Source organism: Pseudomonas asuensis, assembly GCF_014646755.1.
GTDB classification, from domain to species: Bacteria; Pseudomonadota; Gammaproteobacteria; order Pseudomonadales; family Pseudomonadaceae; genus Chryseomonas; species Chryseomonas asuensis.
Map to the genome: position 1 here is coordinate 216,873 of NZ_BMNW01000007.1, position 115,343 is coordinate 332,215.

The window sequence follows — 115,343 nt, forward strand, 5'->3', positions numbered from 1 at the left end:
GTCCAACACATTGAACCAGGTGTCTACCCATTTAAGGGTTGTAATAGCCCCCGTGTGAATCTGAATGCAATGGCGATTTCCCACAAAGACCATGATCGGCAGTTGTTGTGCCGCTGCTGCCTCCATGACTCGAGGCAGAGCGCTGCTGCTCAAGGGCTCTGCCCACTGGGTGCCTGCCAGTCGTAACGCCTGCGTGCGAGCAATACCTAGGCGCTGCAGGAGTGCATGGAAGTGATGGGTATCCCTCAGCTCTGCCCAACCTGAGCGCAGCGCTTCGGTATCCACGGCTTCATCAGCACACGGCAGGGGCTGCTCTTTAAGGGGTACAAGCTCTAGGTGACTGTCTTGATCGTCGCTTTTGAAGCGTGTCTTCAGGGCCGTCCAGGCCTTAATGTTACTGTGCTCCGTCAGGTAGACCTTATGGATGGCCACCCCTTGGGCATCAAAGATCTGCAGACTGCGCAGTAGGCCTCGGGAGGTTACCTCATCCACTGCAAAGGCGAATGCCCAACCTGACAGGAACAGGCGCAGGTCAATGTCAGGCGAGACGACCAGCCCCATGCGGCTATTACCCGAAACGGCAAGTTCGCGATAGGGACCTTTGCGCTCATGCACGCAATACTCATTACGTGTGAGTGCCATGATGCGGCCTAGGTTACCCAGCTCACTCAGCAGCACTTTCCACTCGGGTCGCAGGCGTATGACATCTGTACCTAACCGGCTGGCCACGAGTTCAGCCTCACTGACGTGTAACTGGAGCGCCGCCTCGCGGGCTCGTATATGTGGCGTTTCCAGACGCAGCTGTTGCCATGCGGCGAACACGTTATTGGTGCTGGTTGGCTCAGAAGTCGGAAGGCTCATGGGTGTTTTCCTTAACGATCAGGGCAGGGTGGCAGGGCTGGACAACAGGCCAGCGAATCTAGCGCGAATATTAAAACGATAATCATTAACAATAAAGATGATATTGGTTCTCATCTGTGTCTTTACAGATGGATTTTAATTGTTAATGATTATCAAATGCATTTAATGACCTTGAGCCTTTCATGAATACACGTCCACCCTTTCCACTTCGTCCGTGGGTTGTTCTGCTGTGCCTGACTCCTGGAATGACACTCGCTGCTGAAAGTGCAAGTTCTCTTCCTGCGACCACTATTACCGCAACCTTTACCGAACAGCCTGTCATGGCGGTTCCGAATACTGTTTCGGTTAAGGAGCAGGTGGATATTGATCGGGAAAATATCAATACCATTAAAGACCTGGTACGGCATGAGCCGGGGATCAGTGTAGGTGGAACAGGCCATGCGGCGGGTATCAGCGGGTTTAATATCCGGGGTATTGATGGCAACCGTGTCCTGACGCAGATTGATGGCGTGACAGTTCCCAACGCCTATGCCTTCGGTCCCTATGCCAATACCCGACGAAACTATGTCGACCCAGACCTTATCAAGCGAGTAGAAATCCTGCGCGGTCCTGCATCTGCTCTGTATGGAAGCGATGCGATTGGTGGAGCCGTCAGCTACTTTACGCTTGATCCAGAAGATCTGTTTCGAGACGGCAAGGATTATGGCGCTCGGTTCAAGACAGGTTACAGCTCGGCCGCTCGCAGCTGGCTGACGTCTGGTACGGTGGCCGGGCGGGCAGGAGACTTTGATGCGCTAGTGCATTATGGCAAGCGCAGTGGGCATGAGACAGAATCCTATGGCGACCATCATGGCCTGGGCAGCAGCCGTACCGCCGCCAATCCAGAGGATAACAGTAGCTACAATGTGCTGGCCAAGCTGGGTTACCACTATGGCAATGACAGTCGTCTGCAGGTGACCTATGAGCGTTACCACTCGCGCCTGGATGGTGACATAAAAAGCTCCCCAACCCGAATCTTTGAAGTGCCTACGCGTAGCTATCTAGAGCGTAACGTCGTCGATGTAGAAGAGCGGGAGCGCTTTAGCCTTGAAAATGCCCTGAATCTAGAGACAGGGTTGGCTGACCGCTGGACAACCTTGCTGGGTTATCAAAACGGGGGGACGGACCAGCGCACATACCAGCCCAACAGCAGCTCAAGCTATTACCGCAAGACCACCTACGAAGAACGTACCTGGACGTTTGATAACAAATTCGACAAGCATTTTGCCCAGGGTGAAACCGAGCATCTGGTCACGTACGGCTTGAGTTACGAACACCAGAGTGTCGATGGTTTGCGTACCGGAACCTCTAACCGCGGAGTGGCCAATCTGTATGCCAGCGATTTTCCTTCGCCTACGGTAGATACCTGGGGGTTATTCGTCCAGGATCAGATAGAGATAGGCGCCTGGACCTTCCTGCCGGCGCTGCGCTATGACCATACGACACTAGAACCGGATGCCGATTCGGCTTACCTGGCTGGGCTGGCTAACGGTACGGTTTTCGATGACAGCGAAAAGAGCTGGCACCACGTCTCGCCCAAGCTAGGTATTACCTATCGCTTCAATGACAACTACAGCGCGTTCGGCCAATACGCCGAGGGTTTTCGAACGCCGACGCCTAAAGCGCTCTACGGTAACTTTACCAATGAAAGCGCGGGTTATCGGGTGGTAGGCAATGCCGACCTCGACCCGGAAACCAGCCGTGGCGTCGAAGTAGGGTTCAGGGGGCACTTTGACCGGGGCAACTTCAGTGTCGCGTTGTTTTATAACAAGTATCGTGACTTCATTGAGGAGGATGCCTTGGGTGGGGGCGGCAGTTACACTGTCTTCCAATCCAGCAACATCAGCCGAGCGACCATCAAGGGAGCCGAAGCTAAAGGGCATCTGCAACTGGACACCTTCGGCTTGTCTGCAGGCGTTTATGGTGAGGCTGCCATCGCTTATGCCTGGGGTCGCAGCGAGGACACAGGCCAGCCGCTCAATAGCGTTAACCCGCTGACTGGCGTCTTTAGCTTCGGGTATGACGAAAGTGCTGGTCAGTATGGCGGCCGTCTTGACTGGACGCTTGTACAACGCAAGAAACGCGTGGACGATACGAGCTACCATGCGGCCGATGGTAATACCCGATTCCGCACACCTGGGTTTGGTGTGCTAGACCTAACGGCGAATTACAAGGTCACGCGCGATCTCACCGTCAACGCTGGGCTCTATAACCTTACGGACAAGAAGTACTGGTTATGGGATGACGTGCGGGGTTATGACACAACCGGGGAGGGCGGAATGCTGGCGCCAGCTAACATCGACCGGTTGAGCCAGCCGGGCCGTAATGTATCGATGAATCTCGTCTGGGAAATCTAAACTCATTACAGAGGCGTGTTAGCGATACATAGCGCTAAGCGCCTTTGCTGCTACAGTGAAGAAAGACTCACAAATATATTTGGTATCAGTCTTATTTAAGGGAAAAATCTTCATTCCCTTTGCTTGTGGCCTGTATTGCTTTTATGCCAACTGACAATGCACTTCCCGCTACACTAAAGCTCATGTCAAGTCGGCTGGTAGCCTTGTTCTTCAAGCCAGCGTCAAAACGATCTTCCTCTCTTTTACCCTGCTTAAGACCCCAAACCGGCAAGCATTGACGCTGGCACATCTGCCCAGCAGGCGTAAATTTCTCCTGCATGTATTCTGCTTTACAGAATGAGCTGCTTATCAAGTGTTAGGAGCATGATCGAATCCAATGGCCGGTTGCATGAAAAAGGCCTGGCCACCGCGGCGGCGACCTTACAACAGTAATCGCCCCAAGACGCTTCATGGAAGGTAGGCTTGGCTTTAAAAACCAAGCCTACCTTTATTGCTACTGTTGATGAATGGAGGCTATGTTGCCGATCCCACGCTGGGTAACGGTAACACTATCGCCAGGAACAGGAGTGCTCTGATTCTGGCTAATATTAATGATATTTCCCAGGCCATCCTGTTTAACAGTGGCAGAAGATCCAGCCATATTTGTAGATTCAGAAGCAGTCTGAGAAAGCGTAATTTCGTTGGACGAGCCTATCTGATCTACATCTGCGTAACTATTGTCGGCGCCCTGATCAAGCTTGGCAATATTACCATCGCCCTCCTGCCAGAGATCCATTCTTGTCACATAGCCTCCCTGGCTGATCTCTACGGTATTGTTGTTCCCACTAGAGGTGCCGTTTAAGCCGCCGTTTATCGTACCTTGATAAATCGTTGCCTGATTCCCATCACCTTGTTGGGAGAAGTTTAATGAGGCGAAGCCTCCGCCCTGATTAATCGAAGCGGTATTAGTATTACCATTCTGGGATAAAGAAAGGTTGTTGAACCCATAACGACCTGCACTTTGGGATGTTTCAGCAACGTTTTCATTACCATATTGGTTAATAGAGCTGCGTATTTCCTCTGAGCCACCACTCTGATTAAGTGTTATTTGGTTGTTTTCACCTGTTTGGCTCGTTTGGGCTGATACATAATCGCCCTGGTTGACAGCTAATCTATTATGATTACCTACCATGCTAACATTTAAATCACTGGCACCATAAATAGTACCTTGCTGGATCTCGGAAGCATTATTGGATCCTTCCTGATACACAGTCGAACGAGATGAGTAATAACTACCTTGTTGATTAAGGGTCGTGCTATTGGAGTCCCCCAGTTGAGTTACTGAGGCATAATGCTCGACTTCGCTTGTATCGTAGACCGGCTGTTGATAAACAGACGCAGCATTATTGTCGCCGCTCTGATTGACGTCTACCTGATGACCGAAGCCCTTTTGAACAGTTTCGGCCGTGTTAGTATTACCGTTCTGTACAATAAATGACCGGTTCGCATTACCCGTTTGTGTCTGTGTAGCCGTGTTGCCTTCACCGCTCTGATCGAGCGTAACCTCGTTATTGTTTCCATCTTGAGTTTGCGTTGCGTTGTGATTGGCCGCCAGGGTTGTTCCTGCAACGGAAATCATCACAGCAAATGCTAAAGGCTTAAGTGTGAGCATGCGGTACTTTCCTTGTGAGGTTAGGGTCTGTTTAGCTAAGTCAGAGACAAAGCTAAAAAGCTATAGACTAACTTCCTGACAAGCACCAGTTTAAGTTACCAAGTACTGATTAATGGATAGTATAAATCTGGTGGCACTTTGTTTTTTAAAAAAGCCTCAAATGCTGCGCTTATGTATTAGCAAAACGAACCTTTAATTCAAAGCCTGCAACAAACAAAACAATTACACGTACCGTTTCGTATAGCACTTGCCCGGGCGAGTCAAGTTTTACGAGGTCCATAAAGTTCTTCTACAGTCCCGTATCTCATAAGCCATGAATGTCTTAGGTCACTGTCGCAGCGACAGCCTCAAACGCGTTATGGATAAGCCGCCATCTCGTAGGGCTTTTTAATGATTTTAAGGAAATGCGGATTACCTTATCGGTCGTCCCAACTCACCTATACTGGCCCATTTTGGGCGACTCGACCTCGTACTTATCTGGCGTTAATAAAAGCGGCTGCTCTGAAACTGTACAGGACGGAGTTGGCCGACTTGCCTGCAAGGTAAAGTCATAGCTTCTTGCGCCATCATTAAACCGCAAGCGTGGGTCGACCACAAACACAGCTGAACCCACCTTTTGCCAAGCGCTTGAATCCATCTGAGCTCAATGCCCCCATCACCGCATTGCCACAAAAAGAAGAATAAATAACAGAGGAGCAATTTCGATTATAAACGTACTGGTTAGTTAACCGATTTGACACTATGGTTTGGACAGCTCCAATTGTTATGTAACGCTGGGTTTGCCTGCCTGGAGGTCTGTTTTCTGGTTAAGTTGACAGTAAGAGCATAGCTATCACTTCTGTTCGATTATCGAACAAAAATTAACTGTTTAGTACAAAATGGGTGTGGGTAGAGGCACTATGGAAGGGGTACATACCTAAGTCCAATACTTATTGCAGCTGTAGGCACAAAGCAAACCGGTTCAAGCGAGCAAGACCGCCTGGGCCCCACAATATGCCTGCCAAGAGGAGCTGACCATGCAGCGCTCGATCGCCACGGTTTCCTTAAGTGGAACCCTGCCTGAAAAACTGGAAGCCATTGCCGCCGCAGGCTTTGATGGTGTGGAAATATTCGAAAACGATCTGCTCACCTACGGTGGAACGCCACGGGAGGTGCGTCGGTTGTGTGCCGATCTGGGGCTTGCCATCACCTTGTTCCAGCCCTTTCGTGATTTCGAAGGATGTCCACGTGATCGGCTGACGCGTAACCTGGACCGGGCTGAGCGTAAGTTCGACCTCATGCAGGAATTAGGCACTGATTTGATCCTGGTGTGCAGTAACGTAGCGGTCGACTCGTTAGGCGAGGAATCCATTCTGGTAGATGACTTACATTTACTGGGCGAGCGTGCTGGCGCACGTGATATGCGAATAGGGTATGAAGCCCTGGCCTGGGGGCGACATGTCAAAACCTGGCAGCAGGTCTGGTCGATCGTGCAAAAGGTTGATCATCCGAGCGTTGGCGTGCTGCTAGACAGTTTCCACACGCTGTCACTCAAGGACGACCCTGCCGGTATTGCCACTATACCGGGCGATAAGATCTTTTTTGTGCAAATGGCCGATGCGCCATTACTTCACATGGATGTGCTGGAGTGGAGCCGTCACTTCCGATGTTTCCCTGGGCAGGGCGAATTTGACTTGGCCGGTTTTCTTACGCCTATCCTTCGCTCGGGTTATACCGGTCCGCTGTCGCTGGAAGTATTCAACGACGGCTTCCGTGCCGCACCTCCGAGAGCTAACGCCGCCGACGGTTTTCGCTCCCTGCTTTACCTGGAAGAGCAGACCCGTAAACGGCTGACGAGCGAACAGCCTGCCAGCACGGCCGCATTAGATCTGCTGTTTGATCCAGTGCCGCCGCTTGAGTTTGACGGCATTGAGTTTCTGGAGTTTGCGGTAGACGAGCCGCTTCGTGCAGAGCTGACGCAGTGGTTGACGCGTCTGGGCTTTAGCCAAACGGGAGCGCATCGCTCCAAAAACGTTACCTTGCTGACACAAGGAAGCACTCATCTGGTGCTCAACGCCGAGCCTTATTCATTTGCTCATAACTTTTTTGAGGTTCATGGCCCCTCATTGTGTGCCAAAGCGCTGCGGGTCAGCGATAGCGCCAAGGCCATAGAACGTGCATGCCAATATGGCGCCCAACCGTATCGCGGCCTTGTTGGGCCAAATGAACGTGAGATTCCTGCTGTGCGAGCACCGGATGGAGGCCTTATCTATTTTGTGGATTCAGGCGCAGAGGGACGCTCAATCTACGAAAGTGACTTCAATCTGGGAGCATCGGTATCGGCAGAGAGTCTACTGAAAACGGTTGATCACGTAGCCATGGCGCTACCGGCGGAAAGCCTCGATACCTGGGTGCTGTTCTACAAGAGCCTGCTCAACTTTAAAGCAGACGACGAGGTTGTCCTGCCGGATCCTTACGGTCTGGTTAAAAGCCGTGCGTTGCGTAGCCCCTGTGGTTCGATACGGATGGCGCTCAATATTTCGGAAAACCGTAATACGGCTATCTCCCGAGCCTTATCAAGTTACCGTGGTTCAGGCGTTCATCATATTGCGTTCGACTGCGACGATATCTTTGCAGCCGTGGCCCACGCCAAAGACGCCGGTGTGCCCTTGCTGGAGATTCCGTATAACTACTACGACGATCTCTCAGCGCGTTATGGCTTTGATGATGACTACCTGAGCCGGCTGGCTTACTACAACGTGCTTTATGACCGAGACGCCCAGGGAGGCGAGCTGTTTCATATCTATACGGAGCCCTTCGCCGACCGCTTCTTTTTTGAAATCCTGCAACGTAAAAACAGCTACAGCGGTTATGGTGCAGCCAATACGCCGGTCCGCCTGGCTGCTATGGCGCAGGCGCGCAGCCGCAAAACGGCAGGGCGGCTCTGATAGGGAGGCCACCCGCTGTATGGCGTGGCCTCTACCTTAATTCAATAACAACAATTACCATAAGGTCTTCGAACTTCGCCAATGACAGAAATAATAATGGCTGCCGAATCCTTGAGCTCCGATGCTGTAAAAGCGCAGTCTATTCCCCGGCTGCCACGCAAGAACAACCCTGAAGAAACCAAGCAGGAGATTCTCCTGGCGGCTGTTGCCGAGTTTGCAGAAAACGGCCTGAGCGGGGCGAGAGTCGATGCCATTGCCGAACGTACCCGAACGTCAAAGCGGATGATCTATTACTATTTCGAAAGTAAGGATCAGCTCTATTCCGCAGTGCTCGAGAAACTCTATGGTGAGATTCGTTCAACCGAGTCCCAGATGCACCTGGATGAGCTCGAACCTGTAGATGCTATCAGGCGGCTGGTCGAGTTCACGTTCGATTACCACGATCTGAATGTGGATTTCGTAAGGATCGTCTGCATCGAGAATATCCATCAGGGAAACTACATTCGTCAGTCAGAAGCCATTACCTCGGTCAACTCGTCGATTGTCGAGACAATTTCGCGCATTCTGAAACGAGGTGCCGAGGAGGGTGTTTTCCGTAAAGGGCTGGACCCACTTGAAGTACACATGATGATGAGCTCGTTCTGCTTCTACCGGGTCTCCAACCGTTATACCTTCTCATCGATCCACCAGATCGATCTGACGGATGAAGGCAACCGGGAGCGGCATAAGGAACTTATTTGTGATGTGGTACTGCGGTATGTCTGCACTTAGCCGATAAGCGTGGCAAAACCGCTGCATTATGCTAAGCAGCGGTTTTGGGCCAAGGCCTTTAGCTATTGGGGCTTGCGTGTTTTTTGCACCTCGTCGTCCAACAGCTTTATCAATGTGGGATCGACATCTTTTGCCAGCTTTTCAATAACAGGCTTGGTTTTCTCGCGGAACCGATCCATCTCTTCCGGTGTGATTTCATTGACGGCCATGCTGCCTTTCAAGGTCTGATAAGCCTTCTCCTGTGCTTCTTCGGATACCTTGCGCTGATAGGCCTGAGCTTCGGCAGCCGCTTCGGTAATGAGCTTGCGCTCGTCCTCGTTCAGCTTGTTCCATGACTTTTCGCCAATGATGAATGATTGTGGGTTGTACACATGGCGTGTCACCGAAAGGTACTTCTGTACCTCATAGAACTTACTGCCCAGGATGACCGTATTGGGGTTTTCCTGCCCATCTACGGTTCTTTGTTCAAGGCCGGTATATACCTCGGGGAAGGGCATCGGTACGGGGTTGGCCCCCAGCGTGGAAAACGTTTCCAGATAGCTGGGTGACTGAATGACGCGAATCTTCAGGCCCTGTAAGTCTTCCCAACGGGTAATCGGTTTTTTGCTATTGGTTACGTTGCGAAAGCCCAGATCCCAATAGCCCAGGGTATGCAATCCTTTGCTTTCCAGCCGTGTGGCCAGCGCCTGACCTACCGGACCATCTATTACCTGCTGGGCCTCTTGAGCATTATTGAACAGGAAGGGAAAGTCGAGAATGGCAAAGTCCTTTACCTGTGCTGCCAGGATGCCGGCGTTTAGTACGGTCAGGTCCAGTGTCCCACCCTGAATGGCGGAGACGGTCTGAAGATCGCCTCCTAGCGTACCACCCGGGAAGAGCCGTACCTTGATTTTGCCATCGCTCTTTTTCTTTACGAGGTCCGCAAATTTCTGCGCACCCTGGCCTTGAGGGTGTTCCTTCACATTCTGGAAAGCAAATCGCAGGGTTTGACTACGGACTTCAGCCGCTACCGTGCCAGCGTACAACAGGCCTACTGCACAGGCAGTAGCCAGAACTGTTTTAATCATCTTCATCATGAAAACTCCATCTTGTTTTTGTTGTTTGCAAAACAGGGTGCGAATGTTTAACCAGCCAGCAGCTTCATGGGACCTGTTACCAGAACCGGGAAAGCAACCAGCAAGAGCAAAACCAGCAGCTGCGCCAGGAGGAATGGCCAGACACCGCGGATGATTTCATTCATCTGGATGCCCGAGACCCCACATACGACGTTCAAAACGGTTCCTACAGGCGGCGTGATCAGGCCGATGGCCGTGTTGATCAAAAAGAGCACACCGAAATACACCGGATCAATACCGGCCTGGATGACTGTTGGCATCAGCACTGGCGTCAGGATGAGAATGGTAGGGGTCATATCCATAACGGTACCCACCACAATAATCAGCAGCATGATCATCAGTAGCAGGAGTGTGGGATTGTCCATGAAGGGGTCGAGCAGATCGACCAGCTGGCCGGGCAGGTCAGCTATCGTTACCAGCCAGGACGATACCATTGCGGCTGCGACCAGCAGCATGACGACCGACGTGGTCTTTGCAGCGCTCAGTATGAGTGCATACAGGTCACTTAGCTTGAGCTCCTTGTAGATGACCGTTGCCACAAACAGGGCATAGACCGCCGCAACCACCGCGGCCTCGGTTGGTGTGAAGATGCCAAACTTCAAACCGAAGACGATGATCAAGGGCAGGCCCAGTGCCCAGCTTCCCTCCATCAGCGCGCTGGCGATCTCTCGGCGTGAGCGTTTGGGGGAGGTCTCCACCACTTCTTTGCGGGCTATCCACCACCAGGCGATGGCCAATGCAGCGCCCAGCATGAGCCCAGGTACGATACCGGCCAGGAACAGCTTGGAGATGGATACACCTGAGGCAACGCCAAAGATAATAAAACCGATACTGGGCGGAATGATCGGCGCGATGATACCGCCCGCTGCGATCAAACCAGCTGAGCGCTCACGGCTATGTCCGGCCGACACCATCATGGGCACCAACAGCGCAGCCAGGGCCGCCGCATCAGCTACGGCAGACCCGGAAAGGGAAGCCAGAAGGCACGAGGCAATGATAGCCACATAGCCCAGCCCGCCTCGCTTGTGGCCGACCATGGACATAGCGATGTTCACGATACGGCGAGAAAGCCCGCCTGCATTCATGATCTCCCCGGCAAGCATGAAAAAGGGCACTGCCATGAGCGGAAAGCTGTCTGCACCGTTGAGTAGGTTCTGCGCAATGATCTGCGCATCGAACAAATCCAGGTAATACATCATCGCCGCGCTGGCTACGAGCAGCGCAAAGGCGATCGGCATGCCAATCACCATGCTGCCGATCAGCGAGCCAAGAAACACGGAAAGAATCATCAGTTGATCTCCCTGGACGCTGTCTGCTGCAGAGGCGGGACGGCGCCTTGCTTCTCGATTGCGGGAGACGACAGCCTGGAAGGCAAGGGAAGAAACAGCGCAGCATAAAGCTCGTACAGCATGATGCCGACAGAGGTGATGCCAAAGACGAGTCCTGCTGAGTAGAACACCGCCATCGACAATCCTGAAGCTGGAGCCACTACGTCCTTATTGATGACCGCCTGCTGCCAGCTGCCCTGAATAATCAGCCACAGGATGTACAGAACAATCAGGTGCGAAACAGTGAGGCATAGGCGTTTACCACCCGCTGGCAATGCGGCGAGCAAGCTGCCCATACCAATGTGCGAGCGCTCCTTGAGGCCGATGATGGCACCTAGAAACACCATGAAAACGAACAACCAGCGGGATAACTCTTCCGATACGCTGATACCTGAATTAAATGCGTACCTTAAAACAACATTTCCGAAGACTAGCGCCACCATGCCAAGCATGCACAGCACCAGTAGAAGTTTGATAAAGCGAAAGTACAGGTCTATTACGTTTTTCATGACCATGCCTTTAGGTTTCTCTGAGTTGTTGTGTTTGTTTTGAATCACGAGAAACAGCAACAGCAAGGCTTTGGGCGCATTCCTGCGCCGTGCCTCTTAAAGCTCGATACGTTTCACCTCCCCGAGAATGAAGATGTATGAGAACGCGCCAATTAGTGCAAGAACGCCGATAAAGAGCAGCGCACCTACAAACGAGCCTGTTGTTGCGACGATAAAGCCGACTACCAGCGGTGTGATAATGCCGGCCAGGTTAGCCGCCAGGTTGAAGATGCCGCCTGTAAGTCCCATGAACTTCTTTGGCGCTATATCGGAAATAACGGCCCAGCCTAGACCCACCATGCCCTGTCCAAAGAAGGCAATGGACAGGATGGCGATCACCAGCGTGTCATTGTCGACATAATTTGCGGCGATAATGGTGGAGGCCAGCAACAGACCGGTAATGATAGGCAACTTGCGGCCCACGCTGGCATTACCGGTGCGTTTGATGATCCAGTCAGATAACCAGCCGCCAAACATCACGCCAATGGCTGCTGCAATGAACGGTAGTACGGCAAAAAAGCCCATTTTTACCCAGCCCATGTGGCGCTCGGTGGCCAGGTAAGTGGGAAACCAGGTTAAAAAGAACACCAACGTGGCGTTGCCGGCAAACTGGCCAATACAGGCTCCCCAGATCTGGCGATACTTCAGTAATTGGCTGACATTGCTCCAGCTAAACGGAACATGCTCCTGGGACGGAGCCGTCAGGCCACCACCAGCCTTGATGTAATTCCGTTCCGCCTGATTCATGGACAGGTCTTCGTGAGGCTCGCGATAACGCTTCCACCACAGCAGACCAAAGGCGATGCCAATACCACCAATGATCATGAACAATGCACGCCAGCCGAAGTGCGCAAGGATCATGAAAAGAACCGGGCTGAGAAAGGCCAGCCCAATGTACTCGCCAACGGTGTAGATGCTTGTAGCCCGGGCACGTTCTTGCTGTGGAAACCAGGTGCTGACTACCCGGCTGTTGGTGGGAAAGCATGGTGCCTCAGCAAAACCCAGCATCAGACGCAGCCCCAGCAGGGTATAAAACCCTGAGGCAAATCCATGTAAAAGTGTGGCGAATGACCAAGAGGTGATTGAGGCGAAGTAGGTGAACTTCGAGCCGAACCGGTCAAGGAAAACACCGCCCGGGACTTGGGCTAAGACGTACGTCCAGGAAAAGGCAGAAAAGATCAGGCCCATTACCGCCGCATCTATTCCCAGCTCCTGTGTCATCACGGGTGCCGAGATGCCCAGGATGGTGCGGTCCAGATAGTTGATCATCGTGCCAACGGCGAGCAACGCGAGAATAACGAAACGCGCGCGGGTCGGCTTTTGTGTAGCGGTTGCCGTCTGCGAGCGGCCTTGTACCATTTGGCCTGATTTACTATCAACATGCATTGTTATTGTCCTGTATCGCTTGGCACACAATAGAGAGGCTCGTCAGTTACCCAGGCTGGCGAAATGCGCTTGCATTCTCTGGGCGTCGGCTTCTTGCCCGGTAAAGAGTTCAAAAGCCTTTACTGCCTGGAAGACCGCCATGCGGCTTCCGTCGAGCGCTTGGCAGCCGATCTCGCGGGCATGCTTGAGCAGCTCGGTTTCAAGCGGAAAGTAGATGATCTCTGCTACCCACAGCTCAGGACGGAGCAGCTCGGCAGGCAAGGGCATGCCGGGTAACTTGGCCATGCCCACTGGCGTCGTATTGACCAGCCCTTGAGCCGCCTGCATCGCTGCCTTCAGGTCTATTCCAAGGCGCGCGCGGTTATGGCCAAAAGTAGCCCTGAGGTTGTCTACTAGCGCCTCGGCCTTTTCTGTCTCAACGTCAAAAACAGTCAGCTCGCCTACCTGCTCACGTAACAGGGCATGGGCAACAGCCGCACCAGCTCCCCCGGCCCCCATTTGGACGACACGCTCGCGGGAGACGTCCGGTAAGCCACGGCGAAAACCTTCGGCAAACCCAAGGCAGTCAGTGTTATGGCCTATGCGTTTGCCACCTTTAAGGACAACGGTATTAACGGCCCCAATGCCAAGCGCTTCCTCTGAAAGCTCGTCCAGCAGCGGGATAACCGCTTGCTTGCAGGGAAATGTAATATTCAAACCAGTAAAACCCATGCGCTCGGCTGCGGTTAGCAGATCAGGCAGGGCAGAGGCCTCAAGGCCCAAGGCATCGAGATCAATCAGCCGATACAGGTAACGGATGCCCTGCGCATCGCCCTCCTGCTCATGCATGGAAGGGGTACGGGAAGACTGAATACCGGAACCGATCAAACCGGCCAGAACAGAAGGGGAGGACATATCAGGCATGATGGTTTACTTCTCAGGCTGGAAGAGTTGAGCGAAGTACTCGATGGCCATGCGATAACCCGTCACGCCGAAACCGCATAGGACGCCTACAGCGATAGGGGAAACATAGGAGTGATGCCTGAAGGTTTCGCGCTGATGGACGTTGGAGAGATGAACTTCCACCACTGGAAGCGCCACGGCTGCCAGTGCATCACGCACCGCAACCGAGGTATGGGTCCACGCTGCCGGGTTGATGACAATGCCGGCATGAACGCCCCGGGCGCCATGAATCCAGTCGATCAACTCGCCTTCATGATTGGTCTGGTGAAATCCTATCTTGAGGCCGAGTGCGTCTGCTGTTTGATGGCAGAGCTGAGCAACATCCGCCAGGGTCTCATGACCATAGACGTGTGGCTCACGGGTGCCCAGCAAGTTGAGATTCGGACCGTTGAGGATGAGTAGGGAGCAAGTCATCCCGAGTACTCCGTATTGTTTTTATGATGTGATGGCACGCTGAAGAACAAAGTGTACTAACTGGTTAATACAGTCAATCCACACAAGAGTACTGTTTTACTTTTTGTTCTTGAATAGGAACGAAATCATGCTGAGGTTAAACAGGATTTCTAAGTTAATAATGATAAAAATCAATAACTTAAAATCTAAGGATGGAAGTGAAAAAGAGTTTGCAGAAGATGCAAAGGATAGAGAAAAGCGTGCGGTTATCGTCCATGTATAAAGTGAAACGATCTTATGTCGCGCACCTTTCAGAAAGGCAGCCTTGTTGCCGGACGTGTTCTTCAGTAACGTAGGTAAAGCCGGGCAGATAGCAGAAGGTATCCATTGCGTAGATACCTTCTGCCAGCGGTATCAGGTGTAGTCCCCTACAGACTTCTGTTGAGCAGAGCGCTCCTTCTGGCGGTTGCTCTGGTAAATCAGTACCAGGGCGCCAAACAACAGCGCAACGGCGACCAGTCGAGAGATGTCCAGAGGCCGCTCAGTGTTACCCAGCCAGGCAAAGTGATCGATCAGAAGACTCATCAGGAGTTGGCCGGTGATTACGGCTACCGTCGCAGCAGCTGTGCCTACACGAGGAATGGAAAACACCATGGCCAGCATATACACAACGCCAAACAGAGCGCCGATCAATTGCCATTTAGGCGCCGTAAAAAGCGTCATGGCCTGTGGGGGTTCAAAGAAAAACACCAGCAAAAAAGTGAGCAGAGCGCCGCTGGTAAAGGTAAGCCAGGCGCTTTCAAGCACTCCGACCTGCGCGCCCAGTCGGCCATTGATGGAAGATTGGGCACTGAGCACGGCACCGCTACCCAGTACGGCGAGAAGAACCAGAAACTGCAGCATATTGTATACCTCAGTGAATCAGCCAGAGAGCAAGCAGGATCAAAGCAAAAGCCAGCACGCGATACAGGTCGACAGGTCGGCGTGTACTGCCCAGCAAACCGAAATGATCAATAACCAGACTGGCGCCCACCTGGCCACACAAAATGCCAACCATGGTCATGCCGACGCCAATAAGGGGCGTTGCAACGGTTAGCACAACCACATAGACAGGACCCAGGATGCCTCCAATAAGCAGCCAGCGAGGTTGGCTGAAGAGCTGGCTCATTTTGGGGCGTGCGAAAATCAGGGCAAATGTCAGCAGAGCGGCGCCAACCAGAAAGATCGAAAGGGTGGCTGAGAAATGACCGACCTCCCCTCCAAGGGGTCCTAATAGACCAGCCTCCATCGAAAGGCCCATTCCAGCAATCAGTACTACTAGCAAGATCAGAGCGTGTTGCATGTTCATCCTTAGGAAAAAACAATGCGTTACGCTAATAAGTTGTCATAATTAGAACAATCGGCTTCCAGACAAATAACTATTGTTCTATGAGCAACTCTCCCTCCATGCTTGCCTTGCGATTGTTCGTCAGGGTGGCTTCGGTCAATAGCTTTACACAGGCTGCTGCCGACTTTGATCTGCCTGCTTCGTCCGTCTCGCGTCATATCTCTGCACTTGAAGCGACGTTGGGACAGCGGCTTCTTTATCGACATACCCGAGCGGTTCGGTTGACCGAAGCAGGGGAGCGCTATTATCAGCAGGTTCGGGAGGCACTGCTTCAGCTGGACATGGCGGCAGAGCAGGTCGGCGGTGAGACTGCAGAACCACAAGGCACGCTTCGACTTAATGCTGCCGTAGCCTTGGGCCGTCTGCACCTGGTCCCGTTACTGGTGGAATTCCAACAGCGTTATCCCAAAATAGAAGTAGAGCTGACGTTAACGGATGCGTTTATCGATCCTGTACAAGAAGGTGCTGATATCACGTTTCGAGTAGGTCGCCTGGAGGATTCGAGCTTGGTAGCACGCAGCCTGGGAGAGCAACGGTTCATGGTATGCGCTGCACCGGCTTACCTGAAGAGGCAGGGTCTGCCACAAGCTCCGGACGATCTTGAGCATCATAACTGCCTGGTCTACAAGGGCATACGAGGGATGCGCCAGTGGTATTTTCGCTCTGCCAAGAACTCGCCATTTCGCGTCTGTCAGGCCAAAGGTAGCTTTCGAAGCAACAATGCCGAGTGCCTCCTTGAGGCGGCCATCATGGGGGAGGGCATTGTGCTGTTTCCTACATGGCTCGTGCATCAAGCATTAAGCAGTGGTGCGCTGATACCGATCCTGACCGACTGGGAGGCTTCAGAAGATCTCGACACTCATGCAGTGCATGTGATCTACCCTGAGAACCGTATGCGCTCAGCCAAGGTTAAGGTTTTTTTGGAATTTCTTTTCAACCATATCGGCCAGCCACCCTATTGGGACAGTTGCTTGCCGAATGAACATTGAGCGTCCTTGATGGAAATACTCGCTTATCGCCATGCTTCTACCGGAAGCTTTAGCGCGAACCTACAGAAACTACCTGGGGCATCGGATCTTAAAGGCAGGTGCGAAGCTGTTAACCCGCTATCTACCGCTTCAAGCTTCTTAAAGGATTTGGCAATACAGCGTTGCTGGCCAGCAACCTAACGCAAGACGCTCTGCAATGCCCTTTCGGCGTAAAAATGATTTTTAACCGAACTCGTCCACTCTTCGTCTTACCAACCTCATAAGCGTACTTTGTTAAGGCTTCAAACAAGGTTTCCAAGATGAGCAAAGATGATATCGAGTTCGTGGCGTCCTGGTTGGGACTAATTCTTTTTGCGCGTATCGTGCTGTTCAGTCTGGGGTACGGGTAAGTGCCGATATTCCACGACACGGCGCTATGCTCTGGCATTACGAACCGCTATAAAAACGGCGCCCGTAGGCGCCGTTTTTCCAAACCGAGAGAAGCGAGCTATTAAAGCGCTGCTGTCTTCGCTTCGGCTGGCTTGTCTTCTTCAGCCTTGCTTTCAGAGGTCGCCTGCTGGGTAGCCGTCGCGTCTTTAAGCTGAAGTATATTCGCCGTGTAGCTGCGAACTTCCTTGATCAGCGGGGCATTGTTATCCAGCGACTGACCGTAGGAGGGAATAATTTCCTTAAGCTTGCTCTGCCATTCCGGTGTGGCAACCTTATCCTTGAATACCTTTTCCATCAGATGAAGCATGATGGGAGCGGCTGTCGAGGCGCCAGGGGAGGCACCTAGCAGAGCAGCAACGGAGCCATCCTGCGAAGAAACCACCTCAGTGCCGAACTGCAATATGCCATTGCCGTCTGCGTCTTTCTTGATGATCTGTACGCGCTGGCCCGCAGTCCAGAGTTTCCAGTCTTCTTTGCGTGCATCCGGATAGTACTCTTTCAGTGATGCGAAACGGTCTTCATCAGACTGCATCAACTGGCCCATCAGGTATTTAACCAGATCAAAGTTGTGCATGCCGACCTGCATCATTGGCCAGGTATTGTGGCTGGTCATGGAATGCATCAGATCCATCAGCGAGCCATTCTTCAGGAACTTGGTCGAGAAGGTTGCGAAGGGCCCGAACAGAATGACGCGCTTGCCATCCAGTGTACGGCTATCGATATGCGGTACAGACATGGGCGGCGAGCCCACAGAGGCCAAGCCGTAGGCTTTTACGGAGTGGCGATTCGCAATCTCCTGATTTTCAGTTACCAGGAACTGACCACCGACAGGGAAGCCAGCATAACCATTTGCCTCAGGAATACCGGTTTTCTGCAGCAGTGTCAGAGAAGCACCGCCTGCACCGATGAACACGAACTTGGTGTTTACGGATGTTTCCTTGCCGCCATTGGCCAGGTCTGCAACCGTTACTTTCCAGGTATTGTCGGGGTTGCGCTTGATATCACGAACTTCGCTGTTAACCGATAATTTGAACTGCGGATGTTTCGAGAGAGAGCCTGCAAGCTGGCGGGTGATTTCACCAAAGTTAACGTCAGTGCCTACGGGCATCCAGGTGGCAGCAACCTTTTGGGAAGGGTCACGGCCTTCCATGATCAGCGGCGCCCACTGCTTGATCTGGTTATGATCTTCTGAATACTGCATGCCTGCATACAGGGCATTCGCCTTCATCGCCTCATAACGCTTGTGCAGGTAGTTAACGTTGTCGTCACCCCAGACAAAGCTCATGTGCGGCGTGGTATTGATAAAAGACCTGGGGTTTTTCAACACACCATTTTTGACCTGGAAAGACCAGAACTGGCGAGAAATTTCGAAGCCTTCAGTGATTTTTGGAGGCTTGGTGACATCGATGCTGCCATCCTTGCGTTCCGGTGTGTAGTTCATTTCTGCAAAGGCAGAATGGCCTGTCCCGGCATTATTCCAACCGTTGGAGCTTTCTTCAGCTACCTTGTCCAGACGCTCATACATATTGATCGTCCAGGTGGGCTCAAGCTCTTCCAGGTAGGTGGCCAGAGTAGCACTCATGATACCGCCACCGATCAGTACAACATCGACAGGGGCATTATCATCGGCCCAGCTTTGTCCGGACATCGCGAACATGCTGGAGCACAGGGCAGCGAGAACACGCTTTTTCATGCAGATTTTCTCTAATTAGGTGTACAAGCAAATGAAATTAGGTAGCGCTATCTTATCGGCAACCTACAGGTTTGCTTGAGTGGACAAGGCACACTTTCTCTTTAGGCCCGTAACGCATCAGCCGAATGACAGGTCGGGTCAAATCGACATGAAATACTCGTACAGGCAAAAAGAGTCAGGTTCGGATCAAGAGGTGACAAGACATCGTCTGGAGAAACGCCACTACAGTGCTTCAGGTGTAGCGGGTGCATCACATGACGTTCATCCGGGACGCCTAATGAAACGTGTCCAGTAGAATATCGGTAAAATGCCGCGACGGAAAGTCACACCTTAAAGTTCCGGTCAATAAGACTAAAGTTTAATGTCGCCTCGGCGTTGGGCTGGCCAATATCGTTTGCCCTTCGATCTGCTTTTGTTAGTGTTGCGTCAGTCGTTGGAATGCGTCATCCCCCTAAGACCTGTCCAACTCGATCTGCTTTATCCTCACAGTTACCTGGCTAGCGCTTACTTCTTTGCGTAGTAAGACAACTTCGCTGTGCTTTAAGAAATTTCTCGACTGGTCAGTCATCTCTTTTCGAGCCTCAGTAACAAATTTTATTTGAGCCCCTCGCTGTCTATTTCAGGCTAATTTTTTGGCTATAAGCACCATGTTAGAGCGCTTTGTCTGCTCTTTTGGCGCTGTTTTTCCCTAGTTCATTAAGGGTTGTAACCTTCTTGACAAAAAAACTGGCAGGAAAAATACTGTATCACGTGGTATGACGACATACCGGAAATTGCTCAAAAAAGAACAATACTCAGGGACAGTCTTCCTCTTATGAATATCTCCCGTGTCAGTGTCGACGTGTTTTCCTTTCCTACTCGCCGCGCCGTCGATAGCGCAGGGCATTCCCATCCGGGAGATGAAGTCCAGGCTCGCATGGCGTTGTTAAAGATCACTACAGAAGATGGTTGCGAAGGATACGCCTTCGGCGCTCCAGAATTGCTCCGCCCCTATATTATCGACAACTTTGTACGCAAGGTTCTGATTGGGCAGAATGCTCTGGACCGTGAGCGCCTGTGGCAGGATCTGGCACATTGGCAGCGGGGGAGCGCGGGTCAGCTTACTGATCGCAGCCTTGCCCTGGTCGAGCAAGCCCTTTGGGACTGGGCTGGTCGCAAGTTCCAAGTTCCGGTCTACAAGCTGCTGGGTGGCTACCGGGATAAGGTTTTAGCCTATGGTTCAACCATGTGTGGCGATGACCTGCCTGACGGTCTGTCCACGCCTGACGAATACGCACGTTTTGCTGAAAAGCTGGTAGCCCGCGGTTATAAAGGCATCAAGCTACATACCTGGATGCCACCGATCTCCTTTGCTCCCGATGCAAAGATGGATGTAAAGGCTTGCGCCGCTGTGCGCGAAGCAGTAGGGCCGGATATCGCGCTGATGCTTGACGGCTATCACTGGTACAACCGTACCGATGCTCTTTACATCGGGCGTGAAATCGAGAAGCTGGACTTCGCCTGGTTCGAAGAACCCATGATGGAAGAGTCGGCAGAATCCTATGCCTGGCTGGCCGAAAATCTCACCATTCCTGTGCTGGGGCCGGAAAGCCTGGGTGGCAAGTACCACAGTCGTGCAGCTTGGGTGAGCGGTAAGTCCTGCGATATTTTACGCGCTGGAGTAGCCGGCGTGGGCGGTATCGGCCCTTGTGTAAAGGTCGCACACCTGGCCGAGGCGTTTGGGTTGGATTGTGAAGTTCACGGTAATGGCGCACCTAACCTGGCGGTTGTAGGTGGGATCAAGAACTGCTCCTGGTACGAGCGCGGCCTGCTACACCCCTTCCTGGAGTACGACGACGTACCTGCATACCTTAATAGCATCGTTGACCCAATGGATAAGGAGGGTTACGTCCATTTGCCTAACCGTCCCGGTTTGGGTGAGGACATCAACTTCGCCTACATCGAGGCCAACACTGTAAGTCAGCACTGATCCACGGTTTCGCCTGGGCTGGTCATGCCCAGGCAGGTCTTGAACAATTATAAGAATGGACTGAGCTATGAACTTGAAAACTTTTTACACCGCACATGTCCCGTCTACGCTTCTGGCCCGTAATGTTTGTCGAAAACCAGACACAGGCAACCTGGGAGCGCTTACAACCGTTACTTGCCTTCATGCTCAGTCTCCTTGGCACATTGCTTCCATAAGGCGCTGTATTGGTGGCCAGGCTGTTCAGCCGCCGGCCTCCCACGCGTATTCTTCTTTTGTTTTGCCATTACCTCTGGCGATGACCGGTCGATGTAATGGTCGGCGCGGCAGGACCAAAAGTTCTGCCTGAACGCCGCGGCGGTAGGCTTTGCTTGCCGTTACGCGTGTTATCCGTCTGAACCACCCGTTCCGCTGAATAGCTCAAATAGAGCTGACCGCCCGTGAAAGCCGGGCTGTTACCGCCTGAGCCTGTTCAATCTCTCTGTTGGTTATTAACAAGAATAAGATCATGAAGATAACAATAAAGACGCTAGCTGTTGCGACCTCTCTGGGAATGACCGTTTTGGCAGGCAATGTCCAGGCCGCTGATTCGGGGTATATCAACTACCGGCACCAGTATCTGGAAGACTCAAAACTTCACTCTGACCGCGTGCTGCTCGGTATACGTCTGGAAAATGGCCTCGGTTTCGAAGGGGAACTGAAGTACAAGACTGGCGGCAGCCGCAAGGACGTCGCGTTTGATAACACCGTAGGCGATGGCCATGAATTTACAGCAGATTATCGGTACTCCCTTAATCCTCAATGGACGATTGCACCCTTTATAAGTTTGGTTGCGGTAGAAAACGCAACGACTTATCGAACCGGCGCGCGTCTGGGTTACAAGGTAAACAATCAATGGACGATCAGCGGCCGCTATCGTTACGAGGCTCGCAAGCTGGATCGCAATCAGGTCGACGCATCCGTGCCTGATAGAGCCAAGCGTGACCAGCATGTACATCGCTTTGATGGCTGGCTGGGCTATGCTCCGGGCGGGAAATTATCGTACGAATACAACCTGGTTTATTTCAAAGCGGACTATACCCGTTACGACGGCAAGAAAAGCGATTACGAACAAAACCTCGCCTTTAAATACAAGTGGGACAAGCGCTGGCAGCCCTTTGTTGAGCTGGGTGATGTGAAAGTCAACTCCACCGACAGTGATCGCCAGCTACGTATGCGCGTGGGTGTGCATTACAGCTTTTAACAGGCAGTAAGTATCCGGTCGAAGTACAGATGAAGTGATAGGAAAGTATATATAAATTTATAGACTTTCAAGCTGCTCACTTCATTTGTCTTCATTCTTGTATCTGAAACAACAAGAACATTATTTCAGAACAACGAAGTTATGTTCTCTTTTATTCGGTGAATAATATGAGAATTGATAAAGTTAGGAAGCTAGAGAGAGTGTTTTACTCTGCTTCTGATATATCTGGATTGATATTAAAGGCACCGCTATGTGCTTATCTTACAATAGGCAATAGTTATAAAGAGCGGGACAAAACATCTGTTTTAGCACGCCGGAAGGCGGGCTCTTTTCAATGGATGCGAGCCAGGCCGTTTCAACATTTTCTGTATCCCCTCTGATGTGTTTCCGGCCAGTAGCGCCAATATTGTGAGAAAACGCTATGAACATAGATATGTTGGTGGTGGCAGGCTATTTCTTGCTGATGATTATCATCAGCCTTGCCTTCAAGAAAATGGCTAATAAGTCGGCAAGCGACTATTTTCGGGGCGGCGGTCGAATGCTGTGGTGGATGGTAGGTGCCACGGCATTCATGACGCAGTTTTCAGCCTGGACATTTACAGGGGCAGCAGGTAAAGCCTTCAATGATGGTTTGGCAGTGACCTTTGTTTTCCTTGGGAACATCTTTGCCTATGCCATTTCCTATTGGTGGTTCAGCCATCGCTTCCGCCAGATGCGTGTCGATACGCCTACCGAGGGTATCAAGATGCGTTTCGGCAAGACGAATGAGCAGTTTTTTACCTGGGCCATTATCCCGCTAAGTGTGCTTAACGGCGGTGTCTGGCTAAATGGTCTGGCGATCTTTGTCGGAGCCGTATTTGGCTATGATATGGCGACCACCATATGGATCACTGGTATTTCTGTACTGCTTATCTCGCTATTGAGCGGGGCGTGGGGCGTGGTTGCCAGTGACTTTGTTCAGACCTTGGTCGTTGCCGTCATCTCTGTGGCCAGCGCCATTGTTGCCTTGGTTGCCGTAGGTGGCCCTTCTGAAATGATTGCCCGATTCCCAACCAATTTCGTAATGGGACCGGACATGAATTATGGCCTGCTGCTGATAGGCTCGTTCCTGTTCTTTCTGGTCAAGCAGCTACAAAGCATCAACAACATGCAGGACTCCTACCGCTTCCTCAATGCGAAGGATTCTGATAACGCACGCAAGGCGTCCCTGCTTGCCCTGGCACTGATGGTGGGTGGAACGCTGATTTGGTTCATCCCGCCCTGGGCAACCGCTGTTCTGTATCCGGATGCTCCGCTGGCGCATGCTGAGCTGGGCAATAAAGCCAGTGATGCCGTTTATCTGGTGTTCGCAGAGCGCTTGATGCCGGTAGGCACAATAGGACTTCTGGTTGCGGGTTTGTTTGCTGCTACCATGTCTTCGATGGACTCCGCCCTGTGCCGTAACGCCGGTATTTTCGTACGGAGCTTTTGGGCACCTGTGGTGTGCCGTAACAAGCCTCTCAGCGAGAAAAAGCTGTTGCACGTCAGCCAGATTGCCACGATTGTGAACGGTATTCTGGTTATCCTCATTGCTCAGCTCTTTGCTCAGCTCAAGGGCCTAAGCCTGTTCGAGCTGATGATGCGTGTTGCTACGTTGCTTCAGTCTCCCATCCTGGTGCCGCTGTTTTTCGGCATGTTCATTCGCAAAACGCCAAGGTGGGCCGCCTGGGGTACTGTTGCTTTCGGCATGCTCGTTTCCTGGCTGGTGATGAATGTGTTCACTGCACAATGGTGTGCCAGTTTGTTTGGTGTAACGCTGACTGCACGTGAACTTTCTGAGCTGACAACTACTATTACGGTTGCGGCCCATCTGTTTCTAACAGGCGGCTTCTTCTGTGCTACTACCTTGTTCTACAAGGAAGAGGCATTTACCTCAGAAGAAAAACAGCAAACGGCTCAGTTCTTCAAGGATATTGAAACACCTGTCATCGCCGAAAGCGACCAGGATGTGTATGACCGGTTACAGCGCAGCAAGCTGGGTCAAATTACCTTGATGATGGGGGCGGGTTTGATGCTGATGGTATTGGTACCCAACCCTCTTTGGGGGCGGCTCCTGTTTGCAGGCTGTGCCATTTCCATTCTGGTGTGTGGCTACTTGCTCAAGCGCAGCGCTAATGTGGAAGGGAGTCTAGAGACGCTCCAGACGCGATTGACCGAGCGGCCATCCTGAGGCCAATCTGCTCTAGTACCGGTGCCCGAATAGGGCACCGGTTTATGCGTTCGACAGTTCCTTCCACGTTATCTCTCACAGTATGCCTCAGCCTGCCTGCTTCATCGTTACGTTGGCATCAAGGCTCAAAGAATGACCTCACTTGACCTGATAGTGGTTGCGGTATACCTGGTGTTTATTATTGTGGCGGCCGCATGTTTTCGCCGCTACGCACAAAGCAGTAGCCAATTCATCAATGGCGGTGGCTCTATGCCCTGGTGGATGGCTGGATCCACTGCCTTCATGACGCAGTTCAGCGCCTGGACCTTTACCGGGGCGGCGGGGAAGGCATTTACAGATGGGTTTCCGGTTCTGGTGCTGTTTTGGGGCAACGCCCTGGGATTTTTTATCGCCTGTGTTTTCTTTGCGGCCCGCTACCGCAAGCTCAGGGTAGAGACCTCGATGCAGGTCATTGCTCTACGCTTTGGCAAGCCGACCGAGCAATTATTCACTTGGCTGCAGTTCCCACTTTCAACCCTTACCGCCGCTATATGGCTCAATGGGCTGGCGTATATTCTTTCCTCGATGACAGGTTTTGGCATGGTGCCAACCCTATTGGTCACCGGTACGGTCATCACGTTTATTTCGGCCAGTGGGGGGGCGTGGACGGTCAATGCGACCAATGTCATTCAACTTGTCCTGATCCTGGCCATTACCCTGGTCACCGGTTGCTTTGCGCTATACGTCGGTGGTGGACCAGGCAATATTATCGAGCGGTTTCCAGTAGATTTCTGGCAGGGGCATGACATAAGCCTTTGGGAGATCCTGCTGTTCTGGATCGCCATGATCCTGATGCAACAGGTAGTTTCGACCAACAACGCGATTACCTGTTATCGCTTTCTGGTTACCCGAAACGAGCATGAGGCGCGCCGGGCTGCGTTTTTGGCAGGCATTCTATTTGTAGTCGGCCCTGTCCTGTGGTTCATCCCTCCCTGGGTTGCAGCCTTGCAGGGTGCGGATCTTGCTGCGGAGTATCCTCAGCTGGGCGAGCAGGCCGGTAATGCGGCTTATCTGTACTTCGTTCAACATGCGATGCCGGCCGGTACAGTCGGGCTCACGCTGGCGGCCATGGTGGCCGCGACGATTGCTCCAATGAGTACCGCGCTCAATCGCAATGCCGGCATTTTTATCCGCAACGTCTATCAACGCCCCAGGCACAGTGAGTCCCACCTGCTGGCTATGGGCCGCTGGATAACACTGCTTAATGGCGTTCTGGCCACCCTGACGGCCTGGTGGATGGCCGAGCAGGAAGGGGTTGGGTTCTTTGAGTTGGCAATGATGGTCAGCTCCATGTTTCTGCTGCCCCTTTCCATTCCTGCGATGCTGGCCGTCATCGTACGGCGTACGCCAGATTGGGCTGGCTGGAGCACCGTTCTGGTCGGCGCAATGGTGTCGCTGACGTTTTATCTGGGATTCAATCCCGTGGCGCTTCCCGCATGGCTAGGTGGGCAACCCCTCACCGGGCGTGAGGCAAGTGATTTGAAGTTTGGGGCAACAGTGCTGGCACATCTGATCCTGACGGGCGGATTTTTTATAGGCACACGCATCTGGTACAGCCCTACTCAAAACACCTTGAGGCAGCAACAGCTCAAGGTGTTCTTTCGCAATATGTGTCGCCCCTTACAGCCTGACGAGATGGCCCGTGTTGACCCCGCTCAAGCCCGGAGGCTCGGCGCCTTGATAACAGGAATGGGGCTGCTCTTGTTACCGCTGCTGTTATTGGCTGAGGCACCCCAGGGGCTTTGGCTGCACGCCGCCATTGTAGGAACCGTGTTGATGTCGGGACTGGCTCTGCGGCATTGGGCAGGTAATAACAGGACATAACTGAATACAGACCTCTCAACCAGAGAGAAACATATATCAGTCATTGATTGTTTAACGTTAACAAAGATTTTAGGTGTGGATCGTTAATAACGCCTATAAGTGCTCTGATAGAGCATTATCAAAATAACAGAGGTGTGTTATGGCAAAGGGTTCTCATATTAAACTGGATTACCACACGTATATTGATGAAGGGACCGGCGCTGAAGTCATGCGCCTCACACCTGTCGATACACTGTGCCATCGCAACTATTTCTATCAGAAGTGTTTTGCCAATGATGGCCGCAAACTTTTGTTTGCAGCCGAATTCGACAGGAACCGTAATTACTATCTACTCGATATTCAGGCCAAACAGGCCATACAATTAACGGAAGGGACGGGCGATAATACTTTTGGCGGTTTTCTATCCCAGGATGATCGTTACCTGTATTACGTTAAGAATGAACGCCAATTGCGCCGTGTAGAGTTGGCGACGCTGGAAGAAACAACGGTCTACCAGGTAGCTGATGACTGGGTCGGTTACGGTACATGGGTAGCGAACAGTGCCTGCACCAGTTTGGTTGGAATCGAGATTGCCCGTTCGGACTGGACACCACTGACAGACTGGGACGTGTTTCGGACCTTTTTTACCAGTAACCCGCACTGTCGTCTGATCCGTGTTGATCTAGGAACAGGTGAAGCACGTGTGGTTCACGAGGACAAGATCTGGTTGGGGCATCCCATCTACCGTCCTTATCATGACCAAACTGTCGCCTTCTGCCACGAAGGACCCCATGACCTGGTTGATGCCCGGATGTGGTTGGTCGATGAGGACGGCTCCAATGTACGCAAGGTCCGTGAACAGAAGCCGGGGGAGAGTTGCACCCATGAATTCTGGGTGCCGGATGGCTCCGCCATGATCTATGTGATCTATCCCAAGGGGCAGCAGGCACGGCAAATCTGGCGATTTGACCCGGATACCGAAACCAACGAGATGCTGATGGAAATGCCCGCCTGTTCTCACCTCATGAGCAACGAAAACGGCACCATGCTGGTAGGCGATGGCTCCGGTACGCCGGTCGATGTGGAAGACACAAAGGGCTACACCATCGAGAACGATCCCTGGCTTTACGTCTTTGATGTAAAGCGCCAGCGACACGCACGTCTGGCTGCCCACAACAGCTCCTGGCGAGTGCTTGATGGGGATCGGCAGGTTACCCATCCTCACCCATCGTTCACGCCGGATAATCGCAAGGTATTATTCAGCTCCGATTTTGAAGGCAAGCCCGCCGTGTATCTGGCGACAGTACCCGACACGCTGTTTACCTGATCGGCGTATCCTGCCCAGCGCCTGGCTGGGCAGGAGCCAACACCCGTCACTCGTAAAGCGTATGGCGCGCCTCGTGCGCCCGGTAAAGGCGTTCACGGCTGTTGCTCAAGTGCAGGTACATGGCTGCCCGCGCAGAATCAGGGCTTTGTAGCGCAATCGCGCTGTAGATCTTTTCATGCTCCCGGTAGACCAGATCCAGATATGCCACGCGATCCCTTTGGGCCGCATAGGCCGAATTCATCTTGGTGCGTGGAATGAGCTTTGTACCCAAGTGCTTCATGATATCGAACATATACGCATTGCCTGACGCCTTGGCGATGCGTAAATGAAATTGTGAGTCGGCATGGATCGCAATACCTGTCTTCGGGCCACTGTCCTTCATGGATAGCAACGCCAGCTCAATGTCCTTGAGCTCCTGCTGGCTGCGGTTCTGCGCCGCCAGACCTGCCGCTTCGACTTCCATGCTCATGCGCAGCTCCAAGAGGCTGAGCACATCCTGCAGGGTGGAAATGGTTTCCGGCCCCAACTGCAGGGTTGGCGGAGGTGGCATGTCAACGATAAAGGTGCCGACACTACGGCGTGTTTCGACCAGGCCTGCCGCCTGAAGGCGCAAAAGCGCTTCACGCACGACACTACGGCTGAAACCTTCACTGCTGGAGATTTCCAGTTCGGAAGGCAGTTTTTCTCCCCGCTTGAAAATCCCATCGCGAATGTACTGCGATAAACGGGCAACCAGTTCTTCGGCTAGACGTTTCGGCTTTTGGGAAGGCCTGTCGATCATAAAGGGCTCATTTATTTTCTGGGCTCGATGACTTCCGCAGCAAGCATACACATTTCGGCAGACCGGCTCAGAAGAAAAGCATGCCAGGCCCTGCACCTTGGGCGTTTGCCTTGCGCAGAAGATTTTATTCGATGCGACTGAGCTTTGATGCTTGAAAGATCCATGAAGGCACGTTGGTATCAATACAATAGGCAGTGCTCCGGTATTAGCGACTTCATCGGCTGACTGACCGGTCTATTCATCCGTGTCATATGCAGTACAGGGTATAAACCTTCTGTGTTGTTTTGCTATGGTCATACTCAAGACATTAGCTATAAGCGAGACAATAACAGTGAAGCGATCTGCCCTTGCCGCTATGGCGGTGCTTGCCAGCCTGGCCGTGGATGCCCAGGCTCAGGAGCATTCGGATATTCCAGTACGCCAGGAGTTCTACGCCTATGCCTCCCAGACGCTGAGCGATACGCAGTTCCTGACCGGACAATCAGGCAGGCCCGTGACCTTGACTGCTGGCCTGAGCCTTCCTGCCGGGGACGGGCCTTTCCCGGCAGTGATCCTGCAACATGGCTCAGGTGGAATTGGTGACAATATTGCCTATTGGCAGCGCACCCTTAACCAGCAGGGGATCGCCACGTTCGTGCTTGATGGATTCACTGGCCGTGGGTTGGTCAGTACCAGCAAGGATCAAGCCCAGCTGGGACGGCTCAACTTTATTCTGGACGAATATCGAGCGCTGGCGCTTCTGGCCGAACATCCCCGTATTGATGCCTCCCGTATCGTATTGATGGGGTTCTCCCGTGGGGGGCAGGCCTCGCTGTATGCCAGTCTTGAGCGATTCCAGAAACAATGGAAAGGAGGAGAAACAAGCTTTGCGGCTTATATTGCCTTTTACCCCGACTGTTCCATTTCCTTCAAGGATGAGGACAAGGTAGCAGGCAAACCCATCCGCGTCTTTCATGGCGAGGCCGATGATTATGATCCACTGTCCCGGTGCACGCCCTACCTGGATCGCCTGGCTAAGGCTGGGGCTGACGTAAAAATATTTCCCTATCCCGACGCGCATCATGGCTTCGATAGTCCTTCTCCGCAGTCTGTACGCGTTGCTCAGGGCAGCCAGACCGTGAGGGCGTGCCAGATAGCCGAGGGCGAGCAGGGCGTGCTGGTCAATCAGGCGACAGGTGAGCCTTTCCGTTATACCGATGCCTGTGTCGCGCTTGATCCCCATGTAGGACCAAACGCGGCAGCTACCCAGCAAGCAACTGAAGATGTGCTGACGTTTTTGAAAACGGTATTGGATAAGCCTTGAAGAGGGAGCACCCAGCCCCTCGCAGGGCTGGGTGACGAATCAGGCGTGGCGGCGTCGACGGATCAGCCAGACGGTAACAATAGCCAATAAGGCGGCTGCGATAGCTACCAGCCAGAGACCGGCATGGGATTGCGTTGAAAAGAGACGCTGCACGAACTCTCCTACACCATAGCCAATGCTGACCATGATGGAAGCCCATAGGAAAGCACCGATAATGTTCAATGGAACGAAACGTCTTGCAGGGATTCCACTGGTACCAATAATGATGGGGCCAATGGTCCTGAAGCCATAGGCGAAACGTGTTCCGATCACCCATAGCGACGGATAACGCTGAATCATCTGGCGGGCGCGCTCAATGCGGTGTTGGTGCCGGTGAAATTTCTTCAGCACGGGATCGCCGTAACGCCTGCCCAGGAAAAACAGAAACTGATCGCTGATCATTGCACCAATGGCAGTCATGAGAATGGTCAGGAAAATATTCAGATAACCATGGCGGGCCGCCACGCCTGCCAGAATGGCCAGACCATCGCCTTCGATAAGCGGCCCCACCATGACGGCCAGATAGCCGTATTGGGTTATCCATTCGTTCTGTTCGAGCATGTTTCGGTCCTGATGATCCAGGTACTGTTCAAAGACAATACCGCCCAGGCGTTGGTCAGCGCGTACCAGGCCTTGTTGAGATAACGATCCGGAATTTTGACATAACCTTCTTGCGAAAAGGCAAACGATCCCTCTGCGTATCGCTATAAGAAAGAATTTCGCAAACGGGTCGCCATTTTGCCGAATGGAAGACCGGCGCCGCCAATAATGATTCCTGACCGAGCGGGCCGACCAGCAATTGCTTACGCGTGCTCCACGTGAACATGGATTGCAGGCAGAGCTGAATTAGCACACTTAAACCGATTGCCAATAAGTGACAGACCGGGTTCAAAGAGGATGCACCGGACAGCGTTGATGCCTTGGTTTAGCATTAACCCTTCAACCTGAACAAATATTACGCGTCAGGTGATTCCAGAACGGTAACGCTAAAGTTCATTCCGTACGTAAGTACCTTGGACTGCCTACCCGGCTAGCTATTACGGCTAGAGCGGCTCATCAAATAAGCTGCCCTAGCGTAAGCGGTAGGTCAAAGCGCTCGCAGTACTACGAAGTTGCGTACGCTGAAATAGCCATCGTCACGGCTCCATGGGAGCGCTTGCAATTTCGAAGCACCTTCTTCCCAGTGAACATTGTCACTTAGCGCTTCAAACCGGTGCTCCTGGTTGTAGTTGCAGAAAAACGTACGAAACCAGTGAGTACTGCCTTTCAATGGCATCTTCTGAATGGTGGTATGAAGTGACGGCACCAAATCCTCCGGCAACTCGCTGGTGCTGCCTTTGGCAGCCCGGATGCCCAGGTTGCCCACATAAGCGCGGTAGTGACGCTCATTAATCAGCCAGTTTTCAGTGGAAACGTATTCGGATGCCTCTACGTTCCAGAATGCGGCTAAAAGGACATGCAATGAATTGGCTATGAAATTCTCAAAGGCATTAGCCAGACCCTCATCGCCGTTACCAATGCCTGCAAAGATCTCTTCGACCAGTACGCCTTCCTCAACCATGACATGGATGTCCAGGCGTCCGCTCCCGTCGCCTGGATACCAGCGGGCGCGTATGGCTGGGAGCTGGTTGTTGGGGGCTATCCAGCCGTCATACACCGCACCGGTCAGGCCATGTTTTTCCAGGATGAGTTTAAGTGCATCGGTCGGGTTCAAGGTATCCATAGAAATATGCCGTCAGTAAATAAGGGTGAGCATGCCAAGTTTCCCAGGGCGTAGAACTGACGAGAGTCAATAAGCCAGGCCGCAGAACGAAACCAGATGGCGATAACGCATGGCTCGCAGAGGCGCGGATCATAGGGAGCGCAACAGCAATGAGCAATCCAAATGCCTACGCGTTATCGGATCTGGGTTCTCGCTCATCTTTTGAAACATTCACGCTCACTGTGTACGTGGTGTGATGAACTTTTTAGTGCAGCTGCTCTAGCGCAACGGAGGGGTGAGCGCCAGCCCGGCGACCGCATCATCACTACCCTTGATAATAGCGCCCAGCATTAAAGCATTTGGCCTGTTCAATTGAGGCACTTGATTGATTTCTGTTGATTAATCTCGCGGCGTTTACGTCTGCACTCCCTGCTTTGCTCCCTTATCCCTAGGAAAACGAGCCACACTTTTTGAGTTGAGAATTAATCATATGGCAATTGGCTATCAATTTGTCCAGAAATGAGAGATAAGTCCAAAAGTAAACCGTACAGTACGGTTAATTTGCTGATGCTTGTCTCTATTTCAGATGAGCCAATTGCTGTCCTCGGCTTCTCTTTTAAAACGGAAATTTAATCCAATGTTCAATGTATTACGCGGATGCCTCTCAAGGGGTTTAAGCACTACAAATAAGGCGCCCGGCAGGCGCCTTATTTATTTTGTCTGCTAGTTTCTAGTCAAGCCAGGATTTCGCCGGCGCATCTAGGCGGTAGGTAATATGCAGCCGACCTCTTAAGGTCACATCTTAAATAGGATGACCTGCTCTATCGCATCACTCTTCGATTAGGCTTTGGTTGCCTGAATGGCATCCAGTAACGCTTGGTCAGAGGTTTGCTCAAGCCATGTTTCAGGCAAGCTCAAGCGCACTGATTGTTCGCCGCCGCCAGGAGTACAGACTACGGTAACGTTACCTTCGGCATCTTTTGTAAGGGTCTTTGCAGCTTCTGCTGTTTTTCGACTACCGCCTGAGAAAGCTTCTACACAGGTCCATGTAATATTGCCTTCATCCTGAACAGTGCGTTGTTTCATGTGGTTGCTCGTTGATCGCTTATATGGCGTTACGTTATAGACGCAATGCCAGCACCAGGAGTTCTCTGCTTCAGATCCTATGAGACTTCTGGAATCCTGGGCAATATTCCAGCGGCTATTCCTCAAGCAACTCGATCAGCTCGTCCGATGGGGCTGTGGAACTGTCAGGCTGCGCTTGAGGCGCTGGCGCGTCAGCAGGCGTCTCAGAGATGACTGGCTGTGTTGCTGGAGAGGGCGGAGCAATGGCTGCAGGGGCCGTAAATTGCTCGAACGCTGAGGTGTCGATAGGTGTAATAGGTGGCGCCTCGGGTGGCAACGGTACCGGTACAGAGGAGAATCCGGGATCATTACCTGGGTTCATCTCGTGTACCGGAGCCATTGATGCTGGAACTGGCGTCAATGTAGAAACGGACGGCTTGAGGTGTGCTGTGGCTGGTGTACTGGTATGCGGGTCTGAAGCAGGCGCTGTTTTTACTTGATTAGAGCCTTTATCGGCTTTTTTGGCCTGGGCTGGCAGGAAGTTTTCAACCAGAGAGAAATAACGGCCGTAGAATTTCCCTGATGTAACCGTTTCGCTGGCAACCTTGACCATGGAGTCACTGGTTGAGCCAATAGGCATCGAAACAGAGCCGAGCACGCCGACACCCAGACTCGCCGAATTGTTGAGTTTTTTCAGCGCATACCGGTCTTGAAGAGCGTTGGCAAAGATAGTTGAGCCATGATCGTTGGGAGCATTAGCGGTGCACACAACGTTAAAGCTGATTTCCAGGTGGTTTTCGCCTGTTTGCTGAAAACTCTTGCGGCCACTGACGAGCTTTGGATCGTTACTGGTAATGATATAGCCCTGACTGAGCAGCGCGCGTCGAGCGGCCTCACAGGCAGCAGTCTCGCTTACTGGATAGCTACGAGAAAACGTACCTGAGTCATCGAAATTCTCGTGTTCGTACACAGCAGGCTTATTATTCGAGCAGCCAGCTAGGCCGGTCAGCATAATGGCCATTGCCAATGCGCCGAAATCAATCGATTTTGACATTGCAGATCCTGAAAACAGCCAACCCCCTGCAGATAATGCAGGGAGTACAACGGGCATGGAGAGAACGCTTTACACAGAGTGCAATGCTACTACGGAAGGATAACGCTAAAAAGAGATCAATGTGGTGTGAGGTGACTGAATGTGTCTTCTCATCAAGCCGGACTGACCGGCTGGCGTGAGCGCTTGCGGTTGCTGGTTGCGGTTTTGCGAGGCGCGGCCTTGCGCTTTTTCTTGAAGAGCGCAGATTTACGCGCCGCTGAAGCAGCGGGTCCGGTAATCGTCAGGCTTAACCCCATACAGCGCTCGACCTGCTTGCTCATCCAGGCGGACTGCTTTGTTACGAACTCTTCAAGGCTCATCTCGCCGGTTTGAACCATATCTAAAGCCTGCTCCCAGATAGCCGTTGTGCCTGGGTCTGCAATCGCTCGGGGAACAGCGTCGATGAGGCTGAAGGCAGCAGGCGTGGCGAGAAGTGCTTTGCCCTGCTTGGTCAGATAGCCGCGGTCAAGCAGACCCTGGATGATTCCAGCGCGTGTTGCCTCGGTTCCAATACCGGTAGTGTCTTTCAGCTTTTGTTTAAGCTTGGGATCGTCTACCAGCTTGGCCACGTTCTTCATTGCTTTGATCAAGTCACCTTCTGTGAAGGGTTTGGGAGGTTGAGTCCAGAGGTCTTTGAGCTGTACCTCCATGACTGTGCATAACTGACCCTTGGTCAGAGCCGGTAACGGTTGCGGCGCTGGCGCTTCCTTGCCCTTCGCAGGAGTCAACGCTTCCGGCAAGGCTCGTTTCCATCCGGGTTCGACGATACGCTTGCCTACAGCCCTGAGCAGTTGCCCTGCACACTCAAAATCGGCCTGGGTACGGTCGTTCTCATGGTTCGGTAGAAATTGTGCGAGATAGCGCGCACGGATCAGGGTATACACGGCCTTATGCTTGCCTGTCAGTCGGTCCAGGCTGCTGATTGCTGCGGTTGGAATAATGCCGTGGTGAGCACTGACCTTTCCATCATTCCAGGCACGTGATCGCCGCTTGGCGTCCAGATGCTCCTTCAGCGGTGTAAGGGTAGGGTCAGAACGCTCAAGGGCCGCGATAATAGCGGAGGCCTCGTTGTGTTGGCTCAGGGGAAGATAACCACAATCACTACGTGGGTACGTGATGACCTTATGGGTTTCGTATAGTGCCTGCGCAATGTCCAGGGTTTCCTGTGCGCCCAGGCCGAGCTTTTTCGAGCACACTTCCTGCAGCGTGCCTAAATCAAACGGCAGTGGAGGAAGCTCGCGCATGCGCTCGGTCTGTACTTTTGTTACCTGTGCAGCGTCTACCTTGCCCATCGCGTCGGCCGCGGCCTGGGCAATGTCCTGACGAAGGCAGCGTCCCTGATCATCACAGACGTCATCAGGCGCCTTCCACTGGGCCGTGAATTGATGGCTGCCGGCAGACAACAGCACATCAATGGCCCAAAACGGGACGGGTACAAAATTGGCAATGCTGCGATCACGGTCAACGACCAGCCGTAGGGTAGGGGTTTGCACACGGCCTACGGGCAGGACACCCTGATATCCGGACCGCTGGCCCAGCAACGTAAATAACCGGCTCATGTTCATGCCGATCAACCAGTCGGCCCGTGAGCGACCCAATGCTGAATGATAGAGACTAAAGGTATCGGCACCGGGCTTGAGCGTAGCCAATGCCTTGCGAATAGACGCATCATCCAGCGCCGATAACCATAGTCGTTGGATAGGCCCCTTGTAACGACAATGCTCAAGCAGCTCGCGAGCGATCATCTCGCCTTCGCGGTCTGCATCCGTTGCAATGACCAGCTCTCGGGCTTCACCAAGAAGACGTTTGACCGCCTTGAATTGGCTGGCTGTCTTGGGTTTGACGAGCATCTTCCATTTTTCAGGAATGATCGGCAGATCATTCAGATTCCACCGTTTATAACGATCGTCATAGGCGTCTGGTGGCGCCGTCTCAAGCAGATGGCCGATACACCAGGTTACGGTGGTTTGCGAACCTATCCAGCACCCTTCGCCACGGCGTGTAGCGCCCAGCACTTTAGCAATGTCTTTGGCTTGAGAAGGTTTTTCGCACAGGAAGAGCCGCATAGCTATCGTCATTCAGATCAACAATGACGTAAGCATGCTGAAACAACGGCGTTGAGGCAATCAAAATCTGTATATGCATACAGATAAATGCACAGCGTTAACGGTATTTAGAAGAAGCTGAGCGGGTGCATAGCGCAGCAGGCCGTTGACCTTTATGGTCGTTCGGCCTGACCAGTCTTGTGTTTAAAACTTCAAGAGATCCACCATGTGAAGAATGGCAGTGGAGAACATCAGGGTAAAAAGGCACAACAGCGAGAGCTTAAGCTTTTTCAAGCCTGACTCCTGACGCTGGTGCTTGGCCTTTTTCAGTGCCTTGATGGCTGCGGAAGGGCGAATGCCATTATTCAGCATCCAACCCAGAATTTCATTTTCAGGCCTTCCTCTCATTACCGCTGAGGTAGCCAGTCGCGTTAGCCCTTCTGAGCACGCTTCGTCACGCATGAGTTAATCCAGTGATTTCGACCAGCTGAGCGTAATGCGATATACATGACGATTCAATGGTGGCCGTATTACAAAACCGCAAATTTATTGCTCACTTCGTCGGGAGTTAAACCACTTGATCCGGCTAGTTAGCAGTTCTTTTAACCTACCTTGAAGGTAATCGACTCATGTGACCAGAACTTGACGATTATGTTGCAACCGTCGGCTTTATATTCCCTGCCAGGTTTTAGCAAAATGAGGGTGGCCTCAATGATAAGAACCCTCATGGCCGAGCATGGGGCATTGCAGTGTCGTCTCCACGAAAAGGCGAGGCTAGGGTGCTGTCCAGTAGGGGCCGTCAGTCATCCCAACATCTATGGGTACCTTGTTTATCCAAGGTACCCCTTGTTAATACCAAAATCAGGTCCCGGGCAGTCGTTTTGCTCCTGCGCCGCTGTGCTTAGGGTAACGCTTTTATGACTGCTGCAGGGATTGCTTTACAAGAAGCTCTGCCAGGAAAAGTCCTGGCATTGGCTTGGCAAGGAAATACCCTTGGGCCTGATCACACTCAAGTTGCTGTAAGGTCTCCAGTTGTTCGGCTGTCTCAACGCCCTCAGCGGTAACTGACATCGACAGTGAACGGCCCAAGGCAACGATAGCGTTTACAATTGCCTGGTTATTCGTACGGCTATCCGCCAGATTCATTACAAAACTGCGATCAATTTTTATACCGTCAAAGGGATAGTGACTCAGATAACTCAGCGATGAATACCCCGTTCCAAAGTCATCCATGGAAAGCTTGACCCCTAAGGCCTTAAGCTCATACATCAGCGCTCTGGCTCCTTCGGCGTTATCCATCATCACACTTTCTGTCACCTCTATTTCAAGCCGCTCTGGCGCCAGCCCTGATTGTTCCAATGCTGTAGTAATGCGCCGGGCAAGATCGTCTCGTTTAAACTCAATGGATGACAGATTAACGGACACAAAAATAGGTTCAGCCCAGAGGCATGCCTCGCGGCAGGCCCGCATCAGCATCCAATCACTTAGCGCAATAATCTGGCCGCTTTCTTCAGCAATCGGCACAAACACGGCAGGGCTGAGCCAGCCTTTGGTTGGATGATGCCAGCGGACCAATGCCTCGGCTCCTATGATCCGTTTACCGCTGATATCAAAGCGAGGCTGATAGACCGCGCTGAGTTCATCACGTTGCAGGGCAAGCTTGAGATCAAGCTCGAGATCTCGCCGTTCCTGGATACGCTTTTTCATGTCTGCGTCGTAAAGCCGCCAGGACTGACGACCCTGACACTTGGCATCATGCAGGGCAATGTCTGCCAGGCGAAGCAATTCCTGTGGATCGTCGCTGTCAATGAAGGCCTGCGCTACGCCAATGCTAAGGCCCAGGTGCAGATCATATTCTCCAGACACAAGCGGCTGTTCAATGACTGCAAGTAAACGCTCACACAGGCGCGGCAGTCCACTTTGCGGAAGTCCAGAGGTAATCACTAAAAACTCATCGCCGCCTAGCCGGGCGAGAAAATTATCAGGGCCCAAAAGCTCGCCTAGTTGGACAGCAACTTTGGCGAGCACACGATCAGCAGCATGATGGCCTAGCAGATCGTTGACTTTCTTGAAGTCATTAATATCCAGATACAGGATGGCAAAGCCTTCATCCTCGTCGACGTTGGAGGAGAGCCTGCCCTGCAGAACTTCGTAAGCATAACCACGATTAGGCAGACCGGTTAGCAGATCATGCCTTGAAAGGTGAAGAATATGTTCCTGGGCTTCAACCGTAAGGGTCGTATCACAGACAGTGCCGCGGTAGCCTACCAGTACATCGCCGTCAAAAACCTGATTAATACTAAGGTTTCCGCTGTGCTCTCTGCCTTGTGCATCCAGATGCTGGCATGGGATAGAAGAGAGAGATGTGCATTCTCCGTTGGCCAGGCGCTCGATTTCGGCGTAATCAAACGTCAGGAGTTCATTAAGGGGCTTTCCGATCCACGCGCCAGCGGTAAATCCCGTCGTCAGTGCAAAACGTTCTGATAAATAGTGCAGGCACAGGGAGCTATCTGTCTCCCAAATCCAGTCAGACGCTGCCTCGGCAATATCCTTAAACCGCTCTTCGCTTTTTTGTACAATTCGTCTGCTTTGATCAATCTGAACCGCCGCCTGGATTGAGCGGTGAAGCAAATACCAGGCAATCAGACCAAAAATTACAGCTGCAAGGATCAGAAGCGGCAACAAGATCTGTAGCAAGGCATCCCCAGGCCTTGAGGTCTCCCATGTCAGGTAAACATCATGCTCTGGAGACAGCAAGATATTGGGCTCACTGCTGGAGTGTGCTGGACGAAGCCCCTGGATACCGAAACGGTCTGACAGATCCTTGAGTGAATGCTCCCCTATGACATCGACAAGAACCATGACAGAGGTTTGTTCAACGGGTATATCCGATCGAAAGGAGAGAGGTCTGATCGGGGCGGCTGATACAAGCGCTGGCTTCCCATTGAAAAAAAGCAGAGTTTGGAAGGCCTGTCCTTCACTTACTGTTCGGGCATTTTGGGTTAGTCTTTCAAGGTCTCCCGGGGCCCAAGCCAGGCCCGTATCACCCGTAGACCTGCGACGTTCATACCGATACACAATGCTCATGTCGGGTGACACGATGAACACTGCATTAAGTGCATAGCGCTCGGTCAGAGACCAGCCCAGAAGTGTCTGCTGGCCAAGCCAATCAGGGTTAACGACCTTACTTGTATTAGCAAAGGCCTCATCCCAGAAGGCATAGTCAAGTAATGTTTTATTAAGCTCATCTTTTCGGCTTTCAAGCACGTTTTGCGCTAGCAGATGATCACGCTCACTTTCGTGGCGGTTGATCTGATCAGCGATTTGAACCAGAAGGGTCCCGGCGCCTAAGAACAAGAACACCATCAGCGCGGCTAAAAGATAACAGACACGTCGTGCAAGGCGGGTGTATGAGCCGCTGTGCAGGCTAGTGCTGTCTTGTGTTTTCTGAATAGGCATAGCGAGCCGGGCCCTGGGGATTATGAATTACTAACAACAATATCGGCGGCGCTTGGTGTAGCTGAAGGCAGCCTGAGCGCCTGGCAGTCAGCCAAGCGCTCATGGTGTCTTTGCGCAAATAACCGCCCAAGTGTCCATGCTGTACGAGTGATCGGATTCGGGTAAGTAAATCCAGCTGGCTGTAAACAGACTCATTGGTTGACATAACCTGCCTAAAGAACTCATACATTGACATTAGTGCACTGAGCAGCAATTGAATATCCTAGTACGGAGAGTTCTTGATTTGCCTATGGCCGTAGGAGTTTAGCTAATGCAGTCAATAGCAAAGGCCAATGCATCAAACGCACCGAAGGTCTTCACTGTCTACGTAGGAAGCGCTTGTCTGGAAGACCAGCCGTGGGGTATGGACTGAAGGGGCTGCTTTGATAGCCGGCTGGTTGCCAAGAGCACGACAGACATAAGCCAGACGTTAGAAGAACTAGGTTTGCTACAACCGAAATGTCGCTGGCATGCTCTATTTAGACGGCTTGCCTCACCCACTGTCAGGAATGGGAAGGTTAAAAGTATCTAGGAATTAAGGCGCGGAGCTGTGAAACATATCAGTAACAGGCGAGATGCTGTAAGGCAAAAATCAGCCTTCTCACCTTTAGTCGTCACTCGTTGACTACGCAGCCTTTTCAGCTGCAAGCATCAACAATTCTTTCTTCATTGCTGCGATGATTGCCGTCCATTCCAGTGCCTCAACATCGATAGGAAATCTGGATAGAGACTCTGGCGACATCCACTGCAATGGGCGCCGTACATGTGCGTCATCAAACCTGAAGCGGCTTGCCATGGCGAATCCATAGGCGCCTATAATGATTTTGTTAAGCTTTGCCTGTTTTTCATTGAGCTGAGACAGGGCCTCACCAAACTCCTGTGCGCTCTTGTAATAGCTTATATGGCCAGCCATCTCAGCCACTTCGCCTAAGGTAGGAATATTGCGGGTGGCAGAAGAGCAATGGATAACCTGGAACAGGTCATTCGAGGGCTCGACGGCATTTGCCAATAACATGTTGACGCAGATATCGACGGGGATCATGTCATTGATGGCCGTCTGCATGGATGCAGGGAAATATTTTACGCCTCCCAGCGCGATGGCTCGGATAAATGCCGGAAGAGAAATAGCAAAGTCGCAATAGCCGATACGTGGGTATGTCCAGGCACCTGTTACTGATGTAATCCGTGCAACCATAATGGGTAGGTTGGGATAGCGTTGGTGCAGTAACCGTTCCATTAGGTTTTTGGAGTAAGCATAGGCGTTAGGCCACTCAGAAAGCCTCGCGTTACCCTGCTGCGTTAGGATCTCATCAAGCTCGGACTCTGCTGTGAGGTCTTGGTAAATTCGCTCCTCAATGTGTTCTGCTGCCGAACGATTACATTGTGCCCAATAACTGGACGTCACCAGGTACAACTCAAGTTTTTTAAACGTAGCAGCCAGCTCTGCACCATAGAGTGCAGACAGCGTATTAGCGTGTACTTGGTCCTGTATGCCGGTGTCCCAGCGAGTATAGGCGGCCAGATGGAAGATGATCTCCACATGGTCTCTGATCTCTTGTAACTCGCTGGAGGGGATTCCCCAGTTCTTTTGTGTGATATCACCTTTTATCCATACGATGCGTTTGTCATGGACGTGGGTTTGGGAGGGGGCTGTTGAATGGTAAAGGCAGTAGATCTGTCTAACACCCTTGAGTTTTTCAGATAGAGTTTTGAGTAGTACAGAGCCGATAAACCCGGTCGCGCCTGTAACCAAAACGACTTTCCCTTCATACGCCTTATCCACTAATGTTCTCCAGTTTCCAGTTAGGTCATAGCAAAACAAGTGACCGGAGAGAGCACAGACTTTTCACCACAGATGAAAACATGTGCCTCGCCTTATGTGGCCGCTTATCCATTTATAACAAGACTAGACACACCTTGTGAAACATTTATGAATCATTCCTGGCGTGGTGGAGTGTCTTGAGCCTAACTTCCGAGCCGTGGAGCAAGAATCGTGCGATCGCAGTCCAAATGGCTGCGTAAGAAAGACATATAAGGGCCACTACTATGGAGTTCGGCTGCAGGTGATGGACTTTCTTACCACATAGCGAATCGTTACCACCGTAGCCTAGGAAGGAATGAATCTCTTTTTACAAAACAGATTCCTATGCCGTCCGTACAAGCGCCGGTGACGACTTTGAGCCTGAACCTGTATGTTTTAGACGGAAGGCTATTTCAGCTAATGCAGCCTAGACTATGCACGAACCGTATCTGCGCACTGGGCCCGGTGATGCGTCGTTAAAAATCGATTCGGAATGCTCACTTACAACACGCAAAGTCCGCTTCCTTACCGATTTTTGCCTCGTCTGACCTTCGCCCAAAGACAAAGCCTAGTGAATACTGACTGAAATCCGTGTTGCTAGCGTTCCTGTTGGACAGCTACGCAGGCAATTCTGCTAGCTCTTTTCCTCCGTGTTGACTACAGCAACCTGGTTACGACCTGCCTGCTTTGCACGGTAGAGCGCATCGTCAGCTGCCTTGGAAAAACTGACACGGGTTTCCTCTGAACGCACGAGACGGCAGATCACTCCTATACTAACTGTAAAGCCTAAAGAATGACCTTTTACGGTCACTTGCAAGCTGCTAGCCATCAGTCGAACATTTTCTGCCATTGCTGTCGCCGTACAAGGCGTAAGCGTTGTGTAAAGAAGAATGAATTCTTCTCCTCCGAAACGCGCTGCATACTCGCCCTGGCGGCGCGTTAAGCCTTTTAAGCCTTCGCCCAGCGCAGCGATGCATTCATCTCCTACAGTATGACCATACGTATCATTGATACGCTTGAAGTGGTCAATGTCGATCATCATGACGGTGAGGTAGATGCCTTGCGCAGCGGCGGTGATAGCTTCCTGCACAAAGATCTCATCAAAATAGCGACGATTGTATAGTTGCGTCAGGGAATCGGTATTACTTAGGTGGACAAGTTTACGGTTAGCCATTTCCAGCTCCTGAGTGCGCTGGAAGACTCGTAGCTCCAGATCTTCATTGGCCCTACGCTGCATATCGAGAAGCTCTTCCTGAACATGCACAATTTCAAGTCGCTTTTGCGCTACCTCTTCACTGGCCTCCAGTGCCACCTTCTGGGAGATCAATCGCTGCGCTCGCTCGCGATTGATACGTTCGGCCAGTGCAATGGAAAGCAGCAGAAATTCGAAGGCGAACCCAGAAAATTGAACGTAGTAGCTGAACGTGGAGAGCGGAAAGACCCCCTCAAGGCACAAGGTCATATAGATAGTGGTCAGAATCAACCACAGCCAGGCAATGGTAAAATACTTGGCTGAAGGGTTATTTTTGCGCCATATGCTGACCGTGACCGAAAGGGCAAGAAGGCAGGAAACAAAACCCAGTATGTCCGGGAAGAGATAGCGGATATGGTCTGGAAAGAACAGAGCAACCACCGTAGCCATTACCCAATACGTTATCACTAGATTGGTAATAATGATCAATCGTGGATACAGATGGACCTTCAAGAAATTGCGAATAAAAAGAGCAGATGTGAGAAAAGTCGTGCAGGCTGATAGCTGGTAAAACCGTCCAGAGATCAGGGGCCACTCACCCCAGAGGTATAAAAAACCATGCCCTGACAGGCCTAGGACGTACCAGAGCGAAGAGGCAAGATACGTAACGTACCAGAGATAGGACTTGTCTCTAGTAAAGATGAAAAGAGAGGCATTATAGAGCAGCATGACCAGCAGCGACCCATATAGGGACCCAAGCAGCAAGGTGTCCCGCGTTTGATCCTGCTGAAGCGCCTTTTCCGTCATGAGCTGTAAAGGGAGAATCATGTGCTCACTGGCGCGGACATGTGCATAAACCGTTACATCCGTTGTGTTTTCCAGCGCTAATGGAAATACCAGTTCACGGGACCGGACAGGCCATGAACTCAACGGGACGGTATCACCGGCCGTTAATACCTCTGACCATGTGTTTGTGTCTTCGTACTGGATTTTCAAATCAACCCGGTCAAGCATGGGCCAGTTAAAGATCAGCAGCCAGGTTTCATCGACGCGACTTTCTTTTCTTAGCTTGAACCGGATCCACGCGCCATGAGGCACTGACCCAAGGTTCAAGGTGGTCTTGGTGTTCACTTGCCATTCGTGCTGCCTTTCTGCCGACGCCGCCTCTTCAAAATCAATGTCTGCATCAGTCAGCAAGTACTCTATCGAGGGTGCAAGATCAAACGAGCCCTCGTGATCGGTCAACACTACTGACTTAGCCTGTGCAAATGCTTGCGATACCATCACTACTGCAGACAACAGGATCCCTAGCGCCAGCAATCTGCGCCAGGCTCTACGAGCAGGGGGAGCCGTGATGGATGAATTGAAGCGTTTCATGGCCACTTCTAGGAGCTAAATCCGGATTCTTTGCATAGCTTGTCCATCACAAAGGTTATGGCCATACCTGCTACGCCTGTGTGGTTATATCGGTAACGGTGCGCTGGACTTGATGACACTTAGGTCAATATGGATTGAAGGCAGGATTCTTGAGTCCAGTGGCGTCAAAAGGGCATCTTCATTCATGTCGCGGCTTATCTGAGCCGTGCATAAGGTCACCATCAGACACAGCGACAGCTTTAGGTGACTTTTACGATTCCTAGTCATAAGCGTTGCGTTCCACGCACTACAAAGGATCAGCGCTTCAGGGCGCTCACACTGCCAGCAGGGACAGGCATTCCGCTGGAGTGAGGCTATATTTCCACGAAGGACGTAGGAAGGAAGGTACTGATAGCTGTAGAGCGCTCTGGAAAGAGAACGGAGCGAATCCTTCAGGATAAGAAGCTCCTTCAGGCTTTCCATTAGCGACCTGCGCCAAAAATCATCAAAGCGAATAACCATTCTTTTGACTAGGCCAGATTACAAGTCATTCCGGTACTACAAACTAAAACTAAATGGTGCGACACCGTTAGACGTTTGCGCCGTCTCGTAGGTAATCCGCTATAACTAAAATTACTGATGCTGCGGTAGATAACTTCTCTACCAACTGAATGCCCATTACTGCTCTGTCCAATGTCAATTGGGCGATGTTATCTATCCCTCATGCTGGAGCAAGGCCGTCGTGAACATTAAGCAAAAACTAACGTGTGCTTTCGCAGCCATTGCATGTACGCCGGTGCTGCTGGTCGCGATTGTTGTAATAATGAATCTGCGTAGCCAGGCGCAAGATAACTTTATTGACAACAGCAGCCGTGAGATTCGACAGATCGACAATGCCATGCAGCAGTTCTTTGCCGGTATCAGCCAGAACGTCGAGTATCTCGCTAAGCTACCTGCAGTCGTCAATGGCGGGCCCCTTAAACGTTATATCGAACCTAACGCCAACCAACTGCCGATGCCGAGTAGTAACACGTTATTGCTCGATATTTTCACCCGATTTGCCACGACTCATCCCACTACAGCCTATCTGTCGGTAGGTCTGTCTGATGGTGGCTACGCGATTTGGCCGGATGATCCCAAACTCAATAACTACGACCCACGGATACGACCCTGGTATAAAACGGCCATGGAGAATCCTGGGAAAACAGTACGGACATCCGCATACTACTGGGCTTCGGATGACGCGGTTCTGATAGGAACCGTACGCACCGTAGACGATGCTCAGGGGCAGCCGGTCGGCGTGCTTGGCCTGGATGTATCGCTCAAGCAACTGACCGATCTGGTTAAACAGATCAAGCTTGGCCACAGTGGTTACCTGATGCTGGTTGAGAACAATGGTAATGTTCTGGTTGACCCAAGCAATGCGGACCACAACTTCAAGTCTTTGAAAGATCTGGGTGGCGATTATGCACCTTTGGCAAACGCCACGGATGGACTGCAGCGGGTTGAGCTCAACGGTGTCCAGTACATGGCCAATGTGTGGTCTTCGCCAAGCCTGGGCTGGCGCTTTATTGGGCTGATTCAGCGGGACGAAGTGATGGCCGAGGCGTTGAGCCTTACTTGGCAGATCGCGTTGACCGCTATGGTACTGGCCATTGTTTTTGCTTTGGTAGGCGCAAGCTTTGCTGGTTTGATTTCAAGGCCTATCCGTAGTGTGGCCGATGGATTGGAAGGTATTGCACAAGGTGAGGGAGACCTGACTCGAAGCCTGGCTGTTCGGGGTAAGGACGAAACGGCCTTGCTGGCGCGTTGGTTCAATCAGTTTCTGGAGGCGATCCGTCAGCTTGTGCAGCGCGTCAGCCATGCCTCGACCGGGTTACAGCAAGCATCGGACGATAGCACACGTGTCGCACATCAGATCAATGATGCCGCTGGCCGGCAGCGTGAAGCCGTGGAGCTTGTTTCCACGGCGTTCAATGAGATGGTTGCGACGGCTAATGAAGTGGCGCGCTCTTGCAGTCAGGCTGCAACATCAGCAGAAGCTGGCTTCCGCCAGGTACATAACGGTCAGCTGCAAATCGACGAAGCGACGGGAAGTGTCTCGCAGCTAAGCGAAAACCTGTCGCAGGCTACCCAGGCAATGTTTGTACTCGAGCAGGATAGTCGAAATATCAATGCCATCCTGGATACCATTCGCTCGATTGCCGATCAGACAAACCTGTTGGCCTTGAACGCTGCTATTGAAGCCGCCCGGGCAGGTGAACAGGGAAGAGGATTTGCTGTGGTTGCTGATGAGGTGCGTGCATTGGCCAAGCGTACTTCCGATTCAACCGGCGAGATTGGTAGCTTGTTGGGCAGTTTGGCACGGCGTACCCAGGAGGTGACTCGGCAAATGCAAAGCAGCCTTTCAATGTCGCACAGTAGCGTCGAGCGTATTCAACTGGCGAAGGTAAGCTTTGAGCAGATACATTCTTCGGTCGATAACATCCGTGACCAAAACCTACAGATATCGGCAGCCGCTGAAGAGCAGCATCAAGTTGCGGAAGACATCAATCGCCATATCTTGCAAATCCATAATGATGCGCAAATAGTCGAGCAACTGGCTCAAGAGGCCCGTACAGACGCCACGCGCCTGGAGCACTTGTCTAAAGAGCTGCATGGTTTGATTGGAGGCTTTCGTACCTGATCCGCCTCAGAAGAGCATTGCTTTTAGCAGTGCTCTCCCGACTGGCATAGATGTAACCACATGGCTACCCCTATGCAGCGATAGCTCAGGTTACGGCGCTCGCCAGGAGGATGCTCGCAAGGAGCGCCGGAGTACTTACTGCTGAGGTGGTTGCGGTATTACATGCGTAAAGCTCAGGTTTGCGCTATTGGAGATGGACCAGGGATTCTTTGTGGTCCCCTCAAAGGTAACGTTCTTGAAGCTTGAGTTACGCAGACCATCGATGGTGGCAGGTGCTGTTCCCTTAAAGCTTACACGGGAAAAGTCGAAGCGCTCATGAAAGGCGTCGTGTGCGCTATCACCTTTGACTGCCAAGGCTGCCTGGGCAGGATTTTCTACAGTAACATCGCTGACCTTGATATCCTGGAACTTGCCTGCGATATCCGAGCGTACATAGTCAAGGATGGCGTTGGGGTCGTTGTAGTCCAGTGTGAAAATGAAGCCTTGTTTGACACTGTTGCGGATGGCTGAATCACGAAACACCACGTTTCGTACACCACCGCCCATGAAGTTGGTGCTCTTCATCCGTAGCCCCACGTCAGTGCCGTCTGAGACGTTATCTTCAGCCAGAATATTCTGAATCCATGCGCCGGTATGACTGCCTGCGACAATCATACCGTGACCGTGGCGAAAGTAATTGTTGAAGACCCATACATTTTCTTGCGGCTTCTGTTTGACTGCTTCCGCTCCGGTGCCCGCTGCAAAGTTGACGCAGTCGTCGCCTGTCTCGAAGAAGTTATTGAAGACCATGGCGCCGCGGCTGTTAGCGAATTCAATACCATCACCGTTATTGGCATCGTATGTCTTGTGTGTGGTATTGGCCATCACCACATTTTCGGTTTCCAGGTTCATGATGCCGTGGTAGGCAGGATTGAGTACGGTAAAGTCACCATAAAACACGTTACGAACGTTGCGTAGAGTGATCAGGGATGAACGCATCTGGCCGTAGGCATCCTTGACGTTCATACCCGATGCTACTGCTCTCTGGACTTGATCCTTGGCAAGGATGCCGTCTTGCATATAGCGCGTATTGTTACTTGCAACATAAACCGGCAGTGCACGCCCAAGCTCATCGGTATCGTCTTCCAGACGCTTCCAGCCATTACCGTTGATAATACCCTTACCCACAATACGGATATTTTCAAAATGCTCTTCGGCGTGTGGGTCCCGAGGCAAGGCATTGATAAGGGATGCAGGGCGGATTGTTGTGGAGTAGGGGTACTGGATATATCCCTTTGCTGGATAATCTTCACCACGTTCCGAGCCAAGAAGCGTTGCACCACGCCCAATTTCAAGAGTCATGTTGCTCTTTAGATAAAGCGCACCAGTCTTGAATGTCCCGGCCGGGATGAGCACCTTGCATCCAGGTGTGCAAGCATCGATAGCCGCTTGAATGGCACGGGTATTAACGGTCTTGCCGTCTCCCTTTGCACCATATCGGATGACATTGAAAACCTGTGGAAGGCGATTGGTGCGCTGGACTACTGCCTTGCTGTCGGCTGATTCATTTCCGTAAGCGTCTACCGCGCGTACGGTAAAACGGTATTCGGTATCTGCTTTCAATCCGGTCGCCGTAAAACTATGAATGGCAATGCGGTGATGGAAGCCTTCCGTGTCTTCGTCATAGAAACGGTTGATATAAGGCTTGGCAGGTGAGACGCGATTATTGTTGGCGTTAGCGCTACCCAGGAATTTTCCGTTCAGGTAGACGTTATAGTCGCGAATATCCCGATGATTAGCAGGCTTCTCCCAAACCAGAATAATCTGGTGCTCATCATAGGCCAAGGTTGGAACCTGTACGTTAACCGGCACATCCAGGGCAAAGCAGGGCAATGCGGCAATGGTCAATCCAAAGGTCAACGCTGTCATGGCCAGAGCCCGTCTTTTGGCGGGCCGGGGTGAGTAATCAAGGGCTTCGATGCTCATAGGTTTTATCCTTATTGTTATGAACGAAAGGGCGTATAGCGCCACCTTGAACTCATCATAATTTATTTATGTGGTATGACAACCTCTAAACTACTATTCCTTTTATTTAGGGTAAAAAGCTGTACTGGCAGAACGGTATAAGGCATCGGCTCGTTCTGGTTAAGCCTTCAGATGCCCCTGAGCGATAGCAGTAAAAGGCCATTAATAGAGGCAGGCCTGATAAGCCCTATTGGATGGCAGGTAGGAAATGGACTTGACAAATAACCCCATCGAAAAAATACTGCTTTTTGTTGTATGACAACATACAGAAGCAAAGGATGATTGACGCTGGTATCTATCAGAGCGCCTATATGGTTAATCCGGTTAATCGTTCATATCGCCAAGTACGCTTGTAGTATTGATATCTTCCTGCTGGGTGCGTCAGCCAGCAGGTAACCTAAGTCTTAACAAGAACAAAAAAGGACTACTATGCTTTTTCATGCTCAACATCCGTTCTCGCTAACACGCCACTATTCAGTCATTCAGCATCTGGTCATTCCTCCTCCAGATAGAACAGGCTGACCCCTTGAATTAACAAGCTCGCCTTCGCCGGACACTCGGCGGAGTATTAACAGTACCGACTTTATAACGGTTCACTTGTACGGCATCGAATGCTGTCGAGTTTACTGAGGAGTGTTCGCATGCGTACGAAAAGCTCTGTTCTGATGGGTTGCCTATTATTTGCGGGTACAGGACTTGCTCAGGGAGCAACATTCCTGAATGGTATGGTCATGGCTGACGCGCCATTGACCAATGCCAAGGTCACGGTCGTAGATAAATGGGGTAAACACAAAACAGCCCTAACTGACCGTAAAGGGCGCTGGCGTGTAGAGGCATCAGGCCTGACACCGCCACTATTGGTTTCCGCCACGGATCTCACCCCACGAGACGGACGGGTCACGCAGAACTGCCGCTACAACGACACGCTTCGAACACGCTGCATGGCCTCAGTGGTTGTAACGGTGCCGCGCAGCGGGAATACCACTGTCAATATCACACCCTTTACAGACCTGCTCGTCTCTAAAGTCACCCAAAAACTTGGGTACATTGGCCCGCAACAATGGGTGGAGAGTGGTAACGCAGGGCAAATGCGCGAAGAACTGTTGGCAGCTCCGCTTAAAGCCCTGCGAGCAGGCTTGAAGCATGCTCTGACCCAGGCAGGAGTATCTGATGTCGAGCGATATAACCCCATTACGACGCCTATGCGTGAGGATGGCAAGGGCGTAGCAGCCGTGTTGCAGGTGATTAACCATAACCGGGGTTATCACAACGATAGCGGCGAGGCTAGCGGGACCATTTTAACTGATATCCGCTTCCGGCCTATTCAGGGCTTCAGTGATGTCAGCACGACGAATGACACCAGCGGTTACGAGCCTTTTGACTATTTACGTGCCAAGCGTGAGCTGGAGGCGATCAAGAACGCCAAGGTTCGTATCCTGATCGTCAGTGATTCCACAGCGGCCTCTTATGAGGAGAGTCGACTGCCCAGAATGGGATGGGGGCAAGTGTTTCAGGAGCGCTTCCGTGACGATAGCAGCGTTGCCGTGCTCAACGGGGCGCGGGCCGGACGCTCAAGTCGTGACTTTTACAATGGAGGCTGGTATCAGCAAATGGCGCGGTTCATGAAGGCAGGTGACTATGTGTTCATCGCCCATGGACACAACGACCAGAACTGTAACAGTACTAAAGCGGTACGCGGTGCAGCAGATGTAAAAAATCTTTGTACCTATCCCAATGACAGTAATGGTAAAAAGCAGTACCCAGAAGGTCAGCCGCAATTGTCTTTCCAGAACTCCCTGGAGCGTTACATTGCGCTGGCGCGGCGGTATGGCGCCAAACCCGTCATCATGACGCCCACGACGCGGGTAATGACTGCAGACCGTAAAGCTGCTTTTGAAAACGGTGATACAACACCGGTAGGCAGTACTCACTGGACCAAGCAGAACAGTGAGAATGGTTATGCCTATGTAGGGGACTATGCGGCCACCATTCGCAAGACCGCTGCGGACAATCGGATTCCGTTCATTGATCTTGAGCGGATGACTATCGACTTCGTTAATCAGCACCGAGACGACTGGAAGTCCTACTGGCTTGCGGTTGACCCCAATGACCCCCGCTATCCCTATTATAAAACCCAGACCTCCGGCACGTTAGCGAATCCTGATCGCACCCATTTCCAGCAAAAAGGCGCCGAGGCGGTTGCTGACATAGTCGCTGAAGGTATCAGTCAACAGCCGGCGTTGGTTGAATTAGCTGCAAAACTTAAACAGTAAGGAATAACAATAATGTCCATGCCTTCCCTATTACGTAGCTCTGTGCTCCTGGGGGCAGTCAGCCTCGTCTGCATTAGTCAGACAGCGCTTGCAGCTCAGTATCAAGCAGTAGTGTCACCAACACCGCAGCCAAACACATTCACCTCTATTAACGCTGCAATCAAGGCCGCGCCTGCAGACCAGTCGCCCTACGTAATTTTCCTGAAAAAGGGCGTTTACCAGGAGCGTCTGACGGTTACGCGTCCTAACATCACCCTAGTTGGCGAGCAGCGCTACAAGACCATCATCAGCGCAGGTGTGTACGCAGGTATGCTTGATGCGAATGGTCAGAAATACGGCACGGCCGGTAGCAGTACCGTCAATGTGAATGCGCCTGATTTTACAGCGCGCGACCTGACTATTCGTAACAGCTTTGACTTTCCTGCCAACGCTGCCAAGCCTGCGACCGATCCAACCAAGATAAAGGATACGCAGGCAGTTGCGTTGCTGCTGGACAGTAAGGGGGATCGAGCGCGCTTTCATAACGTCAGGCTGGAAGGGTATCAGGATACTTTCTATAGCAAGACAGGTAGCCGCAGCTATTTCACTCAAAGCGAGATCAAGGGGCACGTTGATTTCATTTTTGGCTCAGGAATCAGTGTGTTCGATCATTGCGACATCGTTGCGCGACGCCGTACCGATACATCGCCTCCCTATGGCTACCTGACGGCGCCCAGCACTGACATCAAGTCGCCTTATGGGCTGATCTTCCTGCAAAGCCGCATCCTGAAGGAAATAGGTGTGCCGGCTCGTAGTTTCGCGCTGGGACGCCCCTGGCATCCTACTACTACATTTGCAGATGGTCGTTACGCTGATCCAAACGCCATCGGCCAGGCAGTCTTTATCAAGTCCTATATGGATGACCATATCTATGGCTGGGACAAGATGTCGGGTAAGGACAAGGATGGCAATACGATCTGGTTTTATCCGCAGGACTCTCGCTTCTTTGAAGGGCGCAATTATGGACCGGGCGCGGCGCTGTGGGACCCACAGCGGCGGCAGCTTACCACTGAGCAGTTGAGGACATTTACGTTGGACCTCATCTTTCCAGACTGGAAGCCAAAGAAATTCAAAGAGTAAAACGGCTCGCCTACCGGACTACGCTTATGTGGTCCGGTAGTGCAAAAGGCTAACATAGCGCTTGATTAGCCAAGGCCATTTGCACTGCGTTCCCGTAAGGTAATGGAGGAGTACCTTTGGCCATTTGGGCGACGTCATCCACTTGAGGGATGCCTATTTCGCTCAGCCAGTCGCCCAGCCCGCTGCGCTGCGTAACATCCAGGCGAATAAACTGCCCAGCTGCTTGAGACAACAGGGTCGCGATCCTGACTATCTTCCCTGATTCCTTTACCAGGCAGAGCATTTACAGCCTGATGGGTTACCTCTACACCTGGGAGCCTATCGGCTATTGATCTTCAGGTGTACCTATAAGCTTTCTTATGGCATCCAATAACGTGTCCATGTCAAAGGGTTTACCCAGAATCTGGGCGAATAAATAATTATTCTGCTGAGCGACGTGCGCTTGGGCACCTGTCATCAAGATAATTGGGATGTGAGCGGTATCGTCCCTGAGCTTTATAGCCTGCGCTAGCTCAAGCCCGGTCATTGAAGGCATCATGAAATCGGTAATTACCAGCGTTGGGATTTCACGGGTGAATAGTTCGATGGCTTTCTTACCATTGCTGGCTTTCAGCACTCGATAGCCTACATCCTCCAAGGCAAGGCCCAGGATATCGGTTATCAGAAACTCATCATCCACTACCATAATCGTCGTCATGCTTTGGCTGTCCTCTGCAGACGCGATTAATGATTAGAGGTTGAAGAGGCTGCGATGTCCTCCTTTCTCTTCTGTTTTTTCATTGGATGAATCAGCGTTAGACCTCCCTTACCAATGACTACCTGCTTCTGGGTGCGATCAAAGGCGCTGTTTCGAACCTTTATTATTGAAAAAAGGCTTGTAAGCTCTTTTTTCTTTTCTTCAAATCGCAGCAAGAAGACGTTATCAACGAGGCTACATAGGTGAGGGGCTGGAGCAGTGATATCGGACTCTAGAAGTTCCTGTATCTCCCAAGTGCTCCATACCGTTACGTCCATAGCTCTTAATTCGTTGAACAGGGCACTAAAAAACTCAACAAGACGGTTTTGTTCGCTGGCAGATCGAGCCATTGCTGCGACACTATCGATCAAAACCCGCTTGATTCCGTGCTCACGAACAGCATTGATCAAGGCGTAGCCAACGCTATCAAGCCTTAGTTCTGTTGTCGGCTGCCAGTGTATGCGGACAGCATCCTGTTCTACGAGCGACTGAAGATCAAGATCTAGGGCTGCAGCTTTCAAATCGAGCTGTTCTGGCGTCTCGTAAAAGCCAAAGATGAGGCCTGGTTCTGCAGGTGTGGACTCCAGGATAAAGTTCAAGCCAGTGACGGTTTTGCCAGAGCCTGACGGGCCAAGAATGAGCGAGGCTGATGACTTACACAGTCCGCCAAACAGGGCTTTATCAAGCATAGGTATACCGGATGGTATTTTCTTCTTACTTGTTTTCAAGGAAGCTGTAGGCGTGTTGAATAAGGCCTCGAATCTTGGATATACGACAATACCCTGATCGTTGATCTGATACTCATGCTGCCCTGCAATGGCGCCAGAGCCTCTTGATTTGCGTACGGTCATCCTGCGTATGGAGCGCACGCCTACCCCTTGCTCTTCAAGCGAGATCATCCCGTCAACCATGGTCAACTCAGGGCTACCTTCGTCCATGGTTGCGCTGGTCAGAAAGAGCAGAGTGCAGCCTGCAAATGCAGCATGCGCCTGCAGTTCTGCAATGAACTTTTTTGTGTCCAGAGGCGTGTCGGCCTGGCTTCTGGCATTAAGCAGGCCATCTACAACCAGCAATGTCGCCTTATTACGAATTATCTCTTTACGTAACAGCTTGATAACGGCATCAAGCCCTTCGCTTTCCAGCGTATCGAAGGCACTAAGGTATTTGATGTTGTCCCCGACCTGAGATTCATCAAAGAAGGCCAGGGTAGAGAGGAAACTAAACAGCCGATCATGCGATTCAGAGAGGAGCGTCGCAAATACAGCTTGACCACCCGTGCGGATGTAATTGAAGGCAATCTGGCTTGCCAAAATGGTCTTGCCTGACCCAGGTCTGCCCTGAATCAGATAGGAGGAGCCTGAAACAAAGCCCCCCTTAAGCAGAGCATCGAGCCCTTCAATACCACTCTTTAGACGCACCAGTTGGCTCACGTGTTGACCTCAAATTATTAACGAAGACGCATTAACGGCAGATGCATTATGCGTGGTTATCTAAGGGGTAAAGAAGAGAGAAATTTATGACCTTAATTTCTTCAGACAACATTTATGGAGAAGCTGATGAGCAGATCTCTAAATATATTCAAACATTTAATCGAACATAGAGGAACGATAGAAATAAATGAATATAGGAGGTGTTGCCTGGAAACGTGATGCAGCCTGCTTCGGCTACAGATGTCTCTCTTGGAAGAGACCCGTGATATGAGGCGCAAACCGAAGCCGGAACTGCCTGGATGGTCTGACTAGGTCAGGGATAAACAGAGTAATGCTATCGAGCGGATGTTTTGCGGCGAACGAAAAGGCGTGGGTTGGGAGCCTTGTACGCCATATTTGCATGTAGCTTCAAAGCCATGGTGGCAGAGGCCACTTTGTTTTTACAAAACCTAAGATTGCTGGGTGAAATCATTAAGCTTTAGGGATGCCGGGTTATGGCAAAGCCAACATTAGGCCTTATCCACTGATAGCTACAGATAATGGAGATTAAGAGGGACTCAAGAGCAAGCGCAGTTAAGGCCACTCTGGGTCAAAAGATATATTGATCTGTACTGATCAGGCTGGACGAATGATAAAGCTGTAATTTGGGTAATAGGTAAAGGAGACTGCTATAGCGGAGCACTAAGGTTTATGCCTTAACCTTCCATTGCCGTGCCAACAGCTTATCGATATACCCAACGAGCTCTTCAGATGTAATAGAGTAAACATGCACCCAATGACCCTCTCTGGTACGACCTGCACGGATAGGCCATTTGCTGAGGCCTAGTTGCCTGGCGCGCTCAATAACTTCCGTGGGTGTCGCTCCGGTTACTGGGATAGGCATGAATGTCTCCTTTATCAATCTCTTCTTGCTATCGGCCTGATGGCAAAAGAGCTTGAGCGCAAGGTGACTAACGGTCAGAGTTAAGGGGAGTGCAGGGCGGGACGTCCTTGTCCGTGGCTTATTTCAGAGAGTTGACGTTAAGGTATAGCTGACCAGTGCTGACAGCCATTTTTCATCCAGCGTCCCTGGCCTACGTCAACGCCGTCGCTGACCTTGCAGCCTGGTATATCCAGGACCTTGCCACTGGAGCGGTTGACCAGGCGGAACCAGTTTGATGCGCTAGGCAGCATCTGCCATTGCTGGGTGTGAAGGTTTTGCCATGTCTCCTGTGAGATCGGCGAATCCTTGAATGCCTCCTGCGCAGTCAACACTTTGCCGCTGTTGACACTCAGTACCTCATAGAAGCCATTTTTCAGATTGATCATGTGCCAGCGTTGAGCGTTCGTCTGATCACACGAGGCCTGTTCGACCCGTACGCCTGCATCGAGGCTGGCATCTTTCACATTGAGGCATTTGCTGCTGTTCTGATTGACCAGCGTTACTGGCTTCTCTGCGCCTGTCGGAACACCGAAAACCGGATTGCCATTGGAGTCCCAGCTGAGCGGATGAACATAAATAGCCCTGTTGGGATCGTACAGCGGATCGCCAACGATGCCCTTATAGTTGCGAGCATTGTAGATATGGAGAATGGTTCCATCCCGGTCGGTCGTAAAGGTGTTGCTGCCTGTACCATAGATCCCGTTGCGCTCGCTGCTCTTGAAGACAGGCACGGGTGACTTGGTCCATACGCTAGGATCGAGCAGATCCGCCGTGGCGGGTGCAGAAAGCAGGCCCATGTTGTAGTTCGCATCGGTAGCACTGCCCGAATAGGCAATGAACACCTTGCCATTATGCTCCATGACGGCAGGCGCTTCGTTGACCCAGAAACCTACTTTCTCCCAGTCGTATTCAGGTTGCGATAGCATTACCTGTTTGCCTTTAATGGCCAATGGGCCATCCAGCTCGGCAATGTAGAGATTGCTGTTACCTTCGATGTTCGGATCTTTCTGAGCCCAGACGATGTAACGTTTGCCTGCATGCACGAAGGTAGTCGTATCGATACTGAATGATTCCCAGTTTGTCTTGATCTGACCACGCTCGATCCAGCCTGAGCCTGTTACCGGATTGGCTGCATTGTTGGACAGTGCGTAAATGCGGTGATTGAACGGGGTGCCTTCCTGAGCGGCAGCGAAATAGACGTACCAGGAACCATTGTTGTAATCGATCCATGGTGCCCAGACATGAGTGCTCATTTCACCACTGTCGTGCTTGGTCCAGATGACCTGTTCCTGGGCTTTTGCAAGACCGGCAATGGTCCTGGCGCGCCTGAGTGCGATCCGGTTGTACTCCGGTACGCTGTAAGTCATGTAGTAATACCCGTCGGTATGTTTATAAACGGACGGATCGGCTCGCTGCGTGATAATGGGATTATCGTATTTCGTTGCCGCCAGGGCAGGGGCAGGATTGATCAAGGCGGTTACAGCAACCGCGAGCGAAAACCAAGCAGCATTGACAAGGTTACGCTTGAGGCGCCGCGCCTGAGCACGAAGTTCTAGAACCATGGTGTTTCTCCGTTGTTGTTGTTAGCAAGAACACAGGTTGTTATCCAGCAGGGTGAGCTACAGGTCATAGGATGAAAGACGCAACCCATGGCGGCAGCTTCTCAAGCCGAACTCGCCAAGCCGGCGACCGTATAAGGCAGGTTGACCGGGCTCGACATCAGAGACGACTCAAGCGCAAATCCCGATAATGGTATGACTATTAGGAGGTTTGCTCGATTATTTATAGCTCCTAAAGTCCAAACGTCTAGTGGTGGCGAGCTAATGTTATGATGAATAGTGAGGTGGGAGTGTCCTGCGTGATGAGACAAGACTCTCCCAGTAGAGCAGAGGCAAAGCTTTACAGCAGAGTTTATTTCGTGACTGGAACCCTTGTCGTAACGGTATGCTGTGGCGTATCAGGGCGTACCCTGGCTGAAGGGTAGGGAGAGGTAATATTCTCCTAGCTCAGTCAGTGAGCCATCGCTGGCCAATAGGCTGGAGTAGTGCACGTCATTATTCACGCGCCCACTAAACCACGCATAGCGAAACACATCCGAACGGGCTTCAAGGAGCGTTACCATTTCAGCCATCTGCTTATTTTGCTTATCGACTGAATCGATCTGGGCACCGTCTTGGTTGGCGTGCCAGTTGGCAAATTCTGTTACCCAGAATGGCTTACCGTATTTGGTCAGACGATCTAATTGATCAGACAGACCATAGTCATACCAGTGGAAGGCCAAGTAATCGATCTGTGGGTCTCGATTGTCATGAGCAGATCGGTAAGCTGCGTAAAAAGCATCCAGCCAGACCACAGGGTCTGAAAATCCTGACATTGTTCCCCAGTTCATGGCCGGGCCAACCAGTTTAACGCCTGTACTGCGGGCAAGGGCCTCGAAGCGTGGCCATAGTGCAGCAGCAGCTTCCGGTGGCATGTTGGCTTGGTCGACCAGATTGGGTTCATTGACCAGCAGAAGATAGTGAATATGGGGATGGCTGGTCAGGTAGGCCTGAATATCGCTGTCGTTGAAGTCTCCATTCCAAAGCATGGGAATAAAATCCATCCCGTAGGCGCTGGCGTAATCATCAGCGTCCAGCGCATTGCTCTGACGGGGGCTCCAGTTGTACCACCAGCTCACGCCAGGGGATAGCGCTGCTATGTCCTGTGTTGATGTCAGGTCATAAGCAATGCCTCGTTTGGGACTTTTGGCGGGCGCATCAGCCGCATTGCCAAGGGTGACAGAGCAGGTCAGAAGCATGCCTGCAAGGCAGGACAATAGAGTGGATCTGTTCATGAGTAAAAGGTGCTGGCTTGAAGGATTAAAAACTATCCTCTAATGGTAGGTGCTATCTGAAAAGGTTGCCTTGAACAGATCCGCACGCAAGCCAGGAAAAGGTGCATCAGTCTGACTGGTGCGACGGGCGTGATCTTGACCGCATTGCAGAAGCTGCTGTTAAGGCCGGTAGTTGAATGCGTTATCTAAGGCATGAACCCGTATGGGATACGAGCAGACTAAAGAGCGATGGCAACTTTTTAGGCTGCGCTTTTTCCGCTAAGTTTTCTTGCCTGTCTTAACGGTTGGCTAACGTAAAAACGGCCAATGTAATTGGCCGTTTTAGACGCTGACGTACGCTTGACGTCATGCAGGTTTCTTGGCGCGACTTCTCTTGGGTTTAGGCATGGGTTGCGCCACGCTGGTTTCAATTCCGCCAGACAAGGGATCGCCGGGGGCGTCGTAGTCGACCTCTCGCTGGGCTTGGAACCAATGCTCGAATCCTTGTCCGTCCGGACGACCCGCAGCTTCCCAGATCTCATAGGCGCGTTGACGTATGCGTTGTTCCAGATCATCCATTCGCTCATCCTCCTATCGGATGGTGGCTCAGCAGTCTGGCACCGAGCCTTCAGACTTAGAGGCCGTATGCCTTGGGTATCTGCCTGCATAATTGCATCAGGGCTATAAGAAGGGATGCCTAGTCTTGCTTATTGTTCCTCAAACTCTGTGCATGCCCGATGAAAAACTCTTTTCATTGAGAGACTTAACCCTTGTCACGCTGCGCCAGCTCCATGATCATTCGTGTCAACACATAGTCCACTTCGGCATATTCCTCTGGCTGCCTAGCCCCAGTGCTACGCCAGCATGGGCTGCCTTGGGATAGTTTTATGCCTATCATTTTAAAGTGCTAGCCGCAGTCACTCTGCAGCTTTTAAGACGGCTTTGGCTATGTAGCGCTCAATGAGCGTGCAGGCCTGCTCGTTCAGCTCCAACAGATCAGGCAGAAACACTCGCAGCTCAGGATGCTGGCGGGATTCTTCCTCTAAAGTGCAATACGCCTCAATGATGGAAGCTTGGGTCCGCAAGGTTTGGCTAACCTTTTTCATAAGGGGATCTGCTTAGTTGATGTAGAAGCTTTGTCGGTCAAATTCGGCAAGACTTTGGACCTTTCATCGTCTGCTACGCAAAGCTTCCCGTAAGCTGCCGATGATGACTTATAGATTTCATAATTCCATGCTATCAACGGTGCCTATCTGCAGGGCTGCTTGGGGAGGCACGTTCATGGCAGTATTCAAACGCTATCCGGTAGTGGGGCTAATCGTTTCGTTGATTGGTATTTCGACTACTTTGATCATGGTCAATGCGCCAAGTCATCTTCAGCATTTTTCAGCGTTGGTCTTGTCCGGGCTAATAGGGATAGTGGTAGGGGTAACGGCGCTGATAATGACGGCCCGCTACATCTATACCCACCTCTAGCCGGGTGACTCTTGGAGCACTGCTTGTGCTGATTGGCGCAACCAGTTGATGTGCGCTTCCAACTCAATGTAACCCTAACCGCTATAGGTAGAGGGGATTCGTATGAGCCGTTATGAGCACATGCCTTTAAGTACGCAGAGTCCTGATCCTGTAGTGCCTGCGATGCAGGCATTGGCAATAATGTATTCGATTCCTTGAGCCCCGATATCCTCCGGACAACCCGCCAGGCGATGATGAAATAGATCATTCGTTGTAACGCAACAGGCTTACCGAGCGACCGGCTAATGCCGGGGTTCTTTGCAGGACTGTTTCCAAGGCTTTTTCCGAGTACCGCAGCACATAAGCGAAACGACAAGGGAACCGCAGCAGGTAGTGTTTGGGTCGAAGCGCAAATGAATGACACCCGCCAGTGTCATACCGCTTTCGAATGCTTCTTGAATCGCCGCATGGTTTACTTGAGGCAGTAATTTCAACCCATCAAAGGAACGTCAGATGAGCATCGACCTTAACGCAGGACGCCTGCCCGATGAGCATACCCTGGTTAACCTACCGCGCCTGGTGTCGCGCTACTACAGCGAGCGCCCCAATCCTGATGATCCAGCGCAGCAGGTTTCATTCGGTACGTCCGGGCACCGTGGCTCATCGCTGAAGGTCAGCTTTAATGAATGGCATATCCTGGCAACCACCCAGGCCATTTGTGACTACCGCAAAGAGCAGGGCGTAAATGGTCCGCTCTTTGTTGGCATGGATACCCATGCGCTGTCCGAGCCTGCCTTTGTTTCAGCGCTGGAAGTGCTGGCCGCCAACGGTGTTGAGACCCGCATCGATGCAGGCTGTGCTGAGACCCAGGGCGAGCCTGGTTATACGCCAACGCCCGCCATCTCCAATGCCATTCTCGAATACAACAAAGGCCGCACTAGCGGACTGGCTGATGGTATTGTCATTACACCTTCGCACAATCCGCCTGCCGACGGCGGATTCAAGTACAACCCCACCAATGGCGGTCCGGCCGATACCAACGTCACCAAGTGGATTCAGGAACGCGCGAATGCGCTGCTTAAGGCAGGGCTGAAAGGCGTAGAGCGCATGGACTATGCCCGCGCCTTGAAGGCACCCACCACCCAGCGCTTCGACTTTATCGAAAGCTATGTGGGTGGCCTTGATCAGGTCATCGATATGGCGGCCATCAAGAATTCAGGCCTCACGTTTGGCGTAGATCCTCTGGGCGGGGCAGGCGTACACTATTGGACGCGCATTGCCGAGCGTTTTGGTTTGCCGCTTGAGGTCCTGTCGACCCGTATCGATCCTACCTTCCGCTTCATGCGCCTGGATTGGGACGGCAAGATCCGTATGGACTGCAGCTCGCCCTATGCAATGGCCGGGTTGATCGAAAACAAGGACCGTTTCGATGTGTCCTTTGCCTGTGATACCGACCATGACCGCCACGGCATTGTGGCGCGCTCAACTGGGCTGCTCAATCCCAACCATTATCTGGCGGTAGCGATCGAATACCTCTTTACTCATCGTCCGGAGTGGAGCGCTCAGGCGGGTATCGGTAAAACACTGGTATCGTCTTCCATGATCGACCGTGTGGCTCAAGGTATTGATCGGAAGGTGATCGAAGTGCCGGTGGGCTTCAAGTGGTTCGTGGATGGCCTCATGGACGGAAGCCTTGGCTTTGGTGGTGAGGAGTCCGCAGGCGCATCGTTCCTGCGCAAGACTGGCGGTGCGTGGTCGACCGATAAGGACGGTATCATCCTGGGGCTGCTGGCGGCAGAAATCACGGCAATTACCGGCAAGGATCCTGGCGAGCGCTACCAAGCACTGACCGAGCGTTTTGGCTCGCCGGTGTATCAGCGTATCGATGCCGCAGCTGATCGCGAGCAGAAAGCCAAACTCGGTAAGCTGTCTGCATCACAGGTAACTGCCAGTGAGCTGGCCGGCCAGCCGATTACACAAATCCTGACCGAGGCGCCCGGTAATGGTGCAGCGATCGGCGGTCTCAAAGTTGTGACTGAAAACGGCTGGTTTGCAGCACGTCCTTCCGGTACTGAAGACGTCTACAAAATCTATGCTGAAAGCTTTGAGGGCGAAGCGCACCTCAAGCGCATTCAGGAAGAGGCCAAAGCACTGGTCGATAGCGTCTTGGCAGGTTGATCAAAGGCTGCCTGGGTAAAAAATCCTAGGCAGCCTTCTTGCCTTATAGACCAGCAGGCGTCTGCAACAGAAGTCAGCCGCCTGCTCTCAAAGCGACCTGGATAGGCTGGATGACCTAACGCTTCAGTTCGTTGAGCATCCCGTCCAGGCTGCGATGAAACGAGCTGCGCGCCCCGGCACTGATGAAACCTTGCTGGCGAGCCAGAGCTGCTGCGCTAGTTTCCACCTCTTTGATTTGTTGCTCATAATGCTGCTGTTTGGCCTTGGTAATCGAACCTTTTTGGGTATCGATAAGGCTACGTACAGCCTGTGCCTTGGCCCCGACGGCATCCTGTTCCTGGGTATTCGCTTCCAGCCCATCAGCCGTAGGGTAACCTTCGAGTCCTGTTCCTTTTATTAGCTGCCAGAGCGCTTCTTCAGGCGTATAGCGGCCATGCAGTGCAGGCACCTTCTGATCTGCGAAAGGGGTAAGGTCCACCGTGACAGGGCAGCCGGTACTATGAGCCAGCTGTTGTAATGCTTCATCCAAACGCTGAGACGGATAATTGAAATCAGTGGCCTCTCGCTGGCAGGCCGCCTGAGCAACTTGGCACGCCAAGCCAAGAATCATTAATCCAGACAGAAGAGTCTTCATGGTTTCCTGCGCAGCAGATAGAAAAGTGGAGTCTTGCCTATTTCCATACCTAAAGGCAAAGCCTGACGTCTTAACGCGAGGAGATTCTCCGATCTTCACGGTGTAGCTGATAGGCCGCAGGCGCTGCTAAAGGGTTCATGGCAAAATGATCATATAACCCGATGATCAGGACTCACGCCCTCCTTGCTTACTCTCTCCAGGCTCGCCTCGTTATTCACGCCCAAGCGATGGCTGGGCGGACTGTTCATCAAGTTTTTTGTCAGTCTGTTCGTGATCTCTGGCTCTTCTACAGTTGCAATCATCGGCTTCGGTACCTGGAAAAGTCAGGTTGAGCTTAAAGAGGCACTAAGTGAAGATAAATTGCACGACCGTGTTGCGGTAGAGGGCAGGGTGGTGGCTGAGCTGCTGCAAGCCGCCGCTACGCCTGAACGCTGTCAGGCACTGCTTGAATTATTGATCCATCGTGTCTTTGGTTCTGGTGTATTAACAGGCAAGGCTGGTAATAGTTTTAGCCAGTCTCTTGGGGAAGGGCGTCTTGCAGCGCTGTACCGCAATGAGCAGGGGCTGCAATGTCATTACCCCGCCAAACTGACGGAGCCGCTTCAAGCCAGAATGCAGACAGTTAGCCGCCAGGGTAACAGTACCAGGGTTGAAAGCGATGAGTCGCGTACGGCCAGTGATATCTGGTTTAGCACGGCGGTTGTTCAGCTACCACAAGAGGCGGATAGGCTTGTTCTGGGTATGGAAGGGTTTGATCCATGGAAAGCCTTCTGGGCGGATACGAGCCGTCAGTTTGGTTGGCTGTGGCCCTATATGCTGATCAGTAACTGTTGCACCGCACTGCTGCTGGCTTTCTTCCTGCTGAATAGGATTCGTCATGCCGAGCAGGTAGCCAATACCTGGGCCCAGGGCCAACTTGATATTCGTATCAATGATGAAGGGCATGATGAGTTTGGCCGACTGGCCCAGCGGTTCGATCATATGGCTGATGCGGTGGCAGGCGTGATTGAGGTCAAGCAGGCTATCGCTGCCCAGGATGAGCGCAATCGGTTGGCCCGTGAGCTGCACGATACCGCCAAGCAACGGTGTTTCGCCCTTGGGCTACAGCTTAGTCTGTTACGCCGTCTGTGCAGTACCTATCCCGAGCAGGCTAAGCTGGCCAACTCATCACTCAAGCTTGTTGAGCATCTTCAACGAGACATGCGCGATGTCATCCATCGCCTCTCGGCGCCTACGGTGGCTGAGCTAGGTCTGGATAGCGCCTTGAAGCAGAATCTGGCAAACCTCCTTGAAGGCAGCACCATTGAATGGTCTGTCGATATTCAAGAAGAGGTGATGTACCGGCTACAGGAAGAAGATGCGGTTGCAACTCAGCTGCTCCTGATTGCCAGCGAAGGGGCGGCCAATACACTTCGACACGCCAACGCCTCCCACCTGTGGATATCCCTTGCTCGTCAGGAGGAGCGGCTCGTTCTTAAAATCGAGGACGATGGTCAAGGCTTTCACCCGGGGCACACCACCTCGGGAATGGGCCTGGGCAATATGCGTCAAAGAGCCCATTGGCTTTTGGAAGGGCGTATTGATATCTGCAGCGAGCCCGGTGAGGGAACGACCGTCGAAATTTCCTTTAAACCCACAGAAGGGTAACGATGAAAACCACCGTGTTGCTGGTTGATGACCATGCCATTGTCAGACAGGGTATCCGCAGCCTGCTCGACATTACTGGCGAGTTCGATGTGGTAGGTGAGGCGGGAGATGGGCAGACTGCGATTGAGCTTGCTCAGGCGTCTACACCTGCGCTTGTCTTGCTGGATTTGATGATGCCAGGGTTAAGTGGTGTGGAGACCATTAAGCGACTGCTGGAGGTGAGCCCGGGTAGCCAGATAGCTGTCTTGAGTTCTACTGAAGAAGATGAGCTGGCCTTTGCTGCCATCGAGGCGGGTGCTCAGTCCTTTCTGGTCAAGACGATGTTGGGCGATGAGCTGATTGATATGATCCGCCGGATCGCACGAGGTGAGGTCATTATTCATCCCTTTATCGCCTCGAAGCTGCTCAAGGTGGTCAGAGGAATTCGCGAGCCCAGGGTTGATCCCTTCAAGGAATTGACCGAGCGTGAACTTGAGGTGCTTCGCGAGCTTGCTTCAGGCGGAAGTAACGTGCGTATCGCGACTTCACTCAATATCAGTGAAAAAACAGTTAAGTCTCATATCAGCAGCGTGCTCTCCAAACTCGACCTGGCTGACCGTACAGAGGCCGTTGCCTTTGCCTGGAAGCAGGGGCTGATGACGCATCATAGGCCCTGAGCGCATAAAGCGGTAAAAGGCCCAGACCAGATCTGGCCGGGCCTTGGTTTATCAGATACCACCTAACACTCTGTACAACTCGATGCGGTTTTCCTCTGCGATTTGACGTGCATTGACCAGCGATTTCTGGGCGCTGTAGAGCGTACGTTGCGCATCGAGCGCATTCAGGAAGGTATCAATACCCCGTCTATAACGTGCATCCGAGAGCTGGTAGCTTTCGCTGGCCGCTTCCAAAAGAGCTGTCTGGGCAGAAAGTCGCTCCTCCAGTGTGCCGCGCCTGGCCAGCGCGTCAGCCACTTCACGAAAAGCGGTCTGGATGCTTTGCTCATAGTCAGCGACGTAATAGTCCCGCTGGGCCTTGCTGTAGTTCAGGTTGGCTGTGTTGGCACCACCGGTAAAGATCGGGATGCCAACAGAGGGCATGAACGACCAGACCTTGTTGGCGCTTGAAAACAGCGATGACAGCCCGTTACTGCTCAAGCCTACAGAGGAAGTAAGGCTCAGCTGCGGAAAGAATGCTGCCCGAGCAGCCCCGATATTGGCATTGGCTGCCAACAGGTTGTGTTCGGCCTGAAGCACATCCGGGCGCCTGAGCAGAACATCAGAAGACAATCCAGGCGAGACCTCTGCAAACAGGGGTTTATCTGCTTCCAAGGGTTGGGGTAGCACCGCATCGTCCAGGGTCTGCCCGACCAGCAGTTCCAGTGCATTGCGGTCCTGAGCGACAAGCGTCTGGTAGTTGGCAATGTCTGCGCGCGCCTGCTCATAGATTGTCTGGGCCTGCCGTAGATCAACACGGGAGGCAATGCCAGCCGAGAGTCTCCCCTGGATCAGGTTGACCGTGCGGCCGGCACTTTCCAGTGTTTCTTCCGAGATCCTGAGTTGGGCCCTGTCAGATGCAAGTGTCAGGTAGGCATTGGCTGTTTCCGCGATCAGACTGATATAGGTGGCGCGGGAAGCCTCCTCTGTAGCCAGCAAACTCTGCTGCGCTGATTCGGACAGGCTCCGCACGCGTCCAAACAAATCCAGCTCATAGGCGCTAAGCCCAACGCTTGCCGAAACGCTTTTGCTATAGACGGTCTGTTTTTGGCCCAGTGTCTCAACCTGAGTGCGTGAACGTGAAGCATTGGCGCTGGCGTTTAAATGGGGCCAGAGTTCGGAGCGCTGCAAGCGATATTGCGCCCGAGCCGACTCGATATTGGCCGCCGCTTTGCGCAAGTCCCGGTTATTGGCTAGCGCAAGTGTTATAACGGATCGTAGATCGGCATCCAGCACAAGCGCTTCCCAAGTGGTTGGCACAAAGGCTTGCACAGAGGGCGTGTGGCCAGTTCCCTGCGGCCACGTTGAAGGAACCGGGGCGGCAGGGCGCTCATAAGTAGGAGCAAGAGTGCAGCCAAACAGAGCCATCGGCATGAGCAGCGCTAAACATCTCAGGCGCATCACGGTGTCTCCTGCGAAGTGGATGGGGTCTTGCTCTTCTGGAAGCGAATGACGAGGCCGCGGACGAGCACGAAAAACAGCGGTACGAAAAAGATCGCAAGCACCGTTGCGGTAAGCGTGCCGCCAATGATGCCGGTGCCGATGGAGATGCGGCTGTTGGCGCCTGCACCGGTAGCAACGGCCAGGGGCAGCACACCAGCCATAAAGGCCAGGGACGTCATGACAATCGGACGAAGTCTTAAGCGAGCACCCTCAAGCGCCGCATTCCAGATGGAGAGCCCACGCTTCTCAGCCGCTTCGGCAAACTCAACAATCAGAATGGCATTCTTGGCAGCCAAGCCAATGGTGGTAATAAGCGCAACCTGGAAAAACACATCGTTTTCCAGCCCTCGCAAGGTAGCTGCGAGGATAGTGCCGACGATACCCAGCGGAATGACCATGAGCACCGAGAAGGGAATCGACCAGCTGTTGTAGAGGGCTGCCAGGCAGAGGAAAACAATCAGGATGGACAGGGCATAAAGGCGAATGGCCTGCCCGCTGGATTCGCGCTCCTGGTAGGACAGGTCACTCCAGGCGAAGGTCGTCCCCTGGGGCAACTGGTTGGCCAAATGCTCCATTGTGTCCATGGCTTCACCCGAGCTGACACCCGGGGCACCCTGACCCTGAATCGCGTATGAGGCAAGGCCGTTGAAGCGTTCAAGGTTGTCCGGGCCGCGCTCCCAATGCGTAGTGGCAAAGGCCGAGAAAGGTGTCATCGCATTGGACTGACCACGCACATACCAATGGTACAGATCATCCGGTTGGGAGCGGAACGGGGCGTCACCCTGCATGTATACCCGCTTGACGCGACCTCGGTCGATAAAATCATTGATATAGGTGCTGCCCCAGGCCGCGCTCAACGTTGAGTTGATATCGCCCAACGCCAGCCCGCTGGAAACCGCCTTGGACTGATCGATGTCGATTTTGAGCTGTGGAGTTTCTTCCAGGCCGCTTGGGCGAACGGCTGCCAGGGACGGCTCTGTTGCGGCCAACCCTAACAGCTGATTACGAAAGCCCAGGAGCTGGGCACGGTCCGTTGTGGCTGATGCCTGTAATTGGAACGTGAAGCCAGCCGATTGCCCCAGCCCCTGTATGGCAGGTGGCGTCAAGGCATAAATCTGCGCATCGCGGGAACGGTAAAAGGTGGCCATGGCGCGGTTGGAAATACTATCGGCCCGATCTTTCTCATCGGTGCGCTCGCTCCAGTCCTTAAGGGCAACAAACGCAAGGCCCGTATTCTGGCCGCTTCCGCCAAAGCCAAATCCGACAATGGTGAAAATTGCTTTGGTGTTGTCCTTTTCGGTTTCCAGATAGTGGCGTTCAATGGTCTTGCCAACTTCCAGGCTGCGCTTCTGAGAGGCGCCGACGGGGAGGGTAAACTGCACCATGTTCGAACCCTGATCCTCCGTAGGTAAAAAGCCGCTGGGTAAACGCAGATACAACACAACCAGCACAGCACCTAAGCACCCATAAATGAGCATGAACCGTACCGGGCGGTTGAGTACACCCGTCACCCCATGCTCATAACGGTCGAGGTTCTTGTTGAAGGTGCGGTTGAACCAGCCAAAGAAACCAGACTTCGCCTGATGCTCGGCCGGCTTGAGCAATGTTGCGCACAGGGCGGGTGTGAGGGTCAGTGCAATGAACACCGACAGCACCATGGACGCCACGATAGTGATAGAAAACTGCCGATAGATAACCCCTGTCGACCCGCCAAAGAAAGCCATGGGCAGAAAGACGGCAGACAGCACCATGGCAATCCCGATCAATGCACTGTTGATCTCCGTCATCGACTCCATGGTGGCGTCAAAGGCAGACAGCTTGCGCTCCGTCATCAGGCGCTCAACGTTTTCCACCACCACAATGGTGTCGTCTACCAGAAGACCAATGGACAGCACCACGCCAAACAGGGTCAGCGTATTGATGGAATATCCTGCAATCCATAGCACGCCGAATGTGCCTAACAGCACCACCGGAACGGAAATCGCCGGGATAAGGGTCGCGCGCCAGCTCTGCAGGAAAATGAACATCACCACGACGACAAGGGCAATGGCCTCGAAGAGCGTCTTGATGACCTCATGAACTGAAAGCTTGATGAACTCCGTGCTGTCGAGCGGGAACTCCAGGTGGTAGCCCTCAGGGAAGTTGCTGGACAGCTCCTGCGCCAGCGCTTTTACACCTTCGGCTGTGGAAAGCGCATTGCTTCCCGGCGCAAGCTTTACCGCAAGCCCCGCGGCAGGATGGCCGTTCAATCGAGTGACAATGCCGTAACTCTCACTGCCCAGCTCCACCCGAGCTACATCGCCCAGGTGTACATGCGCGCCTGAGGAATCGCTCTTTAGGATGATGTCCCGGAACTGCTGGGGCGTACGCAGTCGCGATTGTGCGGTGACGGTGGCGTTAAGTTCCTGATCCGGTGGAGAAGGCAATCCGCCAATCTGCCCAGCGGAGACCTGAGTGTTCTGGGCCTGTACGGCCGCCGTGACGTCAGAGGGCATCAATCCATAGGTAGCCAGCTTTGAGGGATCTAACCATATGCGCATGGCATATTCAGAGCCAAAAATCTGTACATCGCCTACGCCAGCAACCCGTGAGATAGGGTCCTGCAGGTTGCTGGCCATATAGTCGGAAATATCAGTAGAGGATGAACGATCCGTGTCGTCATACAGGGCCATGATCAGCAGGAAATCATTTTGCGCCTTGGTCACCGAGACGCCTTGCCGCTGCACCTCGGAGGGAAGACGCGTAAGCGCCTGCTGGACCTTGTTCTGGACCTGGATCTGAGCGTTATCAGGGTCAACCCCCTGGTTGAAGGTCACAGTAATGCTGGTTCGCCCTGTGGAGCTGCTGCTGGATGAAAATGACTGAAGGCCATCCAGCCCCTTGAGCTGCTGCTCAAGGATTTGCGTAACGCTATTCTCCATGGTCTCGGCCGAGGCGCCGGAGTAGGAGGCACTGACCGAAATAGCGGGAGGCGCCACATCCGGGTATTGAGCGATGGGAAGGGTGCGTATCGCCAAGAGACCAAAAAGCATGATGACGATACTGATGACCCAAGCGAAGACCGGACGCTTGATAAAGAAATGTGCAAACATCGGTTACTGTCCTTCCGGCAGGGTACGAGGCTCAGCGGAGCCTGCGGGCTTGAACTCAACCGCGTGCACCGTGGAGCCTGCCTTGACCTTGCCTGTGCCTTCAACGATGAGACGATCACCGTCTGCCAGCCCGCGTTGAATCAACCATTGGCTCCCAATGGCCTGGCCCGTAACCATTTCACGTGCTTCAACCGTATTGTTGGCGTTTACAACCAGCGCCATGCCGTTGCCTTTTGCATCTCGGGTGATGCTCTGCTGAGGCGCAAGCAGCCCCTGAGGCGCAACGGCTTCCTGCAAGAGCGCCCGCACATACATGCCGGGCAGAAGAAGCCCTTCAGGATTGGGGAACAGCGCCCGGAGCGTAACGGATCCGGTCTCCTGATCCACGGCAACCTCTGCAAACTTCAGCACTCCTGAGTGTTGATAGAGCGAGCCGTCCTCCAGGCGAAGGCTGACATCCGTACTGCCAGCGGCTACGCCATTGCCCATGGCCTTCTTGAGCCTGAGCAGCGCGGCGCTGGATTGGGTGATGTCTACATAGATAGGGTCCAGCGTACGGATAACCGCCAACGCGGTCTCCTGATTGGCAGTTACCAGGGCACCCGGGGTGATGCTGCTCTTGCTGATCCGGCCAGCAATGGGCGCCGTAATCTGCGTGAAATTCAGATCGATCTGTGCAGACTCAACCGCCGCCTTGCGCTCGGCAATGGTAGCCAGAGCCTGCTGGTAGCTGGCCTGGGCATCATCTGCCTCCTGTTGGGAAACGGCTTCGATCTTGATCAAGTCGTTGTAGCGTTCGGCTTTAAGCTTGGCGGCCTGCAACGTGGCCTGGGCATTAGCCAGCGAGGCCTTGGCCTGGTTTAGCGAGGCACGGTAGGGGGCCTGTTCGATACGGTAGAGAACCTGCCCGGCCTTGACGAGTGTTCCCTCTTCAAAGGTACGCTGTGTAATGATGCCTGACACCTGTGGGCGAACCTCAGCCTCCATATGGGCCACGGTTCTGCCGTTAAGCTCGGCAACCAGGGGGACAGGTTGTGACTTCAGCGTTACCACCGCCACCTCAACCGGCGGTGCTGATGGCGCCTGGGCAGGCGCTTCAGGTTTGCAGGCGGCTAGCCACAGCACAGCCAGATACAGAAAGGCTTTCGATTTCATGTGTAGACGCACACTTTTCCAAACTAAAAATGTGCGCCAAGGTAGCGGCTGAGAAGAGGGCGGACACCCGCCTTATGGATGATTTGCCCTCCGCCTTAAGTCTGCCCTCAGGCTTTTCAAAAGACGGTTCACACCGCCAGTCGGCATGACTTACCTATAGGCAAGCGACTGTTTGGTATCGTGTTAACGCTTCGAGATAAACCGAAAAAGCCAAGCATTGGCCTTAAACGCTACATGCTTATGGCATGGAGTGCTGGCATAAGCATCTGTGTAAGCGAAGGGGTATGAACTGAATCTCGTTTCTTCTGCTTGAAAATTAAACCTACCTGTAATAGACGCGCTCCATGCGAATCGAGTAATGTCTGAGCTCGACTTGCTCCCGCCGCCGTGCCGCCCTGTGCATGACGTATAACTCGCTTATACCGTCACTGCTCCTCGGAAAGGCTCGTTTTAGAAAGGAAAAATAGAAATGACAAGGAAGGTTATGCGTCAGACTCGTCCAGCGTGTTATCCGTCACGTGACGTCTAATAATAGTTAGGTATCGCATGGATATTTCTCGCCTATTGCGGAAGCGTCAGTTAAATGTTCAGGAGCAAAACGCGCTCGCAGAGCACAGAATATATCTGACCGCAAGCTACTGGCGAGACAACGAACTACCACGCGCGCTCCTTGAATTTGGTAAAAAACAAGAAATATCGTGGGATAAAAGCATTATCTTGCAATTAGAAAAAGATTTCCCCGGTATGCCTAGCTTAATCGGCACAATCCTAACCGACGAAGGTCGTTTTGTAGACTTTGAGCTAGAAACAGATGAAACGCACGCACAACTAAGGTCAGTTGAGTTGTGGGAGGACATAACGGATCAGCAAAATTTCTCCACACACAACAAAGGCAAGGGCATTGGATACGGCGCACTTGCGTTAAGTGTGCAATCCCAGCTCTGCAGCGAAACCTAACTAGTGGTTCAAATCGCTCACTTCGCTCGCTGGGACGGGCTAAAGCCCGCCCCTTAACCAAACGTTATGACCGAATAATTTGATTACGGAGTATATCCGAGATGAGTAAGACGCTAATAACTAGAAATGAAGTATCAAACGAAGGAGGGTCGCTATCGCTTGAAGTGAACTCTGATCGTTTAAAACACCTTTTTTATATGCTGCATGGCGAAACAACAACAAGGTCTAGACCCTTTAAGGGAGCAATCCAAGTATCAAAAAGCGATATAGTAATTTTGATAAAGGATATCAGCGAGCAACTGAAGCTAGCCCATGTTAGAGATTGTACTGTCGTTGTAGGAGTTGGTTTTGAGAAAGACTTCGTGGAAAAACCATTCTCTGAATTTGAATCCTATGGTTGGAATGAGCCCGATAAAACGAAAGAAATCACAATAAAGATAAATTTCTTGTATGAAGACTACGACTCAGGAAATCCGCTGAAACATGCTGTTTTTATAAGAATAGCCAAGGGAATTAAGCCAGGAAATTTACTTCAGCTAATGGCGTCAAATGACTCAGATCAGTTAGATAATCTTGAAAACTTGATGTGTCCTGTGTTTTGTAGGACAGATCATGTGAATGACAAGCTTAGTAAAGATATCATGAGGGTAGTTGAGGATTGGCATTCCGGTCAAAAGCAGCCAAAGCTACTCTCTGGAGGATTCGAGCTTCTAAAAAAACATAAAATACAAGTTGCTCGGACTGTACACTATTCATATAGCGCAGCAGCAGTTTTTGTGTTGGCGTATTGCGCATTCGCTATTCCCGACGTATTAGATAGAAAATACACTCTGCCCACATTGGTTACATTGGTTACATTGGTTACATTGGTTACATTGATTATATCGTCGAAGCTTATCTTATCCGTGCTGATGAATATTGGCGGATCTAGAGCTCAAAAAGTATTCAAAAGCCTATCTAATATTTCTGGTGAAGACGTTATATTTGATATTACGAAAGGTGATGACAAAGAGCAGTCGGATACCATCAACAAAAACAAAGAGCTATTCTAAAGATTCAAGATCAATTTTTCTTTGGACCAATGGCCAAGCAATTATTGCAAGTTTAATAGCTGCTGGTGTATTTGAGTGGCTCAAGTCATAACAAAAAATTGCAGCGGATGTAAATTTGCTGCGCAAAGTGACACCGCTGAATTTGGCGTTAGAGGCTTGAATGGCTCGGAAGCTTACTTCTGGTCTTAAAATTGCAATAGTTATAGCTATAGGATGTGCAATAATTTTCGCTATCTTGGGCGGCGTGAATTATGGCTATACGTTATCTAACGCTATTTTGTTTGCTGCCTTCGGCGTTGTCCTCGGAGCGATTGGAGCGCCACTTATCGAGCCGAAAGCTTTTAGTTATCCTATTTCCTGGCAGGTATTTTTCTCGATATTAAGCTGCCTGCTTATTGCTTTCCATCTACAAGTTGGCCCAGAGGGTTACGCGCTTGCTACTATCTTTGGCGCCGTTCTTGGGTATACCGCTCCAATCTGGGTAAAGCACGTCCAGGGGCCTTAACGACGATCTCTAACCAGTGGTTCAAATCGTTCGCTTCGCTCACTGGGACGGGCTAAAGCCCGCCCCTTAACCAAACGTTAGCAGGAGAAGAGTAGGCAGTGGAAGAACGAAGTTTTAAGGGAATTACCGCTCGATTTGGATGCGCTTTGGCTTGGTGTTTCGGGTTGGGAGTCATGACAGGCCTGCTCTACAGGTTGCCGTATGCCGATTTGCAGAATACTGTGAGGGCCATGCTGACTGAAAACTCATCTCCAAAGAGCTTTCACCTTATTGCAGTCGCATCGGTCATCTGTCTCGGAGTCCTTATCACATTATTTGGACGTACAGAAGGCGAAATATCTCCCTTCAGATATATCATTGGTTACAAAGCAGCTGAGGTTGCTTTAGCTCTGGCTTCAGTATTTTACGGGCTCCTTTTTGGCTTTTCTTTAGTGATTTGGCAATGGCCTCTGTTTGCTGTTGGTTTCTATGCCTTTCTTATTACAGTAGGGCTCCTAATTGTCTTGCTCTGGCTATCTTTTGCTCGCAATGGAACTCGGAACGAAATATGGGCTCGGCTGTGTAGCACGTTTCTCGTTGCTATCTCCATCGGGGTAGTTTGGTTTGAGTATTTCCGCTAACAATCAGCTGCACAGCGACCGATTTTCTGCTGCTTCGCGGCTCCAAACCATCGTGTGAGCCAGGCGTTAGGTGCTTCATGAGTAAGCTCGCATGCACATGTGGCCATATAATCCGCGACCAAGCGGATTCATTACCCCACAAAGCCTCGCTTATAAAAGATCAGCAGGAAGAGGACTTCATTCAAAATCTGGCACAAGAAATTAATTCTCTATTGACTGCAGCAGAAGCTGGAAATCTAGAAGCTATTCTAGATGAGCGATACGGAAAGATACCACGGCAACCAAAAGCGGCCGAAGCCTGCTACAACATTATTGGAAGTGCATTATTGAGTAACTCTATTAGTGCTTACGAGTGTCAGTCGTGCGGTAAGCTTTGGATTCAAAAAGAGGTGAACAGCTTTAAACCCTTCAACTCTGAAAGCAGAGTATATGAAGCGGTGCTATCTATTGCACCCAGCACCTAACTAGCGGTTCAAACCGCTCGTTCCGCTCACTGGATCGGGCTAAAGCCGTCCCTTAACCAAGCGTTATGTGCTAGGAGTAAAAGTGGAAGTTACTATAGGCAAAGGCCCTGAACTGATTAAGCAGGCACAATCTATTCGGTATCAGGCGTTTACTCTCGAACAAAATATTCCAACAGAGTTAGACCTTGATGGTTTAGATGAAGTGTCATTCCATGCCCTAGTAAGGGATGAATATAAATCAGTGGCAACAGCTCGCTTAACAATAAAAGAAAATGGATCTTCAGTTATGGCTAGGGTTGCGGTTTTAGAGGAGTACCGTGGTCTTGGAATTGCTTCAAAAATAGTCAAAGCGCTAATTGAACATGCTGATAATATTGATGTGGCTTCTATTGAAATCCACGCTCATGGTTACCTTAGAGGTTACTATGAGCAGTTTGGATTTGAGTTCATCAAGGAAGTTGAAATAGTGGGTGAGCATCAGTTGATTGAAATGCAGCTTCAATTGAAGTGCATATAGCAAGTTGTTTAGTAGCGCTCCTTGGGATTAGCTGAAGCTCGTCTTTTTGTTGATAAGTATCTTGTAATGAGATGTTGTTATTTATTACGGCTAGTGAGCCCGATAAATGGACGAGGAATAACAGTGAATAAAAGAAGGAATTTAACCTGTAGACGATTAAAAATAGAATGAATGATAAATAGAGCGTTCATTGGCGGAAGGAAAATATGAGAAAACTGGAAGCGGATTCCCATTGCTCGAATAAAGCCATTTCTAGCTAAATAGCCAGAACTGAACAGTCCAGCAAAGGCAACATGTCAGGTTTTGGATAACGAGCAGCCTTTGAAAGAAAGTTGGATCATGAAAAATATACTATTTATATGTAGCCGTAATCAGTGGCGAAGTCCTACAGCTGAAACAGTCTGGCGCAAGCATCCAGGAATCAGTGTTCGGTCTGCAGGTACAAGCCCAAATGCTCGAAAAACGGTAGGTCCTTCGGACATACGCTGGGCGGACGTCATTATTGTCATGGAGCAAAAGCATAAGAGCAGGTTAGTGGCGGATTTTACTCGTCTATTGGAGCATAAGCCTATTTACGTGCTGGAAATTCCAGATGAGTACAGATATATGGACCCTGAGCTCGTAGATATCCTAAAAGAGTCTGTGAGCAGTTGCCTTGCTATCTAATAAAAGGTTCAGATTATTTGATCCTGCTTACTGCGCTTGGCTAGAGCCCAACCTTATCTAAACAGTGTGAGATTTGCATGGAGCTAATAGAGCTGGAAGAAGGCCAGCTTCTTGGGATTGAATTAGAGGCTGGCGAGTTGTTCGTACAGTTTACAGCACTTACCTCCGATAATGAGAGAGTAACTGTCTTTTCTCATAATCGAGATACCTCAAAGATAAAGATTCGATTCTAAGCATTATCGTTAAAGACAGGACTTTGCACAGTGGATGGCTTTGCGACTTTTGGGGAAATAGAGTCGGTCTCATGCTGTAAGGATCGCTATATCCTCGAAGGAGATTTTGGTGCAATTACAGTATTTGCAGATACAACCTTCATCCAACCAGCCCCTGTCTGATTAGGTAAAGGGGCCTGCTAAAACCTGCCATTTATGTTTGCATAAGGCAGCGTAACGTTGCATAAGAAGCAAAAGCAGGCCATTTAAGCTGCCGCATCACATGATCCTGCCCACAGCGAGCCAGATAGGCGTTAGCCTTAGATTAAATTCAATAGCTAGCTGCGCTCAAAATACGTGGAAGTCGTTCAAGCAGAAGCGGTAGAGCCATACTAAGTGAGTGCATTAGTAACCCTTATTGTTCATCATTAAAGATTACCTCAATAGGCAAAGCAAAAATCCGTGCTATCTGAAAAGCCAGTGGCAGACTAGGGTCGTAGCGGCCGTTTTCGACAGCGTTGATGGTTTGTCGGGAAACGTCGAGCTGCGAGGCGAGATCGGCCTGGGACCAGTTACGTTCGGCGCGCAGCTCCTTGAGTCTGTTTATCATCGGTAACGTCGCGTCGCTATTCTTAGTCCTATCATCCACATGAGCCCCATGATAGGCCACACCATATGCCAGCTGATATGGGAAAACCTACACATGGAGAGAGGCGTTACGAGAGAGGCAAGCCTGAGTGCACTAGCATTCGCTGAGAAAAGACATGGGAGCGTCTAGCATCGTAAGACTGGAGCAGAACGGCCAGACAGGTGTCTGGCCGTTTGGGTGGCTGTATCGCTTGAATATTACTTTGGTAAAGGCCTAGACATCAGAGTGTTTCGGATTCTTTGATATGGGCAATCGAGCCTAGCAGGTTAGGATCGAATTCGGCCAATGCCTGTGAGTTCTCCACTTTTTGTGGCCAGTCGGGGTTGGCGAGCGCTCCGCGTCCAATGGCTACCAGATTGGCGCCGTCTTCCAGAGCCTGTGCTGCCCGCTCCGGATCATGCAACTTGCCGTTGGCAATGACTGTAACGTTAGGGGCATAGCGGCGTGCCAAGGCTGCAAGGCTGGGCCCTTGGCCAAAAGCGGACTGCCACGCTTCGTGCTCCGTCACGTGGATGAAGTCGATACCCGCTTCAGCCAATGCACTAAACACGATTTCGGCACCGGCTTCGCCTTCTTTCCATTTGTGCTCGAAATCGTTCACCTTACCTTGGGAGATGCGGATCCCCACGGGCACGTCAGCGCCGACTGCAGAGCGAACCGCTTTATACACTTCAAGGCTCAATGAAAGGCGTTGGCGAATATCACCACCCCAGCGGTCATCACGCGTATTGGTGTAATCGGTAAAGAACTGGTCGAGCAGGTAGCCGTTGGCACCGTGAATCTCAATACCATCAAATCCTGCAACCTCTACCGCCCGCTTGGCTGCCTGGGCAAAGCTGCTGATGACATCAGCGATGTCTGCTTCGGTCATTGCTTTTGGCAGGGGATAAGGGCCTTGGCCACGGTAGAACGTCATCTGCTCGCCCTTGGGTTGGAGGGCAGAGGGGGCGAGGGTGCTGGTACGGAACCGATTGCCCTGAGTTAGTGCGCCAGCATGCATGAGCTGCGCAAAGACTTTGCTGCCCTGGGCATGCATGGTATCCACAAGAGGTTTCCAGGCCTGGGCTTGCACGTCATCGCTTAGCCCGGGCTGACACGCATAACCCTGAGCATAAGCCTGATCGGTATACAAGCCTTCCGTGATGATCAACCCAAACCCGCCACGTGCAAAGCGCTCGTAGTAACGATTCATGGTGTCGTTCGGTGTCCCGTCCTTATTGGCACTGACACGTGTCATAGGTGCTACGGCGAGGCGGTTATTTAACGATACGCCGTTTATATCGAAATGAGTGAATAGCGTCTTGACCATGGGATGATGTCTCCAAAGGCTTTAATGCAAAGAAAGGTTTGCCAAGCCTTTATCGATAGGCTTGAAGAGAGCGTGTGGCTACGATAGCGATATCTTGAGTACATCTGTAGTCTGCCCAAGTGAGTAACCGGTATAACGGTAGGCGTTAAAGTCTATGGATATGAAAGATGTTGGCGTCCTGGCAGCCATTGCAGTGGCGGGGAGTTTGTCAGGTGCAGCCCGACGCCTCGGTATGACACCTATGTCTGTTTCACGTCGGCTGGCAGCATTGGAGCGTGAATTACGGGTTCGGCTGATTCACCGCACAACTCGCTCCGTATCGCTGACGCCCGAAGGCGAGGCATTTTTACCGTATGCCCAGACCATGCTGGAGGCCGAGGAGGCTGCACGTGCTACGCTTTCTCCGGAGGCTTCTGGTGCTCGCGGTATGCTCAAGGTTACCGCGCCAGCCGTTTTTGGTCGCACAGTTATTGCGCCTCTGTTGCCTCAGTTATTGGCAGAACATCCCGCCTTGAAGGTTGATTTGAATCTGAGTGATAGCATTGTCGATATCGTGGGCGGCGGTATAGACGTAGCCATTCGCATTGCTCCCTTGCGAGACTCGAATCTGATCGTACGTCAGCTTGCAGTCAATCCACGTGTGTTGTGCGCCTCCCCGCAGTACCTGCGGCTCAACGGCACGCCTGTTAACTCAAGTGAATTGGCCCGTCACGCCTGCCTCCTGCTAAATGGCATACAGCACTGGTCTTTCATGGCGGAGCAGCAGGTGCGCTCGATTCGTGTCGAGGGTCGGCTTTCCAGCAGCAGCCTTGAAGGCATCCGAACGGCCTGTCTTCAAGGGTTGGGACTGGCGCAGCTGACCTATTGGGATGTGCATGAGGAATTGGCAGCAGGCTTGCTGGTAGAGGTAAGGCTGGAAGACGTTCAACCGCAGGCGCTTTCCATTTGGGCATTATTGCCTACGCGGCGGTACATACCGTTAAGAGTCAAAATTTTTCTTGAATTGTTGGAGGGACGTTTGGGCAAGTCATGAATACCTTGCCTTCTAGTGCTTGATCGCCCTGGCTGAGCGCGAGGCGTAACGTTGTTCTCTTCCATGATGTTGTGTCACCGTGGCTTGATATACGCCTTTTCTAGGAAAGCGGTGTGCAAGGACTTAGGTCTAAACTTGCCACTACCCATAATCGATACCCTATGCATTGGTAGCTTCAAGTGGCATTCCCAAGCGGGGCCCTATCCGATGGCAAGTGGGTTCTTGGATCATGAACGCGATTATTAAGGCAAGGCTAACCGAGCAGACATTGGGCATTGCCCCATCACAACTCAAGGGAATCTTAGTCGTAGCGGTGTTCTTTCATTTTTCCTTACGACACCCCGGATATGCGCTCGATAGTCAATTGTTAATTGAGGTCTTTTACAAATATATATCTGATAATACTGGATAATAGAGAAATTTAAGATTATCTATATAATAAATATAGGTTTGATATTGTTTTGATATCATTTTCAGTCATGAAATTAAAAATTAACATTATTGAAATAATAGTGTAACAAAGCGTCTGAATATGAAACTTTTCCTACCTTATTGTTATAAGAACATGGACAATTTATTTCCTTAAGGTTAAAAGGTACCTACAAAAACAAGAAATAAAACTCTTTAAAGTTTAGAGCATGTGAAATGGATATACGCATAGAAAAAATACAAGCTGAGTCCACGTGGATTGTTTGGCTGAATGATGTTCCGATCAAGTTTCACACGGAATATGAGGCCGATTCTTTTGCTCGAAAGCTTTCAACTCGCATTGATGCGCTGCAAGACGTCTGGCTGACCAGGGAAAGTTTGGCCGAGGCAGTGTAAAAGGCGGAGGCGGACTCTGGCCAAGGAGTGCCGCCCCCAAATGCAGTGCCTCACTGTCTTACAAACTCAAGGAGTAGATTTCAAGCCAAATGATTAGAGCGGTTTTCAATAAAAAGGGGGGCGTAGGCAAGACCAGTATTGCCTGCAATCTCGCAGCCATCAGCGCCGCTGAAGGTTTTCGCACATTGCTGATTGACCTGGACCCACAGGCCAATTCCACCCATTATTTAACAGGCTGTGTAGGCGACTCGGTCCCGATCGGCATTGCTGACTTCTTCAAGCAAACGGTCTCCGATTCAGCCAAAAAAGCCAAGGCTTCTATTCACGAGACGCCTTTTCATAATCTGAGCATCATTACCGCTTCCCGTGAGCTGGAAGATATTCAGATGAAGCTCGAAGCCAAATATAAAATCCAGAAATTGGGTAAATACCTTGAGAAGTTGATCAGTGAGTACGATCGTATTTACCTGGATACACCACCGGCTTTGAATTTCTATAGCGTATCGGCTCTGATTGCGTCCGACCGCTGCCTCATTCCCTTTGACTGCGATACATTTTCGCTAAATGCGCTGCGTGAGCTTTTCGTTGATATTGAAGATATCAAGGAAGACTTTAGTGACCGGCTACGTGTGGAAGGTATCGTCGTCAATCAATTCCAGGCCAATGCGGGAGTGCCTCGAGCACTATTGAGCGAGCTGGAAAAGACAGATATGCCGGTTATCCCGACCCATCTCATGGGCTCGGTCAAGATGAGAGAGTCCCATCAGCAGAGTAAGCCGCTTATCCACCTGGACCCTGGCCACAAGCTGACCCAGCAGTACAAGGCATTGTTCAATTGGCTGGAGCGCTAGCGGGTAAGCCTGTCGTCTGGTGCGCTAAAGAAGTACGTTTAGGGCAAAGGCTAATGTCCATGCGTGTATTCGAAGGCCAGCTGCCAATTACGCTTTTTCTTTGGTGCCTGGCCTTTTCACGTAAGTGAGTAGGCGCTTGCCCGGTAGTTGTAATTTAGGGAGCCTTGCGGTGAAGCCTGCATCGGCCCAATAGCCGAAGCTCACCAGAACTCGACTGGTAAAGCCCTGTTCATGCAGCCCCAACACTATATTCAGCTTGCCAATACCCAGATGAGCTGTGCCCAGCGATACCGTTCCTAGGCTCTGTACGAAAAATATCTGCGCTCGGTGATGCTCTGTTAAAAATCGATTCGGAATGCTCATTTACAACACGTAAACTCTGCTTTCTTACCGATTTTGCCTCGCCTGACCTTCGCTCTAAGACTTTTCTTACAGCCTCTGGCGTTACCAGATTGGTTTACTTTTCCATTCCGAGTCACGTAATGATGATGGTTCTTGTGTCGCACTGCTCTAGTCTTCTTGGAGAGGAAAGCGTCAACATGATCTTTCTGCTTGGAATGGCACCCAGATGTTCCTCGGTCATATCTGTATGGATACAAAGCACCACCATATGAGAAGCATTGAGTACTTTAAGCTGGTTATGGACGGATGTATTCTGAATCGACATTGCCAGACTGAGCGTGCCTTCATCTGTTGAGGCAACCATAAAGCGCCAGAATGATCGATGGATTCAGGCAAAGCAGGTTCATCAACGCCTCATGAGTGGCTTGGGACTTTTGATAAAGGTTTGAGCGTTTTGTCGCGGTACGAATTACCCGCGCAACTTTGCAGTCTCTCTAGTCATTATCAGGCTTATCTATATCAATCAGTTTGCAGGACGTATCAAAGTAAATGTTACCTTTTATGGGGTCTTATAATTCGAGATTTCGATAAGATTCATGTTCGGGTCCCGAAAGTAAACCGAGATGATCGTCCCAGTAGCACCAGTACGCTGTACAGGCCCTTCAATAATGCTAACGCCCATTGAATCCAGATGAGTCATGACGTCTTCCATCGGCGTGCGGGTAATCAAACAGATGTCGATCGCGCCCGGTGTCGCCTGCTCAGCCTTGGGCTCAAACTCTTTTCCCACTTCATGCAGATTGAATTTCTGGCTGCCAAACGCTAAAGCTTTACGTCCCTTACCAAACGTAATGACCTCCATACCCAGCACGCGGGTATAAAACTCACATGTTTGCTCAATGCTTCGAACGGTCAATACAAGGTGATCGATTCTGTCGATATGCATTGGAATCTCTTCTTGGAAGTCATATGGCTAATGCTAGTCAGGTTATAGGCTCACTCCTGTAATCAAGTCCAGCAGGTCTGTACGACATGGAGTGCTTACGACACAAAGCGGTCCTTGTACTTGTATAGCGAAGAAGAGAGGTAAGCGAAATGGGCGCATTTCCAGAGTGAACGCTTACAGCCAAAACTTACCCATAAGGCTCACGCTGTTGCCCGCTTGCTAGAGCGTTTGGCGGCACTATGGCTATCAGCCAAAAGTTGCAATTGGCCACTAAAGAAATGCACCAGATCTGCCGTTAACGAATGACCTACTCTTGGTTTAGCCGGTGCATAATGTTTAATGCTCGCTTGAAAAAGGACTTGCAAGTCCAAGCTGCAGAGCTCATTGCTTTACGTCAGATAGTCAACGGAATGAACGACTCAATGGCTGCCCTGACCCTTGATCCTGATTTTCGTATCCGAAGCGTTAATGACAGATTTCTTCAGATTCTGGGTTACGCGGCTGATCAGGTCATAGGTCGCCCGATGGCGGATATTGTGCCTCCGTATGTGAAGACACTGCCCTGTTTTCATAACTTTCGTGCAGCGGTCGCTAAGGGTCTTCCTGTCAGCGATGAATATCGCTATGTCCGCAAGGATGGAGCGCTTGCCTGGATAAGTATCCATTGGCAACCCATCCGAGATGATGAGAACAGGCTTTCCTATATTCAAGGCTTTGGTAAGGAAGTCACTAAAAGCATTGAGCTTGCCAAGGAGAACGAGCACTTTATCAATGCACTGCTGCGCTCTACAGCAGTGATTGAGTTCAACCTGGAAGGTATCGTAATCAAGGCTAATGATCTTTTCTTCCGCACAATGGGATATTCACCACAGCAAGTCATAGGCAAGCATCATCGTCTCTTTTGCACGCCAGAAGAGGCATCCTCTGCCAGTTACAGTGAGTTCTGGGCCAAGCTCAATCGGGGCGAATTTGCTGCAGGTCGCTTCAAGCGTGTTGATAGCCATGGCAATGAGGTTTGGCTTGAGGCCACGTACAACCCTGTATATGACTCGCATAACCGACTCTACAAAGTGGTGAAGTTCGCTACGGTTGTTACGGATCAGGTGCTGCGGGAGGCCGAAGTACGTGAAGCCGCTGGCATTGCCTTTGATATTTCCAGGCAGACAGACGTCATTGCTCAGCGGGGTGCCTCTGTCGTCAATAATGCCGTCGAGACCATGCAGCAGATCTCGGTCGAGATGCAGTCCGCCTCGGAAGGAATCGAAGCGCTGGATCGGCAGTCACTGCTGATCAACTCCATCGTTCAGACTATTGGCGGCATCGCTGCACAAACAAATCTCTTAGCGCTCAATGCTGCAATCGAAGCGGCTCGGGCTGGCGAGCAGGGCCGGGGGTTTGCGGTGGTCGCTGATGAAGTCCGGCAGTTGGCAGGGCGTACCAGTGCAGCGACAGAAGAGATCATAGAGGTTGTGCAGCAGAATCAGAAGATGACCGAAACCGCCGTACGTGGCATGGCCAGTAGCCGTGAGCAGGCTGCGCGTGGACTGGAGTTGGCTACCCAGGCTGGGTTGGCAATCGTCGAGATTCAGGACGGCGCAAAGCAGGTCGTGGGGGCGGTCAAGCGGTTTGCCAGTGAGCTCTAACCCGCTTAGGTCCGGCGCAAGGACCATGCTGGTCCATATATAGCAAAAGGCTTACACAAAAGAGGGAAGAGCAGCTCTATTGCTTAACCATGTTATCTCTTAATCTACACATATCGGATGGACGCAGGACGCGCTCAGTCAGGTCAAGGATGATGACCAAGCCAGGATGGCAGCTTGATACGGATATTGAGCATGGTCAGCAAAAAACCGCTTCGGCGGGTTTTTTGTTGTCTGCAAAAATAGCCTCTCTTTAGCAGCGAAAGCCTGTCGTATAAGAAGAGTATTCCTGTCATGCCGTTACGGTAGTTGATGCTGAGCCTCTGTAAGGTACCGCACCTGTATTACCTGAGCGTTATAGGCAGCATTACGGTATTGATCGCCTATTATCCTGCCCCATTTTTCTTCTGGCTGATCATGCGGCTGGCTCTCCTCGGCTAGAAGGAGGAGGGCCTTTCAGCCTCAAGACGGAAGAGCGACGTTTTAAAGAAAAGTAAGCTGAGCAGACCGGTTGAGTATCGATCAAGGACAGAGAAGACGGATTGAATTCAAGGATCGATGAGGGGGTGACGTAAGCGTCATCTCTTTCCTGTATCCCGATTCACTACGCTCCGGACATACGTGTTTAGGGTAGGTCTTTGAGCAGTGATACATCCCAGGCACATTCAATAAGAAGGTAATCGCTCGGCTCGGGACAAGAAATGAAAATAACAAACCTGCGTAGTTGTTTTTCTCTTGCAATAGTAGGTGCTGCTTTATTTAGCGTGAATCACGGTTGGGCTGCCTATTCAACCGATCACAAAGACTCAGCGGACCGTCGTGCTGAGGCTGCTGTCAAGGCAATGACGATCGATGAAAAGATATCGCTCTTGCATACCCAGGTAGGCTTCCCGTTTCCAATCGGTAACACGCCTAAGCCAGACGGAGCGGTTGGCTCGGCTGGCTATGCACCGGGAGTCCCCCGCCTTGGCATCCCCGCATTGCAGGAAAGTGACGCTAGCATGGGGGTGGCTAACCCTTCAAACATCCGCCCAAACGATAACGCTACAGCGTTGCCTTCCAGCATGATGCTGGCCGCTACGTTTGACCCTGAGCTGGCTTACCAGGGCGGCAGAGTGATCGGCACCGAAGCGCACGCCAAGGGTATTAACGTCATGTTGGCCGGCGGCGTCAATCTGGTCCGGGAGCCTCGCAGCGGGCGTAACTTTGAAAACGTGGGCGATGACCCTCTGCTGGCCGGCACCGTGGGAGGCTATGCCATTAAGGGTATACAAAGTAAGCACGTTGTCTCGACGGTCAAGCACTATGCCCTGAATGCTCAGGAGACGGGCCGCGTAGCGGTGAGCTCCGACATAAAGGAAGGGACCGCACGTGAATCCGATCTTCTGGCCTTCGAGCTTGCCATTGAAAAAGGTCAGCCGGGCTCGGTGATGACTTCCTACAACCAGTACAACGGCACCTATACATCGGAAAATGCCTTTCTCATCAATCAGGTGCTGAAGGGTGACTGGAAGTACAAAGGCTGGGTCATGTCCGACTGGGGCGCTACTGCCAGCACTGAGAAGGCAGCCCTTGCAGGACTGGATCAGGAGTCCGGAGAAAACCTGGACCCGATCATCTATTTTGGCGAGCCACTGAAGAAGGCTGTGCAGGAGGGACGTGTATCCCCGGAGCGGCTGGACGATATGGCCATGCGTGTTGTGCGCAGTCTGTTTGCCGTAGGAGCCGTTGATCATCCGCCAAAGCTAGCTGACATAGACTTTAAAGCCCATGCCAAGGTGGCCAAGGCGACGGCAGAGCAGGGCATTGTGCTCCTGAAAAACGACCGCAACCAGTTACCGCTCTCGCGTACATTGAGACGTATCGTCCTGATTGGCAGCCATGCGGATGCCGGTGTTTTATCGGGTGGTGGTTCTGCCCAGGTTACCCCCATAGGAAGCCTGGTCCTGCCAGTAGATCCTTATGTCAGCCAGGTCTATCACCCCTCATCACCGTTGAAGGCCATCCAGGCCGAAGCGCCGCGCGCCCAGGTGGTCTATGACAGCGGAGAAGATATTCAGCGGGCGGCCAGACTGGCCAAAGGTGCAGATGCCGTTATCGTTTTCGCTCAGCAATGGACAACCGAGGGAGTCGATGCCCCTAACTTGAGCCTACCAGATAATCAGGATGCCTTGATTGAGGCGGTTGCCAAGGCCAACCCAAGAACAACCGTTGTGCTTGAGACAGGCGGCCCCGTAAAGATGCCTTGGCTCAACCGAGTGCCAGCGGTACTGGAGGCCTGGTATTCTGGAGCCAAAGGTGGTGAAGCTATTGCGGGTGTCCTGTTTGGCCGTGTCAACCCGTCTGGTCGCTTGCCGGTTACCTTTCCCCAGGATGAAAGCCAACTGCCACGGCCTACCATGCGTGACCCCTCAACCACGACTTCAAGCCCTTTTGTAATACCTGACGAGTTCTTTTCAGAGAATTACAACATCGAAGGCGCTGACGTGGGCTACAAATGGTATGAGCGAGAAGGCAAGAAGCCGCTGTTCCCGTTTGGCTATGGACTGTCTTATACCCAATTCAAATACAGCAACCTCAGAGCCGAAACACATGGCCGCAAGCTGGTGCTGAGCATGGACGTTACTAACCGCGGCAAGGCTAAGGGGATTGATACGCCTCAGTTTTATATCGAAAACCCATCAAGGAAAAACGGATTCACGAGTCGCTTGGTAGGCTGGGATCGCGTTGAACTCAAGCCAGGGCATACCAAGCGGGTAAAGGTGACAGTTGACCCGCGTCTGGTTGCTCGGTTCGATGAGCGCTTCAATAGCTGGCATATCCATGCAGGGAGCTATAATGTAAGCGCTGGAGCCAACGCCATGGATCGCCCGCATAAGACACGCGTACGGCTTGATGAACGTTATCTGGCACCCTAAGAGTTAAGTGCGGTGTTGGGCAGGCCTGACAAGTGAACACCTGCAGGCCTGCTGCGCTATCTCAATGCGTAGCCGTAACCAGCCGGAATCGGCCATCCGACTCTTGCTCGATACGCACGTCGGTGTAGTGCGCTAGGCCAGGGTGGGGCACATCCAGCGGTGTCTTATGGGTAGCGGTTATGACCACAACGTCGGCGCCAGCTGCCTGCGCTGCAGTAATGCCTGCATGAGTATCCTCGAAGACCAGACATTCGCTGATATCGACCCCCAGAGCTTTTGCGCCTGCCAGGAAGCAATCCGGTGCTGGCTTGCCATGCTCTACATCTTCGGACGAAATGATGACGGCTGGCAATTCCATGCCCGCTGCGCCAAGCCTTGCTTCAGCCAGACGACGTGACGCGGAGGTGACGAGTGCCCAGCGGCCTGCCGGGAGGCTGGCAAGAAAGGCAGCGGCCCCGGCGATTTCCCTTACATCCGAGGTATCGGCTATCTCTGCTTCTGTTATTGCCCGTGTTTCTGCTTCTATATCCGCGCCGGGCGGCGCAAATCGGCGGACGGTTTCCACGGCACGTACTCCGTGCATAACGGCGATAAGATCGGCTGGATCAAGGCCGTGACCTAATGCCCACTGCGTCCAGGCGCGTTCAGCAGAGGCAATGCTGGTCAGTAGTGTGCCGTCCATGTCGAAGAGAAAAGCGGAGTAGGTTCGTGTAGGTAATGTCATCCGTAGCTCTCAGGGAGGTGAAAGTAGATATACACGACATGGTACTGAACACTCTCCCGGTGCGTCAGTAAAGGCGATGATATATCTTCAGAAGAAGTTTGCTTCATGCGTCCTGACACAAGCGAGCCGGCACTGCCATAACTCCAGCAGTGCCCCTAGAGAAGAGCGTAGATATCGGCAATGCTCACCGGCTTGGTAAAGTGATAATCAAAGCCTGCCTGCAGGGCTTTTTCTTTGTCCTGAGTCTGACCCCATCCCGTAATCGCTATAAGCAGTGTGTGTTTACCTTCCGGCAACGCCCGAATAGCCTGGGCTACCTGATGACCAGTCATCCCAGGCATGCCTACATCCAGTAACACCACATCAGGCGTGGTCGCTTTGAAAAGCTCCAATGCCTGATAGCCGTTATAAGCCAGCGATACCTCATGATCTTCCAGGCGCAACAGTTCAGCCATGGTTTCTGCAATGTCAGGATTATCGTCGACAACAAGGATACGACGGGGAGCTGCTGTCGATACGGAAGCCACCGGGATAATAGTCTCCGGTACCTTTAACGTTTCATCGTAAGGCAGACTGAGTGTGAAGCTGGCACCTTTGCCCGGGCCGTCACTGGCCACTGTAAGCGTACCGTCGTGCAGCTGCGCCAGAGATTGGGCTAGCGCTAGGCCAATGCCCAGGCCGCTATTGGTTTCTTCACTGGATTTAGGCACCTGAACAAACATCTCGAACAGGGAAGGAAGAACTTCAGGTTCAATGCCAATGCCATTATCCGATACCTTAATGGATACCTCACTGCCGTGGAGGGCCGTGGTAACTGTGACCTTTCCCCCTTGGGGCGTATATTTGGCCGCGTTGCTCAAGAGATTGATAAGAATCTGCTCAAGCCGTAACGGATCGACATTCAAGGCAATAAAGTCTGCAGGAAGCCAACCGTCAGCGCATGCTGTTTTGCCTCGTACAGGGGCTTTGTCGTATCAACGGCGGCACGTATGACGGAGGCCAAAGGTGTAGGCTGCTTACGCAACTCGATCTTGCCACGGGTGATCCGAGAGACATCAAGCAGATCATCCAGCAGCATCCCCATATGGGTCACTTGGCGTTTGATAATGTCCTGGCTCCAACGACGCTGCTCCTGGCTGATATGGCCTGTTTCCAACAGGCTGACTGCCTGACGAATAGGCGCCAGTGGATTTCTTAATTCATGAGCCAGCGTTGCCAGAAACTCATCTTTTTGCCGATCGGCTTCGCGAAGCTGCTGCTCCTGACGTTTGCGCTCGCTGATATCGGCAAACCAGACGGCCATATTACGTTGGAAGGGGGTGGCTACGATCTGAAACCACCCCTGGCAAGCATTCGTTTCCACCAGCGACTCAAACGCCTTGGGTTTGCCGCTGGTCATGACGTCACGCAACGTGCAATAGATGTCTCCTTGCATCCAGCCAACTAGCACTTCGCTGACACGGTTGTCTGTAAGCGCTAGTGCATTGGATCGTAGGGCAGTTGCTCCAGCATCATTGATATACGCCAACACGAAGTCTTCAGTCGACGCGCGCGCATCCGTCACGGGTGAGAGAATCGCGAAAGGGATAGCCGATGAGTTAAGCGCAATGTGCAGCTGCTGTTCGGAGCGTCTGGCTTTTTCCTGCTGGTTTGCGCGGTCAATAAAGAGTGCTGCCGTTGCTGCACAAATTTCGGCAAGCCGGATTTCTCGTGGAGATGGCTCGTGAATCTTCCTGAACAATATTGTCAGCCAGCCCAGTGTCTCCTGGCCGTCACGTCGTATCGTGACCTCATGGTGCGTTCTGAAACCTTCGGATTGAAGCAGCCCCATGTTCCTCGTAAGGTTGTCGGCCATACCCTGGTGGGGTATTAAAGACAGCGAGGCGTCCGATAGTCCCTTGCTGATTAGCTGCCCGGTTGTCGAAGCCGTGTCTTTTAGCCCTATGAACCCCCCCGGTGCGTCTAGCAGCTCGCATACCAGGCTCAAAATGGCGTTTAGCTGTTCAGGTAATGAGGATAGCTGTAACAGACGTTGATTGAGCGCATACAGTCCTTCTAAATCCTCGACTTGCTGTGACAGGGCCGTCTGGGCTTTTTGCAGACGCGAGACCAGGAGGTCACGCTGCTGCTCACTCTCCTGTCGCGCCGTTGCTGAAGCAATGAGCGCTTGAGCCACATCATCGATTTCCCGGATCTCAGTCTCGGGTAGATGAGGGATCTGGCGCTGACCGATAGCCAAGGCAGCGTGACGTAGCGCGCGCATAGGGTCATTAATACGTCGCGAAGCGTACCGGGTCGCCAACAACGCTACGATCAAGGAGAGTAGAAGGCCGCCACCATAGACGGCAAATGCCTTGAAGGCATTCTTGGCAACGTTCTGAGCGGGAATACCGGTAGCTACAAACCAGCCAGCCTCCTTGAGATGAACGTAGGCCGAATAAACTGTTTTACCTTCAACGGTTTGGCTGAGCCCGCTGCCTTCGTTTGTATTTTGTTTGGTTAGCGTCATGAGGGAAGACGAAGCAGGCTCGCCCTGGGTCTTCTCATGATTCTGTGTGCGTGCAATGCGTCGGCCATTCGCATCCACCACTGTAGCGACCCAATCGCTGGGTAGGCGCCGAAGGTTGATCACATTGAAAATAACGTCAGGCTTAAGCACTGCAGTCAAGACATAAATCAGCTTTCCATTACGTACAATAGGCATGCGTAACGGAATAGCCAGCGCACCTGAAGGGCCTGCGCCTAATTGCCCAATGACGGGTTTAAGGCTGCTCACGACCTGCATAAAGCTTTCTGGTTCTGCCAGAGGGCCATCTGCGCTTATATGATGAGCTGCAATCCTTCTCAGGACTTTACCGTCCGGTGTGGCGAGAATGACAGTTTTCCAACCAGGCACCAAGGGCACCACGCGCCGGATCAGTTCCTGATAATTATCAAGGTCTCCATCATCGAGAAATGGGGACTGCGAGAGAGTTTTTAGCAGGTCCAGTGAACGATTGATCTCAACTTCTATTGCCGTTGCTGCAAGACGAGTCGCTTCGAGGCTCCTTTGCTCAGCTATCGACTTTTGCTCGTGAATGATAGCGGCCAGACCGAGCCCCGCAATCAGCGCAAGCGGCGCAATGCCCGCCAATGAAACAGTCAGAAGACGTCTGCGTAAACGAACCTTACGGGTGGGCTTGCTGGGTAAAGCCAAGGGTCGATCCTCAACAAAGGTAAAGCCTGCTACACACGAACTATCCAGCCGAGCCACTGCTGATGAACGGAGCCTTATATAATACGCGATCTAGCGCAACGGCTGATGCCTTTGAATAATCGGCCCTGGCTTGGCAATAGCGTATAGTCTTGGTGACGGACAGGCTCTGCCCTCTAGACATAGACAGGTGGCTGCCCCTACGCATTGTAATGCTAGACGGCGATAAACGTACTGGGTGTGGTCTAGATTAGGCTGGCAGTAAAGCGTTCGAGAAATACCCGTGTCTTACACAGTGCTCCCGCTTCCTTTATTCATGGTAGGGCTTAGAAAACAGCTGCTATCTGGGTGACGCAAGTTCTGCCTTTTTCAGCCTTTATGGGCCAAGCACTGCTGCGATCTCGAACAGTTTTCTTTGGATATCTGTTTTGGTGTAGCCAAGGCTAAGATGTATCGATGGACTAGGGTCTGTACGAAAAGTCTTCGAGCGAAGGTCAGGCGAGGCAAAAATCGGTAAGGAAGCGGAGTTTACGTGTTGTAAATGAGCATTCCGAATCGATTTTTAACAGAGCATCACTGAGCGCAGATATTTTTCGTACAGAGCCTAGAGCGTGTCTTTTAAATCGTGTTTGCAATTCTGCCTGGGGCTGTCTTGTAGATCGATAACAATAACCCGCGGATGCTTATGAAGACCTGCAACGTTTCGTAGAGCCTAGAAGCTACTCGTGGATCACTAAAAATTACAATTATAATACCTACTGCTAATAGACGGTTCTGCCTGATAAGTGCAGTATGCTGACAGCAAACGACTTGCCCATTTTTACCATATGCCCTTTGAGTGAAGCCGACGGGCTTGGTCGTTCTTCGACTGTATGTACCGAGATTCACAGGCATTGGGTGAAAATCTTACAGTTTGCGACTGGTAATAATCGACTACATTAAATGGATGTTTCTATGTCTGGCATGCCTGATGATGACGATGACCAACTAAACCGTCGTGTTGAGTGCGAAGAGTGCGGAGAGGTTCGCTCATGCATTTATTCGCTCCATCCCGAAAGTGACACGCTTGCCTGGCTCTGTACTTTTTGTAAAACCGAACTTCAAACCCAATGAAGTTTGTGTGGTTTTCGATAAGTAAAGGAGGCTAATTTTCAGGTTATAAAAAAGCAGCATGTATAATTAATTTACGGCCCGCCCCGTATGTGTTAGCCAACTGAAATAAGCGTTTTCGATAAGGCGAATTCTCGTTTCTAAGATGAACTAGTTTGGCTGAAGACCTTGATCGGAAACAGGTTGCCTCGTCTTAAGGCTATTGGTGGTGCTAGGTGTAGCGAGTAAGCCGTGTAGTTGTTTGAGTCTAAATAGCTATTTTTCGCTACACCTAAGTGACGGCGTTTCAGTGTGATTGCAGGAATTAACCTTAATAATTACATAAAATGCCTATTGCTTAGTCTGCCCTAAAGGGAAAGAAGCCAACAAGTTAGGCTAATCTTTTTTGGAAAAAGAAGCGCTTATGCTCTGATGGGAAATTATCAAGGTGACCAAACTCAGTGAAGCCATGTTTTTGGTAGAAAGCTGGCGCTTGGAAGTCAAAGGTATCAAGCCATATTCCGATGCAGCCTTTCTCACGGGCAACGTCCTCAGCCATATTTATCAGCCGTGAGCCTATGCCTTGGCCCCTCGCTTCTTCAGGTATGGCTAGCAACTCAATGAATAACCAACGATAAAATATCTCTCCATAGAGCCCTCCAATGATTTCATCAGTGTTCTCGTCGCGGACCAGCAGAGCGATTGATTCTGGTTTTGGATCGCCCGCTTTAGAAAAATTATGAGCCCGTAGAGGCTTAAGAATAGCCGAGCGGTCATCTTCTTTGGGATGGGTCTTGATTTCGATACGCGTACTCATTCGATAGTCCTTTCGTGGCTGACAGGAGTGCCATGTATTAAGGCTTAAAGCTTAAACAGATTACAAGAAGCAGTTCTTTATTTTTTAAATCTAGATAGATATTTATAGCGCCGAGTAATATGCCGGTTTATAGCTGATTGTCTATCCGGAAAGTATGTAGAACTTACAAGTCTTGAGTTTGCCGAGATAGGCTAGATTTAATCGCTCGCAGTTATTAGAGTCACAAAGTATTCGCTCGTGAATTATTCAGGCTTTTATCCTATTACAGGCAGCAGAAGCCAGGGCAGTAGTTCAAAATAAGCCTTTCATGTTTTTCGTTATGGATTCCTCGATAACCTCAATGCCCGCGGCCTCTTCCTTATCGCCATTATGGTTGCGTTTATAATCTGCAGGGCGAGAGAAATTAGATGAATAATGTGCAGTGTGGTTGGCTGATAGTTCTGGGGGAAATAATCCCTGTGTACTCTTTCGATTCAAGTGGTTAATTGTAGACTATGCCGTAAAATAACTTTAGGAGGCTTGGATTTGATAAGGATGAATTACCTAATAAACAGAAGGGTGTGCTTATCAAAGGGGGACTCTTTCCATAGTGGAGCACTAGCCAACAGGTGGAAAGATTTTCTGCGTGCGATACTAACCATGCGCGCTTGGCCCGTCTGGATCAGAGCCTGAAGTTCATCGCCTGATCCGAGATCTTGCTCGGTCATACCTTGCGCAGCTGTTTACCTTTATGCCGGAGGAGAGAGCCGGAAGGTAAGGGTGTCCTGACGGCCAGGGCTTTGTGAGTAAAGAGATAGACTATTAACCACTCGACGACCTGCTGATCGTCGAGTGGGTACCGCAGGTGAGCCGCGCCAGTATGGGTGCGGCTTCAGCCCAGGCAACGCGTCACATGTTTGACCGATTGGTAAGAGGCTAGTCCCCAAGGCCCGAGTTCACGGCCGATACCGCTGCCCTTAGTGCCACCCCATGAAGTTTCAACGAAAACCGCCTGGATAGAGTTAATCCACACATGACCGACCTCCAGGGCCTCGGCGATCCGCTCGGCACGCTGCAGATCGGCGCTGGCGACGGTGGCAACCAAGCCAAAGCGGCTGTCGTTAGCCAGGGCTATTGCCTCCGCCTCGCTATCAAACCGGCGAGCACAAAGCACCGGGCCAAAAATTTCCTCGACCCATAAACGGCTGTCGGTTGGCACATCGACATAGAGTGTTGGAGCAACGAACCAGCCTTGACGATCCAGGGTTGTACCGCCGGCCAGGCAGTTGAGGTTTTCCTCTTGGGCGATGGCAAAGTATTCCCCGACCTTACGCCATTGCGCATCGCTGCTCAGTGGGCCCATCTCGACCTCTTCAGTGAGCGGATTGCCGACGCGCATCTTTTTCATAGCCTCTGCCAAGCGGGGCAGGAGTGCACCGGCAATGCCGTTTTGAACCAGAAGACGGGAGGTGGCCGAACACATTTGCCCCGCGTTCCAGCAGATACCGGCGATGATCCATTCAATGGCCTGATCGACATCGCAATCATCGAAAACAATGATCGCTGACTTCCCCCCTAGCTCAAGAGTTACAGGCCGACAATGGTCGGCAGCACTATGCATGACCTGGCTTCCAACAGTGTTACTGCCGGTAAAAGACAGTTTGTCGAGCCCGGCGTGGGTGCTCAGGGCCCCACCGACTGTTGCTTTGCCTCCGACGATATTCAGCACGCCCGCAGGTAGATCCAGCTCGTCGGCAATATGGCCATAGGTCTGCTCAATCAGCGGGGTAACCTCTGAGGGTTTCAATACCACGGTACAACCGGCCGCCAAAGCTGGCGCGATCTTCCAGGCGCTGGTCACCAGAGGGAAGTTCCAGGGCACGATCAGGCCGACCACGCCAATCGCTTCCAACCGCGTGTGGGCGCTGAACCCAGGGGCAGCCAAGGCGACAGGGCGATTCTGCTGATCAGCCAGGCCTTCGGCGAGATGGGCGTAATAGCCAAAGGTTGCTATGGCGTCGTCGATATCGATTTCGGCCTCGTGGCGCGGCTTGCCGTTGTTGCGCATCTGCACGTCGATCAGCGCCTCGCGCCGCCTGCTTATGCTTTCAGCGAAGCCGCGTAGGTATCCGGCCCGTTCGCCAGTTGCGCTGGCCTTCCAGGCGGGTAGCGCCTGGCGGGCGGCGTTTACGGCTTGGTCGACCTGGCCAACGCTGGCGGCGCGAAGCTCGGTGAAAGGGTGGGCGCGTGATGGATCGAAAACGCTGAGGATGTCAGTGCCTTCGCCAGCGACCCAGTGGCCGCCAATGTAGTGAGGTGTGTTCATGTTGAGACTCCAGCAGCCGCGCCTAAGCGCGACAGAAGATAGCCTGCATGCGTTGATTCAGCATCTGCAGGCACTCGGGTTAAAGGACGAAGAGGAGCAGGGTGTTAACACCCAAGGTCTGTAGTTGCCTGACAGCCAATTCTTCGCAGGTGGTCATGTCGTGCTTCTTTGGGTGGACATTGACGTGCCGGCCCCGGTTGGCCGGCACGATGACCGCCTTGCTCAGGCGATGCTGACAGCGCGTGGCTGAGGCCGGCTGAGCAGGCTGCCTACAACAAAGGCAAGCAGACCGACGGCCAGGCTGTAGTAGATCGGCGTATTTGCTTCCAAACCATCCTTGAACATGAATACCAAGGCCGTGCCGCAGCCCAGGGCCATGCTGGCGACAGCACCGGTGGTGGTGGCGCGCTTCCAGTAGATAGCGCCAAGCATAGGGATCAGGATGCCGCCGACCAATAGGTTATAGGCCAGAGTCAAGGCACCGATTACGTCATTGACAATCAGCGCGATCATCAGCATCAACAGTCCGGTGAGAAAGGTAAACGTACGGGTCATGCCCAGGCTGGACGATCGGCCACCACGCAACTTCGGTAATAGGTCTTCAGTCACCGTTGTCGAAGCGGCTAACAAACAGGCGCTAGCAGTAGACATCATTGCAGCCAGCGCGGCGGCGATCACCAGGCCGCGGATGCCATCAGGAAGGGTGCTCTGAACGATTGCGGCAAAGGCATTGTTTGCGTTGTCCAAGTCAGGCAGTAGTATCTTGGCGCACATGCCGATCAGCGCCCCAACCAAGCCATAGATTACGCAATACACGCCAGCCAGGCTTCCGGCCACGCGGGCTACGCTTTCACTGCGCGCAGTGAACACGCGCTGCCAGATATCCTGACCGATGAGACTGCCAAAGAAGTAGATCAGGAAGTAAGTGACGATGGTATCGTAGCCAATAGTGGTCAGGCCAAACGCTGTATCGGGTAGTTTCGCTGTGAGCTGGTCCCAACCGCCGACGCGGGACAGGCAAATCGGCAGTAGCACAAACATCAGGCCAATCGTTTTGATCACGAACTGTACGATGTCGGTAAGGGTCAGCGACCACATACCGCCGATGCTCGAATACACCACTACCACGCCGCCAGCCAGTAAAACCGCGCCCCAGAAGGGCAAATCAAACAGGACCTGCAGCACAGTACCGCTGGCGAGGATTGATACCACGGCAGTCATCAATGCGTAGACGAACATCACCACGGCGCTGGTCTGGCGCGCCATAGGTGTGTAGCGACGCTCGAGAACCTGGGTGACGGTGTAGATGCGCAGCTTGAGCAGCGGTTTTGCGAGAAACAGATTGAGCATGATAATGCCGGTTCCCAGGGCAGCGCAGAGCCAGAAACCGGAGATACCGTGCACATAGCCCAGGCGAACGGTACCCACTGTGGCGGCACCGCCTAGTACCGTGGTTGCCATCGTACCCATGTATAAGGCAGGGCCAAGATTGCGTCCTGCGACAAGATAATCCTCCTGATTCCGTGCGCGACGCATGCCGTACCAGCCGAGCAGCAGCATGCCGGTGGCATAAATGACAACTACAGAGATATCAAGAATCATGGCGCCGCTCCCATTGTGCTGGCGGAAGCCTGGACGCATGGTGCCTGCTCTGCGGAAGGAACGGCTAAGCGATCGGCGAGTCGGGCGTCGTGCTGGGGCAGCGTGGGATTGCTTTTCATGCGTACCCAACACGGGCCAGCCGGGCCATAGACGCTGGCCGGCTCCGGGAACAGATTGAGCAGGCTGATGTAGAGCACGGTCGCGATGCCCAGGGTGATTGGCAAACTGACGTCAATGCCACCTGCAAGCTCACCTAACGGGCCGACGAACTGGCCAGGAAGGTTGACAAAGCACAGACCCACGGCCGCGCTTGGAATCCAGGCACCGAGACCGCGCCAGTTCCAGCCATGCTGGAACCAGTAGCGGCCGCCATGCTCGCCACGGGTGAATACCTGTAGGTCATCGGGGTGATAGAAGCCGCGACGCGTGATCAGACCGAGAATCATGATCACCATCCACGGGCTGGTACAGGTGACGATCAGGACGGCGAAAGTAGACACGCTTTGCACCAGATTAAAGGCGAACCGGCCAACGAAGATGAGCGCGATGGCTGCCACGCCAATCAACAAGGTTGCACCCGCCCGGCTCATCAGCCGCGGGAACAGGCTCGACATGTCCAGCCCGGTGCCATAGAGCGACGTAGTGCCGGTGGACATGCCACCGATCACGGCGATCAGGCAGACCGGCAGAAAGAACCAAGTCGGGGAAATGGCTAGCAGGCCGCCTACATAATTGTTGGCTTCGATGTACTGCGGCGCCTGAGTCGCCACAAGGGTGGCGGTACATAGACCAAACATGAAGGGGATCAGGGTGCCGGTCTGGGCGGCAAGCACTGCCAGCATGGTTCGGCGTTTAGGTGTATGCCGAGGAATATAACGCGACCAGTCGCCGAGAAAGGCGCCAAAGGAAACCGGGTTGCTCATGGCGAGCAGCGCCGCGCCAATGAACGCAGCCCAGAAACCCGGCTGCTCCATATTGAGATTACCCGCGTAGCTGGGATCGAATGGCCCGGCGAACGCAACGATGCCCAGCAGGAACAACAGGCTGGACGCCCAAACGGCGATCTTGTTGACCCACAGCATGAAGCGAAAGCCGTAGATGCACACTATCAATACCAAGAGAGCGAACAGGCCATAGGCCAAGCCCAGTGTCAGGTCTGTTTCCGGCAGGCCAATCAGTCGTTTGGCGCCGCCAATCAGGGCGTCACCAGAGCTCCAAACCGACAGCGAAAAGAAGGCTGCGGCAGTAAGCAGCGAGAGAAAGGAGCCGACTATGCGCCCGTGCACACCAAAATGGGCACCGGACGAGACGGCGTTGTTAGTGCCGTTCAACACGCCAAACAAGCCCATGGGAGCAAGAATCAGGGCGCCTACCGCCACGCCGAGAACAATGGCCCATACGCCTGCCTGGAAGGACAGACCGAACAGTACCGGGAAGCTACCCAGGACGGCTGTGGCGAAGGTGTTTGCACCGCCGAAAATCAGGCGGAACAGGTCAGACGGGGTAGCATTGCGTTGACTATCGGGAATCTGTTCGACACCGAAAGTTTCGATGCGCGTCGAATGGCTCATGTGTTTCTCCAGCGCCTATCACATTTTTATTAGAGCAGCGCAGGCACGCCGCCCTCGTTATTCACCCCTGACAGTTGTCAGGTGGTGGTGCATTGGCAATACGGCAAAGCCGCGAGGAGCCGACTGGGCTCCAATACCCGCAAGGGTGGTGTATCCGACATGGCGAGCTTCAAGTGGCTCGCTCATGCCTGTTTTCAGCTCGTACTTGGCGCTGATAAATGCTCGTGGCAAGCCAGCCACCGTGCTCCGTCGTAGCGGAACACAATAGTCTCCCGTTCGCTAAGGTGTAGTTCGTCACCGCCGGTGCGTAGGTGCGTGGCGACGTCATGAATAAAGATGGCTATATCGCCCTGTATGCTTACATGGGCGTTGCTTGAGCGGCAGCCGAGCACAGCAAACCCCTCTGCCTGCCATTGCTGCCATAGCGTGAAATATTCACGGCGTGACAGAAGAGGCCTCTCCAGAGTGTGGAAAACGAAGGTGGCCTCCTCGCTGAAGCAGGCGAAATAGCGGGCCGTGTCGTTGCTAGCAAAGGCAGCTACCAGCTCAGTGGCGGCTGTTTGGACCTCGCCCTCACGGCTCATCGCCGTACGACCCCTGGCAGCACGCAAAGCATCTCGTAGAGTAGGTTGGCGCCAAGCAGCGACGTGTTACCTGTAGTGTCGTAGGGCGGGGACACCTCAACCAGATCGCAACCGATCAGGTTTAAACCATGGCAACCCCGGATGATTTCCAGCGCCTGGATGGTCGTAAGACCACCCACTTCCGGCGTACCAGTGCCTGGCGCCCAGGCCGGATCGATGCCGTCAATGTCAAAGGACAAGTACACCGGGCCGCCATCGACTTTGGCGCGCACCTCTTCCATCAGCGGCGTCAGCGAGCGGTGCCAGCACTCTTCGGCCTGCACCACACGAAAGCCCTGATCACGGCTCCAGTTGAAATCGTCTGCAGTATAGCCCTGGGCTCGCAGTCCGATCTGCACCACTCGCTCGCTGTCGAGCAGCCCTTCCTCCTGGGCACGGCGAAAGGTTGTGCCGTGGGCGATTTTCTCGCCGAACATATGATCGTTAACATCAGCATGGGCATCGACATGCACCAGGCCAACCTTGCCATACTTCTTCTTCATTGCCCGAAGGATCGGCAGGGTCAGCGTGTGGTCACCGCCCAGGGTTAGCGGGATGATGTCTCGTTCGAGGATGCCATCGTAGTGCGCTTCAATAATGCGCACGGCATCGAGCAGGTTGAAGGTGTTGATGGGCACATCACCGATATCAGCGACGTTCAGGGAGTCGAAGGGGGCAGCGCCGGTAGCCATGTTGTAGGGTCGTATCATCACCGATTCGCTACGGATCTGCCGGGGGCCGAAGCGAGTACCGGAGCGCAGCGAAGTACCAATGTCGAGGGGAATGCCGACGAAGGCAGCATCTAGCCTGTTCAGTTCATCGGGCGTCTGCACATGGGGTAGGCGCAGCATGGTGGCGATCCCGCCGAAACGGGGCATTTCATTACCGCCCAAGGGCTGGTGGAAACTGTTATCCACGATAGGCCTCACGATTTTGTTGTGTACTTGTAAGGATTCTGTTCTGGGAATAGGGCGTGATAAATCCCTATTGGCAAATAATTAGTTCAGAGATTTCTAAACTATTGGCAGGCGTTCGGCGTGGTTAGTGAACCCTATGAAGTCTCATCATGCTGTCTGCATTGCCCGATGTGAACCTGTTACTCATCCCTGCGTAGTGCGCATTAAGGTTCTGCAGCGGTCTAGACAGCGTTGAAGAACATCCACTTAATCTGCACCTATATAAGCCCGCTGAAAGCAGTGCTCGGTATCGTCTTCTGCCCCCTTCGTAACTAATCCCATTCTTACCAAGGATCAAAACGGTATAGCTGCATAAATACTGAGGAGCCAGTAAGTATCTTTTTTAAGTAACTTGCATAGATGCTGGGGCTAAAATCTTCTTTAAGTTATTTATTCCGCTGCGTGATTGCTATCACGTTTTAGGCTGACAAAGGGCACAAAATGGTCTCTCGAATGATAGTATTTGGCCATCATTTGGCGATAAATACTTTTGAGAAATCACAGGGAAGGGTAAGGAAACTCATGGAAACCAGAGCCAGCTTGACCCATTCAAGCTGCAAGACATGCAGCGATCTAGAGCATTAAGAGCTTGGCAGCGTTTAATCCTTATGAGCAATGCATAAGTAAAAACGACGTAAACATCCCTGCAGCTAAAACGGCGCCATTTATAAAGCCGTACCAAGCGTGTTAAGCATTCACCGATCGCTAAGGTTATTTATGTTCCAGATCAAACCGCTCGCATTTGCAGTTCTGTCTATGGTCGCTACTCATGCATTGGCTGAAAGCAACGTAGCCAATGTCTCTCAAGCAGGCGAAAACAACCTGTTCAATGGCACCCAATCTGGTCAGAGCGGCAGGATTACTGCCTCACAAGATGGCGCTGGTAACAATGGCTATATTTATCAGGCCGGTGAAGAAAGCGATACTGAGGTGACTCAACAGGGCATCAGCAATAATGCGTCTGTCTACAGCGCTGAAGGTTTAGCTAACACTACTTTTGTTGAGCAAGGCGGTGACACTAACACTGCTACCGTAAATCAATATACGAACACGACTTCTCAGATCGACGTGGTTCAGGAGGGTTCAGCCAATAGCGTGAATACAGTCCAGAACAATACGCTCAGCTCTCACCAGAACGTTGAACAGCGTGGCAACAACAATACTTTAATTGCGAGCCAGAACGCCGATGTATCTCGTCAAAATGTTACTCAATTAGGTAACGATAACGCTACTGTTATCTATCAAAATGACTCTAATCAGGTAGAAGCCGAGATCTATCAAGAGGGCCAAGGGAACAGCGCCTACATTGACCAGTACGCTATTGTTCTGTCCGATGCCTCCATCTACCAGACCGGTTATGCCAACACCACTAATGCCTACCAGCATAACGGCGATAACAACAGTGTAGTGGCTAATCAAAATGGCGGCTTTAACGTCTCTCGTGTAGATCAGGATGGTTCCAATAACCAATTCCGAACTACTCAGACGGGTGATCGCAATCTGATTAGTGGCCAGAATGGCGGCGTTTATATTGGTTCAACCAAGCAAGCAGGCAACTTGAACTTATTAGATGCCACTCAAACCGGTTCCGGTAACGAGTTGTTCTTTGACCAGGGCGGCAATTTGAACGCGCTGTCTGTCATACAGACTGGCGACTATAACGAGCTGGTCGGGTCCAGCACGGGTAACGGCGATATTGTCTCCGCTATTCAAGATGGCTTTAGGCAGATTACTCAGATCAACCAGAACAACGACCTGAACATGGCAACAGTTTCCCAGACTGGCAGCTTTAACACTGTAAATATTGCTCAGACAACGGCTAACAACATAGTCAATGTCGTTCAGAACGGCACTAATAACTCAGCCACTATTACTCAGCACTGAGTCAGGCAATGGAGCAGACCATGATTCCCTCTGCTCCTGAGCTTACACGGTCCATCTGTTAGTGGCCCGTATTTGCGAACAACATTAAGGCCACCTTAAAGGAATCTTAACTGGCGGAATCACTTAGTGATCTCGTCACGTTGGAGCGTGAGGCTACAAAAGCCTTCAGTCATTCATGGAGATAAGAATTATGTATAGTTTGAAACCAGTAGCGTTTGCTGTGCTGGCCGTCATGGCCTCTCAGGCCTTTGCTGAAAGTAATACGGCAGACCTGGCCCAGAAGGGCTCTGTAAATAGCGCATCGATCGACCAAAGTGGCACTAGCATTGGTGCAGTATTGACGCAGGATGGTAGCAACAACACTGCAGATTACACGCAGTCAGGTAGTGCCAACCATGCAGATGCCACTCAGTTTGGTGCCAGTAACAAGCTGACTGTTTCCCAGAAGCAGGGCTCTGCTAACACGATCGAGGCCAATCAGAATGGCGACGTGAACACGGCCGGTTTCTATCAGCATTATAGTAATGACTCTACCACCCAGATTACTCAGTCCGGCAGTCAAAACGGGTCTTCCTCCTACCAGTACTACACGGACACGGCGCAGGCTTCCGTTGACCAAAACGGTGACCACAACAGCTCTACGACGTATCAGTACAATACCGTTCTTGGCTCTGCGACCGTAGAGCAGACGGGCAATTTCAACAAAGGCAAAGTGAAGCAGATCGGCGCTGAAGCGTCGTCTGGTACTGTTGCACAAGACGGCAACTTTAACCAGGCTGAAGTATACCAGGAAGCCTCTTGGAGCTCTGCTACAGTCAATCAGGATGGCAACTACAATATTGCCAAGACCTCTCAAATTGAGGGCAGCGAGAACACGGTTACCGTACGCCAGACTGGCGACGATAATACGGCTGACCTTAAGCAGACAGGCGTCTTGAATCAGATGACTGTCACTGAAGCCGGCAACGCGAACGATGTAACAGCCTCGCAAACCGGCGGCAACATGAATGATATCTCGGTCACTGTAAATGGCGATCTTAATGAGCTGGAAATCACGCAGGTCGGTAATGATCAGAACCTGACCGCTCATCAGAATGGCTACTGGAACGAGATGACCGCTACCCAGGCGGGTAACGCAAACGCCCTGACAGCGTCTCAGTATGGCCGTGAGAACCTGACGACAGTTAGCCAGGCGGGTAACGGTAATATTGCCAATATTACTCAGCGCTAAACACAAGGACAGCCGCAATGTCGGCTGTCCTTCTCTTATGATTTTCTCAGGCCACCAAGAGCATCGGTTAGTTGTGCACCCAGTGCTCAGTGGTTTGGATAAAGACTTGCAAACAGGCGTGGCTATAGGCGAGCAATAGCCCTTGTCTAAGAAATGATAGAGCCGATACGAACTTATATCGGCTTCTTTAAGACCTTACCAAAACCTACTGATCCGATGGCTTATAGGGCTTTGTAGCTGCTGTTTGGCTACGAAAGAAGTATTGCCTCTTCAGGGAATTAGTATCGCTTCTCTAAATCCCATAGGCCGAACCAGAGTACAGCTTGTGCGGTAAAGCCAATCGTAAGGATAAACAGCGCCATGACCATGACTGTCCAATAGGACATGAAGTAGCCATAAAAAGCTACTGGGGTGGCAATCAATCCAATCAGAAGGGGTACGCGTTTGAGCCAGCGGGTCTCATGAGCGGCTTGTACTTTGATCCTGGCAATAAAATGTTCCCTGTCCTTGTGCATAGTGTTTCCTTGCGCGCTTTCGAGGAGGTGTGTGTCTGAGTGCTGTATAGACACCGGGAACACATATACTGTTGCTGCTCGGGTAGCCACCTGCATCACAAGATTGGAATGTTAGGTTTGAAATATCGCTTGGCTCGGACGCCCATGCAGCAGATCCTGCTCCGTTGGCCGATATTGATGAGCACAGTAACGAGCATGATTCTGACATGTATCTGACTAGATACTATCAGGCGCTCACCGGCTCACTGGGCAAGTAAAATTAGCCTACTGCGGCCGCCTCGCAGGTAACCGATTTAGCGAAGCCTTTGAAATAGCCGACTATAAGAAAAGGCGACGTTTAATATAGGCCACCGCTACCGGTCAGAAGCCGACCCCAAATTAGGTCAGCTCCAGACCTAAACGAAATCTTAGAAGATCATGCCGCCCGCGACATCGATCGTAGTACCCGTGACCCAGCCTGCATCGTCTGACACTGCATACACTACCGCCGCAGCAATATCTTTAGGCTTGCCAACGCGTCCCAGTGGGGTTTTGGCGATAAAGAAATCATCCATGCCCCGTGCCGACTCTGCATTTCCTTCTGTATGGACAAATCCTGGTGCGATGCCTACCACGCGAATGCCTCGGGGGCCCAGCTCCATGCCCAGAGAGCGGGTCAAGGTATTGACTGCTCCTTTAGTAGCACAATACACATGCACCTGCGGGTACGGGCTGTGCGCCAGGCCAGAACTGATATTGACGATTACCGAGCCGACCTTCATGACCCGAGCAGCGGCTTGTGTGGCCAATAGCAGCCCACGCACATTTAGGTTGAAATGCTCATCAATGCTTTCAGCACTTAACGTTTCCAGCGAGTCGGCTCTGTATACACCCGCGTTGTTGATGAGAATATCCAGCCTGCCAAACGCTTGGATCGCTGCGTCGATCAGTGGCGCAATTTCGTCCGGACGAGAGAGGTCAGCCTTGTATGCCACGGCTTCTCCACCTGTCGCAGTGATACGTTTAATGATCTTTTCAGCGTCTTCAAGGCTTCGCGAATAGTTAACGATGACTTTGGCGCCTTCGGCAGCCAGACGCTCAGCAATCGCTGCGCCGATGCCTTTGGAAGATCCGGTGACAATAGCAACTTTTCCAGCCAAATAACTCATGCATGTCGCTCCTATTAGAATAGGGCTCCATGTTAGGCTCTGCGAAACTTATTATTTATAGGCGCAATCGGCATGCAGTATGAAGGCCTGCTTCACAATGGAGTCATACGGCCAGATCTCTTGCCAGGTATTGCCGCCTTTGCGCAAGTCGCCAAATACGGCAGTTTTACCAAAACAGCTGCGATGATGGGTATCTCACCATCAGCCCTTTCTCAAACCCTGCGCACACTGGAACGTCGGCTCGGCGTGCGTCTATTGGAGCGCTCGACACGAAAGGTTGGCTTAACCGAGTTTGGTCAACGCTTTTTGCAACATACACAGATAGGCCTGACCGCCTTAACTGCGGCAGTCGAAGACGTTAACGAACTGCGTGATAAGCCTACCGGGCTGCTTCGACTCAACCTTTCTCGGACTGCGGCTGATATCGTGCTGATGCCTCACTTGGTGAGCTTCATGGATGCCTTTCCTGATATTACGCTAGAGATCAACTGCGATAATGCCTTGCTGGATTTGGTGGCTTACGGCTTCGATGCAGGTATTCGGGTCGGCGAAAACCTAGCACAGGATGTTGTGGCGGTACCCATGGGTGGCTCGCACCGTATCGCCACTGTCGCAGCGCCCAATTATCTACAGGGACGTGAACATCCTTGCATACCTGAAGATCTTCGCTTGCATCGCTGCCTCAACATCCGCTTGCCCGATGGTGTATACCGCTGGAGTTACAGTCAGAATGGACGCACTGTAGAGATCCAGCCTCCCGGCCCGGTGATTACTAACGATGCAGATACTTTAATGCAGGCCATCCGCGCGGGGGCTGGCATAGGATGCGCATTCGAAGCCCAAGTGCAAGCCGACATTGATAACGGAAATTTGATCGCAGTGCTCCGCCCTTGGTGGCCCAGCGTCTCGCCGTTTTACCTTTACTACCCAAGCCGTGTCCACGTTCCGCGTAAACTGCGTGCATTTATTGACTTTATGAACGCGCGGTTGAGCCCATGAACGTAGTCTATAGGAAGCATTAATCTTCCATCTGAAACAGGACTACACTTGGCCTGCTGTCAGACCTATCGTGATCATCAAACACGATGCATAAGGATTTACTTAGGAAGACTTTTCCAGAAGGCTCCTGGAGCTACAGAGATTCAACTCATATTCACTTAGATGCTTGACTAAAATGAAGAGGAGCCACACAAGATGCGGAGCTGGCGAAGCACCATTTCAAATGATATATACGAGGTAATGTAGTCAGGCCCTATACAAGGTTCGAGGCGGCTCATAGTACGTTCGTATAACTGGGAAGCGCTGCTCTATAGTTTTATAAAATTGACTACAGTAGCCGTGGGAAAAGGTCTTTAGTCATGACTACATCTATATTTTATAGCGCCTTAAAGACAACTTCTTTGGAATCTGCGATCTATCTTTTAGGTTCCTAAAAGTTAATGTTGCTTGATGGAGGTCTGAGGGTTGAGTAAGCAGTCTTCTGCTACTTAAGCGATATGCAATCGTATCCGTTAAGTTACTTTCCTTGACTCAAGCTAATAGTGGCCGAGCAGAGGTTGATAAAAATACCTAGAAGTCCAGCTTTATTAAACTGTGCTGCGCTTATCCTTTGGTCATGCAGCAGCCTGGCTATGCTATTAAGGTTACTAAAAATAGTTACCTTAAAGAGCTTGGCTTGGACTATAGAGGATGCGGAGGCGGGAGAAATTGAAGGAACCAGCCGTAAAAGCAGAGAATTGCTTTGACTTACGGCCGGTCCTGTAAATAACACACTAAATCACCAGTTAATGGAAACACTCGTAACGCTATAAAAACGCCAGGTTAGTTGATGGGCAGTACCGCAGGGCTTGCTTACGTGTACTGGTTGATAAGGAAGCAAAACTGCTTTCCTTAAATTCAGGTATAGCTCCTCACTATTAAGCCTTCAAGCCCATTTGTCGCTTCTGACTGATTATGTCGGTGACAGCGCTTTTTGCCCTCAAACCTGGAAGTCGTTAAAACAGAAAGGCCTTGCTAACAAGTCCAGCGATTACTATATTCAAACACATGCCTATAACTCAGCTCACCTCGATTACCACCACCGCGACCGCTAAGGGCGGGCCGTGTAAGGTATCGTGAGCAAGAGATAGCGACCGAACCCAAAGGCCCCGCCAGTGATGGTAGGGCCTTTTATTTTGTCCTTACGTCACTAGTTAACGTAAGGAGATGATCGATGTATGCACTCTTGATCCTTGATATGCAGGTAGGCCTGTTTCATGGCCCTGACAAACCCTGGCTTGGCGAGCGCTTACTTCTCACACTGAATGACCTTGTCCATCGGGCTCAGAAGGCCGGCTCCCCTATTTTCCTTGCAAGGCATGTAGGTCCCGCCGGGAGTCCAATTGAACCGGGTAGCCCTTTTACCCAGTTGATAGAGGGGCTGGCTCTTAACGGCACAGAAATCATTTTCGAGAAAACCAGGCCTAATGCGTTCGCCTGTACCCATCTTGCCGATGAGCTCCACTCTCAGGGCGTTAAGACTATCGTAATCACAGGCATGAAAACTCAATACTGCGTTGATAGTACGTGCCGTGCAGTGCGGGACTTGGGGTTTGAGGCCATCCTGATAGAGGATGGGCATACCTGTTCGGATACTCCATTGCTAAGTGCTGCGGCTATCATCGATCATCATAACGTGACCCTTGCTGGAGCTTTTTGTCGGGTTATGAAAGCCGCGGAGTGCCAGTTCTTATAGCTGGCCTGTCCATTTAACAGCACTGCAGCGAATACTCATGGCTCGCGCAGTGCTTTGGTTCTGTAGTCGCTCAGGCGTACCGTAGTAACTACAGTATTTATGAATGCCCTAATACGGCCCAGGGTTGCACATCCTTCAAACGGCTCGATGGCCATTGTGTTGGTAGTAGCTACCATGCCCGCCATTTTTCGACTGGCCGCCCGTTAAATTGCAAGCGCCAGCGCTTGGTCTTAGGCGGCAGAGGCTACGGAAAGAAGCTTGATAGAACAGGTGTTGGGTCGATCAATAATCACTTATGAGAAGCAGCAATGTGTTCCTAAAAGCGGGATGATGTTACTGCTTGCCATACATCTATGGGACCCGAGATCGTTTAAGCATTAACAGAGCCAAGCCAGCAACTCAAATTACCGAAGCACCATAATTAATACGCTGATATAAGCCGAAAAAGTGACCAGCCTCCAGCGCCTTTCCCATTAATTGCAATGTGACCAGTGCAACCAACGCGCACAGTATTGAGAAGAGGGTAAAAGGCATTGATTGCAATAGTTTGCGCCCTAGATAAATCCATACAACACTAGCTAGAAATAGCGATACAAACATAACCAAGCCGCTGTAGTTATGGATCGTTTGGCTGGTACTTGGACTTTCGAGCTTGCAACCTACATCACATGAGAAATAACCGGTGCAGAAGCTGGCTATGCCGTGGGTGATAATGAGCAGTCCAGTAAGCATTGCCAGCTTTGATTCCCTAAAGGTTCTGATGATAGCGATACCAAAAACAATAAATAGACAACCGAGAGGGTAGTTGTTCATGAGTGGTGAGAGCACGTGAGTAGGGGCTTCTTCAGCGCCTAACTCACTCATTGCCTGATTAATCTGACTGTATTCTGGATAGAGTAGGCCGGTAGCCATTACACCTATAAAAAGCCAGAAAGGGATAATAAGACCAGCACGATAAGCAAATTTATAGCGGAAGGAAGACAACGTCGAAGTCCTGTTCGTTGTTAATTTTCTTTACCAACTCAAGGCAGTAGAACCCAGTAAAGACCAATAGAAAACATAGCCTAAAACTTCAGCGTCCGCACATAGCCGTTGCCGCCCCTAGAAAGCTAACTGAAGTAGTGCTGTGCTTATTGCTCACATCGGTAGCCGCAGAGACATAGGCTAATAACTACCTATAATGATTTTCATCTAAAGGACAGAGACAGAGACAGAGACAGAGGCAGAGCCTGTCTGGATGGGAGGGAGAGGGATATTAAAGCAGCCTATAAACATAGTTGCTTTATAGCATTATTTTAACGCGTTAAGCTAAATGCTGGAGGCGTCATGTACAAGCTTTTTGGAGCAGAGGGCTCCGGTTCGGCTGCTATCGAAATCGCTCTCAAGTATTGTGATGTGGACTATCAGTTGGTGACAGCGAGTTCTTGGCTGGCGGGGGAAGGTAGCGACGTACTGAAACAGCTTAACCCACTCACGCAGGTGCCTACGTTAGTTACTGATGACGGCACAGTATTAACCGAAAGCGCAGCAATAATGATCTTTCTAGGGTTGGAGTTTCCCTCCTCCGGACTCCTTTCCCGAAATCATATCGAGCGAAGCCAGCAATTGCGAAGCCTGGTCTATATAGCTGCCAACTGCTATTCGCCTATCGGTATTATCGATTATCCTGAGAGATGGTTGCCGACTAGCGCAGAGGAGCACTTAAACCTGCTTAAGGTCGGGGCAAAATTACGTCTGTATGACCACTGGAATAAGTTCAGTGATCTGTTTGGATCTACTGCTTTCTGGCATCCTGAAAGCCCGTGCGCGCCAGAAATTTTAACATCTGTAGTAACCCGCTGGAGCGGAACACGTGAGTACTTGAGTGCATCACGGCCGGATTTTTACGATTCGCTACTGCTTATAGATTGCCAGCCTATTGTCTGCTCGGTGAATCAGCGTCATTGGTGCACTGATGAAAGCGTCAAAGCACTGTAGTCGTACTTGCAAGACGGGTTGAATAGCAGCAATACTATGCAGGCCCTCTTTGCTCCTGCTGCTATTTTATGCGCGCTACTGGCTCTGGCCATCTCTCTATCGCTTTTGGATCAACGCTTCGTGGCGGATCTGTAGTGCATTATCTCTTTCTTGATCTCAGCTTGTTGCATACCAGAGTTCTGAATTGCCCTTATGGCAGGGCGGCGTTCTTATTATGGGCAGAACTACAAAGGCTACGTACCTTGCGGTCACACAAAGATTAGATGCACGCTGATTTGTTTAAGTACCGATCAACCTGTTGTTTTCAGAACACAAGCATTCAGCTGGTAAAAATCTCAAATCCTTGATGATGTTAATTCGATATTAATCGAAAGGGTTTTAAAGTTTTAGAGGCCCTATAAACTTTAATCATTCCAGTCAAGGCGTCAGCTGAAAGCTACTCAAGCTTTGCCACTAAAAAATATTAAATCCTTGAGTGTGTAACTTTTCTTTAAGACATTGCCTGTAGATTATTGCTTTGCAGGCTATCAATTAGGTCGGCTATTTATTTCTTGCCAGAAAATTTCATGGCTGAGGCTGGTTTGGCAATGTCTATAAAATTACAAGTATTTGCTGTAGTACGAAGCAGTAGTGTCACATTAATACTGTCTGCTTTTACCTGCTATTGCCTTGCTCAGACTTCGAATGAAGTGGATGAAATGGCAGTGGGTGACTTGGAAGAGGTGACATGCGGTGCAGCAGCTAATATTACAGCTCGTGTCATTTGTAAAAAGCAGTTCGTAGCTACGCATAAAAGCGCTCAGAATCATAATGATGAGCTTAATGAAAAAAATGAGCAGCTCGAATCGGAAGAAGCCTTGAGCCAGGAACGAACAGTCACGACAAGCACCTCGGGCACGCTGACCAAGTGAAACTATAAGAGCAAAGGGCTTATATGACGCATGGATAGATCCTGGAGTTTTATGTAGGAGACTTCCCTAATGCCTGCATCAGTCGCGTAACGCCTGCCTGTGCCTCTAATGGATCGACCAAAATTAATCAGATGCCTTTTCAGATGCCCTCTAATCGGCAATTTATATGGCCGACTGAACTGATCCTCCTCTTGCCCCCTCGATAAATAAGGCCTCTAAAGCTACGTGTTGGGTGCTTGTTCAGGTACGTTTTGCTTAGAAACACTGTGTATCCACTCAGAGGCCTTACCGGGTAAACCATTTGATAAAACGTGCGGGCCGTGATGAAGCAGGAATTAGATTTTCAGGTATTGTTCGAAGCGCTTCCCCATCTTGTACTGGTCCTGTCTACAGGCCCTGAATTCATCATGCTCGCAGCCAATGAAGAGCGGTTACGTGGTACGAATACCCGGCGTGAGGACTGCATAGGTCGCTCGATATTTGAGGTGTTTGGTAAAAACCCGGAGGAGCAGTCAGAGTTCGGTGCGGGGGTCTTGCGTGCTTCACTGGAGCGTGTTGTACAGACCCGAGCGCCCGATCGTATGGCCATTACTAAGTACGATATTCCACGTCCGGCAAGTGAGGGTGGAGGCTTCGAGGTACGCTACTGGAGTCCGCTCAATACGCCCGTCCTTAATGCGCAGGGTGAGGTTGTCTATATCATCCATCAGACGGAGGATGTGACCGAGCAGGTCATAGAGCAGCAACGTTCCAATTCAAGTCTTAAAGTCACAGATGAACGCTTTCGAGCCGCGCTGCTGGCATCAGAAGCGGGGATCTTTGACTGGTATATCGATGAGGATCGGCTCTACTTTGATAATGCGTTACAGCAGCTGTTCAAGCTGCCTGATGTTCTTACGCATAATGCCATTGAGCGTTTTGTTGACTATGTCCATCCGGATGATCGGGGGCAGGTGCGTTTGTCATTTGCTCAATGTGCTCAGGGACGTGATTTTGTCTTGGAGTTCCGGCTACACCGTACCGCCACCGAGCAGTGGTTGGTCTGTAAAGGTAAGGTCTTTAGAGATGCCTCAGGCAGCCCATCTTATGTAACAGGGACCTGTGTCGATATTAGTGCCCGAAAACAAGCCGAGAACACACTACGTGAGCTCAACGAAACCCTCGAGGCGAGGGTGGCTGCGGAGGTGGCTGAGCGCACCAAGGCAGAAGATGCGCTTCGTCAGGCTCAAAAAATGGAAGCAGTAGGCCAACTCACAGGCGGAATTGCCCATGATTTCAATAACCTTCTCACTGGAATCATTGGTAGCCTGGAGCTGATGCAGCGACGTCATAGCATGGGTGACTGCAAGGGTGATGAGCGCTATATCAACGCGGCTGTAACGTCGGCCCAACGGGCTGCGGCGCTAACCCAGCGGCTGTTAGCCTTTTCCCGCCGACAGACATTGGATCTCAAGCCCGTGGATGTCAATCAGCTGGTGGCGTCACTTGAAGACCTGCTGAGCCGAACGACCGGAGAAAATATAAAGGTTATAACTGACTTGAGTGCAGGCTTGGCTCTCGCCTGCATGGATGCCAATCAGTTGGAAAGTGCATTGATTAACCTGATTATCAATGCACGCGATGCCATGCCAGGAGGTGGCCTGATCACGATCTCAACCGATTCTCGCCATATAAAGAGCGAGCATGAGGCTGAACTGATTGGCCTTAAGGAAGATGATTATGTGGTATTGACCGTGTCGGACACCGGTACGGGAATGACGCCTGAGATTCTGGCGAAAGTGTTCGAGCCCTTTTATACAACCAAGCCTATCGGCCAGGGGACCGGTCTTGGCCTATCCATGGTCTATGGCTATATGAAACAGGCTAAGGGAACAGTCCAGATCGTATCAGAACCTGGGATCGGAACCAGCGTTTATTTATACATGCCTTGCTACAAAGGTGGCGCCAGTACGCTTCCAGGTACGACCACCGAAGCATCGCCCTTGGGGTCAGGTGAGACTGTTCTGGTGGTTGAGGACGAGTCTGTGGTTCGCTCATTGATCGTCGAAGTATTAGATGAGTTAGGCTATCAAACGCTTGAAGCGGCAGATGCTCAGGAAGCTATCCCATTATTAGAAGGTAATCATGAAATCGATCTGATGATTACTGACGTAGGACTTCCAGGCATGAATGGGCGTCAGCTCGCTGATTTTGCCCGATTAAGCCGTCCTGAATTAAAGGTCCTCTTTGCTACAGGGTATGCGGAAGGTTCCAACGTAAGCGGTTACTTAGCGCCAAACATGGAGATCATTACCAAGCCTTTTGCGATTGATGCGCTTGCTAATAAGATCAATGCGATGCTTAAAGCCTCTTAGGCTATTTGCCTAGCACTGTTTTTCTTATGTTTAGGTTGCTTCAATGAACTAACGCTCATAGGTATTACCTGTGCTTGTAAGCCTCATAGATAGCTGTTCAGTTCTTCTGGTGAAAAGATCAGGGGCCGTCTATCAAGACGACCCCTGAGTCACTTATAAGCTTAAGCGCTTAGTTGGCTAGCACCGCTAGCGTTTTCGGATATCCCACCACCGAGCCACTTACGGCAGCGCCGTCGAGGTAAACCCCTAGGTTTTTACCTGCCTGGACATAGGTGATTTTGCGGACCTCACCATTGGCCAGGCGTACCGATGCACCCACTTTGAATGCAGCCTGATTAGCTGCCGTTGCAGGGATCGAGAAGCCTGGTTTCTTGCGATACACTCCGCTCAGCCAATCCGTGTTGGTAAAGTCATTGACCGTACTGATGGCTACCACTGCTGACACGGGAGTCAGCTTATTGGGATAGCCCACAGCAGAGCCATTGACTGGAGCCCCCTCAAGATACACAGCCATGTTTGTACCGATATGAACATGAGTGATCTTGCGGACTTCACCATTGGCCAGACGTACTGAGGCACCTACTGTAAATGCAGCTTTGTTAGCAGCGCTTGCAGGGATCGAAACACCGGGTTTCTTGCGGTAAACGCCATTGAGCCAGTCAGCGTTGGTAAAGTTATTGATTACGCTACCCACTGCATTGTCGATCGCTGTAACAGGCGTCGTGGTTACTGGGGCCGTCGGTGGTACTGGTACCGAAGGCGACGGTGTTGTTGAGGAACCAGTACCTGCAGACGGTGCGTTTGCAACCGGAGTTGTACCTGTCGAAGGCGTGGACGCCGGCGGAGTAGTGGGAACGCTTGCCTTCTTCGGACCAAAATCCGTACAGCTAGTGTTGTCCATGTACTTCTTGAGAGTCGGCCACTGCGGACGTTCTACACCATTGATAGGCTCAACCGACATGAAGTAGTTGCCCCAGCCTGGGCCTGCTGCCCAATAGGAAGCTGGTACGCAATTCTCCTTCAGGTACGCCAGCATGTTGTCCATCAGGATGTTCCAGCGTGGGTTGTTATCCGGTACACCAAACTCACCGATGTAGCCACGCTGACCATGCTTTTTCAGCCACTCCACAAAAGGCTTGACCCGGTTGACGCCATACATCACGTCAAGCTTGTTAACGTCCACATCGCCATAGCTGCCGCCCGCGTTCTCATCAAAATAAGAGTGCGCCGAGAAGATGATGTTGTTGGACGGGTCCTTCAGGTTCAGCAGGGGATCGTTCCACTCTGCCCAACGGGTCGCGCTCGACCAGCCGTTACCTTCCACAATGATTGGGCGCGTCTTGTCTACTGCACGCACGCCGTTGATACCGTACTGGGCAGCCGTTGCCCAATAGGCCAGTGCGCCGTTGGGCTCGTTCATGATGTCATAGGCGTACAGCGCGGGCTGTTTGCTCCACTGCTGCGCGATCTTGGTCATGATCTCCTGGTAGCGCGCATAGGGGACGCTACTGGTACCAATCACTTGTCCGCGATAACGCGCATAGTTATGCAGGTCAAGGATGATCTTGATGTTGTGCTTTTGGGCGTAGCCAAACGTACGGTCGATCAGGGCTACATAGGTAGGATCCAGTGGTCCACCCAGCTTGGGCTGTAAGCGCTCCCAGATAATGGGAAAGCGAAACGTCTTGATGCCCCGGGCGCTCCACTGCTGGAAATACGACTCGATCGGGAAAATGTAGTTGGTACCATTGATGCCAGGAAGCACATGAGGCGCAAATCCCGCACCGGAGAGGTTAAGGCTCACCAGGTCAATGGGTTCCGCCTGTGCCGCTGTGCCGCCGAAGGCTAGGCCTGCCAAAAGAGGCAGGGTCTTGAAAAAACGCTTGGGGGAAAAAAGAGACATACTCACCATACTGCTCTGCTAGTGATGGGTGTGCGTCTGCCCTTCCTTAGAAATGACGTTAAACCCGAAATAAATGTGTGGTGAAAATTTAAAAACACCGATGTCGCGCTTCCTGACGCCGCTAAGGAACTAACAAGACGTGTGCCAAAATCTATACATAAAAAGAAACATTTAGGATTAAAGTCCTAATAGCTTTACTGAATCGTTCTGCGACAAGGGTTCAGTAGGAGATAACCGTTCGTCGGTATAGGGTTTAGCCAAGCCAGGTGTTCAGTGCACTTGGCACGGAAAAGTTAGAAAGCCAAAAAGCTGACTTTTAAGCGCACAGGATTCCTTATCCTGAGGGCTGGCCAAGGTTTGTTGAAGAGACAGTTCAGGGTGCTTGTAAAGAGAAGGTGAAGTTGCCTAAGTCGAGCTTTATTTTTTCAGAGCAAAGCAACTTTTTATGCGGCGTCTGTCCTAGTAGCTAGCGGCGAGTAACTAATTTCTATCTATTGAAAATAGGCATAGCAAAAGCCGCCAAGGGAATGGATAACTTCAATAGAGGCTAAGAATAATGACAACGACCCTCCAGCAGCGCCGCGAACAGTTAAATGTCCTTATGCAAGAGTATCAAACCAGAGCGAAGGCCTTAGGCATTCACTTTGATTTGAAAAAAGCAAAGCTTGCCGCTCGAAGGCAAGTGCTGGGAAATTGAGTTGTTGGAAACCGCAAGGCTAGGAAAGTCATGAGTCAGAAGGAGGGCAGCTATCAAGATTGATTGAAGCCGCCTTTCGCAACACGATGAGGGTGTAAGTTAGCAAAATGACTTACACCCTCATCGCCTCTGGATAGGCCTTCACTGAATTTTTGACAGCGAGCATCTAATCCGAGCTCTCTGCTCGTTCATCAACGTGTAGCGTTCAGCGCCGTTCTGAACTACGAAACGTTACACAAGCGACCGGATAGCCGAATCGTTGCTATTACAAAAAAGAAAACCGTTTAGAGGTCGTTTCTAATTGATCGCTCTCACACCTCTATAGCCGTGATTTACATTAGGCTCGATGCCACCGCTACTGCTGTTGAGCACCATCCACGATAGTTGATCAACTTATCTGTCGGACTCTGTTGCTAGTCTATCAATCTGGTCTTTAATTAGCCTAGCCAGCTAATGATTTTGGACACAGCTTAATATGCAGGCTCGTAGAAAACCTTCCAGTTCTAAGCAAGCCCTTAGGCTAGGCTTGATTGCATTAGGAGCAGCTTCACTTCCCCTCTGTTATCTAATCGCAGCGCAGGATAGTGGTTATGAACATAAAGGTATTTTAACGTTTTTTTCGCTTATCCCCTTTTTCCTGTTCTTTCTTTTTTGTTTGATCCGCTAAGAGCCTACGGTGGGTAATGCCAGAGCAGCATCGGGGCGCATTTATAGCCTGTAGGCTTTCATTGCTAGAGTGCTTTTATCGCCTAACAAGGTTGAACTGATAACAAAGCTGGATAGGAAAGCAGCAAAGAACAAACAGCTTTTGCTGTTTCCATTGGATTTGGCGGTTTGCTTTATTACCTGTCTGATGTGTCGATATATTCAGGTGGCATTCGGATTCCCGTGCTATTTGCTATTAGCACGGCTTAAAACAATGGCATGTGGCCATGTCTTGTAGATTGGCACACGTACCAACGATACACGCGGGTAGGGCGGGAAGGTATTTTAGGGCACCAAGAATTACAGCATTACTACCCCTTGGTTTTCCATGGGGTGATTTCAGTCAGTGGCCTTATACGTCTTTGGAAACCCACTTTGACCTGCTTCTGCTGTACTGACGTCGAACGCATGCACAGCGTTATAAAAACTAAATATGCTTACATAGCCTTTAAAGGTTACTAAAGGACCGCTACTGAAAGCAGCTAGACGTTAGAAGGCGATAATGTCACTGGTTTTCAGCCGGATCGGGCGTGAGCCTTTCTAATTTAGGCCATATCCAATCCACAAATGTTCTCACGCGCGGTGAAAGCTGCAAAGCATGGGGATAGACCAGATGGATGGGTATATCCGTGGGTTCGAAATCTTTAAGGATTCTGACCAAGCTACCATTAGCAAGCTCATCGGCCACCTGATAATGCATCAATCGCGTAACACCTAAACCTTGCATGCAGGCCAGGCTAGCGGCTCGAATCTGGTTGCACACCAGCCGCGGCGTAATCTGTTCAACCAGCTCTTTTCCGTCGTGTCGGTAATACCATTGCCGGCCTTGCGAGGCTAACGAGATGCACGAGTGCTCTCGCAGGGCTTGCGGGCTATCAAGAGCGGAGGAGGTGCAAAGGTAATCAGGGCTGGCGCAGGTTATGAGTCGGGTGACGCCTATCTTCCGCGCTACCATTGTTGAGTCACGAAGGTGCCCGATACGTACGGCAAGATCCAGGCGCTCATCGAGCAAGGGGACTATCTCATCGCTTAGCGTCAGCTCAGCGCCCATTTCTTCGTGATCTTTAAGAAAGGCGTTTACAAGGGGCGCTACATAACGTTGTCCGAACTCAACAGGTGCTGTTACTCGGAGCATGCCGCGAACGATACCATCGCGAGCCTCCAGTCGGCGCTCTATATCGTCGAAGTCTTCGAGCATGCGACGGCTCCAGGCTAAATACTCCTCACCTTCAACGGTGAGAGCCATGCGTCGAGTGTTGCGGTTCAATAAGCGAACCCCCAGGTAGCGCTCCAATGCCGCTAACGAACGTACAAGCGAGGCTACAGACTGGCCTGTTGC

Annotated in this window: 89 protein-coding genes and 4 pseudogenes (2 of these 93 cut by a window edge); 38 read left to right on the forward strand and 55 right to left on the reverse strand. The window is 51.7% G+C overall.

The annotated features are described in order from the left end of the window. On the reverse strand, positions 1 to 861 hold the 5' portion of the coding sequence (locus tag IEX86_RS16295) for a hemin-degrading factor (protein ID WP_188867191.1). 198 nt of this gene lie to the left of the window's left edge; the window shows 861 of its 1,059 coding nt (coding positions 1-861); its start codon is at positions 859 to 861; its stop codon lies beyond the left edge, outside the window. Positions 862 to 1,043: 182 nt separating this feature from the next. Here IEX86_RS16295 and IEX86_RS16300 point away from each other — a divergent pair, with 182 nt between their 5' ends. Further along, positions 1,044 to 3,257 (forward strand): TonB-dependent hemoglobin/transferrin/lactoferrin family receptor, encoded by a 2,214-nt coding sequence (locus tag IEX86_RS16300; protein ID WP_188867192.1) that lies wholly within the window; start codon positions 1,044 to 1,046, stop codon positions 3,255 to 3,257. A 91-nt stretch (positions 3,258 to 3,348) separates the two neighbouring features. Here the strand turns inward: IEX86_RS16300 and IEX86_RS16305 are convergent, their stop codons facing one another. Further along, complete coding sequence (locus IEX86_RS16305; RefSeq protein WP_188867193.1) at positions 3,349 to 3,576, reverse strand: hypothetical protein; 228 nt, start codon at positions 3,574 to 3,576, stop codon at positions 3,349 to 3,351. Between the two features lie 174 nt (positions 3,577 to 3,750). Further along, the gene (locus tag IEX86_RS16310) at positions 3,751 to 4,908 is read right to left on the reverse strand and encodes a hypothetical protein (protein WP_188867194.1); all 1,158 of its coding nucleotides are present in this window, start codon (positions 4,906 to 4,908) and stop codon (positions 3,751 to 3,753) included. Between the two features lie 1,016 nt (positions 4,909 to 5,924). On the opposite strand from IEX86_RS16310, the gene quiC reads away from it, so the two are divergent. Both quiC and IEX86_RS16320 read left to right on the forward strand, forming a co-directional pair. Beyond that, the gene (gene quiC, locus IEX86_RS16315; protein ID WP_188867195.1) at positions 5,925 to 7,835 is read left to right on the forward strand and encodes a 3-dehydroshikimate dehydratase QuiC; all 1,911 of its coding nucleotides are present in this window, start codon (positions 5,925 to 5,927) and stop codon (positions 7,833 to 7,835) included. A gap of 96 nt (positions 7,836 to 7,931) precedes the next feature. Beyond that, positions 7,932 to 8,606 (forward strand): TetR/AcrR family transcriptional regulator, encoded by a 675-nt coding sequence (locus IEX86_RS16320; protein WP_188867196.1) that lies wholly within the window; start codon positions 7,932 to 7,934, stop codon positions 8,604 to 8,606. 62 nt (positions 8,607 to 8,668) lie between these two features. On the opposite strand, the gene IEX86_RS16325 is transcribed toward IEX86_RS16320, so the two are convergent. From IEX86_RS16325 to aroQ, 6 genes are all read right to left on the reverse strand, one after another. Beyond that, entirely contained in the window at positions 8,669 to 9,682 is a 1,014-nt protein-coding gene (locus IEX86_RS16325) for a TRAP transporter substrate-binding protein (RefSeq protein WP_188867197.1), read from the reverse strand. Between the two features lie 47 nt (positions 9,683 to 9,729). Continuing rightward, positions 9,730 to 11,010 (reverse strand): TRAP transporter large permease subunit, encoded by a 1,281-nt coding sequence (locus tag IEX86_RS16330; RefSeq protein ID WP_188867198.1) that lies wholly within the window; start codon positions 11,008 to 11,010, stop codon positions 9,730 to 9,732. Beyond that, positions 11,010 to 11,558, reverse strand: a complete 549-nt coding sequence (locus IEX86_RS16335; protein ID WP_229685380.1) for a TRAP transporter small permease — start codon at positions 11,556 to 11,558, stop codon at positions 11,010 to 11,012. Before IEX86_RS16335 ends, IEX86_RS16330 begins: the two co-directional genes overlap by 1 nt. Positions 11,559 to 11,654: 96 nt before the next feature. Next, the gene (locus IEX86_RS16340) at positions 11,655 to 12,983 is read right to left on the reverse strand and encodes an MFS transporter (RefSeq protein WP_188867199.1); all 1,329 of its coding nucleotides are present in this window, start codon (positions 12,981 to 12,983) and stop codon (positions 11,655 to 11,657) included. A 42-nt stretch (positions 12,984 to 13,025) separates the two neighbouring features. Next, positions 13,026 to 13,877: a shikimate dehydrogenase gene (locus IEX86_RS16345; RefSeq protein WP_188867288.1), complete on the reverse strand. Its 852-nt coding sequence runs from the start codon at positions 13,875 to 13,877 to the stop codon at positions 13,026 to 13,028. A 15-nt stretch (positions 13,878 to 13,892) separates the two neighbouring features. Beyond that, positions 13,893 to 14,339 carry a type II 3-dehydroquinate dehydratase gene (aroQ, locus tag IEX86_RS16350; RefSeq protein WP_188867200.1) on the reverse strand — a complete coding sequence of 149 codons (447 nt, stop codon included), beginning with the start codon at positions 14,337 to 14,339 and terminating at the stop codon, positions 13,893 to 13,895. Positions 14,340 to 14,466: 127 nt separating this feature from the next. Here aroQ and IEX86_RS25430 point away from each other — a divergent pair, with 127 nt between their 5' ends. After that, positions 14,467 to 14,601 (forward strand): hypothetical protein, encoded by a 135-nt coding sequence (locus IEX86_RS25430; protein WP_268239869.1) that lies wholly within the window; start codon positions 14,467 to 14,469, stop codon positions 14,599 to 14,601. 131 nt (positions 14,602 to 14,732) lie between these two features. Here IEX86_RS25430 and IEX86_RS16355 read toward each other — a convergent pair whose 3' ends face one another. After that, positions 14,733 to 15,221 carry a DMT family transporter gene (locus IEX86_RS16355; protein ID WP_188867201.1) on the reverse strand — a complete coding sequence of 163 codons (489 nt, stop codon included), beginning with the start codon at positions 15,219 to 15,221 and terminating at the stop codon, positions 14,733 to 14,735. Positions 15,222 to 15,231: 10 nt separating this feature from the next. Continuing rightward, positions 15,232 to 15,660 (reverse strand): DMT family transporter, encoded by a 429-nt coding sequence (locus IEX86_RS16360; RefSeq protein ID WP_188867202.1) that lies wholly within the window; start codon positions 15,658 to 15,660, stop codon positions 15,232 to 15,234. Positions 15,661 to 15,746: 86 nt separating this feature from the next. On the opposite strand from IEX86_RS16360, the gene IEX86_RS16365 reads away from it, so the two are divergent. Beyond that, entirely contained in the window at positions 15,747 to 16,694 is a 948-nt protein-coding gene (locus IEX86_RS16365; protein WP_188867203.1) for a LysR family transcriptional regulator, read from the forward strand. A gap of 490 nt (positions 16,695 to 17,184) precedes the next feature. Here the strand turns inward: IEX86_RS16365 and mqo are convergent, their stop codons facing one another. Further along, the gene (gene mqo / locus IEX86_RS16370; protein ID WP_188867204.1) at positions 17,185 to 18,816 is read right to left on the reverse strand and encodes a malate dehydrogenase (quinone); all 1,632 of its coding nucleotides are present in this window, start codon (positions 18,814 to 18,816) and stop codon (positions 17,185 to 17,187) included. An 814-nt stretch (positions 18,817 to 19,630) separates the two neighbouring features. On the opposite strand from mqo, the gene IEX86_RS16375 reads away from it, so the two are divergent. The 5 genes from IEX86_RS16375 (at position 19,631) to IEX86_RS16395 (ending at position 27,403) form a co-directional block, all read left to right on the forward strand. After that, positions 19,631 to 20,785: a mandelate racemase family protein gene (locus IEX86_RS16375; RefSeq protein WP_188867205.1), complete on the forward strand. Its 1,155-nt coding sequence runs from the start codon at positions 19,631 to 19,633 to the stop codon at positions 20,783 to 20,785. A gap of 550 nt (positions 20,786 to 21,335) precedes the next feature. Beyond that, the gene (locus tag IEX86_RS16380) at positions 21,336 to 22,025 is read left to right on the forward strand and encodes an oligogalacturonate-specific porin KdgM family protein (protein WP_188867289.1); all 690 of its coding nucleotides are present in this window, start codon (positions 21,336 to 21,338) and stop codon (positions 22,023 to 22,025) included. A 421-nt stretch (positions 22,026 to 22,446) separates the two neighbouring features. Then, the gene (locus IEX86_RS16385) at positions 22,447 to 24,234 is read left to right on the forward strand and encodes a sodium:solute symporter family protein (RefSeq protein ID WP_188867206.1); all 1,788 of its coding nucleotides are present in this window, start codon (positions 22,447 to 22,449) and stop codon (positions 24,232 to 24,234) included. A gap of 132 nt (positions 24,235 to 24,366) precedes the next feature. Beyond that, a complete protein-coding gene (locus IEX86_RS16390) occupies positions 24,367 to 26,097 on the forward strand; it encodes a sodium:solute symporter family transporter (protein WP_188867207.1) in 1,731 nt (576 codons plus the stop codon). A 139-nt stretch (positions 26,098 to 26,236) separates the two neighbouring features. Continuing rightward, positions 26,237 to 27,403 (forward strand): oligogalacturonate lyase family protein, encoded by a 1,167-nt coding sequence (locus IEX86_RS16395; RefSeq protein WP_188867208.1) that lies wholly within the window; start codon positions 26,237 to 26,239, stop codon positions 27,401 to 27,403. A gap of 46 nt (positions 27,404 to 27,449) precedes the next feature. Here IEX86_RS16395 and IEX86_RS16400 read toward each other — a convergent pair whose 3' ends face one another. Further along, complete coding sequence (locus IEX86_RS16400; protein ID WP_188867209.1) at positions 27,450 to 28,184, reverse strand: FadR/GntR family transcriptional regulator; 735 nt, start codon at positions 28,182 to 28,184, stop codon at positions 27,450 to 27,452. 331 nt (positions 28,185 to 28,515) lie between these two features. Here IEX86_RS16400 and IEX86_RS16405 point away from each other — a divergent pair, with 331 nt between their 5' ends. Then, positions 28,516 to 29,487: a dienelactone hydrolase family protein gene (locus tag IEX86_RS16405; RefSeq protein WP_188867210.1), complete on the forward strand. Its 972-nt coding sequence runs from the start codon at positions 28,516 to 28,518 to the stop codon at positions 29,485 to 29,487. A 39-nt stretch (positions 29,488 to 29,526) separates the two neighbouring features. On the opposite strand, the gene IEX86_RS16410 is transcribed toward IEX86_RS16405, so the two are convergent. From IEX86_RS16410 to IEX86_RS16450, 9 genes are all read right to left on the reverse strand, one after another. Further along, positions 29,527 to 30,087 carry a DedA family protein gene (locus IEX86_RS16410; protein WP_188867211.1) on the reverse strand — a complete coding sequence of 187 codons (561 nt, stop codon included), beginning with the start codon at positions 30,085 to 30,087 and terminating at the stop codon, positions 29,527 to 29,529. A gap of 526 nt (positions 30,088 to 30,613) precedes the next feature. Beyond that, complete coding sequence (locus IEX86_RS16415; RefSeq protein ID WP_188867212.1) at positions 30,614 to 31,249, reverse strand: DUF6348 family protein; 636 nt, start codon at positions 31,247 to 31,249, stop codon at positions 30,614 to 30,616. An 819-nt stretch (positions 31,250 to 32,068) separates the two neighbouring features. Next, on the reverse strand, positions 32,069 to 32,314 hold the full coding sequence (locus tag IEX86_RS16420; protein ID WP_188867213.1) for a hypothetical protein: 246 nt from the start codon (positions 32,312 to 32,314) through the stop codon (positions 32,069 to 32,071). Positions 32,315 to 32,429: 115 nt separating this feature from the next. Further along, entirely contained in the window at positions 32,430 to 33,347 is a 918-nt protein-coding gene (locus tag IEX86_RS16425) for a DUF2242 domain-containing protein (RefSeq protein ID WP_188867214.1), read from the reverse strand. A 152-nt stretch (positions 33,348 to 33,499) separates the two neighbouring features. Then, positions 33,500 to 35,452 carry a DNA topoisomerase III gene (locus IEX86_RS16430; RefSeq protein ID WP_188867215.1) on the reverse strand — a complete coding sequence of 651 codons (1,953 nt, stop codon included), beginning with the start codon at positions 35,450 to 35,452 and terminating at the stop codon, positions 33,500 to 33,502. 183 nt (positions 35,453 to 35,635) lie between these two features. After that, entirely contained in the window at positions 35,636 to 35,893 is a 258-nt protein-coding gene (locus IEX86_RS16435; RefSeq protein ID WP_188867216.1) for a hypothetical protein, read from the reverse strand. A gap of 453 nt (positions 35,894 to 36,346) precedes the next feature. Next, positions 36,347 to 38,890: a bifunctional diguanylate cyclase/phosphodiesterase gene (locus IEX86_RS16440; protein ID WP_188867217.1), complete on the reverse strand. Its 2,544-nt coding sequence runs from the start codon at positions 38,888 to 38,890 to the stop codon at positions 36,347 to 36,349. Between the two features lie 664 nt (positions 38,891 to 39,554). Further along, complete coding sequence (locus tag IEX86_RS16445; protein WP_188867218.1) at positions 39,555 to 40,712, reverse strand: SDR family oxidoreductase; 1,158 nt, start codon at positions 40,710 to 40,712, stop codon at positions 39,555 to 39,557. Between the two features lie 652 nt (positions 40,713 to 41,364). Beyond that, positions 41,365 to 43,299 (reverse strand): sensor domain-containing diguanylate cyclase, encoded by a 1,935-nt coding sequence (locus IEX86_RS16450; RefSeq protein WP_188867219.1) that lies wholly within the window; start codon positions 43,297 to 43,299, stop codon positions 41,365 to 41,367. Between the two features lie 802 nt (positions 43,300 to 44,101). On the opposite strand from IEX86_RS16450, the pseudogene IEX86_RS25775 reads away from it, so the two are divergent. Together IEX86_RS25775 and IEX86_RS25780 are read left to right on the forward strand one after the other, a co-directional pair. Further along, positions 44,102 to 45,109, forward strand: a pseudogene (locus IEX86_RS25775) (cache domain-containing protein); the annotation flags it as partial. Between the two features lie 312 nt (positions 45,110 to 45,421). After that, positions 45,422 to 45,964, forward strand: a pseudogene (locus IEX86_RS25780) (methyl-accepting chemotaxis protein); the annotation flags it as partial. A 135-nt stretch (positions 45,965 to 46,099) separates the two neighbouring features. On the opposite strand, the gene IEX86_RS16460 reads toward IEX86_RS25780, so the two are convergent. Further along, entirely contained in the window at positions 46,100 to 47,929 is a 1,830-nt protein-coding gene (locus tag IEX86_RS16460) for a glycosyl hydrolase family 28 protein (RefSeq protein ID WP_373290448.1), read from the reverse strand. 680 nt (positions 47,930 to 48,609) lie between these two features. On the opposite strand from IEX86_RS16460, the gene IEX86_RS16465 reads away from it, so the two are divergent. Further along, entirely contained in the window at positions 48,610 to 50,241 is a 1,632-nt protein-coding gene (locus IEX86_RS16465; protein ID WP_188867221.1) for an SGNH/GDSL hydrolase family protein, read from the forward strand. Positions 50,242 to 50,253: 12 nt separating this feature from the next. After that, the gene (locus tag IEX86_RS16470; protein ID WP_229685381.1) at positions 50,254 to 51,360 is read left to right on the forward strand and encodes a pectinesterase family protein; all 1,107 of its coding nucleotides are present in this window, start codon (positions 50,254 to 50,256) and stop codon (positions 51,358 to 51,360) included. 49 nt (positions 51,361 to 51,409) lie between these two features. Here IEX86_RS16470 and IEX86_RS16475 read toward each other — a convergent pair whose 3' ends face one another. The 8 genes from IEX86_RS16475 to IEX86_RS16510 form a co-directional block, all read right to left on the reverse strand. Continuing rightward, the gene (locus IEX86_RS16475) at positions 51,410 to 51,592 is read right to left on the reverse strand and encodes a GNAT family N-acetyltransferase (protein WP_188867222.1); all 183 of its coding nucleotides are present in this window, start codon (positions 51,590 to 51,592) and stop codon (positions 51,410 to 51,412) included. A 93-nt stretch (positions 51,593 to 51,685) separates the two neighbouring features. Continuing rightward, positions 51,686 to 52,057, reverse strand: a complete 372-nt coding sequence (locus tag IEX86_RS16480) for a response regulator (RefSeq protein ID WP_125889217.1) — start codon at positions 52,055 to 52,057, stop codon at positions 51,686 to 51,688. Between the two features lie 26 nt (positions 52,058 to 52,083). Continuing rightward, positions 52,084 to 53,526: an ATPase domain-containing protein gene (locus IEX86_RS16485; RefSeq protein ID WP_188867223.1), complete on the reverse strand. Its 1,443-nt coding sequence runs from the start codon at positions 53,524 to 53,526 to the stop codon at positions 52,084 to 52,086. 688 nt (positions 53,527 to 54,214) lie between these two features. Beyond that, positions 54,215 to 54,409: a hypothetical protein gene (locus tag IEX86_RS16490; protein ID WP_188867224.1), complete on the reverse strand. Its 195-nt coding sequence runs from the start codon at positions 54,407 to 54,409 to the stop codon at positions 54,215 to 54,217. A gap of 137 nt (positions 54,410 to 54,546) precedes the next feature. Then, entirely contained in the window at positions 54,547 to 56,010 is a 1,464-nt protein-coding gene (locus IEX86_RS16495) for a family 43 glycosylhydrolase (protein WP_188867225.1), read from the reverse strand. A gap of 395 nt (positions 56,011 to 56,405) precedes the next feature. Continuing rightward, positions 56,406 to 57,317 carry a glycoside hydrolase family protein gene (locus tag IEX86_RS16500; protein ID WP_373290457.1) on the reverse strand — a complete coding sequence of 304 codons (912 nt, stop codon included), beginning with the start codon at positions 57,315 to 57,317 and terminating at the stop codon, positions 56,406 to 56,408. A gap of 309 nt (positions 57,318 to 57,626) precedes the next feature. Next, a complete protein-coding gene (locus tag IEX86_RS16505; protein WP_188867227.1) occupies positions 57,627 to 57,839 on the reverse strand; it encodes a DUF2934 domain-containing protein in 213 nt (70 codons plus the stop codon). 338 nt (positions 57,840 to 58,177) lie between these two features. Next, positions 58,178 to 58,366 carry a hypothetical protein gene (locus tag IEX86_RS16510; protein WP_188867228.1) on the reverse strand — a complete coding sequence of 63 codons (189 nt, stop codon included), beginning with the start codon at positions 58,364 to 58,366 and terminating at the stop codon, positions 58,178 to 58,180. 175 nt (positions 58,367 to 58,541) lie between these two features. Between IEX86_RS16510 and IEX86_RS16515 the strand changes: the two genes are divergently transcribed. Continuing rightward, positions 58,542 to 58,736, forward strand: a complete 195-nt coding sequence (locus IEX86_RS16515; RefSeq protein ID WP_188867229.1) for a hypothetical protein — start codon at positions 58,542 to 58,544, stop codon at positions 58,734 to 58,736. A 492-nt stretch (positions 58,737 to 59,228) separates the two neighbouring features. After that, on the forward strand, positions 59,229 to 60,893 hold the full coding sequence (pgm, locus tag IEX86_RS16520; protein WP_188867230.1) for a phosphoglucomutase (alpha-D-glucose-1,6-bisphosphate-dependent): 1,665 nt from the start codon (positions 59,229 to 59,231) through the stop codon (positions 60,891 to 60,893). A gap of 115 nt (positions 60,894 to 61,008) precedes the next feature. Here pgm and IEX86_RS16525 read toward each other — a convergent pair whose 3' ends face one another. Beyond that, on the reverse strand, positions 61,009 to 61,527 hold the full coding sequence (locus tag IEX86_RS16525; protein ID WP_188867231.1) for an STN domain-containing protein: 519 nt from the start codon (positions 61,525 to 61,527) through the stop codon (positions 61,009 to 61,011). Between the two features lie 183 nt (positions 61,528 to 61,710). Here IEX86_RS16525 and IEX86_RS16530 point away from each other — a divergent pair, with 183 nt between their 5' ends. Then, positions 61,711 to 63,174, forward strand: coding sequence for a HAMP domain-containing sensor histidine kinase (locus IEX86_RS16530; RefSeq protein WP_188867232.1), 1,464 nt, complete (start codon positions 61,711 to 61,713; stop codon positions 63,172 to 63,174). A gap of 2 nt (positions 63,175 to 63,176) precedes the next feature. Next, positions 63,177 to 63,830: a response regulator gene (locus IEX86_RS16535; RefSeq protein ID WP_188867233.1), complete on the forward strand. Its 654-nt coding sequence runs from the start codon at positions 63,177 to 63,179 to the stop codon at positions 63,828 to 63,830. 51 nt (positions 63,831 to 63,881) lie between these two features. Here the strand turns inward: IEX86_RS16535 and IEX86_RS16540 are convergent, their stop codons facing one another. Genes IEX86_RS16540 through IEX86_RS16550 form a run of 3 tightly spaced genes read right to left on the reverse strand, consistent with a single transcriptional unit; the run spans position 63,882 to position 69,559 of the window. Next, positions 63,882 to 65,270, reverse strand: coding sequence for an efflux transporter outer membrane subunit (locus tag IEX86_RS16540; RefSeq protein WP_188867234.1), 1,389 nt, complete (start codon positions 65,268 to 65,270; stop codon positions 63,882 to 63,884). Continuing rightward, complete coding sequence (locus IEX86_RS16545; protein WP_188867235.1) at positions 65,270 to 68,404, reverse strand: efflux RND transporter permease subunit; 3,135 nt, start codon at positions 68,402 to 68,404, stop codon at positions 65,270 to 65,272. The genes IEX86_RS16540 and IEX86_RS16545 overlap by 1 nt, the downstream gene beginning before the upstream one ends. 3 nt (positions 68,405 to 68,407) lie before the next feature. Then, complete coding sequence (locus tag IEX86_RS16550) at positions 68,408 to 69,559, reverse strand: efflux RND transporter periplasmic adaptor subunit (protein WP_188867236.1); 1,152 nt, start codon at positions 69,557 to 69,559, stop codon at positions 68,408 to 68,410. Between the two features lie 546 nt (positions 69,560 to 70,105). On the opposite strand from IEX86_RS16550, the gene IEX86_RS16555 reads away from it, so the two are divergent. The 6 genes from IEX86_RS16555 (at position 70,106) to IEX86_RS16580 (ending at position 73,674) form a co-directional block, all read left to right on the forward strand. Beyond that, a complete protein-coding gene (locus IEX86_RS16555; RefSeq protein WP_188867237.1) occupies positions 70,106 to 70,516 on the forward strand; it encodes a hypothetical protein in 411 nt (136 codons plus the stop codon). Between the two features lie 101 nt (positions 70,517 to 70,617). Beyond that, complete coding sequence (locus IEX86_RS16560) at positions 70,618 to 71,568, forward strand: hypothetical protein (RefSeq protein WP_188867238.1); 951 nt, start codon at positions 70,618 to 70,620, stop codon at positions 71,566 to 71,568. 160 nt (positions 71,569 to 71,728) lie between these two features. Beyond that, positions 71,729 to 72,073: a hypothetical protein gene (locus tag IEX86_RS16565; RefSeq protein ID WP_188867239.1), complete on the forward strand. Its 345-nt coding sequence runs from the start codon at positions 71,729 to 71,731 to the stop codon at positions 72,071 to 72,073. Positions 72,074 to 72,246: 173 nt separating this feature from the next. Beyond that, positions 72,247 to 72,693, forward strand: a complete 447-nt coding sequence (locus IEX86_RS16570) for a hypothetical protein (protein WP_188867240.1) — start codon at positions 72,247 to 72,249, stop codon at positions 72,691 to 72,693. A 77-nt stretch (positions 72,694 to 72,770) separates the two neighbouring features. Continuing rightward, positions 72,771 to 73,157: a DUF8617 domain-containing protein gene (locus tag IEX86_RS16575; protein WP_188867241.1), complete on the forward strand. Its 387-nt coding sequence runs from the start codon at positions 72,771 to 72,773 to the stop codon at positions 73,155 to 73,157. Between the two features lie 82 nt (positions 73,158 to 73,239). Next, complete coding sequence (locus IEX86_RS16580; RefSeq protein ID WP_188867242.1) at positions 73,240 to 73,674, forward strand: GNAT family N-acetyltransferase; 435 nt, start codon at positions 73,240 to 73,242, stop codon at positions 73,672 to 73,674. A 1,293-nt stretch (positions 73,675 to 74,967) separates the two neighbouring features. On the opposite strand, the gene IEX86_RS16585 is transcribed toward IEX86_RS16580, so the two are convergent. Next, positions 74,968 to 75,162, reverse strand: a complete 195-nt coding sequence (locus IEX86_RS16585; protein WP_188867243.1) for a helix-turn-helix transcriptional regulator — start codon at positions 75,160 to 75,162, stop codon at positions 74,968 to 74,970. A 259-nt stretch (positions 75,163 to 75,421) separates the two neighbouring features. Continuing rightward, the gene (locus IEX86_RS16590; RefSeq protein WP_188867244.1) at positions 75,422 to 76,510 is read right to left on the reverse strand and encodes an NADH:flavin oxidoreductase; all 1,089 of its coding nucleotides are present in this window, start codon (positions 76,508 to 76,510) and stop codon (positions 75,422 to 75,424) included. A gap of 154 nt (positions 76,511 to 76,664) precedes the next feature. Here IEX86_RS16590 and IEX86_RS16595 point away from each other — a divergent pair, with 154 nt between their 5' ends. Further along, positions 76,665 to 77,543, forward strand: a complete 879-nt coding sequence (locus IEX86_RS16595; RefSeq protein WP_188867245.1) for a LysR family transcriptional regulator — start codon at positions 76,665 to 76,667, stop codon at positions 77,541 to 77,543. Positions 77,544 to 78,457: 914 nt separating this feature from the next. Continuing rightward, a complete protein-coding gene (locus tag IEX86_RS16600; RefSeq protein ID WP_188867246.1) occupies positions 78,458 to 79,219 on the forward strand; it encodes a ParA family protein in 762 nt (253 codons plus the stop codon). A gap of 87 nt (positions 79,220 to 79,306) precedes the next feature. Here the strand turns inward: IEX86_RS16600 and IEX86_RS16605 are convergent, their stop codons facing one another. From IEX86_RS16605 to IEX86_RS16615, 3 genes are all read right to left on the reverse strand, one after another. Further along, positions 79,307 to 79,582, reverse strand: a complete 276-nt coding sequence (locus tag IEX86_RS16605; RefSeq protein WP_188867247.1) for a nitroreductase family protein — start codon at positions 79,580 to 79,582, stop codon at positions 79,307 to 79,309. A 112-nt stretch (positions 79,583 to 79,694) separates the two neighbouring features. Beyond that, positions 79,695 to 79,925, reverse strand: coding sequence for a nitroreductase family protein (locus IEX86_RS16610; RefSeq protein WP_188867248.1), 231 nt, complete (start codon positions 79,923 to 79,925; stop codon positions 79,695 to 79,697). Positions 79,926 to 80,120: 195 nt separating this feature from the next. After that, positions 80,121 to 80,507 carry a VOC family protein gene (locus IEX86_RS16615; protein WP_188867249.1) on the reverse strand — a complete coding sequence of 129 codons (387 nt, stop codon included), beginning with the start codon at positions 80,505 to 80,507 and terminating at the stop codon, positions 80,121 to 80,123. Positions 80,508 to 80,839: 332 nt separating this feature from the next. Between IEX86_RS16615 and IEX86_RS25785 the strand changes: the two are divergent. The 3 genes and pseudogenes from IEX86_RS25785 to IEX86_RS16625 all read left to right on the forward strand — a co-directional run. Next, positions 80,840 to 81,601: pseudogene (locus IEX86_RS25785) on the forward strand (PAS domain-containing protein); the annotation flags it as partial. Between the two features lie 114 nt (positions 81,602 to 81,715). Continuing rightward, positions 81,716 to 82,150 (forward strand): annotated as a pseudogene (locus tag IEX86_RS25790) (methyl-accepting chemotaxis protein); the annotation flags it as partial. Positions 82,151 to 82,848: 698 nt separating this feature from the next. Continuing rightward, positions 82,849 to 85,065, forward strand: a complete 2,217-nt coding sequence (locus IEX86_RS16625) for a beta-glucosidase family protein (RefSeq protein ID WP_188867251.1) — start codon at positions 82,849 to 82,851, stop codon at positions 85,063 to 85,065. A 61-nt stretch (positions 85,066 to 85,126) separates the two neighbouring features. On the opposite strand, the gene IEX86_RS16630 is transcribed toward IEX86_RS16625, so the two are convergent. From IEX86_RS16630 to IEX86_RS16650, 5 genes are all read right to left on the reverse strand, one after another. Further along, positions 85,127 to 85,789 (reverse strand): HAD-IA family hydrolase, encoded by a 663-nt coding sequence (locus tag IEX86_RS16630; protein ID WP_188867252.1) that lies wholly within the window; start codon positions 85,787 to 85,789, stop codon positions 85,127 to 85,129. Between the two features lie 155 nt (positions 85,790 to 85,944). After that, entirely contained in the window at positions 85,945 to 86,694 is a 750-nt protein-coding gene (locus IEX86_RS16635; protein WP_188867253.1) for an ATP-binding protein, read from the reverse strand. Then, the gene (locus IEX86_RS16640; RefSeq protein ID WP_188867254.1) at positions 86,691 to 88,985 is read right to left on the reverse strand and encodes a histidine kinase dimerization/phospho-acceptor domain-containing protein; all 2,295 of its coding nucleotides are present in this window, start codon (positions 88,983 to 88,985) and stop codon (positions 86,691 to 86,693) included. The genes IEX86_RS16635 and IEX86_RS16640 overlap by 4 nt, the downstream gene beginning before the upstream one ends. A gap of 1,477 nt (positions 88,986 to 90,462) precedes the next feature. Next, a complete protein-coding gene (locus tag IEX86_RS16645; protein ID WP_188867255.1) occupies positions 90,463 to 90,888 on the reverse strand; it encodes a GNAT family N-acetyltransferase in 426 nt (141 codons plus the stop codon). An 871-nt stretch (positions 90,889 to 91,759) separates the two neighbouring features. Then, entirely contained in the window at positions 91,760 to 93,193 is a 1,434-nt protein-coding gene (locus IEX86_RS16650; RefSeq protein ID WP_188867256.1) for an aldehyde dehydrogenase family protein, read from the reverse strand. Here IEX86_RS16650 and IEX86_RS25435 point away from each other — a divergent pair. Then, positions 93,192 to 93,317 carry a hypothetical protein gene (locus tag IEX86_RS25435; protein WP_268239870.1) on the forward strand — a complete coding sequence of 42 codons (126 nt, stop codon included), beginning with the start codon at positions 93,192 to 93,194 and terminating at the stop codon, positions 93,315 to 93,317. The two genes, IEX86_RS16650 and IEX86_RS25435, sit on opposite strands and share 2 nt — an antisense overlap. A gap of 98 nt (positions 93,318 to 93,415) precedes the next feature. Here IEX86_RS25435 and IEX86_RS16655 read toward each other — a convergent pair whose 3' ends face one another. The 5 genes from IEX86_RS16655 to speB are packed head-to-tail and all read right to left on the reverse strand — an operon-like array spanning position 93,416 to position 97,906. Further along, the gene (locus tag IEX86_RS16655; RefSeq protein ID WP_188867257.1) at positions 93,416 to 94,795 is read right to left on the reverse strand and encodes a sodium:solute symporter family protein; all 1,380 of its coding nucleotides are present in this window, start codon (positions 94,793 to 94,795) and stop codon (positions 93,416 to 93,418) included. Next, the gene (locus IEX86_RS16660; RefSeq protein WP_188867258.1) at positions 94,792 to 96,366 is read right to left on the reverse strand and encodes a purine-cytosine permease family protein; all 1,575 of its coding nucleotides are present in this window, start codon (positions 96,364 to 96,366) and stop codon (positions 94,792 to 94,794) included. The genes IEX86_RS16655 and IEX86_RS16660 overlap by 4 nt, the downstream gene beginning before the upstream one ends. 57 nt (positions 96,367 to 96,423) lie before the next feature. Further along, on the reverse strand, positions 96,424 to 96,552 hold the full coding sequence (locus tag IEX86_RS25440) for a hypothetical protein (protein ID WP_268239871.1): 129 nt from the start codon (positions 96,550 to 96,552) through the stop codon (positions 96,424 to 96,426). Positions 96,553 to 96,560: 8 nt separating this feature from the next. Then, the gene (locus tag IEX86_RS16665; protein WP_188867259.1) at positions 96,561 to 96,950 is read right to left on the reverse strand and encodes a nuclear transport factor 2 family protein; all 390 of its coding nucleotides are present in this window, start codon (positions 96,948 to 96,950) and stop codon (positions 96,561 to 96,563) included. Continuing rightward, the gene (gene speB, locus IEX86_RS16670; RefSeq protein WP_188867292.1) at positions 96,947 to 97,906 is read right to left on the reverse strand and encodes an agmatinase; all 960 of its coding nucleotides are present in this window, start codon (positions 97,904 to 97,906) and stop codon (positions 96,947 to 96,949) included. The genes IEX86_RS16665 and speB overlap by 4 nt, the downstream gene beginning before the upstream one ends. Positions 97,907 to 98,662: 756 nt before the next feature. On the opposite strand from speB, the gene IEX86_RS16675 reads away from it, so the two are divergent. Together IEX86_RS16675 and IEX86_RS16680 are read left to right on the forward strand one after the other, a co-directional pair. Beyond that, positions 98,663 to 99,829 (forward strand): hypothetical protein, encoded by a 1,167-nt coding sequence (locus IEX86_RS16675; protein WP_188867260.1) that lies wholly within the window; start codon positions 98,663 to 98,665, stop codon positions 99,827 to 99,829. 190 nt (positions 99,830 to 100,019) lie between these two features. Then, positions 100,020 to 101,060: a hypothetical protein gene (locus tag IEX86_RS16680; protein WP_188867261.1), complete on the forward strand. Its 1,041-nt coding sequence runs from the start codon at positions 100,020 to 100,022 to the stop codon at positions 101,058 to 101,060. Positions 101,061 to 101,338: 278 nt separating this feature from the next. Here IEX86_RS16680 and IEX86_RS16685 read toward each other — a convergent pair whose 3' ends face one another. Both IEX86_RS16685 and IEX86_RS16690 read right to left on the reverse strand, forming a co-directional pair. Further along, positions 101,339 to 101,575 (reverse strand): hypothetical protein, encoded by a 237-nt coding sequence (locus tag IEX86_RS16685; protein WP_188867262.1) that lies wholly within the window; start codon positions 101,573 to 101,575, stop codon positions 101,339 to 101,341. A gap of 407 nt (positions 101,576 to 101,982) precedes the next feature. Then, positions 101,983 to 102,723 (reverse strand): SDR family NAD(P)-dependent oxidoreductase, encoded by a 741-nt coding sequence (locus IEX86_RS16690; RefSeq protein WP_188867263.1) that lies wholly within the window; start codon positions 102,721 to 102,723, stop codon positions 101,983 to 101,985. 72 nt (positions 102,724 to 102,795) lie between these two features. On the opposite strand from IEX86_RS16690, the gene IEX86_RS16695 reads away from it, so the two are divergent. Together IEX86_RS16695 and IEX86_RS16700 are read left to right on the forward strand one after the other, a co-directional pair. Continuing rightward, positions 102,796 to 103,722: a LysR family transcriptional regulator gene (locus tag IEX86_RS16695; RefSeq protein WP_188867264.1), complete on the forward strand. Its 927-nt coding sequence runs from the start codon at positions 102,796 to 102,798 to the stop codon at positions 103,720 to 103,722. Between the two features lie 1,213 nt (positions 103,723 to 104,935). Continuing rightward, the gene (locus tag IEX86_RS16700; RefSeq protein WP_188867265.1) at positions 104,936 to 105,457 is read left to right on the forward strand and encodes a cysteine hydrolase family protein; all 522 of its coding nucleotides are present in this window, start codon (positions 104,936 to 104,938) and stop codon (positions 105,455 to 105,457) included. A 399-nt stretch (positions 105,458 to 105,856) separates the two neighbouring features. Here IEX86_RS16700 and IEX86_RS16705 read toward each other — a convergent pair whose 3' ends face one another. After that, entirely contained in the window at positions 105,857 to 106,441 is a 585-nt protein-coding gene (locus IEX86_RS16705) for a DUF998 domain-containing protein (RefSeq protein ID WP_188867266.1), read from the reverse strand. Between the two features lie 342 nt (positions 106,442 to 106,783). On the opposite strand from IEX86_RS16705, the gene IEX86_RS16710 reads away from it, so the two are divergent. The 3 genes from IEX86_RS16710 to IEX86_RS16720 all read left to right on the forward strand — a co-directional run bounded on the left by IEX86_RS16710 (position 106,784) and on the right by IEX86_RS16720 (position 110,699). Continuing rightward, positions 106,784 to 107,434: a glutathione S-transferase N-terminal domain-containing protein gene (locus tag IEX86_RS16710; protein ID WP_188867267.1), complete on the forward strand. Its 651-nt coding sequence runs from the start codon at positions 106,784 to 106,786 to the stop codon at positions 107,432 to 107,434. Between the two features lie 566 nt (positions 107,435 to 108,000). Next, complete coding sequence (locus tag IEX86_RS16715; RefSeq protein ID WP_188867268.1) at positions 108,001 to 108,345, forward strand: hypothetical protein; 345 nt, start codon at positions 108,001 to 108,003, stop codon at positions 108,343 to 108,345. A 323-nt stretch (positions 108,346 to 108,668) separates the two neighbouring features. After that, entirely contained in the window at positions 108,669 to 110,699 is a 2,031-nt protein-coding gene (locus tag IEX86_RS16720; RefSeq protein ID WP_188867269.1) for an ATP-binding protein, read from the forward strand. A gap of 169 nt (positions 110,700 to 110,868) precedes the next feature. On the opposite strand, the gene IEX86_RS16725 is transcribed toward IEX86_RS16720, so the two are convergent. Both IEX86_RS16725 and IEX86_RS16730 read right to left on the reverse strand, forming a co-directional pair. Next, a complete protein-coding gene (locus IEX86_RS16725) occupies positions 110,869 to 112,602 on the reverse strand; it encodes a glycoside hydrolase family 5 protein (protein WP_373290449.1) in 1,734 nt (577 codons plus the stop codon). Positions 112,603 to 114,509: 1,907 nt separating this feature from the next. Then, on the reverse strand, positions 114,510 to 115,343 hold the 3' portion of the coding sequence (locus IEX86_RS16730) for a LysR family transcriptional regulator (protein ID WP_188867271.1). 72 nt of this gene lie beyond the right edge of the window; the window shows 834 of its 906 coding nt (coding positions 73-906); its start codon lies beyond the right edge, outside the window — the gene reads right to left on this strand; it ends in the stop codon at positions 114,510 to 114,512.

What these genes read in the sequence shown, in the direction of transcription:
- IEX86_RS16320 (WP_188867196.1), top strand. Translation starts at nt 7,932, where the DNA reads ATGGCTGCCGAATCCTTGAGCTCCGATGCTGTAAAAGCGCAGTCTATT.
- IEX86_RS16300 (WP_188867192.1), top strand. Translation starts at nt 1,044, where the DNA reads ATGAATACACGTCCACCCTTTCCACTTCGTCCGTGGGTTGTTCTGCTG.
- IEX86_RS16420 (WP_188867213.1), bottom strand. Translation starts at nt 32,314, where the DNA reads ATGAAACAACGCACTGTTCAGGATGAAGGCAATATTACATGGACCTGT.
- IEX86_RS16690 (WP_188867263.1), bottom strand. Translation starts at nt 102,723, where the DNA reads ATGAGTTATTTGGCTGGAAAAGTTGCTATTGTCACCGGATCTTCCAAA.
- IEX86_RS16680 (WP_188867261.1), top strand. Translation starts at nt 100,020, where the DNA reads ATGTATAGTTTGAAACCAGTAGCGTTTGCTGTGCTGGCCGTCATGGCC.
- IEX86_RS16450 (WP_188867219.1), bottom strand. Translation starts at nt 43,299, where the DNA reads ATGAAACGCTTCAATTCATCCATCACGGCTCCCCCTGCTCGTAGAGCC.
- IEX86_RS16440 (WP_188867217.1), bottom strand. Translation starts at nt 38,890, where the DNA reads ATGCCTATTCAGAAAACACAAGACAGCACTAGCCTGCACAGCGGCTCA.
- IEX86_RS16570 (WP_188867240.1), top strand. Translation starts at nt 72,247, where the DNA reads ATGACAGGCCTGCTCTACAGGTTGCCGTATGCCGATTTGCAGAATACT.
- IEX86_RS16415 (WP_188867212.1), bottom strand. Translation starts at nt 31,249, where the DNA reads ATGGATACCTTGAACCCGACCGATGCACTTAAACTCATCCTGGAAAAA.
- IEX86_RS16470 (WP_229685381.1), top strand. Translation starts at nt 50,254, where the DNA reads ATGTCCATGCCTTCCCTATTACGTAGCTCTGTGCTCCTGGGGGCAGTC.
- IEX86_RS16550 (WP_188867236.1), bottom strand. Translation starts at nt 69,559, where the DNA reads ATGAAATCGAAAGCCTTTCTGTATCTGGCTGTGCTGTGGCTAGCCGCC.
- IEX86_RS16360 (WP_188867202.1), bottom strand. Translation starts at nt 15,660, where the DNA reads ATGCAACACGCTCTGATCTTGCTAGTAGTACTGATTGCTGGAATGGGC.
- IEX86_RS25435 (WP_268239870.1), top strand. Translation starts at nt 93,192, where the DNA reads ATGTTGAGACTCCAGCAGCCGCGCCTAAGCGCGACAGAAGATAGCCTG.
- IEX86_RS16545 (WP_188867235.1), bottom strand. Translation starts at nt 68,404, where the DNA reads ATGTTTGCACATTTCTTTATCAAGCGTCCGGTCTTCGCTTGGGTCATC.
- IEX86_RS16340 (WP_188867199.1), bottom strand. Translation starts at nt 12,983, where the DNA reads ATGCATGTTGATAGTAAATCAGGCCAAATGGTACAAGGCCGCTCGCAG.
- quiC (WP_188867195.1), top strand. Translation starts at nt 5,925, where the DNA reads ATGCAGCGCTCGATCGCCACGGTTTCCTTAAGTGGAACCCTGCCTGAA.
- IEX86_RS16675 (WP_188867260.1), top strand. Translation starts at nt 98,663, where the DNA reads ATGTTCCAGATCAAACCGCTCGCATTTGCAGTTCTGTCTATGGTCGCT.
- IEX86_RS16310 (WP_188867194.1), bottom strand. Translation starts at nt 4,908, where the DNA reads ATGCTCACACTTAAGCCTTTAGCATTTGCTGTGATGATTTCCGTTGCA.
- IEX86_RS16460 (WP_373290448.1), bottom strand. Translation starts at nt 47,929, where the DNA reads ATGAGCATCGAAGCCCTTGATTACTCACCCCGGCCCGCCAAAAGACGG.
- IEX86_RS16355 (WP_188867201.1), bottom strand. Translation starts at nt 15,221, where the DNA reads ATGCTGCAGTTTCTGGTTCTTCTCGCCGTACTGGGTAGCGGTGCCGTG.
- IEX86_RS16560 (WP_188867238.1), top strand. Translation starts at nt 70,618, where the DNA reads ATGAGTAAGACGCTAATAACTAGAAATGAAGTATCAAACGAAGGAGGG.
- IEX86_RS16575 (WP_188867241.1), top strand. Translation starts at nt 72,771, where the DNA reads ATGAGTAAGCTCGCATGCACATGTGGCCATATAATCCGCGACCAAGCG.
- IEX86_RS16665 (WP_188867259.1), bottom strand. Translation starts at nt 96,950, where the DNA reads ATGAGCCGTGAGGGCGAGGTCCAAACAGCCGCCACTGAGCTGGTAGCT.
- IEX86_RS16505 (WP_188867227.1), bottom strand. Translation starts at nt 57,839, where the DNA reads ATGGATGATCTGGAACAACGCATACGTCAACGCGCCTATGAGATCTGG.
- IEX86_RS16540 (WP_188867234.1), bottom strand. Translation starts at nt 65,270, where the DNA reads ATGCGCCTGAGATGTTTAGCGCTGCTCATGCCGATGGCTCTGTTTGGC.
- IEX86_RS16380 (WP_188867289.1), top strand. Translation starts at nt 21,336, where the DNA reads ATGACCGTTTTGGCAGGCAATGTCCAGGCCGCTGATTCGGGGTATATC.
- IEX86_RS16510 (WP_188867228.1), bottom strand. Translation starts at nt 58,366, where the DNA reads ATGAAAAAGGTTAGCCAAACCTTGCGGACCCAAGCTTCCATCATTGAG.
- IEX86_RS16495 (WP_188867225.1), bottom strand. Translation starts at nt 56,010, where the DNA reads ATGGTTCTAGAACTTCGTGCTCAGGCGCGGCGCCTCAAGCGTAACCTT.
- IEX86_RS16590 (WP_188867244.1), bottom strand. Translation starts at nt 76,510, where the DNA reads ATGGTCAAGACGCTATTCACTCATTTCGATATAAACGGCGTATCGTTA.
- IEX86_RS16655 (WP_188867257.1), bottom strand. Translation starts at nt 94,795, where the DNA reads ATGATTCTTGATATCTCTGTAGTTGTCATTTATGCCACCGGCATGCTG.
- IEX86_RS16715 (WP_188867268.1), top strand. Translation starts at nt 108,001, where the DNA reads ATGGCTGAGGCTGGTTTGGCAATGTCTATAAAATTACAAGTATTTGCT.
- IEX86_RS16615 (WP_188867249.1), bottom strand. Translation starts at nt 80,507, where the DNA reads ATGCATATCGACAGAATCGATCACCTTGTATTGACCGTTCGAAGCATT.
- pgm (WP_188867230.1), top strand. Translation starts at nt 59,229, where the DNA reads ATGAGCATCGACCTTAACGCAGGACGCCTGCCCGATGAGCATACCCTG.
- IEX86_RS16325 (WP_188867197.1), bottom strand. Translation starts at nt 9,682, where the DNA reads ATGATGAAGATGATTAAAACAGTTCTGGCTACTGCCTGTGCAGTAGGC.
- IEX86_RS16710 (WP_188867267.1), top strand. Translation starts at nt 106,784, where the DNA reads ATGTACAAGCTTTTTGGAGCAGAGGGCTCCGGTTCGGCTGCTATCGAA.
- IEX86_RS16630 (WP_188867252.1), bottom strand. Translation starts at nt 85,789, where the DNA reads ATGACATTACCTACACGAACCTACTCCGCTTTTCTCTTCGACATGGAC.
- IEX86_RS16480 (WP_125889217.1), bottom strand. Translation starts at nt 52,057, where the DNA reads ATGACGACGATTATGGTAGTGGATGATGAGTTTCTGATAACCGATATC.
- IEX86_RS16375 (WP_188867205.1), top strand. Translation starts at nt 19,631, where the DNA reads ATGAATATCTCCCGTGTCAGTGTCGACGTGTTTTCCTTTCCTACTCGC.
- IEX86_RS16345 (WP_188867288.1), bottom strand. Translation starts at nt 13,877, where the DNA reads ATGTCCTCCCCTTCTGTTCTGGCCGGTTTGATCGGTTCCGGTATTCAG.
- IEX86_RS16585 (WP_188867243.1), bottom strand. Translation starts at nt 75,162, where the DNA reads ATGATAAACAGACTCAAGGAGCTGCGCGCCGAACGTAACTGGTCCCAG.
- IEX86_RS16330 (WP_188867198.1), bottom strand. Translation starts at nt 11,010, where the DNA reads ATGATTCTTTCCGTGTTTCTTGGCTCGCTGATCGGCAGCATGGTGATT.
- IEX86_RS16650 (WP_188867256.1), bottom strand. Translation starts at nt 93,193, where the DNA reads ATGAACACACCTCACTACATTGGCGGCCACTGGGTCGCTGGCGAAGGC.
- IEX86_RS16435 (WP_188867216.1), bottom strand. Translation starts at nt 35,893, where the DNA reads ATGCGTGACGAAGCGTGCTCAGAAGGGCTAACGCGACTGGCTACCTCA.
- IEX86_RS16395 (WP_188867208.1), top strand. Translation starts at nt 26,237, where the DNA reads ATGGCAAAGGGTTCTCATATTAAACTGGATTACCACACGTATATTGAT.
- IEX86_RS16430 (WP_188867215.1), bottom strand. Translation starts at nt 35,452, where the DNA reads ATGCGGCTCTTCCTGTGCGAAAAACCTTCTCAAGCCAAAGACATTGCT.
- IEX86_RS16605 (WP_188867247.1), bottom strand. Translation starts at nt 79,582, where the DNA reads ATGAGCATTCCGAATCGATTTTTAACAGAGCATCACCGAGCGCAGATA.
- IEX86_RS16700 (WP_188867265.1), top strand. Translation starts at nt 104,936, where the DNA reads ATGTATGCACTCTTGATCCTTGATATGCAGGTAGGCCTGTTTCATGGC.
- IEX86_RS16685 (WP_188867262.1), bottom strand. Translation starts at nt 101,575, where the DNA reads ATGCACAAGGACAGGGAACATTTTATTGCCAGGATCAAAGTACAAGCC.
- IEX86_RS16525 (WP_188867231.1), bottom strand. Translation starts at nt 61,527, where the DNA reads ATGAAGACTCTTCTGTCTGGATTAATGATTCTTGGCTTGGCGTGCCAA.
- IEX86_RS16555 (WP_188867237.1), top strand. Translation starts at nt 70,106, where the DNA reads ATGGATATTTCTCGCCTATTGCGGAAGCGTCAGTTAAATGTTCAGGAG.
- IEX86_RS16410 (WP_188867211.1), bottom strand. Translation starts at nt 30,087, where the DNA reads ATGCTCGAACAGAACGAATGGATAACCCAATACGGCTATCTGGCCGTC.
- IEX86_RS16335 (WP_229685380.1), bottom strand. Translation starts at nt 11,558, where the DNA reads ATGAAAAACGTAATAGACCTGTACTTTCGCTTTATCAAACTTCTACTG.
- IEX86_RS25430 (WP_268239869.1), top strand. Translation starts at nt 14,467, where the DNA reads ATGCTGAGGTTAAACAGGATTTCTAAGTTAATAATGATAAAAATCAAT.
- IEX86_RS16385 (WP_188867206.1), top strand. Translation starts at nt 22,447, where the DNA reads ATGAACATAGATATGTTGGTGGTGGCAGGCTATTTCTTGCTGATGATT.
- IEX86_RS16600 (WP_188867246.1), top strand. Translation starts at nt 78,458, where the DNA reads ATGATTAGAGCGGTTTTCAATAAAAAGGGGGGCGTAGGCAAGACCAGT.
- IEX86_RS16490 (WP_188867224.1), bottom strand. Translation starts at nt 54,409, where the DNA reads ATGCCTATCCCAGTAACCGGAGCGACACCCACGGAAGTTATTGAGCGC.
- IEX86_RS16465 (WP_188867221.1), top strand. Translation starts at nt 48,610, where the DNA reads ATGCGTACGAAAAGCTCTGTTCTGATGGGTTGCCTATTATTTGCGGGT.
- IEX86_RS16425 (WP_188867214.1), bottom strand. Translation starts at nt 33,347, where the DNA reads ATGTCAAAATCGATTGATTTCGGCGCATTGGCAATGGCCATTATGCTG.
- IEX86_RS16305 (WP_188867193.1), bottom strand. Translation starts at nt 3,576, where the DNA reads ATGCAGGAGAAATTTACGCCTGCTGGGCAGATGTGCCAGCGTCAATGC.
- IEX86_RS16595 (WP_188867245.1), top strand. Translation starts at nt 76,665, where the DNA reads ATGGATATGAAAGATGTTGGCGTCCTGGCAGCCATTGCAGTGGCGGGG.
- IEX86_RS16515 (WP_188867229.1), top strand. Translation starts at nt 58,542, where the DNA reads ATGGCAGTATTCAAACGCTATCCGGTAGTGGGGCTAATCGTTTCGTTG.
- IEX86_RS25440 (WP_268239871.1), bottom strand. Translation starts at nt 96,552, where the DNA reads ATGAGCGAGCCACTTGAAGCTCGCCATGTCGGATACACCACCCTTGCG.
- IEX86_RS16625 (WP_188867251.1), top strand. Translation starts at nt 82,849, where the DNA reads ATGAAAATAACAAACCTGCGTAGTTGTTTTTCTCTTGCAATAGTAGGT.
- IEX86_RS16695 (WP_188867264.1), top strand. Translation starts at nt 102,796, where the DNA reads ATGCAGTATGAAGGCCTGCTTCACAATGGAGTCATACGGCCAGATCTC.
- IEX86_RS16645 (WP_188867255.1), bottom strand. Translation starts at nt 90,888, where the DNA reads ATGAGTACGCGTATCGAAATCAAGACCCATCCCAAAGAAGATGACCGC.
- IEX86_RS16660 (WP_188867258.1), bottom strand. Translation starts at nt 96,366, where the DNA reads ATGAGCCATTCGACGCGCATCGAAACTTTCGGTGTCGAACAGATTCCC.
- IEX86_RS16610 (WP_188867248.1), bottom strand. Translation starts at nt 79,925, where the DNA reads ATGGTTGCCTCAACAGATGAAGGCACGCTCAGTCTGGCAATGTCGATT.
- IEX86_RS16535 (WP_188867233.1), top strand. Translation starts at nt 63,177, where the DNA reads ATGAAAACCACCGTGTTGCTGGTTGATGACCATGCCATTGTCAGACAG.
- IEX86_RS16390 (WP_188867207.1), top strand. Translation starts at nt 24,367, where the DNA reads ATGACCTCACTTGACCTGATAGTGGTTGCGGTATACCTGGTGTTTATT.
- IEX86_RS16725 (WP_373290449.1), bottom strand. Translation starts at nt 112,602, where the DNA reads ATGTCTCTTTTTTCCCCCAAGCGTTTTTTCAAGACCCTGCCTCTTTTG.
- IEX86_RS16565 (WP_188867239.1), top strand. Translation starts at nt 71,729, where the DNA reads ATGGCTCGGAAGCTTACTTCTGGTCTTAAAATTGCAATAGTTATAGCT.
- mqo (WP_188867204.1), bottom strand. Translation starts at nt 18,816, where the DNA reads ATGAAAAAGCGTGTTCTCGCTGCCCTGTGCTCCAGCATGTTCGCGATG.
- IEX86_RS16365 (WP_188867203.1), top strand. Translation starts at nt 15,747, where the DNA reads ATGAGCAACTCTCCCTCCATGCTTGCCTTGCGATTGTTCGTCAGGGTG.
- IEX86_RS16720 (WP_188867269.1), top strand. Translation starts at nt 108,669, where the DNA reads ATGAAGCAGGAATTAGATTTTCAGGTATTGTTCGAAGCGCTTCCCCAT.
- aroQ (WP_188867200.1), bottom strand. Translation starts at nt 14,339, where the DNA reads ATGACTTGCTCCCTACTCATCCTCAACGGTCCGAATCTCAACTTGCTG.
- IEX86_RS16400 (WP_188867209.1), bottom strand. Translation starts at nt 28,184, where the DNA reads ATGATCGACAGGCCTTCCCAAAAGCCGAAACGTCTAGCCGAAGAACTG.